We start from the raw sequence: 115,343 nt of genomic DNA on the forward strand, positions 1-115,343 counted from the left end.
CGTTCAACCGACGAATGGAACGACTTCCTCGACAGCTTTGTCGACGACGAGGAGCTGATCGCCCGCCTCAAAGCGAAATCTCCGCGGTAACAATCGGTCGGTTACCGCCGCTCCTTCAAAACAATCAGATTACGTGTTCAGGTAGATCACGCCCCTTCAGTAAAATGTCAACATTTCTCAATAGCTTAGTGCACAAAAGGCTCTTGTCCTTTGAGACACTTTCGGTCACGCTTTTGTTCTAGAGTTATTTTGAGGGACATACCCGTGACACCCAAGCTTATTAGAGAGCAGAACGCCGGCTCCTACATGCATTTTGCAAGAACCTCTGCGAGTCCGGCTGGGATCTTTCAATCTGGGGCCTGAACAACCGCGGCCATCTCAGGATGTCAGTGTGGGAAATCGACCAACCAGACGGGTCAGACAAGGGCCATCAACATCACATTAGAGAAAACAGGCGCAGACGCCGCCACTAGCAATTTTGGGAAGACAATATGAATTTTGTAGAAGCGACAACAACTGGGATCAACACAGGGAGCAACCCCGCCTGGGTCGACTTTGGCGATTTCGCAACCATGGTTATTTTTCCCGTGATGGGGAGAACCGAGGCTAATCAGCTGGCTTACTTCAATCGAACTGAGATAGGCTGTATCTATGAATCAGAAGTGAGCGACCAATACCCCATTGTCATCCCACTGCCCCCGAATCGCCGGTGGAACGAAATCAGGCTATCAATGTTTGGTAGGGATTCTGACAAAATCCCCGCCTTCACTGCAGCCCTCATATACGGGCGTGATCAGATTGAGGGAACCGAGGGCATGCAATCTCTAACGGCTTCTTTCGAAGAAATTCAAGCGGCATTGTTAGCTGCACCGAACGGCAGCATCGACCCCGAAAGCGACGGCGGTCTCAACAAGCCAGCAGCCCCGACGCTTCTAGGGGAAATGGGGTTGTTCGGGGAGCGTCGACCCTTTTTGGACAACTATAATGATTTTGTTGATGCAACGACAAGCGGGATCCACAGTTGCGGCCCCTCGTGGATCGATTTTGGCGACTTCAGAACTACGATCATCCTCCCATCGCTGGGAAGAACCGAGGCCAAGCAGTTGGCCTATTTTAGTCGGACAGAGATCGGTTGTATCCATGAATCAGAACTCAGCGACAAGTACCCCATTGTCGTCCCATTGCCTCCCGACTGTTTGTGGGAGGAAATCAGGGTGTCGATGTTCGGCTGGTATTCTCGGAGAATTCCCGCGTTCACAGCAGCCCTCATACACGGCGATGAGCAAGTTGATGGATCGCTCCCGCCCCTCGAAACCGCCTTTGAAGAAATCCAGACGTCTCTCCTCGAGGCAGCGCACCTTAGCATCCATGATGAGGAAGCATATCGAGCGGACAGACTGCTGGAAGTCACAATCGAGATCGAGGACTGTCTCAAATGGCTCGAAGAAAACAAGCACATCGATTTAGAGGGATGGACACTGCGTCTTTCAAGAGACGGAATAGAAATTTCGCCGCGTTGGACCGCTCCACATTGGGGATGCAGCGAGGTGGAGTTCGGCCCTGATTGTACGGTGGAGCACATCATCGCCGCAATCCACGATCACATTGCGTCTCTAGAGCAATACCTCTTCTATTTTTACGCTAATCGTGAAATGCCTACTGATAGCAGCTTCATGGACAAGATTGAGACGTATGCGGCATCGGATGACTCGGTATCACTCCAGTAGTTTGGTCCGCTTTGTTCGACGCCCCCGAAGGACGCAATTTCGGGGGCGTTTGCTTAGCTAGCCGTCTTCCGCCTCGATGTGCATCGGGTTTGCAGATCAACGAACCGTTCTGGGCTTACAAATCCCGTCGCTTCAAGTTCCTGGCTTAAGGCAACCAGCAAGGGCCGGTCCTCATCGAGAATTAACTTGGCACGGTCGAATTCCACGTGCAGCAATGCCTCGATCCTCTCGGGGAGCCTCGGGTCCGACAGACGCACCGTGTCGGAGTCTGTCGCGTGCCAGGTCTTTAAATAGGCTAGCCCTTTCCCCATTCCGACCTGGGTTTCCATGAACATGGCGGCGTCCGTTGCACGTTGTAGATCATTGTCCTGACCAACACCCGCTCCGTCGCCATAGCTCCCAAGCTCGAGTTCTTCGGCAGCAATTCCGGCCAAGAAAACACAAATCTGGTCGCAGTAGGTCTGTCGATCTCTGAAGCGAATTGGTTCCAGCATGAAACCAGCCCTGCCCGCGTTTTGAACCTGAATGCGGGGATTGATCGCAGCGGCAATCTCGATGCCTACGAGTTTGCCATAGCTGAGTCTCGAGCCGACAATCGCATGACCAGCCTCATGAATGGCGATAGATCGCCTAAATAGCCCGGCGATGGGCAACAATTCTGGCAAGTGTGCGTGAACATCGCTCAGCTGGACGCGGCGCTTAGCTCTGCGGGCGGATCGTCTGGCATCGCGGGCGAGTTGGGCAAGATCAGCGCCCGTCATGCCTTCAGTCAGCGCTCCCAGCTCCTGCATAGCCTCCGCCTGGATTTCCTCACCCAGGTGCTGACATAGGATCGCCACTCGATCCTCAGGGCTCGGCAGCGGGATGCTGACGTGTTTATCCAGGCGTCCAGCACGTCTCACGGCCGGATCAATCCGCGTTGGGTTATTAGTTGCACCAATGACAATAACGCCTTCGCGAACTGATACGCCGTCGATACATTCAAGCAACGCGTTCACGACTTGGGTGGAGTAGTTGGTGTTGGTGTGACTGAACCGATCCCTGTCACCCACCGAGTCCAACTCGTCGATGAAGAGGATGCACGGTGCCTTGTCCCGCGCCGTAGCAAAGTCCCGCCGCATCGCCGCCAGCAAATCGCCGAGATGCCCCCTCGCTTGCCATTGTCCCAAGGAAGCGGCGATCAGATGGGTCCCGCAGGTTTCCGCCAGCGCCCGCGCAAAGATGGTTTTCCCTGTTCCTGGTGGCCCGCTCAACAGAAGACCTGTGTCGACGTCGGACCAGACGATCTTGCCGTCACGCCAATCTCGAAGGTCTGTTGCAAGCTGAAGCCCCCATTCCTTGGCGGGACCATAACCATGCATATTCTCGAGGCTCGTGACTGTTTCGACTTTCGGAGGTTGCGGCTCCTTCACGTCTTCAATGACGATCGGCACGGCCTGCAGGCGACGCAGGGTTTCGTCGAAGGAGCGTCCGACCCGGAGGGCACTAAACACATTGTTGAGCGGGAATTCCAGCAATTCGCGCGCCTGTTGACGGGTCAAGCGCATTTTCAGGACGGCCCTACAGGCCACCCGGAGATCGCGTTCCTCAATCGGCTCGATATCAAAGATATGATCGGCCGCTAGGATCACAATCTGGGGAAGTGCGTCGCGCGACCAGGCGAGAACGATTGCCCGCTTCTTGTCGAGGCATTCGGACTCCAAATTGAAGTTTAGCTTTTTGACGTCGTCTCTCGGGGTAATACACCAGAATCCAACATCAGGCGTGGTCCCATGACGTGGGTCATCTTCTTCGTGGATAAGGTTGGTCACCGGTTGGACATACTGGTAAACCGACGTTTCTGGGGGAGCCACTAGAACGATGATGCCGCGTCCGCCAGCATTAAAGTCCGATGCCGGGCGCATCGCGTGGCGGACGGCACTATGCATCGCCCAGTCTCTTACGCTGGTGGGAGGCGTTCGATTTCTGGTGAGATGATTGCTGGACATGGGAATCCTATCGCTGCAACGGCGGCAGCTCAAAACGAGATAGCTTGGAATGCCTCAGTCGCGCTGGCGGCGAACCTGTGTTTCCGGTCCGATCAGCGCCTCGTCTAGCTCCATCGTGATGAAACGCTGGAGGCTAAGGCTGGCGAGCCCGGCTACGGGTTTTGTTTCCTGGAAGGCAGTGAGGCACTCAGCAACACTGAGGCTGCCGTTCTCATCGAGTGCAGCAAGGAGCCGAATTCGGTCAGAAAGAGCCGCCTCGAACCTTGCGTAACGAAGAAGGTCTCTGGCATTCTTGAGCCGGATCGTAGGTAAGGCTGTCCGTTCGACAAGCTCATAACGGTACCCAGCAGCCCGCGCACTTTCATAAAGTGCTTCGATATTCCCAAAGTTTTCACAGCATGCTTCGACGAGGAAGGTTTCGTCGGCGCGTGTTACCTCAAAATCCGGTCGGTGAAGTTCGTCCTGGTGTTCGAAGGGCACCGACATGCATGTCCATGATGTTACTTCGTCGTCTACGTCGAGCAGGCAGGCAATATCCCTTGCCAATTGGCTACGGAATACCGGCGGGCCATCGCATCTCACGGTGCCGAGCGGATAGTAGATTTTCGACGCAGGCGTTTGCGTCGCAAACAGAGATTTCACGGAGATGCTCATCATAGCCTCTCGATACGAGATATAGCAACGCGTTCACCGCAGGTGCGGCGCAATCAACGTAGTATTCGTATCGAGTATGCGCAGAGCTTTGACATGAGTGGAACATATAGAGAACAACTGCCCATATGTCAAGCAACGGAGACTATTTTTTGACGGGGTGGCGGATACACTGGAGGCCGTTTGGCCACGGAATCACACAAGCGAATCATGCCGAGTGTTGCATTCTTTCATCAAGGGAGCATGTCTTTCAAACGTAAGCCCGGCAAACATTGGGAGTAAGCGCTCATTTCCATGCACGTTAACGCGGGCCGTTTAAGCGGGGTCGCTGTCGGCCAGTCGCATCGGATCAAGCAGCGGCGATTTTGGCGAAGTTAAATGGCAAGAGCTCGGTAATGGCGGCATTGTCCGCGCGCTGCGGCAACTGCGTGAGGACGTGGCGCAACCAGGTCAAGGGCTCGATGCCGCAAGCTCGGCATGTCAGCATGAGGCTGTAGATGATCGCGCTGGCGGCGGTGGCGATGCTGCCCGGCATGGGTTGCGTCGGCATCGGTGCGATCACGACAGGCGTGTTGATCCCGGTACGCACGTTCTGCAGGACCTTTGCCTTGACCTCGATATGGAGCTGCTCGGTAACCGCCTCGCCCACGAGGTTCGCGTTGACCCCGTGTTCGCGCGCAAGTTTCGATACCGTTGCGCCAGGTTCAAGGCAGGCCGCAACAAGGCGATCTTTCGAACTTTGATCAAAACGGCGGCGTCCATTCCGACCAACCAACCGCACGGCAAGTTTTTGAACTTCATCCATCACTCGGCGTCCGCTTCTTTTAGGTGGACACCGAGTGCCGAAACTCACTCAATCACAGAAGGTGCGGGGAAATTCGCGCTTACCATTGGGAATACGGCCATTTGCGCTCCCTTACGGGTTCCTGCACGTCAATCACCATATGGTCCTGCCCTATAGTTTGAAGCCGACGGAATCTAACAATAGAATCAGAGTTGAATTCGGTAAAGGAGACCAAAATGACAGCATGTGGAGAAAGAACTTTGCGAAACATGAAAGAGATATTTGTTCCGCGTCTGAAGCTGTCGATGGAGATAGGGCTAGTTGAATATGTTGTCCGATTTGTTGATATATATCAAATAGTCGCAGAGCAGACCGCCTGCATTGAACTCATTCACGCTTTCGCCCAAGCCAGAGAATGGATCGAAGACGCCGAAAACCACGAAAGAAGACACGGACGTGGGAGCATGATCAAAAGAGATCATCCGAGATGCCCTAAGTTTACGAACGCAGCTTCGGCTTCAAACCGATAGAGATTACATGCACCATCCTGGCCCGACCTCATACAGCGCGTCGTCAGCGTTATCGTATGCTTTACTAAATTTTTCAGTCTCAGAATCATAAGCCACAAACAGTGTGATCCTGCTGATCTCGCCTGTCTCCGACGCCATAGTTACAGTGGCCATGAGTAGACCTGACTGTCAGCATAGGAAAGCTATGGCGGATTGCTCAGTTGTCCGGAGGCATCTCGGCGAAAATCGCCTTCGTCCCTTCGATAAAAAGGTTACTCGTTAGACGGTCACAATCGATTTCTTCAACATGTTTGGAGACTTTCCCGTAGTAGCTGAGGAGACTTAGCCTGAGCATGCAGTTGTCGCTAGAAATGGATTGGTAAATTGCGGTTACGAGCAAGGCGGGGGCATCACTTGGTGTGACTTTAATTAACTGGGACTTCCCAGGTTCGACAATTTGAGCGGTCAAGGGTAGCGCAAGACGAGTCGATTTACCCTCAGACTGAGGAAACACGACTTCCGCACTTATGACACTGCCAGGCATGTTTCCAGAATTGGTAACGACGAATATTGCGCCCGTTTGATCGATAGAAATTAACCGCCTCTCTAAATCTGAATTTCGGAAAACCATTTCCGACAACGGCGGCAACAATGCCCCCGTCACTGAGATCAACGCGATCATTAAGGCTAAGGAAGTCTGACCAAAACTCAGGTATCGGCGATAATCCTGGTAGGTGTTGCAATGCGTGCAAAGCTTGGCCGCTGTCGGGATATGTATAGCGCAGGTCAAACAGGGTTTTGTCACCACCTCGGCCAACGAATCGCTCGTAGGTCGGGTCGAGGTGATTGGTGCGTCGGTTGGGGAAGTCACTTCTCGTGACAAGTCAGTTCGAACCATGCGTAGCCGCACTTTCCGCCAGAATGCGTGCCCTGACGCGTAACCGAAAAATCCAAGAGAACCCGCTTGCCGTTCTCCACTCTCGAACAAATCTTTTGGAATGTTGCGTTGTTTTCATTGCCGCAGCTGAACATCACGTCTGTTGATACAGGACAACCATTGACCACGTCATCGCCGAAACAAACTCGCATCTTCACGTCGGCACCATGGACTTGAGGAGCGAAGATGAGTGTCGCGGCCAAGATCACAGAACATTCTTTTAACGCCATTATCTGCCCTCCCACGTGCCTGGATGGCCGTATTAAAGATGAAGACGAAGATTGGACCTCTCACTCCGCGATGCACCGACGCCTGGCGTTCGGCCCGTCTTTTAATCAGCAGCACGAGGAAATTTCTCAAGTGCCATCAGTCGCCCTTGGGCGAATTGGCGATGTTCGCAAGCCCCTGTGCTTTGGGTCATTTGCACACAGACTTGATCGGGTGTTTCTCTAAATCGTTCGGCATACCTGAGAGCATCAGTAGATGACCGCTCGGTTACGACCGCCGATCCAACAACGAAGTACCCTCCGGGCTGACTAGGATAAATACAGTCTGCAGTTTCGCCAGCGAAACATCCCGCACCAACACCATGTCGCGTGGCGACTTTCGTAATTCTTGGCGACTTAACGGGCTTTGTTTCCCACGTCACAGCAGGCGGGTCCTTAACGATGAGCATGGTTCCAATCTGGCCGCCGACCCTTATCTTAATCATCAAATCAGTATTTAAATCTCGCTGGACAACAACCTCTTGGGTCAACCCTTTGACCCAGTCATCCGGCTTGCTGATGATGGTTCCGCCAATCACGACAGGCTCCGCATCATAGTGCGCAATGCCTTGGCTCCTATCAGCACCCACCCAGAATGACCCAAGGATGAAGTAATCGCCCGCTCGGTTTTCTATCCAAAGCCTGAGACCAGGATTTTCTCTCTCGTGATTCAGGCACTCTCTATAGGCATTGACCGCCTTCGCAGACAGTTGTTGTGCGAGCAAACTAGAAGCGTAATTGGACTTGTAGTCGAAATTGATGGCTTCCGCGATTTTCCTCGCCTTATCCTGAGCTTCCTTAAGATTGGCGGAATCGGAGATCAGCCGCAAACCACTACGAGCCGAGACGCTATTCTTGAAGGAATAGTACTCTGTCTCCGATGCCGTTAGCACAAACGCCAGTTCGGCTTCATCGCTAAGCGCAATGGCAGCGACGTCTGCAACAACGAACGCACGCGGATCGCATTCGGCTCTGACTTGGGTGATCAAGCCTCCGAGCGAAACTGCAGCCAACCAGGAAATATTTGCGAACCACCAATTCATTGACCTCTTCCGTTGATGCGAGTTGGAAGTTGAACGCGACTCTGCACAGGTATCTACGCGGGTCGCTCCAACAGAGATACGACGAATGGTCCTCAGCTCTGCGACCCGCTCTAAGGATGAACTACAGCAAACCGTTATTGAGCAGAAAGCGGGAACTTCTCAAGCACTGTCAGCCGACCTTGCGCTGACTGGGTCACCTCGCAGGCTCCCGTACTTTGCGTCATTTTCACGCAGACTTGGTCGGGAGTGTCTAGATAGAATTTCTCGGAGTATCTGCTGGGATCAGAGGATGACCGCTCGGTCATCGCAGCCGATCCAACAACGAAATACCCCCCCGGTCGTGTCGGATGGATGCAGTCTGTAATTTCGCCCGCACTGCACCCCGGATTGGGGCCGTGCGACGCGGTTTTAATAAGCCTTAGGGATGCGGCGGGCTTCGTATCCCAAGTCACGGCAGGAGGGTCTTTGACGATCACCTGTGTCTTGACCAGGCCCCCGACGTTCATCCTCAGCAAGATATCGTTGTTTCCGTTTCGCTGAATTACAACTTCTTCTGTTGTGCCTTTGATCCAGGCGTCAGGCTTGCCGACTACGGTACCGCCGATCACGAAGGGTTCCGCATCATACTGTGCGATACCCTGTTTTGTGTCGGTTCCCACCCAAAACGAATTGAAGAAGAAAAAGTCTCCCTCCCGGCTATTGAGCCAAAGCCTAAGCCCGGGTTTTTCCTTATCCAGAACTAGACATTCTCTATAGGCGGCGAGCGCCTTTGCCGAAAGCGTTTGCGAGAAATAACTGGATGCATAGCTATTTTTATAGTCAAACTTCGTCGCCTGAGCGATTTTTCGGGCCTTTTCTTGAGCTTCCCCGTAATTGGCGGAACCGGAGATAATTCCGTAAGCGCCGCTAGCGGAGGCATTTTTCTTCGCTGAATTGAATTTCTCTTCGGATGAAGTCAATACAAAGGCGAGTTCTGTTTCCCCGCTCTGTTGAATGTCCTGCACTTCTTTGACCATGAAGGTGCGTGGATTACACTCAGCTCTTGCTTGAACAGCCAGGGTGCCCAGAGATACGGCGGCAACCAGGGAAAATTTGGTGACGAATGCTGCACACATTTATCCCTCCCTAAGAGATGGGTTTGGTTTTGGATTCGATAGTGGCGAAATTTCTATTTGTAGCAGGCGACAACAGAGAGCCGGTAGCCGCAGTTGCCGCCTGACCAACCCCACTGGGACTTTGAGTAGGCGAGGCATTTCGGCCCCATCTTGCTTCCACAGACCTCAGGACAGATAACCCTGGCGTCAAAGCCGCCAGGGTTCGAAGAATTGCAGGCGTGGTGATAACTGGTGCCTGGCCAGCCATCCCTATCCGTGGCGCACGTTCCTGCGTCTTCCCCCCAACAAACGTTCACGGTTTTTCGAACCAGCGTCCTGTCAATGTTGGATGGGTCACCTGGGTCTTGCGCCCAGGAAGCTGACAGGCCGGCAATCGAAAAACATGCAAGGATAAGCAATCTGCGCATTGTCTTCCCTCCCGAAGCCCATTGCACAAGAAAGCGACACTATATCAGGCCGTGTAATTTAGTCATCACTTAATTTAAGGGTGTCGAACATATGACACGTTAGGGATGCAATGCGGATGATCCTTAGGCGGACAAGCCACGATTAACTGGCGGACTGATCGCTATCAAGGTAGATCAAGGTCGTTGCTCACTCCGTTAGGGGGCTTCGTGGCCAGACCTCTTCGCATTCATCGTCTGCCAGCGCCGCTTCTGCGAACTGTTCCGCGTATCATCCTCGCCCACTGTAAATGGAAGATGTCGCTTCGCCGGCGTTACTCTGTTGAGAGCGGGCCGCCTTTGGTCAAAAAGCGGCGTCCCTCTTCAGAAACGGTTTCTCGCCGAATTTCGATCGCATAGGTACTCGCGCCAAGTTGGACAGAAAGGGAACCGGCGGCAATAGCTAGCTCAAGGAAACTGCGGATTTCCTTTTCATCATCCCCAATGATGATCAATTTCCTTGAATTCATGACTCTCGCAAGGGTGATTCCATTAAATTCCTTTTATCATCTTCGAGCTTAAGAGTTGAAGACAATATCGTTTGTTGAAGCACGCCGAGATCGTTTACGGTGTGCCGCTCTCCCGTCATTTACCCTTTATTAACCAAACCTTCGCACCCTATCCCCACACCGGAGTATGCTGCGATGGACATGGCATTTCTACTGGACACCGACGTTATTAGCGAAACGTCCCGGACTCGACCTGACCCAATGGTCGTTGAGTTCCTGCTCAAAGCAGACAACCTACTTCTGCCAGCGGCCGCGCTGATGGAACTTCAAAAAGGAATTACCGAGATCTGTGGGCGTGACCCCTTGAAAGCCGTAAAACTCAGCGCTTGGTATCAGGAACTGACATCGGGTGAAATTCCCATCGTCCACACAGACCAACACATCATCGATGTCTGGGGAACACTCAGCGCTGACCCAAGGCTTAAGAACCTAATTGTTCCCCGCCCGGACGCGAAGCATCCACGTAGTGGTCAGGATATACACATTGCGGCGGCCGCGTTGGTTCATCGGGCCGCAATCGCCACGTTCAATATCAAGGACTTCCTGCTCATCAATGACTGCTACCCGCTGCCCGGGATCTACAATCCCAAAGAGGATATGTGGTACGCGAGAATGAAGCCACTGACTACGCAGTATGAAGCATTCCAGAACACCTGACAGCCGAGCTCGCCGGACCAAGCGATTCATAGTGCCTGGCTGCGCTCTCATTTACCGCTGAGAGAAGAACGATCTCTGAAGTGCAATATTGGCTTTGCAGCCCTCAAAAATCTTCGAGAATTCGCATCCGCCGTATTTTGTCTGAAGGATTCCGAGCGCGAAGATGTAGCCCGCCAACATAATGAAGTAGAAGCTCTCGTAGCGCTGAACCGTGGCTTTGCTCGTTCTGAAGGGACTAATCGTAGCTCCATGAGCACGTTCGTTTCTCACAGTATAAAGGAGCAACGAGAGGATGACCTCCGTGCGTCGTCGCAGGTCGGGTACATTCTTCGGCTTTGTGAGGTCTAAACCAGCATTAGACGCCGATCTTGCGCGTGTTCCCACTTTTCCAGATAGATACAATTTGAGGAGTTTCGCGGCGTTCTTCACGTTTTCTGTTGGCACCGGGCTCAGTCGTGTACCAGTAGCATCGAAAGCATATTTGGCCATGAACGCATCGTAGAAGGTGTCGCCGAAAGAGTGTCTGGCCCTATTGGGTAGCCCGCTCGATGCGGCAGTAGGCTCCAAAATTCGCTTTGCCAAGTACTCTAGCAGACGAAGCGGCATCGCCGAAATAAGGGCATCGATTGTGTCTTCCCAATCCGGCCCTCCGATCTGCATCAACTTCGCCGGAAGCTTTTGAACAGCACCGGTAACCCCCTTTTTCGGTCCGATAATTTGCTGGCCGCCGAAATCAATGATGCGAAACAAATTATCAAACGCCACATCGGGTCGATTGGGCATCACATCCAGGGCATCAAGCAAGTGTCCGACACAACGTTGGTAGTGCGGATCCACATTCTCGGAGATCATTATGGGCTCGAAAGGTGCCAAGTAATTGCTTTTGGCCAAAAGCCCTTTGTACGCCACCTCTGCCTTGAACGTCTTTATTTCTGGCCAACCGTTGTGTGACCGGACTCGCTCTTGAGAGAAATTCATTGCATTCTCAGCCCCTGTTTCGCCCGGGCTTGATCTACAACCCAAAATATTAAAAATTTCTCGGCACATCGTATTTCAATGACAATGGGCCGCAGGGCGGACTGACATTGATGCGTCAATTGCTAAGGAATGATCCAAGTTAATCAGTTCGCCACGGCCGTCTTGTCCTGTGTCCAGAAATTTTCTTCAGTGTTTGAGCGAATGAAACAAGTCCCGCTCCGCTGCATTTGGTGGCAGCTTGAGGCTAGACTTTGATGTCGATGTAGGGGGCACCTGTCGTGAAGTTTTCGAAATCCGTACGTGGAGGCTGAGCCCTTGCGAACGATGCCTCCTCGTATTCCTTGAATTTGTTCAACGTCTTCGGATCAATCCCCACCTTCTTAAACACAGGCCCGTAGCTTTTGGCATTTGACGTTCGAGCACCCAATTCAGCCAGCAGAGGTGATCGAGGAATAGTCTTGTACTTCCGACGCTGGGTAGATACCGCGGCTTGCGCAGTTGCGGGGCTCACTTTTGGGAGAATAGCGTTTAGGATCGCTGCTGGCTCAAATGGTTTAGCAGCATCGCGTTCAATGCCCTCATCCCACGGCGTAGCATTTTCGCTGCCGTGATGGCCAACTTTCAAGAAGTCGACCGGCTTCTTGAGCAGACCCTGGCGCAGATTCCACATCGTGTTCCATGCGCTGTTGGCGGTTCCCTCCCTGAACCGAGGTTCCCACTCGGCGTCTCCCACAAACAGCAGCCGCTTCCCCTGCCAGGTGACGAGGAGCACAACGCTGGTGTTGTTCACGACAGCACCGTCGGCATCGGAAAGCGCTAAGCCTGTTGCGAGCATCCTGCGTTGTAGATTCCGAAAATCGATCGGGGCGATGTTTGTCGGTATACGACCATTGTTGACCGCCAATGGGAGCACACTCTTCAGCGTCCCTTCGTCGGCCATCTGCAAAAGATGGCTGATACGGGATTCCTTGGGAGTACCCAGATACCACTTATCGACTTCCTTCTCTGGACCGAGGACCTCGAGAACGGCATCTTTCAGAGGAAGGCTCAACCGATCTTTCGTCGATTGTCCTGCCGATACGTAAACGGGCTCGATCCCGTTCCTGGCAGGGAGCTCCTCCTTGAGGTTACGAACAGCGGTGTCGTTGTTTGCAGCATACGCGGCAAAAAGATCCCCAAATTCGACGCCGAGGTTAAGGGCGGCAGCCTGCTCCATCGCAGCGCCTGCCAGTTCATGGAGTTTCCTGGCTCCCTCCGCCTCATCGTTGTCCGGTTTCATTGCAGCGCTCATCCAGATCGCGCCGATGCTGATGTCGTTCCAGAGAGGCAAGCCGAAGCCCGACATATGGTCTTTGTGTTGATGAGTAACGATCAACAGGTCTAAGTGCTTCTTCCCAATTTCGACCGGCAGTAACTTCTTCATGCGCGGTACCGCATTTCGAAGGTAAGTGTCCCCACTGAGCGAGCCGCAATCGATCACCAAGTTAAAGTCACGGCCTGACGTGTGCGCGCCGGGAATCGCGCAAAAGATAAAATCCCCGAGGCCGACGTCAAACATTCGCACTAAGAGCTTATCTGCCACTGGCGACCTCCAACTTCGTCGTCTTCTTCGTTGTGGGTGAGTGTAAAGTGCGGCGTGATATTGAAAGACAGGAAGCCGTCCTTCACGATGACCTCGAACGGTGGAACTGCACGTGCAAGTACCCCTAGAGGTGAGACTTGTCTCTCGCCGATCATTCCTCGTTTTGCTCGCATTGCCAGCGCGTCCAGGAACTCGTCCCGCCGAATAGCACCGGCCTTGGCCTCCGCTATGTGTTCGGGTTTCCTTCCCAAACTTTGGGTACCTGGCTTTCGAGACCAATGGATGAGATTTCCATTCTGATCGAGAACGATCGTGCCACCACACCACATGGCGGTCCACTGCCCACTAAACTGTCCAAAACGACTTCCACTCAGCAGAATCTCCTCGCGCCAGAGGTACTGGAGCACGATCTGGTCGGATTGTTGCCGCCCCTCGGTCGTCAGCTTCTTGGCCCTCGCTACATCGGCGACGACAACATCCGCGGTAAGCGGAATAAACAGCGGCCCGCGGTTATCGTCGAGAAACCGATAGGCGCTACCCCGAGATGCTCCGATGTCGTCGATACTGTGAAAAACAGTCAATGGCACCCGTGTGAAAATGGGACCAGGTTCTAACAGCTTCCGATCTGCTTCCTGCAAGATCTCCCTTTTTACGAAGACATCGAACATTGTCTCGCGAAAGCGCTCTCGATCAATGGGATTGGTGATTTGCTCAGCCCTAAGGACTGCAAGTGCGTAATCTCTAAAATTGACATCGCACGGAGGCAAAAAGTCCAGTGGCTGGATCGCTGATCGTTGCATGTGCTCGATCGTGTACCAGAACAATCGTTCCAAAGACTCCGTCCGCGCCGACGGATCTTGCTGAACGCGTCGCGCTTGGCGTTCCTTCCGCTTCTCCAACAACTCAGCCATAATCTCGAACATGGCACCGGTAAGCACCTCCGAGGTCTCATGCGGTCCCTTTCCTTGGACCACGCCTACCGTCTTCTGGTTCAAAGCGGTGCGTAGATAAGGTTGACCGGTTACAGCTTCTCCAAACTGGCGTGCGAGAGAGGCGAGCAGCGAGGCATCGTCCAAATCCCCTTCGCTTTCCTTTACCACCACTTTGCGAAATCCGTTGTTTCTGAAGGCCATCAACACCGCAGTGAGATCGCCCATGAACTCGTGAAAGGCGGCTGTTTCGGTGAAAACCGTCTCGAAGTAGTAAGGGCGAAGGCCATCAAGAACGGCGTGGCCGAACTCGTGGTTCACGATGTCGCTGGACTCACAGGTATTCACCCGACCGTCGTCACTATTGAACCAATAGAACTGTAGCGACTTGCTCTGGCGATCATAGTAGGCGTTCTGGCCATAACCGGCGGTTGGAACGAGGATGAGCCTGTTTCCATCGAAACCCCATTCGATCCGGCGTCCGAGACCGGCTCCTCCCTCATAGAATTCCAATGTGTTTTGGACCGTTGCCCAGACACTGATTTGCCGAAATTGAGGAAGTTTGCGTCCCTTCGGGGTATTCAAATCTTCGCCCTTGGGCCCGCGAAAGGAATTGGACTCGGCGTTCCACCGCGCCGGTTCTTCCAATACCCCTGAACTCGCATCGAAATCGACGACCGCGAAACGTGCGCTCGTGGGGCCGTCCGAAATTCCGGGCTCCCATGGCACGTCGAAGTCTGTGTCTATCGCGGCCGCTGGGTTGTTTCTCGCGACCAGCGGATCCTTGAAATATACATCGACGTTGAAACGAAGGCCTGTCTCTTCCTGCACGGAAAGCGGCAATGTCCGTCTGGTCGCGTATAGCCGGGTGCGTGTACCGACACTCAGCAGGTCACCACGATTCTTGCGAGGCATTCAAACCTCCTAGGGGTACCAAGTTGATCAGGGACAAGAAACTTGGTCGTTCAGCAACTTTGCCAGGCGAAGTCCCGCGCGTCCCAGTTGCTGATCGACCACTGGGATCTGCTTGTCGAAGTAGGCATCGTCGAGAAAGTTATCGGATGGCGTTTCTGCGAACACTGTTTGAGCGATCTTGTGGGTCTCGACTGCCCACGATGCTGGGTCGCCCGCCTATAGCGCGGCGATCAGGATGAGACGGCGGCGACAATCTGGATGAGATTCTTATGTCGCGGTCGGGATGACCGTATCATGCTGATTGTCGCTGGCAAGAGTCTCGTCGTGTTCTGATTGCCGCTCCGCGACAAACTGGGAAGAGCTGTTGATTGTCGCGCAGGCGGCGGGTCTGCCGCGCTGGCGTTTGGCTTCCATGGCGGAACGTCGCCGGTAGCTTTCGACGTTCATTTCGAAGATCGTTGCGTGATGAACAAGTCGGTCCACCGCGGCAAGCGTCATGGCTGGGTCCGGAAAGACGCGGTTCCATTCTCCAAAGGGCTGATTGGCGGTGATCATGATGGAGCGCCGCTCATATCTTGCGGAGATGAGTTCGAAGAGCACGCTGGTTTCGGCCTGGTCCTTGGTGACGTAGGCCAGATCGTCGAGGATGAGCAGATCGAACTTGTCGAGCTTTGCGATGGCGGATTCGAGCTGGAGTTCACGCCGTGCGACCTGAAGCTTCTGGACGAGGTCGGTCGTGCGGGTGAACAGCACCCGCCAACCGTTCTCGATCAGCGCGAGGCCGATGGCCGCGGCGAGATGGCTCTTTCCGCCACCCGGCGGACCGAACAGGAGGATATTGGCACCTTTGGCGAGCCAACTATCGCCGGCGGCAATCGCCATGACCTGGGCCTTGGAGACCATGGGCACGGCGTCGAAGGCGAAGCTGTCGAGCGTCTTCCCGGGCGGCAGATGCGCCTCGGCGAGGTGGCGTTCGATCCTGCGATGCGCTCGCTCGGCCAGTTCATGTTCGGCGATGGCCGAGAGGAAGCGGGCGGCTGGCCATCCCTCCCGATCGGCCTGCTCGGCAAATTGCGACCACAGCGTCTTGATCGTCGGCAACCGGAGCTCATTCAGCATGATGCCAAGTCGTGCTTCGTCGATTGTGTGAATGCTCTTCATGCGAGCTCTCCGGCATAGGCAGCCCCCATCAGGGCTTCATAGCTATTGAGCGATGCGAGTTGCACATGAACGGTCGGCAACTGATCCGGGTCCGGGCCGAAGACCGCTCTCAAGGCCACCAGGTCAGGCAGTTTGTGGGCGTCGAGCGTTCTGGCAAGCTCCTCGGCCAGTTCACGCTCGCAGCCGCGATCATGAGCCAGCGCCAGCAGTTCGACGGTGATCTTGCAAGCCTGCCGGTCAGGTAGCTGCTCGATGAGAGCGTCGAAAGTCCTGCGATATTCCGGCCGCGGGAAGAGCTTGTCGCGATAGACCAGGTTGAGAAGCGCCATCGGCTTTTTGCGCAGAGAGTGGATGACGTGGTGATAGTTGACGACCTGATCGTGCTTGCCACTCGCATGGGCGCGACCTCGTGGCAGCGTCAGTAGATGCGTGCCGCCGATGAAGACGTCGAGGCGATCGTCAAACAAACGCACACGCAGCCGGTGGCCGATCAAACGGGAGGGGACGGTGTAGAAGACCTTGCGCAAGGCGAAGCCGCCGGTGCGGGACACGGTGACGACCACCTCTTCGAAGTCGGACGTGCGGCGATCGGGAAGCGCCTGCAGATGCGGGCGCTCGGCATCGATGCGCTTGCCATGGGCGGCATTACGGCGGCTGACGATCTCGTCGATGAAGGCGCGGTAGGAGCGGAGATCGTTGAAGTCTCTGGTGCCGCGCATCAGGAGTGCATCGCGGACCGCGTTCTTGAGATGGCCGTGAGAACTTTCGATTGAGCCGTTCTCGTGGGCGACGCCCTTGTTGTTACGCGTTGGCGTCATCCGGTAATGAGCGCACAGCTCCTCATAGCGGTTTGTCAGATCGACCTTGGCATCGGCATCGAGGTTGCGGAAGGCGGCCGATAGGCTGTCGCTGCGGTGATAGAGCGGCGAGCCGCCAATGGACCACAGGGCGTTCTGCAGGCCCTCCGCCAAGGCGACGAAGCTTTCGCCGCCGAGGATGACATGGGCGTGCTCGAAGCCCGACCAGACCAGCCGAAAGTGATAGAGCAGATGGTCGAGCGGCTGGCCGGCGATCGTCACGCTGAGGCTGCCCATGTCGGTAAAATCCGACAGCCCTAGCCGGCCGGGTTCATGCATCTGGCGGAAGATCACCTCCTGTTCCTGGCCGTGAACGGCCCGCCATGACCGGATCCGCCGCTCAAGTGTGCGACGAATACCTTCGGACAGTTCCGGATGACGCCGCAGCATCTCGTCGTAAACGGCGACCGCACGAATGCCGGGAGCGGCCTTGAGAAGCGGAACGACCTCCGCATCAAAGATATGCTCAAGCGGATCGGGGCGACGCCGACCACGCGGCGGCTTGTTTTGCGAGGGAAGGCGCTGCTCTTTCTCCATACGGAACGCCGTCGCCCGGCTGATCGACGCCTTCGCGGCGGCGACCTCAACAGAATGCGTTTGTCGGTACTTCATGAATAATCTCATCTGATGATCGGTTACATGGCGACCCGGCACAAAGGTGGTTCTCCATTCCAGAAAACCACCACCGTAGCGGGCCGACCGCGATCATGAGACGCCGAAAAATTGCGCCGCGGCGGGGGTGTAACTCCGGTCGGGCTACGCCCTCCCTTCGTCACACCCCCGCCGCCGAGTCTCATCCTGATTGACGCTGAATCTCACCGTGATTGCCGCCGCGCACCCGCCAATTCCGTCGCAACATCCGCCGTTTTCAACCACGTCGTTTCTAACCGGTCGACATAGCTGCCCCACCCGTAGACCTGTTTCTTGATCAGTGTGCTGTCCCAAACTGTGTGGAGATTTTCGTCCTCCGACTTGAGCCTGTGAAAGTCACATGCGGTACCGCAGGTCTCGCCACCGATACGCGTAGTGACCGCGTGGCGGTTCAGCCCAAATCCTTCGAGCACCGTGTGGAATGGTTGGTGCAGATCACCGACAAAGTGGACAAGGAATTTCAGCGCCTCGGCGCGAGCAAGAATGTCTGACGCGCAGTGCATTTCCTTTTGTGCACGCAAGATTTCGGCCACGGCGCAGTCCCCTTTTTCGGGATCGAGCGCGCAGTCTCTTTGGGGGATGTAGTCCGATTGTCCCATAGCCATCGGCACGAAATGCCAGTTGTACGTCTTTGGCCGTTCCTCGCGAACATCATCAGCCCAGGTGGAGACGGATCCTAAGGAGACCCCAGGGCCCAATAGAGAAGAAACCATGGCTGCTGCAGACGTGTTCAGCCGACGCTCCGCGATCTCCGCCGCGATCGAATGCCCCTCCTGCCCCCAAGCGAACGCGCTCACGGGCGTAAGGGCAAAGAGCACAAGCAACGAGATGGGAATGCGCATGGCTTTATCCCCTTCAACCAGCAAACGGAGTATCACATCGAATTTCAACAATCTCAAGACGTAGCCCGCTCGCGGAACAACTTCGCTAAAATTATCGGGACCTTGTTATCCGGGCAGGAGACCAGGTGCAGCTAGCAGCTGAAAGATACGACGCCTTGCCTTGGTTGTCGGATCATGTTGGTCATTCTTTGGATATCGTAGAGCCAGCCATTTAAGTCCTGTCGCATGGGCGAAAAACGCATGTCGTCCTCGCACTGAATGAAATCCGCCAAGGACATACCCGGCTTAGTTCGAAATCCGGTCAGGCGAATACGAACAGGCGACCAGCTTCCTTTCGAACACTAAGCACGATCTTCAAATTGGGAAAGAGATCGAAATCGGGGCCTGCTGTGCCTAATGCATCGGTAACGTGACCTGGGTCTGCTCGTGTGGGAATAGGCTTAGAATTGTCTCGTGCATATGGAAATGCCTCGCTGACCAAAGCTTTAAGGGATGCCCATGATACAGCGTCATTATTCCGCTCGTAGTCGACCCACTGCTGTTCCTCCAGCACCGTGACCAAGGGTTTGGCATATACTTGCTCAGTTCGCGCAAGGGTCACTTGGTAATTCCGGATTATATTTGACAGTCTCACTTGGGCGCACCGGTCCGCGTGCTGAATCGACGCCTTTAAGACGTCCATTGTTTCCGAATGGCAGGTTCGTACACCTTCCACCTGCGGCATGTTCGGTATCAAATCGCTGCCATGGAAATTACGACGAATATTATGATCGCAGACCTCAACGAGATCATGCAGTGCCATCGGCAGTAAAGAATTAGCTGCGAACAACACTGCCTCTCGATCACGAATATCTCGTTCCCTGATGTCGCGAATCTGATGTGAAACTCCGAAAAGTGCGACCAGAGCGGCCAGCGCGGTAGCGGCAATGGTGAGGATTGTATTGAAGTAACTCCGAAATGCTTCGTCATCCTTCGTAATGTCGATGGACCAGAAGACGACGAGAAAAAATACGGAGGCCAGAAAGACCCCGAGTACCACACCATTTAGTGAGCACAAGGACGCGTAACGTCTCCAAAAATACTGCACGACTCTATCTCTCGGTTTTCTCTTCGCTGGGTGTGCTGCCCCAGAACGCTTGGTAGCGCGGCCCGTGAGACCCTGGCTGCTGACCCTTCTCGGGGCGGTCAACAAGAACAGGCAACGGAGCGGGCAGCTCCGGACCGACAATGATCGCCTCGCCTTGAGCAAGCGATGGAATGAAAGCGGCTGCGTCGCGATCTAGGTCGCCGCACGCCCGCTCGATAGTTTCGCGGTCCCGGTCATTCGTGAGCCGATGGACGAAGAGTGTACCGAGCTGACTTAAAACGTCAGACGGCACGTCTCTGGGTCGTTGTGTGGCAATCGTTGTTGTCAGCCCGTACTTTCGACCCTCCTTTGCAATGAGGCCGAATGCGTCGAGCATGACATGGTTGGTGTCGTCGCCGATGGATCGGCCGATAAACTGGTGGGCTTCGTCCAAAAAACATACAAGCGGGCACTTCTGAAACACGTTCTGTCGGGCCAGGCCGAGCAGGTAGCGGCCAAGCGTGTTCAATAACAGTTCGCGGGTGTTGTACTTAAAGCTGACATGCTCGAACGAAAGAACGAGAGCGTGCTGATCGGGGTCCGCAATGAAATCCAGTATCTCGTTGCAGATGTCGGTACCGTCATCAGAGAAAAGGCATCTCATTTCTGGCGAAGAGAGATAATTCTCGATACGCACATTCAAGGAATTGCAGGCCCCTAAAGCAAAGTCGTCGTGGGTTCCGTAGGACCCCATGCTGTCATTCGTATGCTGCTTGACGCACTCTTCTTTGATCTGGTCAGAGAGAAGTTGAACGTCGAAGTCGCAGAAATGCGAATCTAGCTCCGTTGACAGCTCGATCAGCGCCAACGACAAAGCGTGGCGGCTGTTTCCGGCCTTCCGCACGACACCGCTATGCCGGACCTCGACAAAACCCCGCTTTCCAACCGCGTAGCGTTCACTGCCGTCGTCCATGGATTTCACCGCGTACCGTACCGGCTTCTTCCGCAACGCCGTTGCTAGCCTCAGGCTCTTGATCGCGCTTCGGAGGTTTGGTCCCTGCATCTGAACTGATGGCGTCAAGAGTGCATACAGATCGAACTCAGATAATTGGCGGTAAGGAAATCTGGCCAGTGGCTGTTCCTCGTTTGCTTTCGAGAATGAATATTCCTTTGCACCAGAAACCTTACCCGCAAACTCTCCGGTGGGATCAAAGAGGATGCATTTTCCGCCAAGCCGAACTATTTCATTCAGGAGCTTGGACAGCGTCCAGCTTTTACCTCCTCCGGTCGCGCCGAATATTCCACAGTGTCGCCCAAACAATTTTTCTGGCGGCATGGCAATCGTTGCATCCGCGATTCCGGATAGTCTGCCGAGGTTTACCAATAAGCGCTCGTCCTTTCCTGGCTCGATCTCGCCCTGAAGAGCTTCTCGAATGGCAGTTGCAAGCGCTCCACCATCTGCCAGATAAATTCCATCTCCTACACGCGGCTTTACGTTGATTCCGCGTGTTACCTTATGGGTCGCTTTGTTGACTGTCGCGAGAAGCTGCGCCCGACCCTGAGGTTCAGCACTCGCGTCAAGTTCCATCTGCCGCTCTAGCGCGGGGCGCTGCCGCTCAGGGATGAAGACGTCCGTTATCCGACCGAGGATGGTCTCTTGGTCGCAATCGATGAAAACAAAGTCGCCCGTCGCTCCTCGCGCCAAGCCACGTTGCCCGCTGGCCGCCAGCGCCTTTGGAACGGTTAACTCAATTGAAGAGGCGCTCACCCGCGTTACGGTCCCAACGCGTTTATCTGGGTCAATCAACGCAATTATTGGCTCGGTCATATCGTGACGTCCCTGACCTGATCGAGGCGCATCTGGAGACGTTGTCGATCTGACTCGCCCGAAATCGCCGGAATGGCATCAACCAAATCTTCGAACCTGCCATTCAACACGGTGACTCGCGGATCACCCTCCACGACCAGGCGCGCTATCTTGTGTTGATATTTCCTTGTTGGAAGTCCGACGTCGAGTAGATGTTCGGGCACTGGATACGCATCCAGCTTCACAGCTGGAATGAAAGATGGATCGACCAAGATCAGACGAAGACTGAGGTTTGATTCCAGCGCGGACCAAATCGGAGCGCTGATGTGATCGTCGGCGAACCCAAAACCAGCGACCAAAAGTGCGGTATCAGGTTCACGCAGAGCTGCTTGAAATGCCGCGAACATGTCGAGGTATGGAGTTTCAAAAGCCTCCTGATATTTGGTCGACCTTGGATAGATCAGTACCGGTTTCAGGGTCGGATCGCTGGCGCGGGAACGGATGACGTCCCCATCGGCACGTCGTCGCCAGTCAATCGACCCGTGAAACTTGTATAGATGAAAGACGCCATCGATGTAGTCGGCCTTCGTTCCAGACGTTTGCCGTCTGACAATATCATGCTGGAAATAGTCGCGGTTAAAACGCTGTTCGGCACTGTGTGAAAAGCCATCGACGAGCACAACGCCGAGGCGAGATGCGGCCTCTTCGATGCAAAGATCGTAGTTCGTTGTGAACATTTTAACGCGCGGCTTATCTACAGCACGTTTCGCGAATTTCTGAATTAACCCTCTGTGGGCGGGCAGATCAGTCGCTTGATTAACGAAATCGACTTTCTGAAGGATTGCACCTTCAGCTTGTTCGATAAAAACTTTTAGTTTTCTAATCGGACCGTCGGGGTCAGTTTTTTCAGTTTCCTTGGCTCTAACCTCCATCAACTCAAGCTTCATCTTACAGAGGCTAAGGAGATTTTCGATGTCACCCGCTTGCCGCTTGCCATTTTCTTCTGGCGGTAGGGTGCCGATGACGTCGAGGACGACGCTGTCGAATTTCGAATAACCGGCGAGGTCTTCCTTGCAGACGTTTTCTCTTGCAGCTTGCCAAAGATCGCTCATTCCAGGTGCCTGGAGAGGGCCAGCGTTTTTCGCACAAAAAGAAGCGCCTGATCCAAGGAGTGTCAGCACATTGGTGGCATGGACAGCCTGCGTCAGGACCTCGTTGACGCGCCCCTTCGCACCAGCAATCCTTTTGGTGCTGGCGTCGCTTGGGTCAGCCTCCTGATCTTCCCATGCCAGCCATTTTCCTTCACGGGTCAAAAGTCGAAGATTTCCTCCCGCGCCCGGCTTATTCGTCCAAAAGTCGCTCACACTTTCCTCCGACTCACAGATCAACATAGAGTTGCGGAGAAACTATTGGTGCTTTTGGATTCAAAGCAAGCGGTCCGGCTTGAGCATGCTCTGAACGGAAAATGGCGAAAGCGACGAACAGGTGTCTCATTCGCCCATCTTATTGATATCGAGACGAAACCCCCAACTTGTATTTGAGTCAGGCCCTGCACATAAGATGTAAAACCAGAGCGATGGGAGGGGCACATGAAAACACAGAATTCCCTTTGTGCGGCAATCTTCGGCTTCAGTTCTTTGACGGCATCTATTTTGGACGCAGCAGCGGCAGATTTTGAAATGACACTGTTCGGGCGCCACGTCACCGTCTTGGGCAGCTATCCAGAGCAGAGACTGGAGATCGATGGTCGCCAGATGTTAAAAGAAGCGATCATTGATCTCGAAGATATGTATCTGGTTTCTGGCGTTCCTGCTTTGATCGGCACGGCCTCCCCGGGCGGGAACGCTTGCGAGGGCGCTCCCTTTATCATCTCATTTCCGGAGAACGGCAATCCTCGGCTCGACGGCCCTCTGGAGACATGTTTTGTAGTGACCGTTGATACTAAGCCCGATCAACTGGCGTTTTCTACAGCAGCATTGCCCAACCATCCGAGTGAGCGATGGATTTGGACCCCGGGCGAAGGACTAAAAAAGGTCCAGGGGCAGCCTTTCACTACTGACCCTTCAAAAGGCTGGACGGAGTTACGTGAGAAGACCGTATCGCATCCAGGGGACCTCCTAAAATTCGGAGAGATCGCGGAGCAGATCGACACATTACTCGGAACCGACGCATCCTTCTTCAGCGATATCATAAAGGGAGTTGGTTCGGGACAATTCGACGGTGACTATTTCGTTGGAACCGCATGTACGCGCCATATGTGCTTGGATCAGGAAGCCATTGTAGTCCTATCAATTGCGGACCGGCAGGTTTTCTTGGCATGGAAACCGTCGGGCAAAAAAATCATCGTCCGGCCAATCGTGAAGGAATGGCCGGAGAAAGCGAAAAGTGCATTGCGAATGTGGGCGGCGAAGTGGAAGTAGCTCCATTCTCCGACAGCGTGTTCGTCGAGCAGCGCTACGGACCAATACGACGCGACAGTTAGGACAGTGAGCCACCTCTATAAGGGCCTCCGACTTCCTCAAAGTTCGACGAAAAAGGTTCAGAACGTTCAAGATTTAGCTGTTCTCTTTGCCTCCTGAGAAATCATTTGGTGGCAAGTGGTCAAGAAAGACCGCCAAGGAGATACGCCAATGTCGACCCCAAAACGCCCCGTAAAAGTACCCACATTCGACGAGGCTCTTTATCAGGCCGGCGATTCTATCCGGACACGTCGACACAACATCACCAAGGCGACACTGGCACTTATCGACACCATCGATGAATTGCGTACGTGGCAAAGCTCTGCAGAGATGATGACCTTCTTGCGTGAGTGCGGTCTAAGCCACGATGAAGTATCAACATACACGGCATTCACGCCGAAACTGGGTGACCTAAGGAAGGAACTACAGAAACATCCATTGAGCAATGGCGCCATCAAGGCACTTGTAGCCGCCAACGAGGAAGCCGTTGACCACGCCTTACTTTTGTTGGAGGCACATGGTCGTCTTGGCGATCTCGAACTCGCTCACTTGCGTGAAGTTCCAGACGACGCAAAGACCTCTGATTATGATCATGCGTTGAATCTCCGAGACCTAAGAATACTGGACGAGTGCCACAGGCTAGCTTCTACACGGGCGCAGAGCTTCACCGTCGCGACCAAACACTTGTGCGAAGCGATGAAGCAGCATGAGGACCAACGTCGTTCCTTAAATTCGGATTCCTATGAGCTTCACAACGACGAATTTCTCGACACGCTTGACGACGCGGCAATCGAACTACGTGAGCGGGCCTGGTCTGAAAGGAAATCGTCCGGGGAAGCGCTTGTCGAGGCAAAGGGCCGGGAAATTGTCACGCTCGCGAAGGAACTGCTTAACGAGTTTGACCACATTTTTCCTGACGCTTTTGTTGCTCACGAGGACTGGGTGGACGTCGGAAACGAAAGTCCATCGAGAAGGTATTTTGCCGAAGCCAGATATGCTCTTGAAGCGCTCACATCGGGGGGATTTTCGGGCGGTTTTCCTTCAGAAAACTCTACCTATGATCATTGGGATGCTCTCAGCTCAATCGCCTTCCTAGCAGGGGTTCGCCATGAGTTCAAAAGCTATAGAAGATATGCTCCGAGGCCGGCGCGGAAGCTAAACGCGATCATCATCGGTACGGCAAGCGGAATCGAAGCGCTCGGCTTGGATGCTGCTGGTTTTCGCATTCGCGCAGCTTACACATCGGTCGCACTTGCGGACGAAGTGATTAGGGCCAATCGGCGTGATTGGAACGTTCAAAGCTTGCAAATTGAAGATACCGCGATCGCTGCGGATATAACGACCCAAGTTGCCAAAGACCAAACGATCCATTTGCTGAGCGGAGTTCTTCGTGACGAGGCCTTTAAGGAAAGAGGAAGAGGTGAGCATGACGCACGTCAACAATTCACCAGAGCATTTCAATTGCTGGACGAGGTGAAGCCGGAAGCGTTCGTCTTCGAGTGCGGAACCGAATTCCTAAGGCCCGCCCATACCGCACTTCGAACCAAACTGATCTGGAAAGCCAACGAGATGGGCTTTGAGGTAGCGGACATCATCGGTCTAGATGCGAGATCGTATGGGGTTCCACAGAATAGGCAACGGTCGGTAATCATGGGAGTCAAAGCGGATCGAGCCCCGTATCTGCGCCAGCCATTTCTTACTCAGCCTATTAAACTCACCGTCGGCAAAGCAATTGCGCACTTAGCGTTCCCCTACCTTCGAGAAATCTTGGCGACCCCTAGAGAGATTCGCTCCGCATCTCAGAACAAATACCGGGAGTGGGCACTGCGCTGGTTAAGCACCTTTGGTAAGAAAGAATGGGTTCCTGATACCCTCGGAATCGTTCGCAACTTCACGGGTGTTCATGATAGATGGCGTGAGGAGTTTGGATTCTATCTTGGCACGGATGAGGTAGTTGAGCCCCACTTTGATTTAAGCAGTTACAAATCAGTTCCACTAACAATACCGGTGCTGAAGCGCCTGCAGGGCATTCCGGACGATTGGGAATTCGTTGGTGATTACAAGGAACAGGTTGCGCAGATCTGCCAAACGATTCCGCCCGTAATCTCGCGAGTGATTGGGCACACAATTCACGCCGCGCTCTCGGGTGAGGTTGTCGATATTGATAGAGCGGCCAGAACAAAAATCGACACTAAACGCTGGAAACGAGCGAAGGGAATTCGCGTCGGCATGGCCGAAAGCGACAATCCCTCACGCTTCAGAGAACAGGAATGGCGAAAGCAAATCCAAGAAGGTGAAGCATACTGGGCCGCATTTCCCCACATGGAATAGGCCCAGGAATAAGATGAATCAGAATCGTTAGAGGCCCTTGATGCAAGGAGTGGTCGGCTGTGGCCACTTAAACTTCATATACCAGTATCCAGATCCGGGATGTGAAGGTCTCTAATCTTGTCGTAGAGCATGTGCGCTACCTTTTTGGTATCATAGGACGCGGTTTCCGCAAGTTTTTCGCCATTGATAAAGAGCGCCGTTCGGTAGTTTTGAAACGCGATGCGCCACAGGTCTCCGCTGTATTCCTCAGCAAAATTTATGCTCATTACGCCATCAGTTCGGTCACAGGTGATGGGGCTGTTGGTGATGTCTCTAATTCTCCACTCGATCTCTCTATAGACTTCATCAAATTCCTCATCGACGACAAGATCAGGATGGGAATTGCCTTGGCGGATGACCGGATAATGTCTGAGACATTCTTCAATATACCCAAAGGTCTCCTCGGCATTCTCGTCAAAGGGTTTTGAATCGGCGAAGTCACCATATTCCAGATACTTCCACCCGTTATCGCCAATCGGAACCTCTTCAGCCCTCGTCCGTCGCATATACGAGCCCTTCCAAGGATCGGGCTGGCCCCTCGTGGCGGCTTCGCCTAGATGGATTTCAACCGAGTGGACCACGCTGCCGTCAACGTTGGTGAAAGTGATCCTATTATCCAGGAGAGGTGAGGTCAGCTTAGCTTTCAGACCGAGTTCGTTGAGCACTGGTTTCAGTTTTTTCTGAATTTCAGCAAGTCGCTTTAGAAGAGGAAATTCCATTGTAGGGGCTCCGGAACAGGACGCCCCAGTTGGCCAACCCCTTTTGCAAAGAACAACTGCATTTGGATGGCCAACGGCTTCGGCAATGTCACGACCGGAGGTTCTCTCTGAAGGAAAGGCATCATGGGAAATGACCAAGCCCGCACGTTGCGGGCTTGGTCATTTCTGGGGCCTCCGGATGCTCATCTTCAATTAGTTGCCGAACTGTCGCACAGTGCGAGCGTTTTGCCGATCACGTCGGTTGATCCGGTGACGGAGAATGTGTTTTCCCAGAAGTTTTGGCCTGCGAGCGATGCGGTAACAGATATTGACTTCTTCGCGTCCCGCATCTGTTCGGCAACGGACCTATCGATATCGAACACCATGATGTACTTGTCGTCATTGACGGACGAGTGGACCGGGTAGTCTTTGATCTCGCCTTTATCAATGCGCATTTTGAGTTTCATAGCACCGATTTTATTGGCGTTGTTGGCGTCGTTCGATGTCAGGCCACTGTCCATCACGATATACATGATCTCGGCCTTGCCATCCTTGCAACGTACACCAAGACCACCCGGGTTAGCCCCAACCGCGGCACTAAATGCGACGTGTAGTGCACCGTCGTCAAAAGCGCTTTCATGCTTCTGGTATAGCCAGAAAGCGCTTGCCGGCTGAGCAAGCACGATAGCCACAACTGCGGTTGCCACGATGGTTCGGATCTTCATTTCAGTCCCTCGATTTTCTCTGTCTAGACAGGTAACCGAAAAAAATTGATCTGAAGTTGATTTCTCCGATCCAACTCAACCCAATACTGTAAGCGTTAAGTTAGACATTGTAGCCGAGCCTGGCGGATCGCCGCCTCCATCACAAGCGGACGAGCGGGCTTTGTCGTATTCGGCACTAAATGAAAAAGATCCTGTACTGAGGGCGTGGCTTAAATCGCGCAGTCACGATCGGTTTCAGCCATTCGTAGATATCAGCAGCGATCTTCTGTGCGATTGGTAGGGATACGGCTGCTACTAGAGTCTCCACTATAAGTGTCTCCTTTTCTGTTTCAGATTTTGGCTTAACGGACAAAAGCGCGGCGGCTATTTGTCCGGGCAAGAAGGGGAACAGGCTGAGTGCTGCTCCCGAACCGGGTAGGCAAGTCTATATAGCCCAAATGCGTACACTGTGCTCGTCGACCAAGTACCATTTGTGCAGGTTTACGGAAATTGACTAGGCGACCGGCTTATCTCGGCAATTTCCCGATAAGCACATTGTTGCCGACCTTGTTTTCGCAGACGCATTTGAACCTGTTGTGTAGGATCATATCGCCCCACGCACGCAAAATAGCATCCTTTTCGACCCAGCATATGTCACCGCAAGCCCCGCATTTGCAGTCATGGACTTTGATCCGCAGGAACTGAAACGCTGACGCTGACGCAAACGTTGACGCGCTGAAAGCGGTAGCCCTTCACGGCACAGGCTGCGGATAAGGCCCAGCTTGTTGGCGTTGAGACTTCGATCGCAAGGCTGGAGGTGGCGGAGAAATTTGCCAACAAGCGGATTGCTAGCCTCACATCGACTCTAACAAGCCCACGTCGGGATGATCCCGTAGCACTTTCGCGGGCGTTAACCATAATTTCACTTTTAACAACTCGTTAACTATAAAGTCTCGACTTTACGACCGACTGGTGTCATGCGTTTTATCGTAACCGTCAGAGGGAACCACCATGTCGTTCTTTCGAATACCCAATCCAGCGCGACGCGCTCACCAGGGGTTCGCAGGCTAGTTGCCTCAACGACCGTCCACGTGCGCTGCACGTCGCGGCTCTGACCATCTATCCGATCTTCGTTCCCCACAGGGCTGATCCAGATTGTTGGCTAGCTCGAGATAGTGTTTTCTCGAACAAATCCTCAACCTTGAGATGCATTATTTGCGCTTGCTATCTAGATGAATCGCGGTTCGATTCATTTCGACAGCATACTTGGGGGCCATAACATCGGATTGTCCGCCCATCGCAATCAAAGCGGTAAGGCAGCTGCAGTCAGCCGACATGATGTTGGGAACTTCGGCAAATTAGGACGGAATAGGCATGATGTCAAATCCTGGAAGTAACGCCGTGGCGACACGGGATGGCTTCGTGCGCTTAAAGCGTGAGGAAGCTTGGATTAAATCCCACTGCTTGGCTAGCGAACAGTTTCTGACTGACATTATCCCCGAGCTTGAAGCTCTCATACTTACCGACGTGGAGGATTACTTCTTCCCGGCGGCAGGAGATCGCCTCAAAGCGTTCGGTTGCTACTGACGATTCTCCGCGCTTAGCGCCTCAAAACCCCTTTTCAAGCAACTGACGACTTCGGCAGGGCTTCTGCCCGAGGGCGAAGCTGTGTCGAAATTCGGAGCACGAAAATGCGTCACACCCACAAAATCACCAAGCACGTTTACCTGAAACGTGCGGGATTGCAGGATTTGTCTTTCCCGGCAAACCCGATCGCCTCTGACCGCTCGCTGCCACCGCCTGCACTATTCGCCAGCTACCGTGCGGCCAACACGGAGTGGGGTGAACGGCCGACAAGCGCTTGGCTGGAGCCCGACCATGGCCTAGCCGTTCGGGTGCCAGCGCTGAAGCAAGCGAAAACCGCTCGAGGTCACACTTTCTACCGTGACACCATCGTCTACCACGAAAGTGAACTTGAGCATCGCGTAAGCACAGCGCTGCAGACCTACCGGAACGTCACGAGGATCATCTCGCAATACCCAAAGGTCGAGTATGCGGATGTGCACGGCGTCTTCCGGCACCATACCTTCGATTACTTCATTGAATTGGCAGATGAAACCCAAATTGCCATTGCGGTGAAGTACGAGCGCAAGCGCCAGGAGATGATCGAGCTCCTTGAACTTGTCTGTGCGAACGGCATTACCGGCGTCAACAAGGACGGGAGCCGTACCCATGGCATTGCTGATGCAGTCGCGTTGGTAACCAACGCGGTGGCAACCCATGAGACGTTCGAGAACGCGTACTTCGTGCTGTCGTCCCGCAATCACCACGACGAAAACGAGTGCACCGCGCTCTACGAAATTGTGCGGGAGCTGCCCGGGACATTCCGGTTCGGCCAGTTGCTCGTGGGGTGCGGACCGCGAGCTAAACGGCGCACGGCTATCTGGCGCCTTATCGATCTCGGTCTGCTCACCCCTCTCTCGCACGGGCGAATCGACGAACTCACGTGGCTGCGTTGCGTCTGAATCTTCTTCCTATCGTATTTTGTAGAAAGGTTATTCCAATGGACTTTCGTCCCGTACCTTCCCGTCAATTCTTTCATTCTCTGGTCGCGATGAACCGCGACGACCGCTACGAATGCAAACGGCGTAATGAGTGCTTTATCCCAATCATGCGCGATGCAGTCGGTTACATGATGCAAGCCGAAAGCGATTCTGAGCGCAAGGTCTTCCTGTCCCACGCAGAGATTTACTCCGCCCTCGACAACAACAAGGCGGATGTCAGGTACGGCTACAACAGTGTCTCTCAGCAGGCGGTTCGCGCTGTCCACGGAGACAAGACACTGGATGACGTTTCTGAAAAAGACCGGTCGGTGAGTCTGTGGCGCGAGCAGATGGTGCTCCGTTATGGACCTCAATGCGAGCAGCTCGGAAAACGTCTTCCGTTCTCAGAACAGGTGCTTAAGCCGTATCTTGCGAAGTGGCGCAAAGAACTGATCAACGAAGCGATTGACCTCGACAGCGAAGCTGTCGGCGGACGGGCCGATCAAGTAACCAACCTGAAGACCTACAAACGCCCGTCAGCCAAGACATTCAAGCGTTGGTATGATGCCTACCACGGATGCGACATGGACGTGATGGCGCTCGTGCCCCGTCACCATGGGCCCGGTCGAAAGCTGTTTACCTATAAGCCTGCATCCATTGCATTCGCTCACGAGCAGGCTCGCGCTTATCTGGATCGTGCTCGCCCGACGAAAGCAAACACCTACCGCAAATACATTGCCGCTCTCCAGGAGCACAACAAAAGCCTTCCTGGTCACCGCCAACTTGACAAAGTCTCGCGTAAAAAGTTCGAGGCGATGATTGGCAAGTTCGATGCCTTCCACGTCGTAGCCAGCCGCTTTGGTGAAAAATACGCGATCCGCAAGTTCATGGCGATCCGCCGTAGCTTCCATGTGGTCGCCCCCGGGCAGCGCATCGAGATGGACTTCGTCAACGTCGACTTGATGTCACTGCTGGTCGAGACGGGTATCTGGAATGTCTTGCCGCCGGACATTCAGGATAAAATCCCGCGTGTCCGCATCTACTTTGGCGCGGCCATGGATGTCGCTGCGCGTTATATGCTTGCATTCAAGGCAAGTTTGAGCCCGAACGGTGCTTCAGCTGTCGCGACCATCCGCATGATCATGACAGACAAGCGGCATCTCTCGACCCATGTCGGCGCACAGACGCCTTGGATCGGGAAAATCCGGCCATGGTTCATTAGCCATGACAATGGCGCTGAGTTCATCGCCGCCAAGACCCAGAATGTTCTTCGTTTGGCAAGGATCGAAGCTACCCGCCCTCCTGCAGGGCAGCCTGCCTGCCGTCCTTTTATCGAGCGGGTCTTTCACACCATCGGCATGCTTGTTGCACCGTACTTCGACGGACGCACGTTCCATAACGTAGTGGCCAAAGGTGACTACGATCCGCAGAAGCATTCCTCGCTCCTGGTCGAAGAACTCATCAAAATCTTCATCTTTGCCATCTGCGACATCTATCACAACAAGCCTCATGACGGTCTGGGCGGCAACACGCCTCACAATGCATGGGTCGAGGCATGCAAGGAGTACGAAATCGACTATCCGCCTGGCCCGGCCGAGATGCTGCAAATTTTCGGTTACAAGACCGAGCGCCGCATTACCCCCTACGGAGTGACTTTCATGGGCATCACTTTCGATGATCCCGAACTTCAGCGCATGCGCACGAAATACGGTGAAACCAATGTCGTGATCAAGTTTGATCCGGAGCGCATCAGTCACGTTGCATTCAAAACGGAAAAGGGGTGGTTCGTCGCTCGCAATACTGTCGGGCTCGACGACAGTGTGACCCTCGCCGAGTGGATCGCCGCTCGAAACGAGTTGCGTGCCCATTACGCCACCGCGGCTGAACAGGGCCTGAAGGTGATGTATGAAGCGATCAACCGCCTTCGTGAGATTGGCGAGGCGGCAACGCTCCGCGCCGGGCTGTCCCCACGCATCCCTACAGCTGCCGACTTCCTGAAATGGGAGAGTGAGGTTTTTGGCTCCTGGAATGCAATGGCCTCCCAAGACACCCCTCCCTTGCTCCAGGAAGGCCCGCTTTCCGATGATCCACTTCACCTTGGGACTGTTGTGAACCGCCCGGAGTTGTTCAGCAAGGACAAGTTCGAGAAGGCCCACGAAGAAGTGCGCGACGAAGACGATGATGCTGCGGACCATCAGGAATTCGCATCCAGTTTTGCCGACTACGAAGAGGACTATTGATATGGACAGCAAAATCGCAGAACTGCGCAGCCTTCGTGTTCGCGAAGACCAGCGTTACGTTTCCATCCAGCGCAGCGAGAGCCTCCGCGCTCGGCTGGAGGAATTCTGGGAGCATGCCCAGGATTGCTTGGCAGGTGGCGGAAGTCGCCGCCGCTTGTTCGCTGTGATTGGTGAGTCTGGCACCGGAAAGTCGACCTCGCTCAACAATGTGCTCAACAGTTTCGAAGCCTTCAAGCCGTACAAAAACGAATTCAACGAGCCGGTGATCCCCATGATCAGCAGCGAGATTTCACGCACGTCTACAACGAAGGATCTGCCGATCCATCTTCTCCATGCACTCGGCTTGCCGGCAAGCAACAAAGCGAGTGAAGACGACCTTTACGAAATGCTCAAGAAACAACTTCGTACGCGTGGTACCATGCTGGTGCATCTCGACGAAGCACAGCATCTTAAGAAGAGCAATACGGAAGCTGCGGTAAGGGGGCTCCAGGATCGCTTCAAGAGCCTTCTTTCGATCCCGAACTGGCCTCTGCACTTGGTCCTGAGTGGCGTCCCAGAGCTTGCTGCGCTCTTCACCGGTGATCAACAATTGGCTAATCGATCGCAGGTGATGCGCTTTGGCAAGCTGCTGTTTCCAGGCGACAAACCTCTAATCGAGAAGATTCTTTCTGATATCGCAACGGACCATTGCGAGCTGAAGCTTGCTCCGTCGCTCCTGACGGATGACTTCTTGGGTCGATTGGTACTCGCAACCGATGGCGGCGTCGGCACCATGATCGAAATGATCCGCGGCGCGTCATACAAAGCACTTTCGAAGAACCACAAGCAGCTTCAACCAAAAGATTTTGCCTTTGTGTACGGACGCGTTACCGGCAGTTTGGCTGCCGACAACATCATCAGCGCAAAGTCTTGGAAGAATCTCGACCGAAGCAACGCGCTTATCGACCTCGTTCCCGGCAAGCCCAAGCGTGGTGGAAAGGTCGCACAATGACGCTTCCCGTTGTCGTAGAATTTCACTCGGACGAAACGCGTATGAGCTTGCTTTCGCGGTTGGCAATCACGAATGGATACTCGTCTGTGGGCGAGTTCTTAGCTCTCACTGACACGAACGCCAACGCCGTCCGCTCAGGCACCCCTGAGGCAATTGCGATGCTCGCTGACTGGTCGGGCGTCGAACCACGCCTCTTGCTGTCCTACAGCATCAAGAACTTAGGACATTACGCATGGAGGTTTGGGCTGGCTTCAATGAACCGGGAAACGCGGATCGGACGCAATCATCGTTATTGCCCAAAATGCGTGCTGATGGATTTGGATCAAGGCAAGGGCCGACCGTATGCCCGACCGTACGTCCGCGCTACCTGGATGACCCGCGCGATCCAAGGCTGCCTCGTTCATCGCTGCCAACTTGTCGAAGCCCCAGCGATTGGGCCTGCAGAGGGGGATTTCTCGCGCTTCGTTGCTGACAGCGTGCGTGCGATTAAACAGGAGGCAGCAACTGTATTGCAAGTCGGCGCAATGCGAGTTGATGAATACGTCGCCGCACGGATCGAAGGCAAACAAAGCAACCCCTTTCTTGACAGTCTCGAAACCTATGTCGCTGTCGATCTCTGTCGCAACTTGGGGTACTTTAAAATTCAGCATCGACCCGACGGCCAGAAAAACCTTACGCCATCCGACTTGACCGCCGTTGAGACGGGATTCCTGGACGCGTCTCAAGGACCCCAGCGGATTGAGGAAACTATTGCCTCGGCGATCGAGCGCGAAACGCCGCCCGCAGTGGAGATGAAAGCGTTCTTCGGGAAACTGCGCTCTTGGCTTCTCCGCAACCATACCAAGGAAGAATTCTCACCGGTGGTGGAGCTTTTCCAAGGCATTGCAGAACGCTACCTACCAATCGGCAAGGACGATCTTTTCGTCGTACCTACCCGTCGGCGGCATCTTCACTCGGTGCGCTCGGCCAGCATCGAGTACAATTTGATGGAGGATCGCGTCTATCAGCTCGTTGTAGAAGCTGGTCTTACCCAGCCATCCGAGTTGACGAGTGGGCGCGTTTATTTCAACGCCGAAAAGGGACACGAGGTTCTTTCTGCAGCTCTCGATACGATGACCGCTCGGGATCTTGCAAACACAATGGGCGTGACCTTGGAGCGGACGAGGGCGATCTTGGCGGCCGATCTTATTCCCCGTGTTGAGAAATTCAGCAACAACAACGCCCGGACATATTCGCGTATTTGCCCAGCCGACTTCGAAGCCTTCCGCGCGAAGCTCTATGCACCCGAAGCATCATCAGCTGATCTTGAACGGATCAAAAGCCTGACCAAAGTTGCAAAGCTGGCCCGCTGCACCATTGAAGAAATCATCGCTCTTGCAGTCGACGGTAAGCTGACATCACTCCGTCGGGTTCACTCCAATAGCCTTATCAACGGCCTCGGAGTCGACCCGGCCGAAGTTCTTTTGCATATCAACGCAAAGCGTCATGCTACCGCGCAGGAAGCTGGCAAAAGGACTAGCGAGACCCCTGGTCTGATCGGTGTCACACGGGCTACAGAGCTGTTGAAGACACGGAGCCAAACTGTCAGCAAACTTGTGCGCCTCGGATATCTCAACTTGGTTGAAGGCTTCAATCCCCTCACACGCAGCCGCCAAGCGTACGTTTGTGCTCAATCGTTGGAAACGTTCAATGTGAATTACGTGTCCTTGGCGGAGCTTTCGTCTCGTTCCAAGGTATTCCGTGGCAACCTGCGCAAAAGCCTGGAAACCCGTGGCATTAAACCAATCTTTGAAGTTACCGGGGGCGACTCCCGATACTATCGGATTGAGGATGTGCGTCACATCACCGGATAATATTCAGCCTATTCTGATGATCGAAAACAAAAATGGGTCCGCTTTGCGGGCCCATTTTTTTTGACCTGTGTGGAAGCCGGCGCCGATAGCGGACATATCTAACGGAGCGAATAGCCCACAGCATTTCACTAGTGTCTGTGAAACACTAGTGAAATCAATGACGCAGAATGCCTCTAGCGACGAATCAACGGAGCGCATTCACCAGATGGCCTCGATCACCGATGGAGGAAAATATGACGCTCAAGGGAAAAATTGCATTGGTCGCAGGCGCCACTCGCGGCGGCGGACGCGGCATCGCCGCCGAACTCGGTGCGGCGGGCGCAACCGTCTATGTCACCGGCCGCACCACGAGAAGCCAGCAGTCGGAATACAAGCGCCCCGAAACCATCGAGGAGACGGCGGAACTCGTCAGCGAACTCGGCGGCGAAGGCGTCGCGGTGCAGGTCGACCACCTGCAATCCACGCAGGTGAAGGCTCTCATCGAACGCATCCGGCGCGAGCACGGTCGGCTCGACATTCTCGTCAACGACGTCTGGGGTGGAGAAAACCTGTTCGAATGGAACAAGGCGGTATGGGAACATGATCTCGACAACGGCTTGAAGCTGTTGCGCCTGGCGATCGACACGCATCTGATCACCGCCCACCATGCCCTGCCGCTGATGATCGAAAATCGCGGCGGGCTGCTTGTCGAGGTGACGGACGGAACGGCCGAGTACAATGCCGAGCATTATCGGCTCTCGCCCTTCTACGACCTCGCCAAGGTCGCGGCCAACCGCATGGCCTGGGCACATGCCAAGGATCTGGAACCGTACGGCGCCACGGCCATCTCGATTACCCCGGGCTGGATGCGCTCTGAAATGATGCTGGAGCATTTCCAAGTGACGGAAGAAACCTGGCGAGAGGCAACGAAGATCCAGCCGCATTTCGTCATTTCCGAAAGTCCACGCTTCGTCGGCCGCGCCATCGCGGCGCTGGCCGCGGATCCGCAGAAGGCCCGGTGGAACGGGCAATCGCTGTCGAGCGGCAGCCTTGCCCAGGAATACGGCTTCACCGACCTCGACGGCTCGCGCCCCGATTGCTGGCGTTACATGCGCGAGGTGATGGAGCAGAACAAGCCCGCCGACGCGACGGGCTATCGCTGAAACATCTCACGCGAAGGCGTCCAGCGATCAGATCGTCAGTGTCTGGATCGCACCGTCACCGAACTCGCAATCGAGTTCCCAACCGGCGGCAGCGGCACGCACACGCAGAAATGTCGCCCCGTCTCCAGCCGCCGGGCGCGTTGCATTGACGACGCAGCGGTAGGTCTTCGCACCATTTCGGATCTCGATCGCCTCGCTGTCGACGATCTCCTCGTCGATGCCGTTGGCGAAGGGATAGGGCGCAAACATCGCCGCCGTGTGGATCGAGTGTAGACGAGTGATGAGAGAGCCATCCTCATCGCATAGATCGACGGTGGCGATGCAGCCTCGATGTTCATCGCCCGAGAGAAACACCACATGCTCGACCCGGTTCTCGGCGATATAGGCAAGCACCTCGCGAAGCGTGTTGGGATAACCGTCCCAGCCGTCGGAATGCAGCGCACTCAGGTTCGTCCACGACAGGCTGCGGTCGCGTTGGATGGCGCGCCGATGCCGCGGCAGGAACATCACCGGCGACACCACGAACTTCGGTGCGGGCGCCAGCAACAGCCATTGCTTCAAACTGTCCATCGTCGCCGGCGCAATCATCGCCGCCGTCCTAAGACCGTCGCCGACCTTGCGGTGTGTGCGCTGCGTCCGTGTGTCGAGCATGAAGAAATGAAAGCCGTCGAAATCGAACATCTCGAGCTTGGCATGCATGCCGCGCTGATACTTCCTGTAGGCTTCGATGCCCCGCGTCACCTTTTCGGCGTTGTCATCGTCGTCGGGATCGGAAATCGGCTCCCAATTGTCGTCGATCTCATGATCATCAAGCAGCATGAAGGACGGGATCTTCCGCAGCACGTTGCGCACGCTTTGCTGGTTGAGCCAGGCTTCATAGGGCAGACGATATCGATCGTCCCGCCGGGTCGGGTCATAAAGGCCCGCTGTCGGGTCGACATAGACCTGGTCGCCGACGAAAAGCGCGAAGCGCGGCTTGATGCCGACATTGGCCTCGAGCCGCTCGCCGATGCGGCGATAGGAATGGTAGGCGACGGCCTCGTCGAGAAATCCGGCCGGATACTGGCACGACGACAGCGTAAAACTGGTGCCGTTCGGCGTCGGTTCCAGGGGCGGCTGCACCGGCGGATCGTAGGGAATGACGCCGTCCCTCAAGTCGAAATCCTGTTCGACAACGGGAAGAGGCGCTGCCTGCATGAAACCCTGCCGCTTTGTATTCGGAGTGGGAAAGGCGAGCGCACGCTCCACAGCGACGGCCATTTCTTCAAATCGACTGAAGGCAAAGGCGATCGCCTGCTTGCTCGCGGCATTGCCCGCACCTGTCGGATCCAGCCGGCGCATCTGCTTCTTCGCGATATCGGCAACGAAATAGCCGTAGGCTGGCCCCTGCCCGGCACGGCCGGGCTGTGCCAGATGCCTGTCGAAATCGAAGGTCGGCAACGACAGCCCGCCGCCAAGACCAGCAATCGGATCACGCGGAGCGGCGGTCTCGCGCAGCACGATCACCGGCGGTGGTGCCGCAATGGGTTCAAGCGGCGGCGGTGGCTCCTCATGCTCGAAGTCCGGTGCCGCCAACGCCGCATCCTCGTCATAGACCAACAGGACCAGAAGCGCATTGCCGCGATCCGCACCAGCGTTGCCCGGCATGCGGGCCGGCAGCGGGGCTTCGAATGCGTCCCAGCCATCGTCTTCAAGCGCCTTGGAGGTATAGGCCACAAGGTGTTCGATGAGATATTGGATATCCCAGGGCTTCGCCGCATCATCCGGTCGACAGATACGTTCGTTGACCAGCCGGATGCGCAGCAACAATGCGGCTTCCGTCGCCCGGTGCGAGGGCGCCGAACCAAGGCGGATCACCAGCGCCGGGGTCTTCGGGCGCTCTTCGGTGAGGATCGGACCGATCCAGGGCGGATAGACCACTTTTTCGCTGTCGGCCTTGATTGCACCCGTCGGTATGTCGGCGTCGAGAAACTGCTGGATCTGCTGCAAGGTCGCATGACGCGTCGTTCCGACCAGAGCATCCTGATGCCCCGCGCCCGGGTTGACGAAGGGAGGCCTATAGACCCGACCGGCATCGCCAAAAATCTGCCGCATGCGATCAACGGTCGAGATGTGTGACAGGCCGTTTTCCGCCCCATGCACGCTGAAGGTCGGGAACGACCAGTGCTTTTCCAGATTCTGGCGCGATACCAGGCGATTGCGCCCATGAAAGTCCGTCATCGTCGAATAGCGCACGAAATGCAGTGTCGACGACACCGTCGACAGGCTCAGCGGACCGAAATGCTCGTCAATATAGCGCAGCATCTCGGGCTCCATGTTGCGCACGTTGAAATCGCGACCGTAAAGCGCGTCCATGCGGTGCCGCGTCCGCGTCCAGGGCGTTCGTTTCGTCGGCCATAGCGGATTTTCGACGTCGAATTCCTCGACGGGATAGGGCAGTGTCGACAGCAGCCGATCGAGAAGATCGTCGGCCAGTGTCGGCTCCTTCGGGTTGAAGCTGTAGCAGTCCGGCAGGAAATCGATGAGATAGCGCACGACATAGGCGCGAAAGATGTTGGCCGGTGCGAAGACCACGAGCGGGCCGACCTGCGTGAACGCCGCGCGATTGACGAGCCCGGTCGCATGGCCGTTCAAGACGGCAATGCTGAAAACGACGGTTCCCATGCAATGGGCGATCACGTCGACCGTTCCGTCCGGCGACGTCGCCGCCACCGTCTTCAGGGCTGCCGGCACGTCGACATTGCCGATCTGGTCAAAACTCCAGGCCTGCGTCGCGGTCGGCTGACCAGCGCTGGTTCTCAGATCGGCGATCCAGATGTCACGGCCGGTGCACCAGAAATGGCTGGCGAAGTTGGGGTTGACCGCATGATGCGCAAACGTCGTGCCGCTGGCGCTATAGCCGTGGAACATCACCAGCGGCCGCTTCTTGGTGTTGGGATGACGATAGCGCGTCAGCCGCACTTCGCCGGGGATGTCGTTGCCTCCGCCATCCGGCCGTTCGGGCGCAAGCGCGATGCGGTGCAGTTCGGCGGTGATCGATGCGCCGCCAGGCAGCTTCAGGGTGGTCGGCGGCAGGCGGTTGACGATCGCCTCGCTTGACCGCTTGTCCTGGTCGGGAGAACGAAAGCTCCAGATGTGCAGACCAAGCAGAAGCCGCGTGACGAAGCCGAAGAATGTCAGCAATTCGCCGATGGTGTTGGCGCCATCGCGTTGATTGACGATCCGGAATAACGGCAGGCCGATCCGCGCGAGATAGCCGACATCGAGTTTCAGCACGCGCTCGCCGCTGTCAGCGCTGAGGCCTGGAAACCTGTCGAGCCTCACCTCCATGAGTTGGCGCCAGGGGTTGCAGCGCCTCTCATAGGTGAAGGTCTTGGTGCCGACGATACGGTTGCCAGCAAGCGTGATCTTGCCGCCGACGTCCCGTGGCCCAATGGTCAGATCATAGCTGAGCGCCCTGATCTCGCCGGAGCGGCTGGCGATCGCAAAAGCCGATTTAAGCCGCGACCAGATACCGGGGCCGTCATCCCCATCGACAAGAGCCTGGTAGCCGTCGCGAAGGCCCCGGTTCAGCGTCCACGCCTTGCCGGCACGCCACACCCGCCCAAGCAACGTGCTTTCCTGCCGCTCGAATATCCTGAGGCTGCCGGAAATCGGCGCGCTGAACTCGACGGCGGCGTCGAGTCGCTGCTCCTTCACATGCAAAGGCAACCAGGTTGTCTCGAGCGTTTCCCAGACCTCCCGAGGGAAGATCCGGATCTGGCTTCTGATGGCGCGATCCGGCACTTCGGTCGCGACACGAAGGATCGGATGTCCGCCATTGTTCGGCGTCAATTGTCCAAGTCTCGTCGGTGTAAACCGCATGGTCAGCTCGACGATCCGGGTTTCCTCGACCCCATCAGTGGGCGTCAGGCGAATGGGGCCGACAAGCCGTTCGGTGATTTCCACTTCGCTCGACTGCGCCCGTGCGGCGACGTCGGTGCTGCGAAAGACCGGACGAACCAGTGGTGGACCCATGGGCCGGGCTTCGGCCGCCGCATAGCCCCACTCGTCCGCCAACGTTTCGGCCGCGCGTAGCGCGATCGCGGTAATCGTCAAGGCAGGGTTCGTTGCAAGGGCCGTTGGAATGATCGATCCGTCGAGCACGACGAGATCGTCATACACAGCATCGGAATCCGCCGATGTGAAGACGCGCCCCAGATGGTCGACCACACCGTCCGCGCCGGTATCGGCCATCACGCATCCGCCAAGCGGTTGGACGGTTGCCAACGGTCCGCGCTGGTCTTTGAGCAGCCAGGTCAGATCGGCCGGCAACAGTTTCCAGACCGGATTGGGGATGAGGCGGCCACCTGAGTTCTTGGTCAGCGCCGCGAGCGCCTCGATCTCCTTGTCGAAGATCGGCAGGCCTTGCAGCTTGTCCCAGCGGATCCGCGCGATGCCGTCGCGATCGGTCGCGATGAGATCGCCGTCGAGCTCGATCCGGCCCGCCGCGCCATCATCGGCCATGACGGCGTAGAGGGCCGAGTGGCCGATGCGTGCCGGCGGCACTGCGTAGATATCGTCATCCGGAAACCCCGGCCGGTGACGGCTGCCGTCATGCCTGGCGAGGCCGTGCAGCGTATTGAGCGTGGCAAAAACCTCGGCAAAGGCGATGCGCAGGGCGGCCGGCACCGACATTTCCTCGATCATGACACCGGCGGAGGCACGCAGGTCGATCACGCCGGTAATCATCGGCCCGATCGCCCGGGCCGAGGGTTTGACCGTTTCATCCGCGACAGTGTTGACAGTGGCTGTAGTGGCATAGTCGGCAACCAGCATGTCACCATTGGTCGAGCACCGTGTTCCGAGGTTCTTGTCGGGCAGTTGCAGGCCCAATCCGCGTGACCGCATCAGGATTTCGCTGGAGCCGAGAGTACCGGCGGCAAGCACGACCTTGCGCGCCCTGATCGGCACCGTCCCGCCGTCGCGCTTTCGCAATTTTGCGTCGGTGTAGACGCTGTTGACGATCCAGCCCGCCTCGCCATCCCTGGCGATGGTCAGCACGGTCGCACCGCTGAAAATTTCCGCACCGTACTCGTGTGCCCGCGCCAGCAAATTGACGTCGAGCGAGTTCTTCGCACCCCCATTGCAGCCGGTGGCGCAATCGCCGCAGCGCACGCATTTGTTAAGGCGTACATTGCCCGAACTGACGGTGTCGCTCATCGCGACCGTGATCGAGGCGGGGCGGAAATTGCCGTCCGGGGCGATGGAGCGAACGGAGCGAAACTTTTGCGGCACGCCATCAACATGGTTTGCAATGGTGTTTGGGGTGCCCATGATGGTGCTGCCGAGCAGATCACGGGCGCGATCGAAATAGGATTTCCAGACCGAGAGGTCCTTGAGGGCCGCTGGCCATCCCCTATGGAATATGCTTGGCAGCGGCGTTTCCATGACCCCGGCATTGATCAGCGAGCCGCCGCCCACGCCATTGGCGACGACGGTAACGACCTCCGCACCGATCCTTATGTCGATCAGGCCCTCCTTGTTGTTGTCGCTGCGAATATGGCGCGGCAATTCACCAAGCCCTGTCGGAAACGAGCCTGGCAGATATTCACGCCCGCGCTCGAGCACGCCAACGGAGATCGGCCTGCCCTCATGCATGCGACCGGCGAAGCTCGATGCGGCAACGGCACCGCCATACCCGCTGCCGATGATCAGGACATCGAAGTGCACATTGGCGGGCGCCTTGCGAACACGATCGACCAACCGTTCGAATCCCTGCGATATCCAGGCCGTTTTCGATTCCGTGTCGAGGTCGCTCATGCCGACCTCACCGGCAAGCTGCCGCAACGCCTCGTCGATGACGGCCTCCGATCCTTTGTCGGTCTGCGATCTGCCTTTGCCAATGTCGCTTCTCTGCACAGAGTTCTCCACCAGATGTGCCGCCACCCTCGGTCGCAGCCGCCTTTCTTCCGGTCTTTCCACGCCCGCAAAATATGCTCGCATCCATTTCATGCGTCGAAGCCAGAAGATATCGACTTAACCTTGGGTTGTACATGAGCACAAAGCGCCGCATTGGCCCTTCCGACCCATGTCCTGATTTCGACTGAGGTTGACGCCCCCCTCTTAGCGCCGGGTGAATTATATGCGAAAGTCTGCAGATACGTGAGAGGGGAACCACTAATCCAGAAGTAGTAGGCTCCTCACCCCATCGTGTGAGCGAATTGGGCGCCCCGGCGCTTTCCTCCGTCTTTCTGCAGCCGTGAGAAAGAAGTCATGGGAAAAAACGATCCGCTCCTGGAGGGCTTCCTGCCGCTGGAACTGCTCGGCAGGATCCACGGCGCCAATGGCGACCGCCCGGCAGCCGTCGCATTTCCGGCCGCGGTGCTGTTCGTGGATGTGTCGCGCGACACGGCCCTCGTCGAACAATTGGCCCGGCGCGGACAGGACGGCCTGGACCAGATCCCGAAACTGCTCACGCTCTCCTACGCCCGCTGCGCCGAACAGATCTGCAGCCGGGGCGGCGAGGTTCTCGGACGCTCGTTCTCAGCGCCGGAGACCAGCTGCGCTGGTGCAATGCGCAGGGCATCCGTTTCTGGTCGCTCTATTATCGCGGAGATTGGAGCGCGTTAGAGCCTGCGGCCAGAACGCCGGAACATCCAGCAGGAAATATGGGCCCTGCGCTGCAAGGCGCTCTGCGTGCTGCACATGGATCGACCGCGCGAGGCGGTGGAGGTGCTCAGGCTGATCACCTCGGCCATGCTCGGCTCCGTCGATCTTGCCGCACAGATATCGGCGCGCGGTGCGCTGGCGCTGGCGCTCGCCCGCATCGGCAGGCACGCAGAAAGCGTCGAGGCCGCCGTCGACACGCTTCGTCTGCTGCGCGCCATGCGCCGGCCCTCCTCCCACAGCGCGCTGATCGGCATCTCCGGCGTCGAAGTGCTGTTTCGCGGCCGGGAGGAGGGGCTATCGCGCGAGTACGAGCAATGGGGTCATTGGGAGCGCCAGGTTCTGCATGAGCTTTCGCGCTATTGCCGGGTCTTCCCGGTGGGTACGGCGCAATATGGGCTGTGGTGCGGGTTGGCGCATTGGCTGGACGACAGCAAGGAGCGCGCGCTGTCGACCTGGACTCAGGGTCTTGCCGCAGCCAGGCGCCTGTCGCTCCGGCAGGACGAGGCGACCATCGCAGCCGAGATACGGCGCCGACAGGATACTGTCTGATCGGCAACAGGCCGCCGTCAACCCGGCCTCAGCCTAGCGCGGTTTTCCGTCGACGGCCTTGAACGCGCCTCTCGCCTCCTATAGTCCGGGTGCCGAGTTGATTTTGGATTGGGACAATCGTGTCGAGAGATCGTTATTCGAGAAAACTGGAATGCTCGAAATGTGGGGCGTCCGGCTTTGCAGAAGCCTCGGAGAACGACGATCCGAAAAGCAGGACCCGTGGTTTTCTCATCGACCAGATGCCAACGGGCTTTTCGACGGAGCGCCCGTCGAGCGATCCTGCCAAACACATGATGCGGTGCCGCTGCGGCCATATCTTCGCCTTCAAGCAGAAGACGGTCTATGCGCCGAGCGGCGAGCCACGGACTTGAGGCATAAAGGGTTCGAACCACACTTCCTTAAGGTCCGGCGCACCGCCTCCCATGCCTAACCAGGGATCATGAAGCCCGAACCACCAGGCCCATGGCCTCGCAGATCATGACCGCCTGATCGATGGTGATGACGGCGCGCTTCAAGGCCACCGTGTCGGGCTCGATCGTGCTGATGTCGCTACCGCGCAGATCGCAGCCGATGAAATTGCCGCGATCGAGTGCCGCACCGGACAGATCAACGCCAGTCATCGATCCACCGTCGCAACGCACACCGGTCAGATCCGCCTCGCGCATCACGACGTCGGCGATATCAGCACTGCGAAGATCGGCCCCCTGCAGTCCGACAAAAGACCAGTTTCCGCCCTTGATGCTCGTCGCGTCGAACTTGCAGGCCTCGAACACGCTGCCGACAAACTTGCACGCGTTGAAAGCGACATCATAGAAATTGCACCCGACGAAGGTGCAGTTGATGAAGGCGCTTGCCTCGTGACGCGAGCAATTGAACTTGGCGCGGCGGAACGTGCATTCCTTGAAGACGGCGCCGGCGCTCGTGGCCTCGGTCATATCGAGATCGGCAAAAAGCGTCCGGCTGTGGTTGCGGTCAGAGATCGTCTGTCCATACCAGTCGGCGCTGGTCACCGTTGCATCGAACTTGGAGGCTGCGGTTTCGGCTTTACGGTCGGTCATGTCGGGCGATCCTCCTCTTGCTTCGTCGGGTCAGAACCGCCTGTCTGGCGTGGAAATGCACGGCGCGCAAGCCAACGGGCCGCGTCCGCCGCGTCGCTGGCACAGTCATGCACCGTTCGCCGGCCAAAAACCTGCCGATGCCAGGGTCATTTTTCACTGGTAAAGCCGGCGGCGGCGATAGAGTTGGGAGCGGCTCGCCGAGCCACTTCCAGCCTTCAACTGCAGTCGCAAACGGCACTGGCAAGAGATCAGCTCGGCCAGCGCCAGCCCTGGATTTCCGGCATGCACTCGCCGTATGCGCGGACATAGCGGTGGCGCTCGTCGGGCTTGCCTTGAAGCTCGACAGTGATGAGCAGTCCCGGTGCCGTCACGGTCGATCTCCGTCCAATCACAGATCGCACCATGCGCCACAGGCGGTCGCCGCCGCGGCGCACGGGTTATTTCAGGAACGCCCGAAAGCGTCGCATGGCGAAGGCAAAGAGAATGGCGCCGATCACCAGCAAGGCAAGGAGCTGCGGCCAGACCACGTCCAGCCCCGCATCGCGGAAAAGAACTGCCTGGGCCAGAATGACGAAATGGGTGTTCGGCGCCGCAAGCATGATGGTCTGGATGATTTCGGGCATGCTCTCGCGAGGCGTCATGCCGCCGGAGAGAGCCTGCAGCGGCAGAAGCACCAGCATCAGCAGCAAGCCGAACTGCGGCATGGAGCCGGCGATGGTCGCAAGCAGGATGCCCATCGACGTGGTCGCGAAGAGTTGTAGGGCGGTTGCCAGCAGGAACAGGATGAATGAGCCCTGCACAGGAACGGCGAGCACCCCTTTGACGATGAAGACCAGCGAAACCGCCGAGGCCAACAGCACCACAAGTCCCATCGACCACACCTTGCTGACCATGATTTCGAAAGGGGTCACGGGCATGACCAGCAGGTGCTCCACCGTCCCATGCTCGCGCTCGCGGATGAGGGCAGCACCTGTCAAGACGATCGACAGGATGGTGATGTTGGTGATGACGTTCATCACCGCGCCGAACCAGCCCTTGTTCAGCTCGGCATTGAACCTCGCACGAAGAACAAGATCGACCGGTAGTGACTGTTCGCTGCGATGGCGATCGAGGAAGCCTGAGACCTCGCCGGTGACGATCTGCTGGATGTAACCATTGCCGGAAAAGGCCTGGCTCATGCGCGTCGCATCAACATTGAGCTGGATCGTCGGCGAACGCCCGGCCAAGAGATCCGTCTGGAAATTCGGCGGAATGTCGAGGGCGAAGGTGTCGAGGCCCTGGTCCATACGCCGGTCCATTTCCGCCGGCGTGATCATCTGTGGGGGCACGAAATAGGGCGGATAGAAGGCTGTGGCGATCCGCGTCGAAACCGGCGAGCGATCTTCGTCGACGATGGCGACGGCCGCCCGATTGAGCGTTTCCGGCATCGCTGTCGAGCCGGTATAGACCGACAGCGTGAAGGAATAGACGATCAGGATCAACAGGATCGGATCGCGCCAGAGGCCCCAGAGTTCCTTGATGCCGAGTTGATAGATGTGGGACAGGCGCATCGTCACCTCGCCTGCTTCTTGAGGGACAGGGTGCCGATGGCGAGCAGCACCGGCACCGCGATCAGCATCGGCACGAAGGCGCCGGCAAGATCGCTGAAGCCGAGCGCCTTGGAGAAGGTGCCGCGGGCGATCGTCATGAAATGCGTGGTCGGGTAGATCTGGCCGATGAATGCGCCTGCCCCTTCAAGCGACGAGACCGGATCGATCATGCCGGAATACTGGATCGCCGGAATGAGCGTCAGGATCGCCGTGCCGAAGATCGCCGCGATCTGGCTCGCCATGAAGGTGGAGATGACAAGCCCCATCGCCGTCGCCGCCGAGACATAGATCAGTCCCGCGACCGTCCAGGTCAGGAGGCTGCCGGTAAACGGCACCCGGAAGACGAAGATCGCGAACGCCGTCAACAGAACGAAGTTGAGCATTGCGAGCGCGATATAGGGGATCTGTTTGCCGACCAGGAATTCCAGCCGCGTCACCGGCGAGACATAGAGATTGACGATCGACCCCAGTTCCTTCTCGCGCACGACACTGAGCGCCGACAGCATGGCCGGTATCAACATCAGCAAAAGCGGAATGACTGCGGGAACCATGGCGACGATGCTCTTGACGTCAGGATTGTAGCGGAAGCGCGTCTCGATCTTGAAGGTGCCGGTGGTTGCCGCATTGCCGTAGCGTTCGCGGATCTTGCCGGTCAGCCAATGGGCATGCAGCCCCTGGACATAGCCCTTGACCGTTTCGGCCCGGCTGGCCATGGCGCCATCGATCCAGGCGGCGATTTCGACCTTTTCGCCACGGGCCGCATCGCGGGCAAAACCCGGCGGGATCTCGATCGCCAGGCTGAGTTCGCCGTTGCGCATGCGCCGGTCGAGGTCGGCGTAGTCGGTGATCGGGTCCTTCTCGATGAAGTAACGCGAACCGGCGATCTCGAGAATGTATTCGCGGCTGGTGGTCGTCTGGTCATGATCAAGCACCGCGAAGGTCAGGTCCTCGACATCCATGTTGATGCCGTAGCCGATGACGAACATCAGGATCACGGTGCCGATGGTGGCAAGCGTCGCCCGGATCGGATCGCGAACCAGCTCCAGCGCCTCACGGCGGGTATAGCTGAACATGCGCCCGACATCGAAAAACCCCGATTTCGAGGCGGGCCGCTTTGGGGCCTCAGGCTTGACGACCGGCTCCGAGGGGGCCTTTGCCCGAACTACCGCGGGAGCCGCCTGCTTCGCCCCGGCGATCGCCTCTTCCAGATAGGTGATGAAGGCCTCCTCCAATGTCGCTGCCAAGCGGCTCTTCATGATGTCGGCGGGCGTATCGCTCACCAGCACTTTGCCCGCATGCATCAGCGACATGCGATCGCAGCGCATCGCCTCGTTCATGAAATGGGTGGAGATAAAGATCGTCACCTGCTCGTTGCGGGAGAGGTCGACGAGGATCTGCCAGAAACTGTCACGCGCCACGGGATCGACGCCCGATGTCGGTTCATCGAGGATGAGGATGTCGGGCGAATGGATCAGGGCGACCGCGAGCGAGAGCCGCTGGCGCACGCCGAGCGGCAACGCGTCCGGCAAAGCCTCCATCACGCCTGAGAGGTCGAAGCGTGCCGCAAGTTCCTCGATTCGGTCAGGAATGGTATCGGCCTCCATGCCGAAAAGCTTGGCGTGCAGTTCGAGGTTCTGCAGAACCGTAAGCTCGGTATAGAGCGAGAAGGCCTGCGACATGTAGCCGACACGGTGGCGGACCTCCATGTCGCGCGGGTCAACCTCGCGGCCGAACAGCTTTGCCGTGCCTTCGCTGGCGGCAAGCAAGCCCGTCAGCATCTTCATCGTCGTCGTCTTGCCGCAGCCGTTGGAGCCGAGAAAGCCGAAGATCTCACCGCGGCCGATGCGGAAGCTGACATTGTCGACCGCGACGAAATCGCCAAAGCGCATGGTGAGGTTGTTCGCCTCGATGGCGATATCCTCGCCAACACCTTCCGGGCGCGGCGGAATGACGACGTCATGATGCTCGCGCCGCAACTCCTCGGGAAGCAGGGCGATGAAGGCGGCGTCGAGCGTGTCGACGCCAGTCTTTTCAAGCAGTTCACCGGGCGTGCCCGTTGCCAGCACCCGGCCGGCATCCATTGCCACCAGCCAGTCGAAGCGCGCCGCCTCTTCCATATAGGCGGTTGCGACGATGACGCTCATACCCGGCCGCTCAGTGCGGATGTCGTCGATCAGTTCCCAGAACTGGCGGCGCGACAAGGGGTCGACGCCGGTGGTCGGCTCGTCGAGGATCAGGAGATCGGGATCGTGGATCAGCGCGCAGCAGAGCCCAAGCTTCTGCTTCATGCCGCCGGAAAGCTTGCCCGCAGGACGCTCCGCAAAGGGAGCCAGACCCGTGCTTTCGAGCAGGCTTGCGATCCGCTTTTTACGCTCCTCGCGATCGTGGCCGAACAGACGGCCGAAGAAATCGACGTTCTCGAAAACAGAAAGCGTCGGATAAAGGTTTTTTCCGAGGCCCTGCGGCATATAGGCGATGCGCGGGCAGGTGCGGCGCCGGTGGCCGGCATCGGCGATGTCGCCGCCGAGCACGTCGACGCGTCCGCCCTGCACGGCGCGTGCACCGGCGACGAGAGAGAGCAGGCTCGATTTTCCCACCCCGTCCGGCCCGATCAGGCCGGCCATGCAGCCCGAGGGTATATCGAGCGTCACGTCGTCCAGCGCCTTCGTCTTCCCATAGGAAAGCGTGACGGCGCTCAGGCGAACCACGGGCTCCGCCGGCGGCAGGCCGGCCCGGTCGGGATCCGCCATCACTGCACCAGCGTGCCGGTCTGGCTCGCCGGCCACTCAGCATTGGGGTCGACCTTCACATAGGCAACGCCCGGAAGACCGGTTTTCACCATGCGGATATACTTCTTCAGGAGTTCCTTGGGGATCTGCGCCTTGATGCGGAACGTCAGCTTCTGCCGCTCCTCGGCCGTCTCGACCGTCTTCGGCGTGAACTGCGCGACATCGGCGACATAGGAAACCTTGGCGGGAATGATGTACTGCGGCGCTGCATCCAGCACGAGACGGACCTCGCTGCCGATCGATAGACGCCCCGCCTGATCCGTCGGCAGGAAGAATGTCATGTAGACATCGCCGAGATCGACGAGATTGAGCACACGGCCGCCCGCCGCCAACACTTCGCCGGGCTGGACGACACGATATTGGATGCGGCCATCACGCGGCGAGACCAGAGTGCTGTCGTTGATGTCTGCGACGATGCTTTCGACCGATGCCTTGGCTGCCTCGACCGAGGCTTCGGCATCGACGACCTGGGATTTCGCCGAATTGATCGCCGCATTCGACGCGGCGAGCGAGGCTTCCGCGGCACTGGCGGCAGCTCTTGCCCCCTCTGCCGTCGCCCGGTCGTCGTCGAGCACCTGCTGTGAAACCGTGCTCGTCTTGACGAGCTGCTCGGAACGGACGAGCCGCCGCTCGGCAGCGTCCAGTTGTGCCCGGCGTTGTGCCAGAACGGCGTCGGCTGCCGCCTTTTCCGCCTCGCGCTGGGTCACAAGGTTCTTTGCCGCTTCGACGCCGATGACGGCGCGCCTCTCCTGTGCTTCCGCCTGCCGTTTATGGGCCTCCAGTTGGACCGTATCCATCTGGGCAAGCACCTGACCGGCAGTGACGAAGTCCCCCTCGTCCACCATGATCTCTTTGATTCTGCCCGGCGTTTTCGTCGAGATATCGATCTCGACCGCCTCGATGCGTCCGTTGCCGCTGGCGATCCCGGCGGGTAGCGCATTGCGATCCAGATTCTGCCAAGCGTAGTAGCCGCCCGCCAGCGCAAGAACGACCAGACCGATCACGAGCCAATTCTTCCGGGCTTTTTCCATATCAGCGTCCCACCTTCAAATGCATCCCACGACAATAGACCGCGGTCACCCAAACACAACCGGGAATAGGCCTGGCGCGGGGAACCGTCACCGCGGCGTAAACGGATCGCTAAAGCAGACGCGAAGGAGCAGGTCATCGCATTGACTCATGTCAATTGGGCTCAAGACAGGCATTGCCATTTGACAAAAGACGATTGAAAAAATCAAAAGTAAAAAGCTGATATTGACAGATGTCGATCATCGTGTGATTTTTGTCGAAATCGATGGTGGCAAAATCGCCATCGCAGCGTGGGAGGACACCATGCAACCGCTTTTGAAGGTTGAAGGACTGAAGAAATCATTCGGGGGCGTTGCTGCATTGCGCGACGGCCGCCTGGAGCTTCAAGCCGGCTCCGTTCATGCGCTTTGCGGCGGCAATGGCGCCGGAAAGTCGACGTTTCTGTCGATCCTGATGGGCATCCAGCAGCGCGACGGTGGCACAATCTGGCGCCGCGGCAAGGAAGTGCACTACGGCAACCCCGCCGAAGCGCTCGCCTCCGGCATCGCCATCATCGAGCAGGAACTGAGCCCCGTCCCGCATATGACGGTCGCCGAAAACATCTATCTCGGCCGCGAGCCCTCGGGGCGCTTCGGCGGCATCGACTTCAAGAAGATGAACCGGGATGCCCAGCAACTGCTGGATCGGCTCGAATTCGGCATCCGTGCAACCCAGACGATGATGACCCTTTCGGTTGCGCAGATGCAGCTGGTCGAGATCGCCAAGGCTTTCAGCCATGAAGCCGAAGTCATCTTCATGGACGAGCCGACATCGGCGATCGGCGAGAAGGAAGCTCAGCACCTCTTCGCTGCGGTTGCCCGCCTCAAGGCCGAAGGCAAGGGCGTCGTCTACGTCTCGCACCGGCTGTCGGAGATCTTCCAGATTGCCGACAGCTACACTGTCTTTCGCGATGGCGGCTATGTCGGCAGCGGCCTGCTCGCCGATATCGACCGCCCGGGCCTGATCAAGATGATTGTCGGGCGCGAACTTGGCGAAGAATATATCAAGACCAACGACCCGACCGACGAGATCGGCCTGGAGGTTTCGGGCCTGACGCTGCCGGGCAAAATCGAGGACATCTCGTTTTCGGTGCGCAGGGGCGAAATCTTCGGCATCTACGGGCTGATGGGCTCCGGCCGCACGGAAATCTTCAACTGCCTGTTCGGCCTCGATCGCCCGTCGCAAGGCGACGTCAGGCTCGAAGGTGAACCGGTCAACGTCACCAAGCCAGCCGACGCGATGGCCAGCGGCATCGCCTTCGTCACCGAAGACAGGAAAGTGAGCGGCCTCAACCTTGCAGACAGCGTTCGCGGCAACATCTGCCTTGCAAGCCTCCCGGAGATGAGCCCGAGCTTCGTCATGAAGCGCCGGGACGAGGCCGCGGCAAGCGCCCAGATGATCGCCCGGTTCGGCATCAAGGCCGCCCGCGACACGATGCCGGTCTCGGGCCTTTCGGGCGGAAACCAGCAGAAGGTGGTGCTCGGCAAATGGTTCCTGCGCCAGCCGAGATTGCTCTTGCTCGATGAGCCGACCCGCGGCGTCGACGTCGGTGCCAAGCGCGAAATCTACCGCATCATCTGCGACTTCACCGCGGCCGGTGGCACCGTTGTCATGATTTCCTCGGAGATCGACGAGGTGCTCGGCATGTCCGATCGCATCCTGGTCATGCGCCAGGGAAAATCCGCCGGCATCTATGACCGCCGGGCGACCGACGCCCGTTCGCTCGTCCACCTGTCGACCTGAACCACCCGCGAGATCGACGCCAGAAGCGCTTGTCCGACATCAAAGGGGCCTGAGAACCGTGTCCAATATCGAAAACAAATCGTCCAGCAGCTGGTTCAATGCCGAAAACCGCGGCACGATGATCCAGGAATACGGCATCTTTCTCGCCTTCCTGCTGTTGGCGTTCATCCTTTCGCTCTCCAACGAATATTTCCTGACGCCGGGCAACATTTCGAACGTGCTGCTGCAGACGTCGATCAACGGCGTGCTCGCCATCGGCATGACCTTCGTCATCCTGACGCGCGGCATCGATCTTTCCGTCGGCTCGGTCGTGGCCCTTGCCGGCATGGTGAGCGCCAGCTTCGCGACGACCTCGGCGACGGCAGGCATCGCCGGCGCGCCCTACCCTTTCTTCATCGCATTGGCGATCGGCATTCTCGTCGGCGTCGCCTGCGGTATCATCGTCGGCTTCATCGTCTCGCGCTTCTCTGTTCCGGCCTTCGTCGCCACGCTCGGCATGCTGTCTGCGGCGCGCGGCATGACGCTGATCTATGGCGGCGGCAAGCCGGTGCCGGCGCTGACGCCGGAATTCCGTTGGATCGGAACGGGCAACATCCTCGGCATCCCGATGCCGGTCATCCTGCTGGCGATCGTCTTCCTGGCCTCCTGGTGGATCCTGACCCGCACGCGCTTCGGCCGCTACATCTACGCCGTCGGCGGCAACCCGCATGCGGCCAAAACCTCGGGCATCAATGTCACTCGCATTCGCTTCCTCGTCTACGTCATTTCCGGCGGTCTTTCGGGCCTTGCAGGCATGATGCTCTCTGCCAGGACGGGCTCGGCCCTGCCGCAGGCCGGCATCGCCTATGAACTCGACGCAATCGCCGCGGTCGTGATCGGCGGCACCAGCCTTTCGGGCGGCGTCGGCCGGGTGACGGGAACGCTGATCGGCGCGCTGATCATCGGCGTAATGAACAACGGCCTCGATCTGATGGGCATCCAATCCTACTACCAGCAGGTCCTCAAGGGCGCGCTGATCGTCGGCGCCGTGATGCTCGACCAGAAACGCAATCAGGGTCTTTGACCCCTAAGAGATTGGCCGCCGAGCGGCTGCCATGAACCAATCCGTGCGCCATGAAGGTCGCGGAAACCACAATATGGAGGAGTAGCATGAAGAAACTCGTGATCGCCCTGGCTTCCGCCACGGCCCTCTTCGCGTCATCAGCCGTCGCGCAGGAAAAGCTCAAGATCGGTGCAGCGCCCTACGGACTCAATGCCGAATTCATGCAGATCTGGTCGGCGGCGCTTGAAGAGCACCCCGCCGTCAAGAGTGGCGAAGTCGAACTGACCGTGTTTGACGGTCGCTACGACGCGCTGGTCCAGCAGGAACAGTTCAACACGATGATCACGCAGAAGTTCAACGCGATCATCTTCGTGCCGATCGACATCGAGGCCGGCGCAACCGCCGTTCAGGCGGCGCATGATGCCGGGATCCCGGTCGTCGGATCCAACACCCGCGTCAACTCCGACCTCTTGACCGCCTATGTCGGCTCCGACGACACCGTCTCCGGCTACATGGAAGCCAAGACCGTGCTCGACAAGATCGGCTGCAAGGGCAACGTCGTCATTATCGAAGGCCCGATCGGCCAGTCGGCGCAGATCTCCCGCCTCGAGGGCAACAAGAAGGCGCTTGCCGAGTGCCCTGACGTCAAAGTTCTCGAGCAGCAGACGGCCAACTGGTCGCGCGCCGAAGCCCAGACCCTGATGGAAAACTGGCTGACGGCCCATTCAGGCCAGATCAACGGCGTCATCGGCCAGAACGACGAGATGGCGCTCGGCGCGATCGAAGCGATCAAGTCGGCCGGCCTCAAGGTCGACGACTTCGCCATTGCCGGCATCGACGGCGTGACCGATGCCCTGACGGCCGTCAAGGAAGGCACGATGACCTCGATCCTGCAGGATGCCCGCGCGCAGGCACAGGGCGCGCTCGACCTCGCGATCTTCCAGGCGAAAAAGGGTGACTACAAGCCACAGTCGGACATCTGGGCGCAGTATCCGGACATGCCGTTCAACGACGGCAAGGACAAGGAATACAACGTTCCGTGGACGCCGGTCACGACCGAAAACGTCGACAAGCTGCTCGAAGCCCGCAAGTAACGCCAACTCAAGCGGGGCGGCCTGCCCGCCCCGCTTTCCAACCGCCGAGGGAAAACGACATGACCGAGACCACACCGCAGATCGACCTCAATTTCCCGCTGACGGGCAAGGTTGCCCTCGTCACCGGCGGTGCCTCCGGCATCGGCGCGGCGATTGCCAGCGCCTTTGCCGCCAAGGGCGCGAAAGTGGCGGTGCTCGACATCAACGAGGATGTCGCGCGCACAAAAGCCGAGGCTCTCGGGGCTGATGCAAGACCCTTCGTCTGCGACGTCTCGGACCCAGCCTCGGTCAATGCGGCCGTGTCGGGCGTGGTCGCCGCTTTCGGCGGCATCGACATCGCCGTCAACAGCGCCGGCGTAGCGCTTCTGGCGCCTGCCGAAGAGCTGTCGCTCGACTACTGGGACAAGACCATCGCCATCAACCTCAAGGGCAGCTTCCTCGTCACCCAGGCCGTCGGCCGGGCGATGATCGCCGCCGGCAAGGGCGGCAAGATCATCAACCTCGCCTCGCAGGCCGGTACCGTCGCGATCGAAGACCATGTCGCCTATTGCGCCTCGAAGTTCGGTGTCATCGGCATGTCGAAGACCTTTGCGGCCGAATGGGGCAAACACGGCATCTCCGTCAACACCATCTCGCCGACCATCGTCCTGACCGAACTCGGCAAGAAGGCCTGGAGCGGCGAAAAGGGCGAAGCCGCCAAGAAGCGCATTCCGGCCGGCCGTTTCGCCTATCCCGAGGAAATCGCGGCCGCTGCCGTGTTCCTGTCGTCGGCGGGAGCCGACATGATCAACGGCGCCGATCTCTTGATCGACGGCGGCTACACCATTCTCTGACGACGCACGACCCCATCTACAGGAGACACCATGCAAAGGTTCATCAACAATCCCGACGAGGTGGTCGAGGACACCGTCAAGGGCTTCGTCAAGGCGCACTCCGACATCGTGCGCCTGGCTGACAACCCGCGCGTGGTCGTCGCCAAGGGCGCACCGGTTGCCGGCAAGGTCGGCGTCGTCACCGGCGGCGGTTCCGGCCACGAACCTGCCTTCATCGGCTACACCGGCCGCAACATGCTGGACGCGGTCGCCGTCGGCGAACTCTTTTCGTCGCCGACCGCCAAGAGCTTCCATGATGCCATCCGTGAAGCGAATGGCGGCAAGGGCGTCGTCTGCCTCTATGGCAACTACGCCGGCGACAACATGAACGTGAAGATGGCGATGAAGCTCGCCGCCAAGGACGGCATCGACGTCCTGACCGTCGTTGCCAATGACGACGTCTGCTCGGCACCGCCGGAGGAGCGCGAGAAGCGCCGCGGCGTGGCCGGCGAAATCTTCATGTGGAAGATCGGCGGTGCCAAGGCGGCTGAAGGCGCAAGCCTCGAGGAGGTGCGTGCAACCGCGCAGAAGGCCATCGACAATTGCCGTTCGATCGGCGTCGGTCTCGGGCCATGCACGCTTCCGGCGGTCGGCCATCCGAACTTTCAGATCGAGCCCGGCACGATGGAAGTCGGTATCGGTCATCACGGCGAACCGGGCGTACGCGTCGAAGCGCTGAAGACCGCCGACGACGTCGCCAAGGACATGTGCCAGATCGTGCTCGACGATCACAACCTGGCGTCAGGTACCGAGGTCGCGGTGCTGGTCTCTGGTCTCGGCGCAACGCCGCTCAACGAACTCTATATCCTGAATGACACGATCGAGAAGGAAATCACCGGTCGCGGTCTTCGCATCTACCGGACCTATATCGGCAACTACTTCACCTCGCTGGAAATGGTCGGCGCCACGCTGACCGTGCTGGCGCTCGACGACGAACTCAAGGCGCTCCTCGACGTCGAGGTTCGCTGCACCACCATCCTGTGACGAAAGAGGCGCATCATGCAGACGTTTAGCAACGCCAACTCAGGCGCGATCGTGCTGTCGCTCGCAGAGCGCATCATCGAGAACCGCGCCTATCTGAGCGAGATCGACGGCAAGATTGGCGACGGCGACCACGGCGTCAACATGGCCAAGGGCTTCGGCATGGCCGCCGATCGGCTGAAGGGCAAGGAGGCAACCTTGTCCGAGGCGCTGGATACGCTCGGAACCGTGCTGATGACCGAGATCGGCGGATCCATGGGCCCGCTCTACGGGGTGATGTTCACCGAGTTCGCCGAAAAGCTCGACGGTGTGCCTGCCATCGATGCGGCAACCTATAGCCTCATGCTGCGTGCCGGCCTCGAGGGCATCCAGTCGATCGGCTCGGCCAAGGTCGGAGACAAGACGCTGATCGACACGCTCGTTCCGGCCGTGGAAGCCTTTGACGGTGCGACCGCGAGCGGCAAACCGTTCGACGAGGCGCTCGATGCGCTTGTTTCCGCAGCCGAAGCTGGCCGCGATTCGACCCGCGACCTCGTCGCCAAGATCGGCCGCGCCAGCCGGCTCGGCGAGCGCTCGCTCGGCGTGCTCGACGCCGGTGCGACCTCCTGCGCGATCATCCTGAAGGAACTTTCGCTGGGCGCACGCGCACGCCTGACGTAACCCCTGCCGAAGGCGACGGCACGGTTCCGTGCCTTCGCCAGACACCTTCGCCTCCCAAGGCCGGTGCGATCCCGCTCAAAAACAGCGGGATCGCACACCGCGACGACAGTCATACCAGCTGCTGGTGCCGGCCGGCACAGATGGCTGAATGCGCGACATTCCAAATCTACTGTATAAACCTGCACTTCGATCAGACCCGACCTAAGGAACGGTGCAGTAAGGTTGCAAAAGCACGACGTTGCTTCCATGTTCACCAACCAAAACAGGGAACGAACGCAACCAGATGACATCGAAGACATCCTCACCACGCAAGGGCGGTGCGAGCAGGAGCGGCGCGACCGATACGTCGGACGCCATCCCCCTGCGCTATGGTGACGATCCCTATGTCTGGGCCTGCTGGCTCTACTACGAAGACGGAATGACCCAGGGAGAGATCGCCGATGCGATGGGCGTCTCGCGTGCGACCGTCAACAGCTACCTCGCCGAAGCCCGGGAAAAGGGCATCGTCAACATCTCGCTCGAGCCGGCGCGTCTTGCGTCGCTCACGATCGCCCAGGAACTCAAGCGCCATTTCGGCCTCGCCGACTGTCTCGTCGTTCCAAGCGACGACAACGCCCGGCCGCTGATCGACCGGCTCGGCGTGGCCGGCGCAATGGCGTTGCAGAAGCTGGTGAAATCCGGCGACACGCTGGCGGTCTCCTGGGGACGCACGGTGATGTCGGTGGGCGAGCATGCCGATGTGCATGCGCTCCAGGACGCGACCGTGGTGCAGGCGACCGGCGGCACGACGGCGGCGTTCTCCTATACGCCGGAGCTCTGCGCCGCTTCGATCGCCCGTGCGATCTCTGCGCGCTGCGTCGGCATAACCGCGCCGGCGATCGTCAAGTCGCCGGAATTGCGGCAGATGCTGCTCGACGAGCCGCTGCTGCAGGAACAATTCGCCACGCTGGCACAGGCGAACCGCATCCTCTTCGGCATCTCGTCGCTGCGCCCTAACTCGACCATCCATACCAGCGGTTTCTTCGAATCGGTCTCGCTGCAACACTATCTCGCAGCCGGCGCCGTCGGCGTCGTCGCCGGACGGTTCATCGACGAGCGCGGACGGCCCGTCGCGGGACCACTCGACGACAGGACAGTTGGGATTTCGCTCGACATGCTACGCCGGATCGGCACGCGCATTGCCGTTGCCGGCGGCTTCGACAAGGTTCCGGCGCTGCTTGCGGCGCTGCGCGGTGGTTACGCCAACGTGCTGATTACCGACGCGGCGACCGGTCACGGCATCCTCAGGGCAGACGGCGTCACCGGCCTCGACACGAGGATCTCGCAGCGGCCGAAGCTTGCCCAGACGCCCAGCTCCTACCGCACCCACGTCAAGAAGTTCCTCAACAACCCCAATGAGGTTGTCGAGGAGATGCTCGACGGCGTCGTCAGGGCACACCGGGACTATATCGAGCCGATCAACGGTTCGCATCGCGCGCTCGTTGCCAAGACCGGACCGCGGCCGGGCAAGGTCGGCCTCGTCATCGGCGGCGGCACCGGCCATGAACCCTGTTTCCTCGGTTATGTCGGCAAGGGCCTCGCCGACGCCGTGGCGGTCGGCAACATCTTCTCCTCGCCGCCGCCTGATCCGATCGTCCAATGTGCGGTTGCCGCATCGGGCGGCGAGGGCGTGCTTTTCGTCTATGGCAACTACGCCGGTGACGTGATGAACTTCGAGATGGCAGCCGAGATCGCCGAGGAAAAGGGCATCAAGGTCCGTACCGTCCTGACCACGGACGATATCGCCTCCTCGCCGATCGAGGATCGCGAGGGTCGGCGCGGCGTTGCCGGCAATTTCTTCATCTTCAAGATCGCCGGTGCGGCCTGCGATCGGGGACTTTCGCTCGACGCCTGCGAGGCCGTGACCAGGAAGGCCAACCTTCGCACCTATACGGTCGGCGTTGCGCTCGAGCCCTGCTCGATGCCGCAGACCCGACGCCACAATTTCGAGATCGGCCCCGACGACATGGAAATCGGCATGGGCATCCACGGCGAGCCCGGCGTGACCCGCGAGCACATCAAGCCGGCCGACGACATCACCGATGCGATCATGGACAACATCTTCAAGGAGATGAAAGCTTCGGCCGGAGATCGTGTCGCCGTGCTCATCAATTCGTTCGGCGCGACGCCGCAGATGGAACTCTACATCCTTTACCGGCGGGTTGCGCAGCGCCTTGCCGCCAAGAACATAGAGATTGAAGCCAACTGGATCGGCCATTATTGCACGTCTCTCGATATGGTCGGTGCATCGATCTCGATCCTCCATCTCGACCAGGAACTGACCGATCTGCTGCATCACCCTTGCGAAACGGCTTTCCTGCGTATCAATTAGCATTCCGTCAGGGACCCATGGTCAGGCATGGGTACCGGGCGTTCTGGGAGGACAGTGATGTCGGAAAATGCGGCGCGCCGCTTGGTCAGCATGTTTCAGGCGATCTCCGAGGCCGTGGAAGCCGAAAAGGATCATCTGTCGGAGCTTGACGGCGCCATTGGCGATGCCGATCACGGCACGACGATGTCGCTCGGCTTCCTGGCGGTGAAGGCCGGACTGGCCAAGCTCGACCTCGACCATGCCCAGATCTCCGACGTCATGGCGACGGCGGCGGGCGCTTTCCTCAATGCCGTCGGCGCCTCGACCGGACCGCTCTATGCCACGGCCTTTCGCCGCGCCGCACAAGCCGTCGCCGGCAAGACGGAGCTCGATCTCGCCACCTGCGCCGCCATCATCGATGCCATGGGTTCGGGGATGCGCGAGCGCGGCAAGGGACAACGCGGCGACAAGACGATGCTCGACGCCTGGCTGCCGGCAGCCGATGCCGCCGCAGCAGCCCTTGCAGACAACAAGGGAGCTGACGGTTTCTGGCGCGACGTTGTCGCTTCGGCCGAGGCCGGCGCCAACGCGACGCGCTCGATGATCGCTACAAAGGGACGCGCCGCAAGGGTGCGCGAGCGCTCGCTTGGTCATGTCGATCCCGGAGCCGCCTCGTCCGTCGTGATCCTGCGCGCCATGGCATCTTCGCTCAACAGGGCGGCCTAGCGCGCGGCGCCGACCAACAGCCGCAACCGAGGTTCGGGAGTAACGCGAACCTGTGTTCGCGAGTAACGCGCACGTGATGCCGCTGTTTGGACAAAATTTACCATCACATGCCAAGGCTGGTGAGCAGTGGGGATGTCCGGCGTTCAAGTTTTATTGAACTGCCGACAGACGAAAGCCAGCGGCAAGCGCTTGCAGCTAAAGCCGCTAGAGGTTTTATGGTCCGGTCGCCATTTCAAGGAGCCCGCATGCGGCGCATAACGAGACACCTTCTTTCCCTTTCGCCCGCAAACGCCGGCGAATTCCTGGGCAAGACGAAGCCCGCCCGGCGCGCCGCGATGGCCGCGACGATCGCCATCGCCCTTTCCGGCTGCATGTCAGCCTTTGACGAAGTTCGTGCACCGCCGCCGATCCCGGCGAAACTGATCGGCGCCATGGCCAAGAACGGCTCCAAGCCGGAAAGCCCGGTGCTCGTTCGCATCTTCAAGCAGGAAAGCGAACTCGAGATCTGGAAACAGAACAAATCCGGGCAGTATGCGCTCCTCAAAACCTATCCGATGTGCCGTTGGTCTGGAAAGCTTGGGCCGAAGACCAAGGCGGGCGACCGCCAGGCGCCGGAAGGGTTTTACCACGTGTCCGCCCGCATGCTGAATCCGAAGTCGCAATTCTATCTGTCGTTCAATCTCGGCTACCCCAACCGGCTCGAGCAGGCTCTCGGCTACACCGGTGAGGCGCTGATGGTGCATGGTGCCTGTTCGTCATCCGGTTGCTACGCGCTGACGGACCAGGGGGTCGGAGAAATCTATCCCGTCGTCCAGCGCGCGCTCGCGGGCGGTCAGGGGCAATTCCAGGTGCAGGCCTATCCGTTCCGCATGACGGCAACGAATATGGCGCGGAACAGCGGTGACCCGAACTTCAATTTCTGGAAGAACATCAAACAAGGCTACGACATCTTTGAAGCGACGAAGCGCCAGCCGAAGGTTTCGGTCTGTGGCGGTCGTTACGTCTTCAACACCGACTTTGCCAACGGCGAGCCGACCGACCCGCTTGGCGCCTGCCCTGCGACCACGGCAACATCGGACGCCGGGCTGATGGCAAGGCTGCAAACGGAAGACGCCAAGGTCGCGGGCATAGTCGCCAATCAGACGCCCGCTCCGGTGAATTCCTATGTCGATGGCGGCATGCATCCAAGCTTCCGGACGCTGCTTGAGAAAAACGGCGCTGAAAAGCTGGCCGCCAAGATCTCGGGAACTAAATACCCCATTAGCCGACCGGACGCGGCGCTGGCAGATCCCTATGCCGGCCTGTGATCGGTGGCGGCGGGAGATGAGCAGCGCTAGATGCGCCATTCCTCCGGTAGTCACCGAACACAGGTAATTGAGGTTCCCCATGCCGCAACGTGACGTCTGCCGCCGATCCTTCCTCAAGCTTTCCGCCGGCATGGCGGTGCTCGGTTTGGCGGGGTGCGGCTCGACGCGCGAGCGGGTTGCACAGCAATACGCCCCGGCGCCGGAACCGGTGCCCGCCGCCAACACCGTGCTCTCCGAGATGTATGGCGAACGGCCGGGAGAAACCTATCCTCTGCCGGCGATCCCTTACGAAAAGATCGACCCGCGATATTACAGGCAGATGGTGCCCGATCCGACGGGCGAGCGGCCCGGCACTTTGGTTGTCGATGTCGGCAACCATTTCCTCTATCGCGTCTATGAGAACGGCCAGGCGATGCGCTACGGCGTCGGCCTCGGCCGGGCCGGCTTCGCCTGGGCCGGTCGCGGCGTCATCCAGTACAAGCGGCCTTGGCCGCGCTGGAAACCGCCGAACGAAATGGTCGCACGCCAGCCGGAACTGCAGCAGTACAGCATCGAGGCCGGCGGCATGGAGCCGGGGTTGAAGAACCCGCTTGGCGCCCGCGCGATGTATATCTTCCAGAACGGGGAAGATACGCTTTACCGCATCCATGGCTCCCCGGAATGGTGGACCATCGGCCAGTCGGTGTCGTCGGGGTGCGTGCGCATGATCAACCAGGACGTCGTCGATCTCTATGACCGCGTGCCGAACGGCACGCCGGTCGTGGTGACGGACCTTTCGGGCGGCGGAATGGCGGCGCAAACACCGGCCCAGCCGCAGGACAATCTCCTGCCTGGCGAAGGCGGCATCCCCGGCGCACCCCCGCCGATTTATTAGGACCGGCGATGTCGACCGTGGGAGCATTCAACGCTCCACGGTCGACAGCTGGCCTCAGATGACGAGCAGCGGCGTCTTTCCCCGGACGCGATTATAGAGGTCGATTGCGTCCTGCTGCAGCATCCGCACGCAACCGGCCGAAGCGTTCTTGCCGATCGAGCGCCACTGCGGCGACCCATGGATGCGGTAGAGCGTATCCTGGCCATCCTGGAAGATATACATCGCCCGCGCGCCGAGCGGATTGCTGAGGCCCGGATCCATGCCGCCCGCCTCGATGCCATATTTCTTCAGGTGCGGCTGGCGCGCGACCATGTCGTCCGGCACCGTCCAACGCGGCCACTTGCGCTTCCAGTGCACGACCGCCCTGCCCTTCCAGGCGCGTCCCTGTGCGCCAAGACCGACGCCATAGCGGATCGCCTTGCCGCCGGGCAGCACCCAGTAGAGGAACATCTTCTGCGTATCGACGACGATCGAATAGGCCGGCTCGTTGGTCGCATAGGCGACCTCCTGCCGCAGGAATTCCGGCTTTATCGCATCGAACTGCACCCCCGGGACATCATAGCCCTCGTCCTTGACCGGACCGTAGATCTGGGCGTAATCGAGCTTTGGCGCCGGCTCATCCTTGCGCTCAAGCTCGATCGGGGCCTTCTCTGGCGGGGTGATGACGTCCTTGCTGGTCTTGTCGGCGGCATTTGGCTCGAGACCGGGCTTGGGGACCTGTGTGCAGGCGCTCAAAATAGAGCTTGCGACCACTGCAAGCAGTGATCGGCGGGACAATTGAAAAGACACTTTTTTATTCCGGGTTGGATGTATGCGAGGAGAGAGTTGTGGCTGTTGGTCCCATTCGTGACCGAAATGTGGTCAAAGCCGATCTCTTTGGTGGATGATCCTCGCCAGTCGCTCGCCGCCAACTGAGTGTTGCAAAATTCACCCGGTCGGGCGCGAGCGGGGAGTCAACTTGACGGCAGACGGAAGCGGCAAGTCGCGTTCAGCCTAGCAGTTGGTCTAAAGCATATCGCGCAAAAGTGCGCAGCGGTTTTGCGATGACGACATGCACAAAAACAAGAGCTTAAAGCGCGCAAGCGAATCCTGGAAATCGCGACGCGCTTTAGGTGAAAGCGTCCTTCCGCAGCACACTCTCGGCCTGCTCCGAGCTCATCTCGAACACTTTTCTGCCTATCTCGAACCCGAAACCGTTGCGAGCGAATGCGGACAGCTCCTTGGCCTTGCGCTTGTCGTCGAGCTCGCCGCGGCGGAAGGGGCCGAAAGCGCGCTTGCGAGCAAAGACCACGGCAGCAAACAGATCGTCGGTCTCCTCCAGCGCCACGGCGGCGGTTTCCCTGTCGATGCCCTTCGCCGAAAGCTTCTGCGCAATCGCCCGTTTCGACTTCCCGCTGCGCACCGCCGACTGCGTGCTGAGCTGCGCATAATCCGCGTCGTTCAGGGCATTCAGATCATAGGCGAACTTGACCGCGAACTCGGCAACGGCCTTGAGCTGCTGCTGGCTGATATCCTCGAACTTCTGTCGCGCCTTCCGGGTGATGGCGTCGAACAACTGTTTCTCCGTCATCATCTGTCGTTCGAGGCGATAGACCGCCGAATTGCGCGCCCAGGACAGCATGCGCGCGGTCGGCGCGTCGGAGGGCGGCGTGTCAGAAGGCGGATCGTCGGCTTGTAGATCGTTTGATGTCACGGGGTGGGCGGGCTCTTTTGGGATGCGCTTGATGGGCGATATTTCGCCCACAGAGATAGCCGCAAACGTGGCGCTTCGGTAGTCGCCACGGGCGGGATTGATTGCGGTAGCGCTAGCCCGGCATTTTGCGACCGGAAACCGATGGGCATTTCAGCCATTGCCAACCGGGCCTTTGCAATGTGATCTGCGGCTGATATGTTCCTAATTCGTTCCCCGTCGTGAATCTCTCATATCGAGCGCGGGGATGCCTCGGCGTCGCCCGCAGGGCCGAGCAATCGGTGCCAGCGTTCAGCGCGAGAGGTAGAATCGGCAGAGACTTACCGGGGACTTCGGCGTGGCGGCGGCCTATCTGGAAAAATTGAATGATCGACAGCGCGATGCCGTCGAATTTGGCGTAACCGCACCCGGCGAAACGATTGCAGGGCCACTCCTGATCATCGCCGGCGCCGGGTCGGGCAAAACGAATACGCTCGCCCATCGTGTTGCCCACCTCATCGTCAATGGCGCCGACCCCCGCCGCATCCTGCTGATGACGTTTTCACGCCGCGCCGCCAACGAAATGGCGCGACGGGTCGAGCGCATCTGCGCCCAGGTGCTTGGGGCAAACGCCACTGTTGCCACCGATGCGCTCACCTGGGCCGGAACATTCCACGGCATCGGCGCGCGCCTGCTGCGCATCTATGCCGAGCAAATCGGCTTGAATGTCGATTTCACGATCCATGACCGGGAAGACAGTGCCGACCTGATGAACCTTGTCCGGCATGAGCTCGGCCTCTCGAAGACCGAGAGCCGCTTCCCGACCAAGGGCACCTGCCTGTCGATCTACTCGCGGGCGGTCAACTCCGAGACGCCGCTGAGCGAGGTCTTGCGCGCGCACTATCCCTGGGTTTCCGGTTGGGAGGAGCAGTTGAAGCAGCTGTTTTCCTGTTATGTCGAGGCAAAGCAGACGCAGAACGTGCTCGATTACGACGACCTGCTGCTCTACTGGGCGCAGACCGTCAGCGTGCCGGAACTGGCCGAGGACATCGGCAACCGTTTCGACCATGTGCTGGTCGACGAATATCAGGATACCAACCGGCTTCAATCATCCGTGCTGATGGCGTTGAAGCCAGGCGGCAGGGGCCTGACGGTCGTGGGCGACGATGCCCAGTCGATCTATTCGTTCCGGGCAGCGACAGTGCGCAACATCCTGGATTTTCCGGGCGAGTTCACCCCTCCGGCCGACGTCATCACGCTTGATCGAAACTATCGTTCCACCCAGACGATCCTTGCCGCTGCCAACGGCGTCATCGATCTCGCCCGGGAACGCTTCACCAAGAACCTCTGGACCGAGCGGCAGTCGGCGGAAAGGCCCAAGCTGCTGGCGGTCGCGGATGAAGCCGACCAGGCGCGCTATATCGTCGAGAAGGTTCTGGAGAACCGAGAGATCGGCATGACGCTGAAGCAGCAGGCGGTGCTGTTTCGCTCGTCGAACCACAGCGGGCCGCTCGAGGTGGAGCTGACCCGGCGCAATATCCCCTTCGTGAAATTTGGCGGGCTGAAGTTTCTCGACAGCGCCCATGTCAAGGACATGCTGGCGGTGCTCAGGTTTGCGCAGAACCCGAGGGATCGGGTCGCCGGCTTTCGCCTGCTGCACATGATCCCCGGTGTCGGCCCGCAGACTGCCGGCAAGATCCTTGACGCGATCGCCGCAGATCCGGAACCGCTGGCAGCCCTCGGGGAGATCCCCGCCCCGCCGCGTTCCGGCGACAACTGGCGGGATTTCGTCACCCTGATCGAAGGGCTGCGCAAACAGGCAGGCGGCTGGCCGGGTGAAATTGCCCAGGCACGCGAATGGTACGAGCCGCATCTCGACCGCATCCACGAGGATGCCGACACCAGAAAGGCCGACCTCCTGCAACTGGAGCAGATCGCCGGCGGCTATCCGAGCCGGGAACGCTTCCTGACCGAACTGACGCTCGATCCGCCTGATGCGACCAGCGACCAGGCCGGCGTGCCGCTGCTTGACGAGGACTATCTGATCCTTTCGACGATCCATTCGGCCAAGGGGCAGGAATGGCGCTCGGTCTTCATGCTCAATGTCGTCGACGGCTGCATCCCCTCCGATCTTGGCGTCGGCACCACGCATGAGATCGAAGAGGAGCGCCGGCTGCTCTACGTCGGCATGACACGGGCAAAGGACAGCCTCACACTGATCACCCCGCAACGGTTCTTCACGAGCGGCCAGCATGCGCAGGGCGATCGCCACGTCTACGCCTCGCGCACGCGGTTCATTCCGGCAACGCTCCTGCAGTTCTTCGAGACGGCATCCTGGCCGGTGGTCAGCGCCTCAGCGTCCGAGCGCAGCGCCAGGCAGATCCGCATCGATGTCGGCGCGCGCATGCGGACCATGTGGAAGTAAGGAGCGGCACGTGGCCGAGCCTAGCGACACCGTGATCGGAAGACAGACTACAGCCGATGCGACGGGAACGGAGCGGCAGCGCAAGATCATCCATATCGATATGGACGCCTTCTATGCTTCGGTCGAACAGCGCGACAATCCGGAGCTGCGCGGCAAGCCGGTTGCTGTCGGCGGCGCGGCTGCGCGCGGCGTTGTCGCCGCGGCAAGTTACGAGGCACGCAAGTTCGGCGTCCATTCCGCCATGCCATCCGTCACGGCGAAGCGAAAATGCCCCGATCTCATCTTCGTCAAGCCGCGCTTCGACGTCTATCGGAGCGTGTCGCAGCAGATCCGCGAGATTTTTGCCGAATATACGCCTGTCATCGAACCCCTGTCGCTCGATGAGGCCTATCTCGACGTGACCGACAATCTGAAGGGCATGGAGATCGCGACCGAGATCGCCGAGGAGATCCGCGCGAAGATCAAGGCAACGACGAACCTGACGGCCTCGGCCGGCGTCAGCTACAACAAGTTCCTCGCCAAGATGGCGAGCGACCAGCGAAAGCCGGACGGGCTGTTCGTCATCACGCCCAAGAACGGACCGGCTTTCGTCGAGGCGCTTCCGGTGAAAAAGTTCCATGGCGTCGGGCCGGCAACGGCCGAGCGGATGAAGCGCCTGGGTATCGAAACCGGCTTCGACCTGCGGCAGCAGACCCTGGCGTTCCTGCAGGAGCATTTCGGCAAGTCCGGGCCGTATTTCTACGGCATCGCCCGCGGCATCGACGAACGGCGGGTGCAGCCGGACCGGGTGCGCAAATCGGTTGGTGCGGAAGACACATTCGTCGAGGATATTTTCGAGTTCGAACCGGCATGCGCCGAGTTGCAGCCAATGACCGACAAGGTCTGGCGCTATTGCGAGGCGCAGGGGATCAGCGGCAAGACGGTGACCGTCAAGGTGAAGTACTCGGACTTTACCCAGGCGACACGCAGCAAGACGCTCGGCGCACCAGTTGCAGGAGCGTCCGAGATGCTTGAGGTGGCCGTTTCGCTGCTGGCATCGGTCCACCCGTTCAAGCGCGGCGTGCGCCTGCTTGGGGTCACGCTGTCGTCGCTCAACGGCAATGAGGAAGAAGCCCGCGCGCAGCTGGAGCTTTCTTTCTGACGATCAGGCCATGCCAAAAGAAAAAGCCTGCCGCGGGAGGAGGTGCGGCAGGCTTTCAAAAGGATTGAATGGCAACCGAGAGGAGGAGTGTCGCCATTCCGGCAAGCGCTCGTTAGGAGGAGGAGAAAGCACTTGCACACTCGAAGTCCTGCGGGAGGAGATGCATCGCTTCGATGAGTTGACTATACAAGAAACCTACCGATTTCGTAGATCTGACTTCGCAGACCAGCCATGCGTGGAGCGCCGGTCAGGCGGCTCAGCGCACCTTGAAGCGGTCGAAGGCTGTCAGCCGCACCATCGGCGGATCGGCCTCGTTCCAGCGATAGATTTCGGTTCTGAGGTAGCGCAGCTCCTCGTCCAGCCCCTCTTCGCCGATCTCGATCCACCAGGATTTTGGGCGCCCATCGCTGCCGTCGGACCAGCGATAGCCGCGGCCCTTCAGGTGGTCCTTCATTTCGAAGGGGCTGTTTTCCGCATAGAGGCGAACGCGTGATCGCTGGCTTGCCGCGTAGAGCTCGGCAAAAGGTGTCTCTTGCGTATCATCGGCTGGGCCCGCAATCACCTCGAGCAGGGCAAAACAATCGTCGACGGCGCGGTGGCCGTCGTGGAAATATCCCGCCTGGCCGATGAGGTAGCCGAGCTTCGTGCCCTCGAAGCCGCGGTCGCTCCAGCCGATCTCGGAGACCGAGCAGGCCCAGGCCTTCTTCTCGAAGATCGGCGAAAAAGCTTCGCAAAACGGCCGGTCGAACCCGGCATTGTGGGCGATGATCAGATCGGCGCGCTCAATGATCGCCTGAAGCCGGGCAACATCGATGGTTTCGCCGGCGACCATTTCGTCGGTAATGCCGGTGATGCGCGTGATCTCGGCTGGAATGGAGCCGCTCGGCTGCCGCAGACCGCCATAGACGTCGATCACGTCGCCGATGGCCCCGTGAGCGTCAAAGGTGAACGCAATGACGCCGATCTCGATGATCTCGTCCTTGCGATGGTTGAGGCCGGTGGTCTCGGTGTCGAGGATGACGCCGACGAGCGGAAACTCGGCGCGCGGCGCGGCCACGACGGGGCGCGGCTCCAGCTTTTGCAGAACGCGGTAGCGACCCGTCGCCTCCAGATGATCGACCATGGCGCCGGCGCTCATGCCGGCAGCCGCGCGTGAGGACGCGCGCTTGGAGCGTGCGCCCTTCTCGTCCGGATCGGACGAAACAAACATGTCGTATTGCAATGCCATCAGCCCTTCTCCCGGAACTTTTGGCGAAAGGGAAGACCGAGCGCCTATCGCGCCATCACTTTCCCCCACTGTCAACAACCTGTGGCGAGCGGGCCGGATTTAACCCGGGAAAACCTGTGAGCGGACCGCCAATCGGCAAGATCTCGGCCCGGAAGGGTCGAACGGGCGCCACTCACGGCGCCCGCGATGGTTTCGGTTAGCCGAGCGCGGCAACAGCCTCGATCTCGAACAGCATCCCGTCAAGCGCCAACCGCGGCACCGGGATCAGTGTGCATGTGGGTTTTGCGCCCTCACCCAGCGCCGCTTCCATTTCAGCGCCGAAGATATGCAACCGTTCTTCGGAGTGGTCGACGATCAGCACCGTCAGCTTGACGATGTCGCTTGTATCAGCGCCCGCGGCACCAAGCGCGGTGCGCAGATTGGCGAGCGCCTGGCGGACCTGCAGTCGGAAATCCGGATCGAGAGCCCCTTGCACGTCCTCGCCTCCCTGGCCGGCGACAAAGACCAGCCGCACGCCCGCCGGGACCAGGCCGACATGGGAGTAACCATTGACCGATGCATCATAAAGCCCAGGTGGATTGAAAAGGCGAATAGGCGATTTTGTAGTTGTAGACGACATTTTTTGCTTTCCGTTGTTGCACGACGAAGCCGTGGAAACGCCGTATGGAGGATCGCCGACGTTGTGGGTCGGCGTGCCGGACAGCGCGTTCAGGCTCCATATCGTTTTGACGATCCAGCAATGCTTCCCGTGACGCGGGCGAGTGGATTTCTTTTTGGCTGCGAGCGTTCGCATTTAGACACAGGCGGTCACGGGTGCCGGATCCCGCGCGACGCGATGATTGAACTGCTTGCGTTCGAACAGGGCAGATCGGGTAGCTTCTTGCCCAACCCGACGACGGCCTTGATTGCTTTAACAGCAATGGCGTAGCTAGAGGCAGTCGGTTCGACAAATCGGTCCAACCGTCTCCGCATCACAGCGAAAGGTGCCCCATGAACGAAGAACCGAAAATCGTCCTGTCCCCGCTCTCGCAGGAGTTCTCCCGCGACGGCATCACTGTGACCGTCGAAATCTCCCGGATCGAGGACGGCAACGAGTGGGCGCTGGAAGTCATCGATACCCAGGGCATGTCGACACGCTGGGAGGATCTGTTCGCAACGGATGCCGCAGCGCTCGCCGAATTTCTCAGCGCCGTCGAGCAGGATGGCATGTCCGTGTTCGTGATGCCCTCGGCGCTGCATTGACGAGCTACCATATTTTCCGGCACCGGGCCGAACGGCGCCACGACCGATAAAGTGACCGGCGCCGGTGCCGGTGCCGGTGCCGCTCCCGGCTTGAGTCTCCTGCCATTGAAAGCGCCCGGGGCGACTTTCACGCCAGCCGCTCGCTGAGGGCAGACGTGCGAAGACGGGTGGTGTTCAACAGGCCGGCCGCCTGGATCAGCGGGTAAGCCGCGGCCGCTATGTGCGAATTGATCCGGTGCAGGTCACCAATAAGATCGATGAACAGAGCATTGCTTCTAAGACTGACGCCCTTTTCCATGCCTTCCCGGCCGAGATGCTCATTGATCGCGCGCTCCTCGAGCGCGCGGAAGCGATCTTTCTGGGATGCCAGGCGGGCGGCAGCGCCGACGTCGCGCGACGAAAGAGCCACCGGCACAAGGCGTAATGACACCGCGACCTCGTCGCAGAGCATATCGAGGGCCTCGCGCTGGCTCGGCGCCAACTGGATGTCCTGCTTGATCTTTGCCCGGATGCGGTCGGCGAGGTTGAGCTTGATCACATCACCCGCATGTTCGAGATTGCTGGCAAAAAGCATGATCTCAAAAGCGCGGCGCGTATCGCCACCCGACAGTTCGCCCTGGGCCAGCCGGCCGAGATAGGCATGGACCGACGCCATGTAGGTGCCGAGCTTGAAATCGATGGCGTTGACCTCCTTCAATGTCTCCAGCCGACTGGACGACAGTGCCGTGAGCGACATCTTGAACATGCGCTCCAGCAGTTCGCTCATCCGTATTGTCTCCATCGTCGCATTGGAAAGCGCGACGGCCGGCGTCGTCAACGAAGCGCTGTCGAGATAGCGCGGTGTGGCCAAGGGATCATCGGCGGCCGAAGCATTGGGGATCAACCGGTCGACGAAGTGCACGACGACGGGCGAGATCGGCAGGAACACGGCGGCGACCGTCAAGTTGAACGCCGCATGGAGTCCGACCGCGACATGCAAGGGGTCCAGCGGCACACCGGCGGCAACATCGACGATCTGTCGCGCCAACGGCAGCAGCGCGATTGCCAGAAGGCCGCGGCAAAGCAGATTGGCGACCGGGAGCCTTCGGGCGATGGATGGCTGGTCGAGGGTCGCGCTGACGGCCGGCAGGCCGCCGCCGAAATTGACGCCGAGGATCAGGGGCACGGCACCGACCACTTCCAGACTGCCATTGGTCAGCAGCGAAGCGATCAACAGAATGACCGCGAGCGTTGAATGGCAGAACCAGGCGAGACCGGCGCCGACGAGGAACCCGAGCACCGGCTCGTTGGCGATCGCAGCGAGAACATCGTGAAACAGCGTTGCCTCCCGCAGGGGAGCGGTCGCCGCAACGATGACCTTCAGCGCCAGGAGCATGAGGCCGAGGCCCATCATGATGCGGCCGGCGTTTCGCGGGCGAAACTCGCCCGACGCTCCGAAGGTGAGATAGCCGGCAAACAGAAAAAGCGGCGCCATCGTCGTTGCCAGCGACGAGCCCGATGCGAAAAGGCCGGATACGAACGCCGAGCCGATATCGGCACCGAGGAGAACCGCAAGGCCGGTCGTCGCCCCGATCGCACCGGCACCAGCCAGGCCAGCGATAATGAGGGCCATGGCCGTGGCGCTGCCGAGAACGGCGGTGGCGGCTATGCCGCCACCGAATGCGGTCAGCCGGTTGGACAGGCGCTGCTCGACGAACCGCTGCAGCCGATCGCCCCATCCGCGCATGACGCCGGTTCTAACCATCCGCACACCCCAGAGGAGGAGCGCGACGCCGCCGAGCAGCTCCACAATGACAAACGTTCCGGAATTCATGTCCAGCGAGGCCCTTCCGCTCGAAGCGATCAATCGGCGACGGAAATGTCGGGAGCGACAGATCCGATGTTGTAGCCTTCGAGCTGCGCAGCAGATCGGTCCGGCACGGGGAAGTTCAGGATGGTTGCCGTGCCGGGGGTAACGGGAACGACGCGCGAGGGCGGCAGGTCCAGAAACTCGTGGCAGGCTGCGCGAATGACCCCGCCATGGGCGACCACCAGCAGGTCGCCATCCGTGCGCGACATCCAGTCACGAACCCCGTCGGCGACGCGATTGCGAAAGGCGATCCAGGTTTCGGCGTTGGCGGGCGTGAAGGTGCCGGCGCGCCAGGCGGTGTAGTCCTCCGGGCGCTCGGCGATCAGCTCCGGCTTGCGACGCCCCGTCCACTCGCCCATGTCGAGCTCGCGAAACCGCTCGTCGGACGGCGCGTCCGGATGTCCGATCAGCGCGACGGTCTGCCGTGTCCGGCCGAGATCCGATGCGATGATACGGGCGGGCTGCAGCGCCTTGGCATAGGGGCGGAAACGCCGGACCTGGGCAACGCCGCGTTCAGACAGCAGCGAGTTGTCCTGGCCCTGCAGCCGTTGTTCGGCGTTCCACTCGGTTTCGCCATGGCGCATGAGGATCAGCCTCATTGATTTATCCTTTCTCCGCTGACGGCAAAGACAGCGTCAGGGGTCCTGATGAATGACAGTGTGACGGCGTCCCCGGGCATTGCGCTGAAGTAACCCTCCGCCATGCCGGTGATGCGCAGATCGCCGAGCATGGCGGTGACCATCGTGCGTCCGGCGATCGGTGCTGCCTCGGCAAACCGCGCGGTGACCGACGGTTTGTCCGGCACCGCGCCGACGCAGACGTCCTCGGCCCGATAGAGAAGCTGCACCTCTGGATGGCCAGCGGCGATCGAGCCCGACACCAGTGGCGTATCATTGAACACGAAAGTCTCTCCCACCCGGCGCGCCGGTAAGAGGTTGGCCGGCGGCGTGCCGAGAAAGGTGGCGACGAAGGTCGTTGCCGGGTTGCGCAGCAACTCGATCGGCTTGCCGAACTGCTCGACACGACCATTGTTGAGCACGGCCACATGCGTCGCCATGGTCATCGCCTCCACCTGATCGTGGGTGACATAAACAGACGTGGCGCCCGTTGCCCGGTGGATGCGCATCAATTCGCTGCGCATCTCGATGCGCAGCTTGGCATCGAGGTTCGACAGCGGCTCGTCGAACAGCAGGATGCTGGGTTCGGGCGCGATCGTGCGGGCGATTGCCACGCGCTGCTGCTGGCCGCCGGAGATTTCCGCAGGATAACGTTCGGCAAGGGCACCAATGCCAAGTAGGGCAAGCACCTCCTTGACGCGGCGGTCGCGTCTTTCGCGCGGCCATCGCGCGACCTTCAACGGCCAGGCAATGTTGCCGGCGACGGTCATATGCGGCCAAAGGGCGTAGCTCTGGAAGACGAGGCCGGCGTTGCGGCGGCCGGCGTCGGCGATGACGCCTCCCGCACCACTGGAGACCGTCTGGCCGACAAAGGCGATCTCGCCTTCGCTCGGCGCCTCCAAGCCCGCCAGCATTCTGAGCAATGTCGACTTGCCGCACCCGGACGGGCCAACGAGCACCAGGAACGAGCCAGCCGGAACCGAGATGTTGACATCCTTGACGGCGGTGAAGGCGCCAAATCGTTTGACGAGGTTGCGGATCTCAATGGCGTCCGCAGCGCCGGTTGCTAGGGCGTTCATGACTCTTTCCATTTCTGGACGCGGTTCTGGAGGCCGTGGGCCAGAAACGAGGCCGCAAGGCAGACAAAAAGGATGACGAGGGTGATGGCGTTGGCAAACTGCATGAAGCCCTCGGCAGCGTAACGATAAGCGACCATGCTGAGGACGGGCGACGTCGCGGTGAACAGCAGCACGACCAGCGAGAGATCGCGCACCATCTTGACGAAGACGAGGATCGCGCCGGCAAACAGGCCGCGGATCGCCAAGGGGAAGATGATCGCAAACAATCGGCGAAGCAGACCCGCCCCGGTCAGCCGCGCGCTTTCCTCGATATCCGCTGAGATTTGGCCAAGAACCGACCGACCAGACTGCACGGCAAAGGGCAGATTGTGGGCGGACGCCGCGATCACCAGCAGCGCGAAAGTGCCGTATAACGAAGGCAGCGGACCAATTGGCGCGCCGAAGAGGGCGATGTAGGCCGCCGCAAAGGCAATGCTCGGCACCAGAAGCGGAACGAAGGCAAGCTGGCTGAGGATCGTGGCGAGCAGACTGCCGCGTCGCTGGACGATCGTATAGGCGAGCGCCAGCCCGAGCAGCATTGTCGTCAGCGCGACGACAAGGCCGAGGCGGATGGTATTCCAGATCGCGTCGATCAGCACGGGATTGCGGAAGATGCCCGCCTGCCCCTGGGCAATTTCGCCGCCGCCTTCGCCGATCCAGAAATGCAGCGTCCAGTTCGAAAACAGGGCCCCGCTTTGAGGCGCAAGGCTTGAGGCTGCAAGCACCAGGACCGGCGTCACCGTGGTCAGCAGACCGATGAGCACGGCGACGGCAAAGAGCGGCCAGCGCCAGGCGCCAAGGGGAAACCGTTTTGTGCGTCCGCCCTTGCCGGTGACCGTGATGAAGGCCTTGCGGCCGGAGACGATGCGGTCCGATATCCACAGGAACAGTGCTGAAACGGCGATCAGCAACAGCGCAAGCACGAAGCCGCGCTCGTTCTGGCCGGTTTCGATCATGCCGAAGAGGCGGGTCGAAAGCGTCTGCATGCGCACCGGCAATCCCAGGAGCGCAGGTGCGGCGAAATTGGCAACGGCACCAGCAAAAGTGAGCGAGGCGGCGGCGATCAGCGCTGGCGTGACGACGGGCAGGATGATGCCGAAGAAGATGCGCGGGCGTTTCGCACCCGCCATTTGGCCCGCTTCAACGAGATCGGCGCCGACCGAACTCAGGGCCGCTGCGATAATCGTATAGGCCAGCGAATAATAGTGGGCGATCAGCACGATCGCGGTCGGCACCAGCCCCCAGGCGAGCCAGTCGGGAATGGCAAGGCCATTGGTTTCGAAGAAGCCGGCGGAGCCGCCGAGCCGTGAGTTTCGAAACAGCGTTCCCCAGGCAAGCGCCGCGGCGAAGCTCGGGATCATGTAGGGCAAGCTTGCCATCAGCCCGAGCAGGCGGCGTCCCGGCACGTCGGTCAAGACCACCAGCCAGGCGAGAAACCCGCCAAGAATGAGACAGCCGCTGGCAACGCCGAAGCCGAGAACCATGGTGTTGAACAGCGGCCGCCACCAAAGATTGAAGGACAGCGGGCTGAAGAGCACCGCCTGCCACGCTTCGATCCCTGCCGGTGTCAGCGTCGACACGAGGATGCGGAGGAGAGGCGCCACCACCAGAATGGCGACGATGGCAATGAGGATGGCCGGCATGATGAAACCTGATCGGAGCAGCCGGCTACCGCCCGATGGCACGAAGGTTGATGTCGATGTCATTTGCGAACCTCGGCGTTTGCCGGCGCGGCCCTACTGCCTGTTTCCTTAAATCCTATTCGATTTAAGGATGAAAACATGGAGCAATTCAAAGCGCTACAGCGACCTTTGCGCCTCTAATAAGACGCGCGGCACTGTAGTTGCACCGGCAAGCAGCCCATTATTGAAGCGTGATGATGAGATCGGAGACGCGCCCGCGGGCAGCGGCGGTCTTTGCCGGGTCGATGGTCCAGGCCTTCAGCTCGCCGAGTTTGACGGAGTCCGGATGGTGGGCGATGGTCGTGCGCGTGGCATAGTCGCCGGGAACGTTGAACGGCTCGAAGCCGGCACCTCCCGTCGGCGTGTCGTCGCCGAACATGAAGTCGATCAGCAACCGGGCGGCGGCCGGATGCGGCGCCTTTTCAGCAATCGTCAGAACGGCCGGAAACAGGATGCCGTTGGCGGGCTCGACATTGTTGGCGACTTGCAGTGCCCAGCCTTCCTTCTCATTGTCACGCCGGTCCGAATAGGTGCCGAAGCCGACGGGAGGGTTCTTGGCAGTGGCATCGCCGACGGACTTGTTGAGCACGTCGCTATTGGGGACGAGGATCAGGTCGTTGGCAAAGAGGTCCTTGATGAACTGCTCGCCGGCGCCCTGAAGATCGGCATCAACGGCAATGTCCTTGCCGAACTGCGCCTTGTAGGCCGCGGCCATCTCATCCGGATGGAGCGCAATCTCCGTCAGGAGGTCGAGCAGTTCGCCGCGCTGGCTCGGATCGACCATCAGCACCTTGCCCTGCCACTCCGGCTGGGTCAGCTGCCACAGGTTGGTAACCGGTGAACCTCCGGGAAAGGCTTTCTCGTTGTACATCAGCACCTTGGTCGACAGACGCTGGGTGAGCAGCGGCCCCTTGTAACGATCGTCGATCTGCCCAGCCACGCGCGGCGGCACATAGTTGACGATGCGCTTGGCTTCGAGAAGCTTGCTGAAGACGACGGGCGTGTCGGCGATATAGAGCACGTCGACGGCATGAACGCCTGCCTGCTGCTCTGCCTCCAGACGCGCGATCTGCTTTGTCGAGCTCATGTCGAGGCCGATCAGGTCGACGCCCGGATAGGCCTCCTCGAAGGCTTTCTCGATCTTGGCGATCCGGCTCGACAACGAAAAGACGGTGACGCTGCCTTCCTTCTGCGCAAGCGGCAGCAGTTGTTCGGGCGTCATGCTATCCAGATCTGTCGCCATTGCTGCCGTGGGCAGCACGACACAGGCCGCAAGTGCGGACTTCATCAGTCGCTTCAACATGGTTTCCTCCTCCATTTTCCCCAGTCAATCGAAGTCGTTGAACAGCTCCGACAGTTTCTCCAGCCTGCCGATCACCTCACGCTCATGCCTGCCGGCGATCGTCAGGACGATGCCGTTGACGATGGCAAACGGGATGGTCGGAGTCTGAAACTCGCTTCCCGAACGCCCCCGCGGCGCCGCCAGCATCAGATCCGCAACCGGCTCCATCAGCGGGCCGGCAAGGTCCGAAATCAAAATCGTTCGCGCGCCGACGCGCCGGGCATGCTGCACCAGCGGCGCATAGCTTTGCGGCTGCTTGCGAAAGGCGAGCGCAATGACGACGTCGCTCTTGTCCATGCTGACCATGCGCTCGGCGATGTCCCGGCCGCGGCCGGTGAGCGCGATCGTCGTCATGCCGAACCGGTCGAGGCGACGCTGCAGGAAGCCGGCGACGGACTGTGCGTGCCCCTGGCCAAACACGAACACCCGGCGCCCTTCGAAGATCATGTCGGCAGCCATGTCCACATCACTTTGCGGCACCGAGCGCGCGAGCGTTTCCAGGGCCGAAATCTCCGCGGCAATCAGGTCGGTCAGATAGTCGCCGTGCTCGACCTTGGCGACCGAGCGGCGCATGCGGGTCGCGGCATCCTGATCATCAAGCACCTCGCGCTGCAGCTGTGCGCGCAGATCCGGAAAGCCGCGGTAACCCAGCTTCTGCGCCAAACGGGTGACCGTCGCCTCATGAACGCTGGCCCGCTGCGACAGCTGCGGGCCGGACAGAAACGCAGCCTCCGCCCGGTTCTCGAGCATCGTGGCGATCAGCTTTTGATCGGCCTCGGTCAGCCTTTTCGATTGTGCCTTTATGCGATCGATGAGTGTCATGGCGCTCTACAAGTTTCTTTGCATGACACATCGTTCAAGCAAACGACCTTGCAGTCAAGGCGACACCCGCAAGAATCCTTGCAAGGCTCTGCAAGGCTTGGCCCAGCACTCGAAAATCAGTCTAATCTCTAGGGTTTCCCGCGGCTATCGGACGAAATCCACGCCAAAGTGGGCAGAAAACTGGCGCTTGCGACAGTGTGGAACGTCGCCGACAAAAATCTTTGCAAAGACCCGCAAAGGAATGGACGCCGTGCTGCCGCTCATTGCAGAACGGCGGTCGAAGGCGCGGGCGGCTGCAAGGTTGTCGGCAGCGACGCATCGGCCCGGGCAGCATGACATTCACTGGCGGCCTCGACGTTCAACGGCGACCGGTGGGGAAGCTTTCCGGGAAGCGAGGCAACAGAGCTCCCGCGACGACGAGGGAAGGAGCGCAAGCGAAGCGCCCTTCGCACCGTTCAGGCCTCGAAATCGCCGAACACATCCTGCAGCCGCGTCAGCATGCCGACCCGTTCGCTGACCTCGTCACCCAGGACGACGATGATGTTGCTGAGCATCAGGTCCATGACGGCAATAGTCGTGGCAGCACCATCCCACAGGGGGCCATGCGAGCCCGGGACCACAAGGCAGATATCCGACACCTCTGCTGCCCAGGGGCAATATTCGTCCGTGTAGAGGATGACCTTGACGCCGGCCCGGCGCGCCTCCATCGCGAGCGGCTTCGCCTTGGCGGCAAAGCGGCGCACGTCGTGCAGAAAGAGCACGCGGCCCTCCACCGAACCATCGAGCAGTTCCGAATAGGTTCCGTTCAGGCCATCGACGAATTGCACCCGCGAGCGGGTATAGGAGAGCTGGCTGGCAAAATACTGAGCGATACCGCGCACGTTCTGATAGGCGGCGACATAGACTTCGCTGGCACCGATCAGCGCGTCGATCGCCTGCTGCCATTCCGGCGAGGTCGTCAACTCGTAGACCATGCCGAGATTGTTGATCTGCTCCTGAATCAAGCCTGCAAGCAGCTTGCCCTCGCGAATGTCTTCGCGCAGCCTGTCGACCGGACCCTTCACCTGCCAGGCCGGGTTGGAGCTGCCGCGCCGCAGCTCGTGCTTCAGCTGGTCGAGGCCGTCGAAGCCCATGCGCCGGAGGTAGCGCCCGACGGTCATCGGCGACAGCTCGAGACGGCTTGCGATCGACTTTGCCGTTTCGAACGGGATCTCCGCCAGATTGCGCTCGATGTAATGGGCAATCAGCTTGTCGGATTTCGACCGCCTGAGTTCCTCGCTCTGCACGAGCTTCAGGATTCGTTGTGCCACGTCCCCTCCCCGGAGATACTTCCGCCCGCTGACAGCGCCGCGCGTCGGATATGACGCGCAAACGACGCTGCAACGCCTTTTAACTTGCGGCAGGCGGGCGGAATTGCCGATCTTTGTCGCCGCTACTGCGCCGTCTTCACCTTCGTCCAGACACGATCGAGCTGGCGCACGCCGGAGCCCAGGTCCTCGAAGATCTGGAGCCGTTGCATCGTTTCGGGCGTCGGATTGATTTCCTTGCTATTCTTGATCTGGTCGGGGGTCAATTGCCGTGCCGGTACGTTGGCGGTGCCGTTGGTCTGCTGGGAGACGTTGAGCGCGGCGACTTCCGGACGGGTGTAGAACTGCAGGAACTTAATGGCGCTATCCTTGTTCGGCGCGGTCTTCAGGACGCAGATATCCTCCTGGTACATGGTCGCGCCTTCCTCGGGGATCACGTAGCCAAGGTCCTTCTGGTTGGCAAAGACGTCGACCATCGCGCCGACGAAGAAATGACCGGCGGCGACGTCGCCGGACTGCACCATCGGCCGGGTATCGTAGGTGAAGGCAGCGACGTCAGGTTTCATCGCGATGATCGTATCGGCCGCCTGCTGCAGCTCGGCGGGGTCGGTCGAGTTGACCTTGTGGCCGTTGAGGATCAAGCCCACGGCCAGAACCTCGCGCATGTCGTCGAGCAGAGTGAACTTCAGCCCCTTTTCCTTGACGGTCGCAATCAGGTCCTTCCAGCCGACGACGTCCTTGCCCAGGACCTTGCGGTTGTAGACGATGCCGACGGTTCCGAAGGCGTAGGGCAGGCAAAACTCGCCCTTGGGGTCGCTCTTAGCCCTCAGGAACGCCGGGTCGATGTTCTTGAAACCTTCATAGGCATTGATGTCGGTTTTCTCCAGAAGGTCGAGCTTGGACATGATGTCCTGCATGTGCACCGACGGAAAGACGACGTCATAGCCGGTCGCGCCGCCCTGGATCTTCGCCAGCATCTCCTCGTTGGAGGAATAGGTGGAGAGGTTGACCTTGATCTGGGTCTCCTCCTCGAACTTCTTCAGGACCGCCGGATTGATGTATTCGCCCCAGTTGTAGATGTTGAGCTCGGCGGCATGGCCGAGGCCGGTCATGGCGATCAAGGCGGACAGCGAGAATGCGGCGGCCCGTGCGGGGCCGAAGAGTTTGGCCCTGGTCGCCCGGACGACGCGGCTTGCTTTCGTCATAGATAGTCTCCTCTGATGGTTCGTGGGGACTTGCGCCCCCAGGATCGGACCGTTCCCTGGTCCTTGCCGGCTCCGGCTTCTGCGGCCGTTGACACCGATGAGTAAATGGTATCCATATATCCAAAACGCACAAGCGTTATTTAAATAACATTTTGGGGAATGACAGATGCAGGATTCCATTGTCCGGCTGGAGGGGGCGAGCAAAGCCTTCGCCACTCCGGAAGGCGGGAGCGTGACAGCGCTTGATGCCATCGATCTTCAGGTGCGGCGCAACGAGTTCCTCACGCTTCTCGGACCATCCGGCTGCGGCAAGACCACGTTGCTGCAGGCGATCAGCGGCTTCGTCGAGCTCGACGGCGGACGCATCCTGATCGACGCGGAGGACATGACCGACAGGCCACCCTATCGCCGCCCCGTCAACACGGTCTTCCAGAACTACGCGCTCTTCCCGCACATGACGGTCGGTGAAAACACCGCCTATGCGCTTGAGGTCGCCGGCGTCGCCAAGGCCAGGCGGCGCGAGCAGGTGGCAGCCGCCCTGAAGATGGTGGGCCTTGAGGGCATGGAGGGCCGGCGCCCGCGCCAGCTTTCCGGCGGCCAGCAGCAACGGGTCGCGCTTGCGCGTTCCATCATCGCGCGTCCGAAACTGCTTTTGCTCGACGAGCCGCTTTCGGCCCTCGACAAGAACCTGCGCCAGGCCATGCAGATAGAGCTGAAGACACTGCAGCACGAGCTCGGCATCTCCTTCATCTTCGTGACGCACGACCAGCAGGAAGCGCTCACCATGTCGGATCGCGTCGCCGTTCTTTCGGGTGGGCGCATCCAGCAGCTCGATACGCCCCGCGCGATCTATGACCGCCCGGTCAACAGTTTCGTCGCGACGTTCATCGGTGCAAGCAATCTCTTCGAAGGCAGGATCGATGGCGACCGGTTGATGACCAGCGACGGTACGGAAATCCGCCATCGGCGAACGCCGTCAGCGGCATCGGGTGCAGCGACGGCGCTGATCCGGCCTGAGCAGTTCTTCCTCGCCGATGAAGCCGAGCCCTTTCCCTTTCCCTGTCTCCACATCGACCTGGAAGCCATCGTCTTCGTCGGCTCGACGTTCGAGCTGTTCGGCCGCACACAGGCGGGCAGAAAGATCGTCGCCGAGATCCCCGCCGGCCGTCGCAGCCTGATCGGCGACATCGAGCGGACGCGCCGCGCCCGGCTCGCCTATGACCCGGCAGCCGTACACCTCATTCACCCTTGCGCGGAGGCGTGACATGTCGATCGCCATTCGCCGCCGCGTCCAGCTCGCCGTCCTGCTCGGTCCCGTTTCCCTGTTCCTCGCCGTCTTCTTCCTCGGTCCGCTCGCCATCATGATGGTCACGAGCTTTCTGGCGCCAGGCCTCTACGGTGGCGTGGAATGGACCTTCTACCCGCACAATTTCGGCCGCATCCTCGGCTTTGCCGATCCGATGTTCGAGGATTTCGATCCCGTCTATATCGCCATCTTCATCCGCTCGGTGAAGATCGCCGCACTCACCGTTATTGCCGCTTTGCTGGTCTGCTATCCCGCGGCCTTCTGCATCGCCCGCCTGTCGGAGCGATGGAAGAATTTCTGCCTGTTCCTCATCACCCTGCCCTTCTTCACCAGCCTGATCGTGCGGCTGTTCGTCTGGGTGCTGATCCTGCGCCAGACCGGCCTCGTCAACGAGATGCTGCTGTCGACGGGACTGATCGCCCGGCCGCTGGACCTGATCTATACGGACGGCGCGATCATCCTCGGCATGGTCTATGTCTTCATCCCGTTCATGTTCATGCCTGTTTATGCCAGCGTCGAGAAGCTGGACTGGACGCTGGTGCGTGCCTCGCTCGATCTCGGCGCCGGGCCTATCCGCACATTCTGGCGCATTATCCTACCGCTGACGGCTCCCGGCATTGCCGGCGGCGCGATCATCGTCTTCATTCCGGCGCTCGGCAATTTCGTCGTCCCGGCCATTCTCGGCGGCGCCAAGGTGATGATGCTCGGCAATCTCATCGAGCAGCAGTTCCTGGCCGCCCGCAACTGGCCGTTCGGCTCGGCGCTGGCGATGATGGTCATGAGCGTGATGCTGGTGCTGCTGCTCGTCTATGTGCTCGCGTCTAGCCGCCGCGGCACCGACGCAGCACTTGCTCGCTGAGGTCCCCCATGAAGATCGCTCAATCCCTCTTCCGCGGAAGCCTGCTCGCCTACACCGCTCTCTTCTTCGCCTTCATCTACATCCCGCTGGTGGTGATCGCCGTTTATTCGTTCAACGCCAACCCGGTCAACATGATGACCTGGACCGGCTTCACCACCGAATGGTACGCCCAGGTGCTCGGCTTCAAGACGACGATCTCCGAGAATGCGCTCTATATCGAATCGACCGGCCAGCTTATTCAGGCGGTGTGGAACAGCCTCGTCATCGCCACCTCCACGACACTGATCGCCACCGTCTTCGGCACGGCCATCGCGATCGGCCTCTACCGTTTCGACTTTCTCGGTCAGCGTTTCTACCGGGTGATCATGTTCATGCCGATGCTGATGCCCGACATCGTGCTCGGCATCGCGCTTTTGATCTTCTTCGTCAATTCGGGGATCAGCCTCGGCCTGACGACGATCGTCATCGGCCAGTGCACCTTCCTGATTTCCTATGTCTTCATCGTTGTCTCAGCGCGGCTGGCCGGCATGGACAGAACACTCGAAAACGCCTCGGCCGACCTCGGCGCCGACGAATGGACGACCTTTCGACGGGTGGTGCTGCCACAGCTTCTGCCCGGCATCGTCGGCGGCGCGCTGCTCGCCTTCATCATCTCGATGGACGATCTGGTGATCACCTATTTCATCGCCGGCGTCGATGTGACGACGCTGCCGATGTTCATCTTCGCCATGCTTCGCCGCGGCATCAAGCCGGAGATCAATGCGATCGCGGTGATGATGCTGACCTTCTCCTTCGTCGTCGCCTCTCTCGGCCTCTACCTCCGCTCCCGGCAGAAATGATCATGGACAACAAACGCAAAACCGTCTCTCAAACACGCGCCCGGGACCTCGGCTTGCCATTCAAGGGCCGGACCGGCCCCCTGAACGCCATCACCGATGTCGCAGGGATCGCCGTCGGCTTCCACACAATCTCAGAAGACGTGCCGCGCCCGGGGCGCAAGCGCCCGGTCAGAACCGGGGTCACCGCCATCCTGCCACATGCTGGCTCGGCCGTGCCCATCCCGGTTTATGCGGGCGTGCATCGCTTCAACGGCAACGGCGAAATGACCGGCACTCACTGGATCGAGGATGGCGGCTTCTTCCTCGGCCCGGTGATGATCACCAACACCCATGCGGTCGGCATGACCCATCACGCCACGATCAAGTGGATGCTGGAGCGCTATGCCTCCACCTATGACAGCGACAATTTTCTCTGGATCATGCCGGTGGTCGCAGAGACCTATGACGGCGTGTTGAACGACATCAACGGCCAGCCCATCGGCGAAGCCGAGGTCCGGGCAGCACTCGACGCTGCCAGCGGCGGACCTGTTAAGGAGGGGAATTGCGGCGGCGGAACCGGCATGATCGCCTATGGGTTCAAGGGCGGCACCGGCACCGCCTCTCGGGTCGTCGAGTTTGGCGGGCGTGATTACACGATCGGCACGCTGGTGCAGGCAAACCATGGCCAGCGGGACTGGCTGACAATCTGCGGCGTACCGGTCGGCGAGCACATGCGCGATGGCACGCCGCAGAGCCAGATGCAGGAGCGCGGGTCGATCATTGTCGTGATCGCCACCGATCTGCCGATGGCCCCGCACCAGCTGCAACGCCTCGCCCGTCGCGCCTCGATCGGCATCGGCCGCAACGGCACGCCCGGCGGCAACAATTCCGGCGACATCTTCCTGGCGTTTTCGACCGCCAACCCGCAGCCGATGGCGCACCGCGCTCCGCCGCGCCTCGCGCTTGAGATCGTCAATGACGAAATGCTCGATCCCGTCTATCTGGCAACGGTCGACACCGTCGAAGAGGCGGTGGTCAACGCCATGATCGCAGCGGAAGATTCAGGCGGCACCGCGCATGACCGGTTCAAGATCGAAGCCATCAGACATGAACCACTTCTCGAGGTCATGCGGAAGTACGGGCGCTGATGCGGTTTCCCTGTGTTTCCCGCCCAGATTGCCGACCAAGGCAGCTTCGATGCCGTGCCTTTTTCGGCGCGCTTCTACCGGCTTAGGATTTGTCGGCGACGCCGCACTGACAGGCGAGGGTAACGGCTGGCTCTTGGTTCCGTTACAAGCCCTGAGCGAACCGTATGATGGCAGTGCTGACATCATCGGGCCGCTCCTGCGGCACCCAGTGCCCACAGTCGGGTAGGAAGATGGTATCCACCAGCTTTGGCACCAGTCGCGGCATCTCGGCGATGATCGCGCGCATGCCGGGAATGGCCAATCCGGTATCGCGCTCCCCCATCAGATATACTGCCGGAACGTCGACGAGCTTTCCCTTCAGGCAGGATTGCAGTGCCCAATTCCGATCAAGATTGCGGTAGTAGTTCAGCCCTCCGGAAAAGCCGCTTTGCCGGAAAGCGTGCACGAAATTCTCGAACTCTGCATCGCCGATCCAGTCCGGAAGCTTTGCGGGGACAGGAAGGCTGGCCAGCAGACCGTCGCGTTTCGACACCATGCCGAAGGGATTTGGCGTCCTGTCGTCGTCGCGCGGTCCGGCCTCGCCGGACGCGGCAAACATCAGTTTGCGCAGCGTCAACGCCACATCCCGCTCGAACTCGGCTTCGGCGACACCTGGCTCTTGAAAATAGAGCGCATAGAACAGTGCATCCGCGGTTTTCGGGAAAATCTGCGTCGGTGGAGCTGGCGGTTGCGACATCATCGGCACGCCGATGGCCACGACGCCGGTGAAGCGGTCAGGTCGCAGCAGCACCGCCTGCCAGGCGACGCTCGCGCCCCAGTCATTGCCGACAATGATCGCGTTCTCGACGCCGAGCGTATCGAGCAGCCCGACCATGTCGCCGGCGAGATGGAAGAGCGTGTATTGATCGACCTCGTCAGGGCGGCTGCTCTTGCCATAGCCGCGCATATCCGGCGCGATCGCACGAAACCCGGCGGCCGCCAGGGCCGCAACCTGATGTCGCCATGCATAAGCGGTTTCTGGAAAGCCATGGCACAACAAGACCGCCGGCCCTTCGCCCGCCTCCAGGAAGTTCAAACGAATTCCATTCGCGTCTACGAGGCGCTCCTGCATTCTCTTCTCCAAACAGTTCCGCTTTCGGGCTTCGAACGAAACGATATCGCTACAGAAATCAAAAACCGTGCCCTTGTCCGCTTCATTCCTATGCGCAACACAATATGTTACGAACATCGACAGGTCAATAATTCATAACAAATTAAGTTACACATAGGAGTGGTCGATGCCACAGGACAACCGCCTTTCAAGAATGCTGCATGTGCTCGTTCACATGCATCTGCTCGGCGGCACCGAAACGTCGCAGACGATCGGCTTGATGCTCTCCACCAACCCGGTGGTGGTCCGTCGCACGATGGCGGCACTCAAACGGCATGGTATCGTCGGCTCGGAAGGCGGGCCTGGTGGCGGCTGGCTGCTGACCCGCGGCGCGGAAGAAATATCCGTTCTCGATGTCCACAAGGCGCTCAACGACAAATCCGTCTTTTCGCTGGGGCTGGCCGCCGATCATGCAGGATGCCCCGTTGAGCGGGCCGTCAACGCGCATCTGTCAAAGGCGTTCTTGGCGGCGGAAACGGTGCTCAACGACGAGTTTGGCAAGCTGACTTTGGCGCAGATTGCCCGGGAATTTACAGCAGCGCGCTAAGCGCGCCCGAGGAACCTTGGGGCCCAGAGCGTTTCGGATTTAGACGGGACCGCACAAACGCTCTATCGCTTTGTCTTTACGCATTTCCTGACGGAAAACCGCCTCGCACTTTTCCTGGAAATGCTTTAGTCGAGCTCGGCGATGAAGCCCGGTGTCGGCAGCGCCCGATCGCGAGCGCCCCATGTTTCGATCGTGGCCGTCAGCGGCAGTTGGTTGGCGCGATAAGCCACATAGAGGATACCGGCCCCGCCAACCTTCGGAACCTGGCGAAACCATCTGGTGTAGTCGAGCGGAGCACCGCTTGCCCATCGCCATGGGCGAGAAGCATCGTCCTTGACAAGGCTCAGCCAGGGGCCGACGCGCCGGTGCTCGCCACCCTCGAAAGCACCGTCGAAGAAATGTCCGTCTCCATTGACGAGAGACGCGACGAAAGCGTTCTCCTCGGCAGAGCCGATTGTCGCGAGATAGCCGCCGCAGCGGACGGCCGTGTTGCTTGCATCCTCCCAGGCGACATGTTCGGCCCTGTAGGCGGCAGCATAGAGATGGCCGTCGAAACGGCCATAGGTCAGGGCGAGCGGGGAGAGACAGCGCACCATTTCCACCACCCGCGCATCCTCCAGGCCATCGAGGTCGGCCGCGTCATATCGGCGGGCTGTCGCAAGCGAGAGGATCTCCTGCTTTGGCGCCGTCGTCGCCAAACCAAGTGCTGCGGCCGTTTCCTGATTGACGAAACCGGTCTGCACGAGGCCGCGGGCGCGCTGGAACGATGTGATGGCGAGGCGGGTCTGGCTGCCGAAATTGCCAGCGACCGTTCCCGTGTCGAAACCGGCGCCGATCAACGACGTCTAGACCGCCGCCCTGGCCGGCCGGTCGGCGAATTCACGCTGCTCCTGCGCCATGGCTGCCAAGGGCGACCGCAGTTCTTCGCTTGCGGCATCATCGACGCCGACCTTGCGCGAGAAGCGCGCAAGCGCTTCGGCGAGGCCGCGGCCGTGGCAAAAAGGGGCATGTCGCACGTCCACTTAGCGCGTCACGAGCCTATCCCGCCTGCCTGAACTTGCGGCGATTGCGACCGAGAGCGATCGACTCCGCCGCCTCGATGATCGAGTCCGTATCGATGCCGAAATGCGCATAGAGGTCGGCGATCGTGCCCGTCTGCCCGAAATGCTCGACGCCGAGTGAGACGGTTCGGTGGCCATGCACCGATCCAAACCAGCCGAGCGTGGCGGGATGACCATCCGTCACGGTAATGATCTCGCAGCTATCGGATAGCGGCGCCAGCAGCGCCTCGATGTGACTTTCGGCGCTGTGGTGGCCATGACGACGGGCACGCTGTGCCGCAGTCCAGCCGGCGTTGAGCCGGTCGGCGGACGTCACCGCCAGCACAGCGACATCGCGGTGACGTTCCGCAAGTCGCCCCGCCGCCATCAGCACCTCGGGGGCGACGCAACCTTGATAGGCCAGCACCAGCTGGGTGTTCGGTCGCGGCTCGCGCAGCCAGTAGGCACCGTCGATCACGCCCTGGCGGAAGGCCGCATCCTCGCGGCGCTGCATCTGTTCGAGCGGACGGGTCGTCAGCCGGAGATAGACGGAACCGCCAGTCGTATCGCGCAGCCACGTCCGTTCGTCGTGCACGGCATCGCCATCGCGCTGCATATAGTCGAAGGACCAATCCATGATCACCGAGAGTTCGTCGAGATAGGCAGGCTCAAAACTGGCAAGCCCATCCTGGCTCATGCCGATCAGCTGCGAGCCGATCGATTGGTGAGCGCCGCCTTCCGGCGCCAGTGTGACGCCTGACGGCGTGCCGACGATCATGAACCGTGCATCCTGGTAGCAGGCGTAGTTCAACGCATCGAGCCCGCGCGCCACGAACGGATCGTAGACGGTGCCGATCGGAAGCAGGCGTTCACCGAACACCGAATGGGAAAGGCCGGCAGCCCCCAGAAGCAGGAAGAGGTTCATCTCGGCAATCCCGAGCTCGATATGCTGACCGCCAGGGCCGAAGGCCCATTTCTGCGCCGAGGGAACCTTCTCGTCGCGGAACGTGTCGGCCTGCATGTCGCGGGCGAAAAGGCCACGCCGGTTGACCCAGGGGCCGAGATTTGTCGAGACTGTCACGTCAGGCGCCATCGTCACGATGCGGGCGGCAAGCGCATCGTCGCGCTGCGCCAGGGCATCGAGGATCTTGCCGAACCCCGCCTGGGTGGAAAGTTCGCGGTCATCGAGCAAAACCGGCCCGGCCGATTGCACCGGTTCAGACTTGAACCGCCTTGTACCCTGGGCAAAGAACGACACGCTCTTCAAAAAGGTCTTCGCAGCTCCGGCATCGGCGACTGCCGCAAACTCCTCCCATTCCGCGCCGACCCTGACGCCGATCTTCTGCTGGAAGTCCTGCATCTGTGCCTTGGTCATCAGGCCGGCATGGTTGTCCTTGTGCCCCGCCAGCGGCGTTCCCCAGCCCTTGATCGTATAGGCAAGGAAGACCGTCGGACGGTCATGGTCGATACTGGCAAAGGTCTCAGCAAGCGTCTGGATGCAATGGCCGCCGAGATTGCTCATCAGCTCGGAAAGCTCGTCATCGCTGCGCGAAGCCAAAAGCTTGCTGACATTCCCCTGATCGCCGATCTCGTCCTGCAGCCGCTTGCGCCAGGCGCCGCCGCCCTGGAAGGTCAAGGCCGAATAGAGCTGGTTGGGGCAATGGTCGATCCAGGCGCGCAGCGTCTCGCCACCGGGTTCCTTGAACGCCGATTGCTGCAAGGCGCCATATTTGACGACCTTCACGTCCCAGCCGAAAGCGGTGAAGATGGCCTCGATCCGCTGCCACAGACCTTCGCGAACGACACCATCGAGGCTCTGACGGTTGTAATCGATCACCCACCAGGTGTTGCGCAGATCGTGCTTCCAGCCCTCCTGCAGGCACTCATAGATATTGCCTTCGTCAAGCTCGGCATCGCCGACGAGCGCGATCATGCGACCGTCGCTGCGCTTTTGCGCCCAGGGCTTCGAGGCGATGTAATCCTGGATGATCGAGGCGAAGGCGGTGATACCGACACCCAGACCGACAGAGCCGGTCGAAAAATCGACGTCGTCGATATCCTTGGTGCGGCTGGGGTAGGATTGCGCGCCGCCGAAGCCGCGGAAATTCTGCAGCTTCTCGCGCGTCTGGTTGCCCATCAGGTACTGAATGGCGTGGAAGACAGGCGCGGCATGCGGCTTGACGGCAACGCGATCCTCCGGCCGAAGGATGTGGAAGTACAGCGCCGTCATGATCGAGGTGATCGAGGCGGACGACGCCTGGTGCCCGCCGACTTTCACCTCGCCTTTTTCCCGGATGTGATTGGCGTTGTGGATCATCCAGCATGCGTGCCAGAGGACCTGTCGCTCAAGATCCTTCAGGCATTTCAGCGTGGCGGTCGAAAGAATCTGCTCTTCCATGTCGGCTCCTCCCAGAACCCGGAAACGCTACACCCAGCGACGCGAAATATCCGATCTATCTTTGTTGGAATTTTTGCCGATACCGGCAATACTGACCGACGAAACGCCATTTTAGGAAATTTCATGCCGAAGAAGACGCCAAGCTTTGACGCCGCGACCATCCGTATTCTCGATCTCTTGCAGCAGAACGCCGAGATCAGCACGGCCGAGCTCGCCGATGCAACCGGACTGTCCGCCTCTCCCTGTTGGCGGCGGGTCAACGAACTCAAGGAGAGTGGGGTCATCAAGGGCTCGGTCGCGCTCGTCGACGCCTTCGCCCTTGGCCTTGCGGTCAACGTGTTCGTGCACGTCTCGCTCAAGCAGCAGGACCGCGCCTCACTCGATGTCTTCAGCACTGCCATCAAGACCAAGCCGGAGATCGTCGAATGTTACCTGATGACGGGCGAGTCGGATTACATGCTGCGCGTCGTCGTCGAGGATCTGATGAAATATCAGGCGCTCGTCGTCGACTTTCTGACGACAATCCCTGGCGTCTCTAGCATCCGATCGAGCTTCGCGCTCAGCCAGATCAAATATACGACCGCGTTGCCGACAGAGCACCTGCGCAACGCCTGAACATGTTTTGTCGGGCTATTCCTGAGTTTTGAGGTAGCTTAACACGGCATCGGCGATCAGCCCCTTGTGCCGTTGCATCGTCTCCGGCTCGCAAAGGTCACGGCGGAAGATCGTGCCGAACGTGTAGCGGTTCGAGACACGGAAGAAGCAGAACGCGCTGATCAACATGTGCACGTCGATCGGATCTGCCTTGCGCTGGAACACACCTTCGGCAACACCGCGTTCCAGAATGCCGGCAATGGTTTCAATAACCGAGACGTTGAGATCGCGGATCGCTTCCGAGCGCATCATATGGGCGGCGTGATGGATGTTTTCGATGCTGACCAGCCGCACGAATTCCGGGTTGGCCTGATCGTGGTCGAAGGTGGTTGAAATCAGGGTGCGCAACGCAGCCTCGGGCGCGAGGCTCGACAGTTGCAGATCGGCCTCCAGCGTCCGGATCTTGCGGTAGGACCGCTCGAGTACGGAGAGATAGAGCCCCTCCTTGCTTTCGAAATAGTAGTAGATCATCCGCTTGGAGGTTCGGGTCTTTTCGGCGATCGCGTCGACTCGGGCGCCTGCGAGACCATGGGTCGCGAACTCGTCCGTCGCGACGATGAGGATGTCCTCCTTCGTGCGCTGTGGATCGTTCTTGCGTCCGTTCTCTGCTCGCGCCGCCATGCCCAATTACTTCCTCACCCTTGATTTTCAACGAGAAACGGCCGTGGCCGTCACGCATTGACCGCGGCTCCACTCCGCGTCCTGCCCAAAGTCTTATTGGGCTTGCCGGTTTCTTTCAAGACATGCCGCTTGACATTCGAACTAGTTAGTACATTTTGAAACGGCATCCTGGTCGCTTGGAGGAGAGATCGGCATGCCAGCCTTGCGCGCCTGGATGTCCTGATCGATGACGGATGTCACAGACCGCAAGTCGCGGTTGATCGCCTGGGAGGAGCGAAATGGTGAGGATAATCGAATTCTGCTTCCTGATGCTGAAGGTCGCCATCGCGCTTCTACTTGCGGGCATGGTGGTGCTGGTCTTCGGAAATGTCGTGCTGCGTTACGCCTTCAACACGGGCATCACCTATTCCGAAGAACTGTCGCGCATCTTCTTCATCTGGCTGACCTTTCTCGGCGCCGTCATTGCCATGCGGGAACATGCCCATCTCGGCGTCGACTCGCTGCTGCGCCGCTTGCCGCCGCTCGGCGCGAAGGTCGCCATTCTCTGCGGTCAGGCACTGATGCTGGGCGCAACATGGCTGATGATCAGCGGCAGCTGGACGCAGACGCTGATCAATCTGCATGTCGCAGCACCGGCGACCGGCATTTCCATGGGCTTCTTCTACGGCGCCGGCCTCGCCTTCGGCATTCCCGCCTTTCTGATCATCCTCTGGGACGCGTTCTGCGTGCTCACGGGTCGCATCGATGTGGCCACGGCCGAGTTCGTGCGTGACAGCGAGGATCAGGCCATCCTCGACGACCACCCGACTCCTTCGCTCGCCCAACCCATCGCAAAGCCCTGAGGAGACGACGATGACCGTTACCATTTTCCTCGGCGCTCTGCTTGGTCCGATGGCACTTGGCGTGCCGATTGCCTTCGCCCTGATCATCAGCGGCGTCGCGCTGATGATGTATCTCGGCCTCTACGACGCCCAGATCGTTGCCCAAAACGTGCTGAACGGCGCCGACAGCTTCCCGCTGATGGCCGTGCCCTTCTTCATGCTCGCCGGCGAGGTGATGAACACCGGCGGCCTGTCGCGGCGCATCGTCGATCTTGCCATGGCCTTGGTCGGCCATATCCGCGGCGGGCTCGGCTTCGTCGCCATCTTTGCCGCCTGCATCATGGCGAGCCTTTCTGGCTCGGCCGTTGCCGATGCGGCAGCGCTCGGCGCACTTCTGTTGCCGATGATGCTGAAATCCGGCCACGACCCGGCCCGCGCCGGGGGTCTGCTCGCCTCGGCCTCGATCATCGGCCCGATCATTCCGCCGTCGATCGGCTTCATCCTCTACGGCGTCGTCGGCGGTGTCTCGATCACCAAGCTTTTCCTGGCCGGCATTTTCCCCGGCCTGATGATTGCAGCTGCCCTCTGCGTGACCTGGCTGATCGTGTCGCGCAAGGAGCAGCATCAGCTGCCGCCACGCCAGAGCGGCGCCATCAGGATGAAGACCTTCATCGACAGTCTCTGGGCGCTCTTCCTACCGGTTATCATCATAGTCGGGTTGAAGTTCGGCGTGTTCACGCCGACGGAAGCCGGCGTCGTCGCCGCCGTCTACTCACTGTTCGTGTCGATGGTGATCTATCGCGAGCTGCCGCCGGCCAAGCTGTTCCACGTTTTCGTGGCAGCGGCGAAGATAACGTCCATCGTGATGTTCCTCGTTGCCTGCTCGGCCGTCTCTGCCTGGCTGATCACGGTTGCCGACGTCCCCGGCGACCTCGCCGCCCTGGTCGAGCCGCTGATGGACAACCAGACGCTCCTGCTTTTGGCGATCATGGTGCTCGTCGTCGTGGTCGGCACCGCCATGGACATGACCCCGACCATCCTGATCATGACGCCCGTGCTGATGCCGATCATCAGGCAGGCGGGCATCGATCCGGTCTATTTCGGCGTGCTGTTCATCATCAACAACTCGATCGGCCTGATCACGCCGCCGGTGGGCACGGTGCTCAACGTCATCTGCGGCGTTTCCAAGCTGAAGATGGAAGACCTCATGAGGGGGGTCATGCCGTTCCTGATCGCCGAGCTGATCGTCCTGCTTCTGCTCGTCTTGTTCCCGCAACTGGTGACCGCGCCGGTCTCCTGGTTTGCGCGTTAGGCCCAAAAAAACACATGCAAAGTTCAACCGGCCGGTGGGAGAACCCGGCCAAATCTGGGAGGAAAACATGTTCAACAGACTGATGAAAATGGCGCTCGGGCTTGCCGTGCCGGTAGCGCTGATCGCAGCGAGCCCGGCGCTGGCCGAGATCCGCGAGCACCAGCTCAAGTTCGCCGCCGCCAACAACAAGGGCCATCCCCAGGTGATGGGCATGGAGAAGTTCGCCGAACTGGTGAAGGACAAGAGCGGCGGCAAGATCGAGGTCAAGCTGTTTCCGGGCGGCGTGCTCGGCGGCGACGTGCAGACCGTATCGGCGCTGCAGGGCGGCGTGATCGAAATGACGGTTCTGAACGCCGGCATCCTGGCAAGCAACGTCAAGCAGTTCGGCGCCGTCGATCTGCCCTTCCTGTTCAACAATGGCGAAGAGGCCGACAAGGTGATGGACGGCCCCTTCGGCACCGGCCTTGCCGATCTTTTGCCGGACACCGGGCTCGTTGGGCTGGGCTATTGGGAGCTCGGTTTCCGCAATCTCACCAACAATCGCCATGCGGTCACCAAGCTCGAGGACATCAAGGGCCTGAAGATCCGCACGATCCAGTCGCCGATCCCGATCGAGCTCTTCAACAATCTCGGCGCCAATGCCGTGCCGCTGCCCTATACCGAGCTCTATACCGCGCTTGAGACCGGGACGGTCGACGGCCAGGAAAATCCGGCCGCAAACATTCTCAACGCCAAGTTCTATGAGGTGCAGAAGTACATGACGGTGACCCGTCACCAGTACAATCCGCAGATCGTGCTGATCAGCAAGAAATTCTGGGACGGTCTCAACGACGAGGAGAAGGTAGTGTTGCAGACCTCGGCCACCGAGGCCCGCGACTATCAGCGCCAGGTCTCGCGCGAGTTCGACGCCAAAGCGATCGCCGACATCAAGGCGACCGGCATGGAAGTCAGTGAGCTTTCGCCGGAGGAAACCCAGAAGCTGCGCGACGCCGTCAAGCCGATGATCGAGAAGTTCAGCGCCGAAATCGGTCCCGACACTGTCGCAGCCCTGTTCAAGGAGCTTCAGACGCTTCGCGGCCAGTAAGCCTGCCGCCGGCCCGCTTTTATGCGGGTCGGCAACCAACCGATTGATGAAAGCCGTCGAGATGACTGAGACCCTTCTGAAACCGTTGAAAGCCGGATTGATCGGCGCCGGCATTCAAGCCTCGCTCACACCGGCCATGCATATGCGCGAAGGTGCGGCACAGGGCCTTACCTATGAGTACGAGCTGATCGACCTGACGCAGCGCGGCGCGAGCCCGGACGACCTGCCGCAGTTGCTGCGGGAGGCCGAACAGCGGGGCCTTTGCGGATTGAACATCACGCACCCGTGCAAGCAACTGGTCATTCCCTTTCTCGACGAGCTGTCCGACGAGGCCCGAGATCTCGGTGCTGTGAACACCGTCGTGCTCAAGGCGGGTCGCCGCATCGGCCACAACACCGACTGGTGGGGATTTGCCGAAGGCTTTCGCCGCGGTCTGCCCGGAGTAGCGCTGTCGCACGCGGTGCAACTCGGCGCCGGCGGCGCCGGCGTTGCGACAGCCTACGCGATCCTATCGATGGGGCTAACTTCACTGACGGTGTTCGACCGGGAGATCGAGCGCGCAGAAGCACTGGTATCCAGCATGTCGCCGCTGTTTCCACAAGCACACATTGTTGCCGGCACCGACCTTCCATCCGCTATGAGAGCAGCGGACGGTTTGCTCCATGCTACGCCAACCGGGATGGCGAAATATCCCGGCCTGCCACTTCCAGCCGAACTGCTCGAACCACATCATTGGGTGGCGGAAGTCGTCTATTTCCCGCTGGAAACCGAACTGCTGACTGAGGCCAGGCGGCGCGGCTGCAAGACGCTCGACGGCGGCGGCATGGCGGTGTTTCAGGCGGTCGGCGCCTTTAGTCTGTTTACCGGGCGCGAGCCGGATGCGGCCCGCATGCTTGCCCATTTCAAGGCCCTGACCGCCTGACGACAGGGCATCGAAGGAGACACGCATGAAAACCTCGATCGCGACCGTCTCTCTGAGCGGCGACCTGCGCAGCAAGCTGGAGGCGATAGCAAAGGCCGGCTTCGACGGCGTCGAGATCTTCGAGAACGATTTTCTGGTTTTCGATGAAAGTCCGCGCCAGGTCGGCCAGATGGTGCGCGACCATGGCCTGGAGATTTCTCTGTTCCAGCCGTTCCGCGATTTCGAGGGCATGCCGGAGCCGCTCAGAAGCAGGACGTTCGACCGTGCGGAACGCAAATTCGACCTGATGCAGGAGATGGGAACCGACCTGGTGCTCGTCTGCTCCAATGTCTCTCCCGCCGCACTCGGCGGTCTTGACCGGGCTGCCGCCGATTTTCGTGAACTGGGGGAAAGGGCGGCCAGGCGGGACTTGCGGGTCGGATACGAAGCGCTCGCCTGGGGACGCCACATCAACGACCACCGCGATGCCTGGGAGGTGGTGCGCCGGGCCGATCATGCCAATGTCGGCCTCATCCTCGATAGTTTTCACACGCTGGCGCGCAAGATCGACGTCAACTCCATCCGCTCCATACCCAAGGAGAAGATCTTCATCATCCAGCTGGCGGACGCGCCGCTGATCGACATGGACCTGCTCTATTGGAGCCGGCACTTCCGCAACATGCCGGGCGAAGGCGATCTGCCCGTTCTCGAGTTCATGCGAGCTGTCGCGGCCACCGGCTATGACGGCTATCTGTCGCTCGAGATCTTCAACGATCAGTTTCGCGGCGGCTCGGCGACGGCGATCTCGGTCGATGGCCAGCGCTCGCTGCTCTATCTCGGCGACCAGGTCCGGCGGACTGAGCCCGACATTGCCCTCCCCGTTCCCGAAATGCCGGCTCGATCAGGCGTCGAAGGCATTGCCTTCATCGAATTCACCATCGACGAAAGCGAAGCACCGCAATTCGAGGCGCTGATCCGCACACTCGGCTTCCGCAAGGCCGCTCGTCACAAGACGAAAAGCGTCACCGTCTTCCAGCAGGGCGATATCAGGCTGGTGATCAACACGGAAAGCCGCGGCTTTGCCAACTCTTCTTACCTGGTTCACGGCACTTCGGCCTATGCGATGGGCCTGCTCGTCGACGATGCCCGGGCCACGCACCGGCGGGCGCTGGCGCTCGGCGCCGAGACCTTCGCCCAGCCGGTGGACGAGGGCGAGATCGAGATGCCAGCCGTTCACGGGGTCGGCGGCGGCATCGTCTACTTCCTCGATCGCCACAGTGACCTCGGCAGCATATGGGACGTCGAGTTCGATCCGGTCGAAGACCTCAGCGCGACCTCGGCCGGGTTGTCATCGATCGACCACATCGCCCAGACGATGCACTACGACGAACTGCTGACGTGGCTGCTCTTCTATACCTCGCTGCTGGAAGCCCATAAGACCCCGCTTGTCGACATCATCGACCCCTCGGGCATCGTGCGCAGCCAGGTGGTAGAGAACGCCGCCGGATCCCTGCGCATCACAATGAATGGCGCCGAGAACCGCAACACGCTTGCCGGTCGGTTCATCGCCGACACGTTCGGCTCGGGCATTCAGCATCTGGCCTTCAAGACGGACGATATCTTCAGGACTGCAGACGTGCTTGCAGAGCGCGGCTTTGTCTCGCTGACGATCTCGCCCAACTATTATGACGACCTGGAAGCCCGTTTCGGGCTCGATCCGCATTTCACCGAGCGGATGAAGGCGCACAACATCCTCTACGACAAGGACGAGCACGGCGAGTATTTCCAACTCTACAGCCCGACCTTCTCTGGTGGATTCTTCTTCGAGATCGTCGAGCGGCGCGGATACCGCGGCTATGGCGCGGCCAACGCGATCTTCAGGATCGCAGCACTTCGCAAGTTTCTGGAGCCGGCCGGCATGCCTCGCGCATAAGCGTCAGGTATGCGCCGGGCGTGCGCACCGAGAGATGCGTTCGCACTGCAGGGATGCGTCCGCGCCCAGGGGATTGACGTCCCCGTGGATCGCGGCGCCACCTCGTCGATCTTCGGCATCAAACGCCACATGCTGCCAGGCGGCGCTCACGGTTTGCGCATCGCGCTACCGTGCGTCGAAAGCCGACGTAACAGTTACAGAAAGGCGATTTACTCTTCAAAGGAAGAGCTTTCCTGACTAGTGTGCGGTTGAGCAGACCACGTGGGACTGAACCTGGCCTTGTTGCTGAAAGGACCTGGCATGACCGTGCCGAAAGTCGCCTTCTCTGTCTTTTCCTTCCTTCTGGCAATCACATTCAGTTTGTCGCCCGCTCACGCGCAGCAGGCGCCGGCCGTGGTCGTGGCGCCCGCCAGGATCGTCGACCTGCGTGAAAGCGTCGATCTGACGGGCCGCGTCGTTGCGACCCAGAAGGTCGACATCCGCGCACGCGTCGCCGGTTTCCTGGAGGCGGTCGATTTCAAGGAAGGGCAGACGGTAACGGCCGGGACCATGCTCTATCAGGTCGAGGACGGCGCCTATCGGGCGGCGGTACAGGAAATAGAGGGTTCGATCCAGGCGGCCGAGGCCCAGCGCGATCTTGCCGTGCTCGAACGAGACCGTGCCAAGCAGCTGATCACAAGCAATACGATCTCCCAGGCCAAGGTCGATACCGCTAACGCCGAAGTCAAGAAGGCGGAAGCGGAACTCGTACGGCTCAAGGGCAGCAAGCAGAGCGCCGACCTCAACCTCTCCTATACCAGGATTACCGCCCCCTTCGACGGCGTGCTGGGCCTGACGACCGCCGATGTCGGCGCACTGGTCGGCCCGGATACCGGGCCGCTTGTCACGTTGACGCGGCTCGATCCGATCTATGTCGTCTTTCCGGTGTCCACCTCGCTGCTCCTGACCTACCGGGAGCGGGTGCAGAAGGGCGAGATGCCCGGCGGCGCCAATGTCGCGCTGACCTTGCCCAACGGTACCGAATATCCGCTGAAAGGCACCATCGACTTCATCGCCAGCAACGTCGCGCAAGGAACCGACACCGTGACAGTGCGCGCGCAGTTCGACAACCCGAACTCCCTGCTGCTCGACGGCACCCTCGTGCGCGTTATCCTTGAGCAGTCCGACAAGCAGGACGTTCTGGCGGTACCTGAGCAGGCGGTCCAGCGCGACCAGCAGGGCGCCTTCGTCATGGTGGTCGATGCTGCCTCCAAGGTCGAGCTGCGCCGCATCGACGTTTCCCGCTCCGCTCGCGGCCTTTCCGTGGTGAGCAAGGGGCTCAAGGAAGGTGAAAACGTCATCACCGAAGGTGTCGGCAAGGTCAGACCGGGCATCGTCGTTGACGCAGCGGCGGCGACGGGTGGCTGAGCATGATCTCCGAAATCTTCATCGATCGCCCGCGTTTTGCTGCCGTCATCTCGATCGTCCTCACGCTGGCGGGCCTGATCGCGCTCACCCGGCTGCCGATCGCGCAGTTTCCCGACATCGTGCCGCCACAGGTGAGCGTCACCGCAAGCTACCCCGGCGCCGGCGCCGAGGTGGTCGAAACAACAGTCGCCCAGCCGATCGAGAGCAAGATCGTCGGCGTCGACGACATGCTCTACATGAAGTCGACGAGCGGCGCTGACGGTTCCTACACGCTCACCGTCACATTTGCCGTCGGCACGGACCCCGATATCGCCACCGTCAACGTGCAGAACCGCGTGTCGCTTGCCGAGGCCGGGCTACCGGCGGAGGTCAAGCAGACCGGCGTCAGCGTGCGCAAGAAATCATCGGCCCTGATGCAGGTGATCACCATCTACGGCAAGGACGACAGTTTCGATTCGCTGTTTCTGTCCAACTACGCCACGATCAACCTGATGGACACGGTCAAGCGGGTTCCGGGCGTCGGGGATGCCTCGCTGTTCGGCGCCAAAGACTATGCCATGCGCATCGTGCTGGACATCGACCGCCTGACCAATCTCAGTCTGACGCCGACCGATGTGATCAACGCGCTGAAGGCGCAGAACGTCCAGGCGGCAATCGGCCGGATCGGCGCGCAGCCGATGACCGACGATCCGCTGTTTCAGCTCAACCTGCAGACCCAGGGACGTCTGACCGACCCCGCCCAGTTCGAGAACGTGGTCCTGAGGGCCGAGCCGGACGGGTCCTTCGTGCGCATCCGCGATATTGCCAAAGTCGAACTGGGTGCGGCGAGCTCCGATTCGAGCGCCCGCTTCAACGGCAAGCCGGTTGCGATGATCGGCACCTACCAGGCACCGGGAGCCAATGCGCTTGCGGCCGCCGAAGGCGTCAAACAGGCGATGGAGCGCCTTTCCCAGTCGTTTCCTGAGGGACTGACCTATTCCGTCTCCTACGACACGACCCAGTTCGTCGAGGCGAGCGTCGAGAATGTTGTGCATACGCTGCTGGAAGCGTTCGTACTCGTCATCATCGTCGTCTTCCTGTTCCTCGGCAATGTCAGGGCGACATTGATCCCGCTCGTCGCCGTGCCCGTCGCGCTGATCGGCACCTTCGCGATCATCCTTGCCATGGGCTTTTCGCTCAACACGGTGTCGCTGTTGGCGATGGTTCTGGCGATCGGCATCGTCGTCGACGACGCGATCGTGGTGGTCGAGAACATCGAGCGCGTGATGGAGGAGAACCCAGGCATGCAGGCGCCCGAGGCGGCGCGTCTCGCCATGGGCGAGATCACCGGGGCGATCGTTGCCATTACGCTCGTCTTGCTGTCGGTGTTCGTTCCCGTCGCATTCATTCCGGGATTGAGCGGGCAACTGTTCCAGCAGTTTGCCGTGGCCGTATCCGTGTCGATGGTGATCTCCGCCATCAATGCGCTGACCTTGAGCCCTGCACTCTGCTCCATCCTGCTGAAGCCGCATCACGGGCCGAAGCGCGGCGTCCTCGGCTGGCTCTCGCGGCGGATCGATAACGGCCGCGATGGCTATGTCCATGTCGCCGGGCATATCGCCCGTCGGGCGATCCTCGGCATCCTGCTCCTGGCCGTCGCAATCGGCGCCAGCGGCTGGCTTTTCCGTGTCGTGCCGACCGGCTTTCTGCCAAGCGAAGACCAGGGCGCCTACTTCACCGAAATACGGCTGCCGGAGGGCGCGTCCTACAACCGCACGGATGCGGTTGTGCGCGACGTCGAAAAGATGCTCGGCGGCATCGATGGTGTCGCCGACGTCATTACGGTTACCGGCTACAGCTTCCTCGATGGCCTGGCCAAATCGAACAGCGCCTTTGCCATCGTCACGATGAAGCCGTTCGCCGAGCGGACCAGCGCGGCCAGCTCCGTCGATGCGGCGATCGCAACGACCATGGCCAAGGGCACGGCCGTCCGCGGCGCGCAGATCTTCGCGTTCAACCTGCCGCCGATCATGGGCCTCGGCACGGGGTCGGGCTTCGAATACCAGCTGCTCGACCTGCAGGGCCGCCCGCCCGCAGAGCTCGCTGCAACCGCCGGCGGCCTGATCGTCGCCGCCAATCAAAATCCGCTGCTTGGCCCCACCTTCACCACCTATTCCGCAAGCTCGCCGCAGCTCTACCTCGATCTCGATCGGGATCGCCTGCAGGCGCTCGGCGTATCCGTGAGCGACCTTTTCAACACCCTGCAGGGAACGCTCGGGTCCTATTACGTCAACGACTTCAACCTCTTCGGACGCAGCTGGAAGGTCAATCTGCAGGCGGCCGAAGCCGACCGCAGTTCGATCGACGACATCTCGCGTCTGCACGTCCGCAACGCGTCCGGTGGCATGGTCCCGGTCGCCTCGGTCGCGCGCGTCGAATACGTCATCGGCCCGCAGTCGATCGTGCGGTACAACAACTATCGCTCGATCACGCTCAATGGGCAGCCCGCCCCTGGCGTATCGTCTGGCGAGGCGCTCGCGGCGATGGAAGCCCTGTCGGCAACGACCCTGCCAGCGGGCTACAGCTACGAGTGGACCGGCACAGCCTTGCAGGAGCTTGAAGCGGCGGGACAGACGACGGCTATCCTCGCGCTTGCGGTGCTGTTTGCCTATCTGTTCCTCGTCGCGCTCTACGAAAGCTGGACGATCCCGGTCCCTGTGTTGCTGTCGGTGGCCGTCGGCGTCGCGGGCGCCCTGGTCTCGGTTCTCGTGGCGGGCCTGTCGTTCGACATCTACGCCCAGATCGGCCTCGTCGTGCTGATCGCACTCGCCTCCAAGAACGCGATCCTGATCGTCGAATTCGCCAAATTCCATCGCGAGAAGGGTGCTGGCATCGTCGAGGCCGCGGTCGAAGGCGCACGCGCCCGCTTCCGCGCGGTGATGATGACGAGCTTCGCCTTCATCGTCGGCCTCGTCCCTCTCGTCACGGCGCAAGGGGCAGGCATGCTGAGCCGGCGGGCCGTCGGCACGGGGGTCGCGGGTGGCATGCTTGCGGCCTCGCTGATCGGGATCTTCATCATCCCTGCCCTCTATGTCGTGTTTCAATCGTTGCGCGAGCGCGGCCATCGGCTTGCCGGTCTTTCGACCACGGGCGGGGTGCACGCACCGGCAACGACGAGCGATACCGAGGCCAAGCATGTTTCCGCGGAGGACGGCGAACAAGCGCGCCCGGCCACGATCGAGCAAGGCAGTCCCTAGAGGGAGGGCCGGTTCAGCAACAGGCTGAGATAAAGGCGCCTGCACGCGGCCGGATGACACGGCGGTCGTCAATCCCCCCCGGTGCACCGTACAACTGCTTGACAGCCTGCGCGAAACAGCGGAAAAATATCACCATGGGGTCGCGATCACCCCACGAGGCGACAGCCGAAGTATCGCGTCCATTCAACCGCTCAGACGGAGGACGCGTTATGCCGTCACCTCTTGAAATTTCCCCGGACAAACTTGCCCGCCTCATTGGTACTCCCAAATGTCCCGCGCTGATCGATGTCAGGATCGGCGAGGATTTCGATGCCGATCCGCGCTTGATCCCCGGATCGCTCCGGCGCGACTACCGGCTCGTTGAGAACTGGGGCAACGACTTCGCGGGACGATCCGCCGTCATCATCTGCCAGCGCGGCAAGAAGCTGAGCCACGGGGTCGCCGCCTGGCTGCGGCACGCGGGAATTCCGGCCGATGTCCTGGAAGGCGGCTTTGAGGCCTGGGTCGAAGCCGGCTATCCGGCCGTGCCCGTCTCGGCCCTGCCGAAACGTCAGACGAACGGACACACGCTCTGGGTCACGCGCGCGCGCCCGAAGATCGACCGCATCGCCTGCCCCTGGCTTGTTCGGCGCTTCGTCGATCCAAACGCCGTCTTCCTGTTCGTGGCACCCGCCGAAGTCGAAGCCGTCGCGGACCGCTTCGACGCCACGCCCTTTGACATCGACGCCCCGATCCGTTGGAGTCATCGGGGCGACCTCTGCACCTTCGACGTGATGGTCGAGGAATTCGGATTGGCAACGGAGCCGATGTTGCAGCTGGCAACCATCGTGCGGGGCGCAGACACCTCGCGCCTCGATCTCGCTCCAGAGGCCGCCGGCCTGCTTGCGGTTTCGCTCGGGCTCTCCCGCATGTATGCAGACGATCATGAGCAGTTGCAGGCAGGCATGCTGCTCTACGATGCCTTCTACCGCTGGTGCCGCGATGCGACCGGTGAAACGCACAACTGGCCCACGCCGAAAAAGGGTGCATGAAATGACCGATGTCGTTCACACCGCCGACGCCAGCAAGGCGTCGGCGCCCCATGGCCACGGCATCTCGCTTGCGGAAGCGTTCTGGGTCTGGGTTCGGATCGCAGGCTTAAGCTTCGGCGGCCCGGCGGGCCAGATCGCGGTGATGCATCGCATCCTCGTCGACGAGAAACGCTGGATCGGCGAGCACCGTTTCCTGCATGCGCTCAATTACTGCATGCTGTTGCCCGGTCCGGAGGCGCAGCAGCTGGCAATCTACATCGGCTGGCTGATGCATCGCACCGCCGGGGGCCTCATCGCCGGCATATTGTTCGTGGTTCCGGGCTTCCTTGCCATCCTGGCCTTGAGCTACGTCTATGCCGCCTTTGGCAATGTCAGCGTGATCGAAGGACTGTTCTTCGGGTTGAAGGCGGCCGTGCTTGCCGTCGTCGTCCAGGCGGTTTTCCGCATCGGCAGCCGAGCGCTGAAAAACAGGCTGATGATCGGCATCGCGGCGATAGCCTTTGTCGCGATTTTCTTCTTCCGCGTCCCATTCCCGCTGATCATCCTGACGGCCGGCATTGCCGGCTACATCGGCGGACGCCTGGGCTCGCCGCTCTTTCGCATCGGCGGCGGCCACGGCAAAACAACCGGGCCGATCCTCAAGGACGAGGATTCGGCCCTGGGTGAACAAACACCGATCCACGCCCGCCCCAACCTCACCTGGTCGATGAAGGTGTCCGCGGTGTTTCTCGCCCTATGGCTCGCGCCACTGTCGCTGCTGTTTGCGCTCGTCGGGCCGGACAGTGTCTTCACCGAAATCGGATGGTTCTTCAGCAAGATGGCGGTCGTCACCTTCGGGGGTGCCTATGCTGTGCTCGCCTATGTCGCGCAGGAGGCCGTGCAATATTACGGCTGGCTCAAACCAGGCGAGATGCTCGATGGCCTCGGCATGGCGGAAACAACGCCTGGCCCCCTGATCATGGTCGTCCAGTTCGTCGGCTTCATGGGCGCCTATCGCGACCCCGGCACGCTTTCTCCGATGACGGCAGCGACGCTGGGCGCGCTGCTGACGACGTGGGTGACCTTCGTGCCCTGCTTCCTCTGGATTTTCCTCGGGGCGCCCTTCATCGAGAAGCTGAGGGGCAATGTCGCCCTGACCGGCGCCATGTCGGCCATCACTGCTGCGGTCGTCGGCGTCATCCTCAACCTTGCGGTCTGGTTCGGCCTTCACACGTTGTTTTCGCAGGTCGTCCCGTGGAGCGTCGGCAGCCTTGCGCTCGATGTGCCTGTCCTGAGCTCGCTGGTGTTGCCGTCACTCTTGCTGACGCTTGCGGCGGCGCTGGCGATCTTCCGCTTCAACACCTCGGTGATCGCGACATTGCTGGCCTCGGCGCTCGCCGGCATGATGTGGGTGCTTGTCACTGCATAGGGTCGTGGCGTGGGACACCGTGGAAACCTGTGAGTATGGCCCTCCCGTTGCGGCAATCAGGCCGCAACACTCCCGGTCGACGGCATGTTGGCGTCCCCCCAGGTCTTGAGCGCAAGGATGACGGGCTCCAGCGTGCGGCCACGTTCCGAGAGATCATAGTCGACCCTGGGCGGAACCTGGGCGAACACCTTGCGCGTGATCAGGCCGTCGGCCTCCAGCTCGCGCAACTGGTTCGTCAGCATGCGCTGGGTAACGTTCGGCAGCTTCCGGCGGATTTCGTTGAAGCGCATGGTGCCCGACATCAGGTGGTAGAGAACGACCCCCTTCCACTTGCCGTCGATCAGGGTGAGCGTCGCTTCGACGGCACATCCCGGACTGCAGTCGAAACGATCGTGGCGTGTGCGTCCCATCCAATGGTATCCTTTTCGACACTATGGGCTTTTTATGTGCGTTCTTGCGATCTTGCAGCATAGTGCGCATCTTGGCCACGTTCAACCGATGGAGCATTCAATGCGAGCCGTAGCCTACCAAATCCCCCAACCGATCGAAGCCGAAACGTCGCTGGTCGATATCGACCTGCAGCGCCCGGAACCCGAGGGCCGGGACATCCTCGTCGAAGTCAAGGCGATCTCGGTCAATCCGGTCGACACGAAGATCCGCCGCGGAGTGAAGCCCGAACCCGGACAGTGGAAGGTGCTCGGCTGGGATGCCGCGGGTGTGGTCAGCGCCGTCGGGCCGAATGCGTCCTTCTTCAAGCCGGGCGACGAAGTCTTCTATGCAGGCGCCATCAACCGCTCCGGCACCAACGCCGAATTTCATCTGGTCGACGAGCGTATCGTCGGCAGAAAGCCGAGGTCGGTGGATTTTTCTGCCGCCGCCGCCCTGCCGCTGACTTCGATCACCGCATGGGAAATGCTGTTCGATCGTCTTGACGTCACCCGCCCGGTCGCAGGCGCTGCAAATGCGATCGTCATCATCGGCGGCGCCGGTGGCGTCGGCTCGATCGCGATACAGATCGCACGAGCGATGACGGACCTCACTGTCATCGCCACTGCGTCTCGCCCCGAAACGGTAGAATGGGTAAAATCGCTCGGCGCCCATCACGTTGTCGATCACCGGCAGCCGCTTGCTGCACAAATCGAAGCCCTCGGGCTTGGCCAGCCGGGCTTCGTGTTCTCGACGACCAATACCGGCGATCACCTTGATCAGATCGTCGAACTGATCGCGCCCCAGGGACGTTTCGGCCTGATCGACGACCCCAAGCAACTCGACGCGCTTCCACTCAAGCGCAAAAGCATCTCGCTGCATTGGGAGCTGATGTTCACACGCTCGCTGTTTGCGACCGCCGATATCGAGAAACAGAATGTCCTCTTGAACAGAGTGTCGGATCTGGTCGACGCAGGCAAGATCAAGTCCACGCTCAACGAGCATTTCGGGACGATCAATGCGGCCAACCTGAAGCGCGCGCACGCGGTAATCGAGTCCGGTAGGGCCAAGGGCAAGATCGTGCTCTCCGGTTTTTAGACGAGCGGGCGAAGCGCCGCCTTCCTCTTTCGCAAAAGCATGATGCCTGCTGCGAAGCCGCCCCATCGGGGCGGCCACGGCCGGCGTGTGTGCGCAAAAAGATCAAAAGAGGTCATGGGGAGGAGGCTCCCTCGACGACCGTACTTGCCGCCTGCTCCAGACCCGACGCCATCCCGCCAACCGAGCCTCTCGCGCCGCCAGGCGTCCCTATCCACAAGGATTGCAATGATGACACATTCCGCCGAGAAGGTGATTTCCTTGGCAATACTGCCGCAGAACCCGGCAAACGCGACGCATTGCGTGACGGGCTGCTCGCCCTGATCGAGCCGACCCGCAACGAGCCCGGCTGCCTCGACTACGTCCTGTTCGAAATGCAGGAAGAGCCGGGCACGTTCTACAGAAGCGTTCACCGACAGGGCCGCCCTCGACGCCCATTTTCAGACGCCACACTTCCAGGCTTTCGCAGCGACGGCGGACGACCTGCTCACCCGCCCTCTGCAACTGGTGTTTCTCAACCAGATTTCCGGCTGACGAAATCGAAGTCTCGCCCTGACGGATGCGCTTTTCCACGCCGGTGCAAGCGTTTCCGCATTCGGCAACAGCCCGCTTTTCCCCCAAGCGCAGTCGGCTATCACCGCTGGCGATTACCCACCGGCCGGAGATCGAATTGCACGCAAAGGCGTGTCACGCGTCGGTCACGCGCAAACAGATAAGAGGCGTGTTACTACAACCATACCCGAAGCGGCGCGAGTGTTTGTCGTCAATCGCCGTATGGTTTGAGCAAGATCATGCAACGCTATCTTTTTCACATCCACCTGGCAGGCGTTACCAGCCGCGACAAAGTCGGCACCCTGCTTGCCAACGATAGCCAGGCCGTCGAACACGGCCGCCTGGTGGCGGACGAAATCGCTGAGGAGGATGACTATCATGGCGTCATCGTCGCGGTAGAGAATGCCGAGGGTCGGCTTTTGGCGCGGCTGACGGCTTCCAGAGCGATGCCTCCCTGGCTGATCGCGAGATCGAAGTTCGAGCATGCCTGGGCGGAAATGAGCATCGATTTCAGTAAATTGTAATGTAACAGCAAGATTTCAGCACGAAAACTATAGGCATCTGGCTACAGCGCCGCGCGTCTTATTAGACGCGCAAAGGTCGCTGTAGCACTTTGAATTGCTGCATGTTTTTATCCCTAAATCAAAGACGATTTAAGGAAACATGCGGTGGGCAACTCGCCGGCAAGGTGGAAGAGGCATCGATGATGCCTCTTCCTTCGATGTCATCTCAGAATGTCGCCTTGGCACTCAGGATGAAGGAGCGGCCGGGTTCATAGAGTGGCGTGACGGTGCCGAATTCCTGACCGTAGGTGGCGCGCTCTGAGTAGGTCTCGTCGAAGATGTTGTTGATCTCGGCGCGCAGGGTCAGATTGCTGTGGCTCGGCGGCTGATACTCGACGAAGGTGTTGAAAACCTTGTAGCCCTCAAGAGGCGGGGTGCCGGCGGCAACATCGTCATTGTCGAGTGCGATCTCGACATCGCCGCCGATGGTGACACCCCAATCGATGAAGCTGTGCGCGGCCAGGAGCGTGATGAACTGACCGGCCGGGGCCGCCAGATAGATACCGGTGTCGGAGTCGGCCGGCTTGCCGTCGATCGAGACATCGATATTGGCGTATTTGACCTTGAAGTAACCGTCGCCCCAGTCGTATCCGGCACCGAGCTCGAAGCCCTTCGAGCGCACATCATGGTTCTCGATGGCCCTGGCGACCGCGTATTTGGCTGTGCGAGCGTCGTCGATATCTGTGTGGAAGAGGCTGCCTTCCACGGTGAAACCGTCATGCTTGGCGACAAGGCCGAAGGCATAATTGTCGGCCGTTATTGGCTCCGGGCCGGTTCCATAGTTCCAGTTCGGGTTCATGATGAAGTTTTCGGCAAGCGGGACGCCGGCCCAGACGTGGGAGTAGCCGGCTTTGGCCGTCAGCAGGTCCTCGATCAGATCATATTCGCCGGAGACGTTGCCGCTGAAACCGGCATTGTCCCACTTCTCATTTGTGGTGCCGGTGAACCATTGCTGGTCGCCACGCATGCCGAAGGAAAGCCGGGTGCGTTCCCAGGGTTCGAGCCGCGCCTGCGCATAGATGCCGACATTGCGCGCGCGCTCGGTCGAGGCATCGAAGCGATCTTCGAGTTCGGCCTTGTCGTTGTAGAAATCGACGCCTGCGGTGATGCTGCCGATATCGAAGCTGAACTTGTTTTCGAACTTGCCGTTGAAGCTGCCGGTTTCGCCGGCGCCGGGATAGGGGACCGATATCGTGCTTGGCGGCACCGGGCGAGGAAAGATCGGGATCTCTAGCCGCGTCGAGCTGTAGGCCAACACCACGGTTGGATCCCACCAATCCTCAGGCGTGCTGTCGGTATAGGAGAAGACCGTGTTCTGCCGGTCGAGCGTATAGTCGCGCACGCGCGGTTCCCACGGCGGGCGGCCCGAGATGAAGCCGGTATTGGCGCGGAACGGGCGCGGGGCGTCGTCGTAGACGCGTTCATGGCTGATCTCGAAACGATCACCACTCTCGAACTCGTATGCCACCTTGCCGAGCCCGCTCAGGAGATCGGTGCGCGTTCCCTCGACGATGCTGCCGTTGCCGGATTTGAACTCGTCCCCCTTGGCAAAATTGAAGTAGCCGAGAAATTCGAGCCCCTCCTGCATGCCGTAGGCGGAGATTCCGGTCTGGAAGGTTTTGCTGTTGAAGTTGTAGTTGGAGCTGACGAAGCCGCCATAGCCGTCGCCGTCGAGCAGGTCGCGGGCATCCTTCGTTTCATAGGCAATGGCGCCGCCGAGCGCGCCTGGTCCTACATCCGCAGGCGCGATGCCGGCATCGACGCGCACGGCCTTCAGCAGGCTCGGATCGATGAGGTTGGTTGCGTTGTGATGGAAGACCTTGTTGTTCTGGCGGCCGCCATCCATGGTAACGGCGAGATTGTTTTCCTCGATGCCGTGAACATAGACCTTCTGCGACATCGGCAGCGAGCTACCAACCTCGATCCCTGGCTCGCCGCGGAAGACGTCGGCGATATTCGCAGGGTTGAGAAGTTCGAGCTCCTTCTGGCTGATGACGATTTCACCGACGCCAGTGGCGTCCCCGAATACCGAAATCGGATCAAGCGCCGTAGAGCCGTCGGCCGGCGCCACTGCCGCGCCGCCACCGACCGCCCCTGTCCCGATCACGGCCGTTCGCCCGCCGGAGATGCGATACTCGATGCCCGTGCCGGAAAGCAGCCGTGCAAGCGCCTCCTCCGGCGCGTAGGAACCGACGACCGCCTTGGACATGACGCCACGGGACACCGAAGCGGCAAGCGTCACCTGCAGGCCCGATTGCCGGCCAAAGACGTTGAGCGCGTCGGCAAGCGGTTGTGCCGGCACGTTGAAGCTGCGAGCGGCACTCTCTTGTGCCGGTGCATCCTGCGCAAATGCCGAGCTCGGCCAGTTCAGCGACGAGGCCAGGCAAATCGCCATTGCCGTCGTTGCCATCAGCCGTCCCATCGGACGCCCGCCGTCGCCGCCCCAATTCAAACGACGGGATCCCTTGCGGCCTTGCGATATGCACATCGTAGTCTCATCTCCTTGAATTGCGCTCCGTTGCCGAGCGCTTTCCAACAATGACGAGGACCCCAGTTTTTTTTCTCAGAAAAATTGAATTTTATTGTCAGGATTTTCAGTATTGCGTCAGGACGCGACCATAGGTCGAAAAGGTGCGGACGCGGCCGCCATAGGGTTCGACCAGCGCCTTCAGCGCACCGTCCGGATCATGAAGATCATACAGACCGGTGACCTTGAGACCCGCGAGCTTTCGGTCCGGCACCGCTATCCACGCCGAGTGGTAACGTTGAAGCTGCTCGGCGACCGCACTGATGGACGCATCCTTGACGAAGATCCGGCCGCTGCGCCAGGCGGCGACCTGATCGGGCTGGATGATGTTGCGGGTAACCGCGCCGTCGCTCGCAGTCACGACAGCCATCTCGCCCGGAAGCAGCCTGAAGTCCGACGTTTCCCTGGCGTCCTCGACCGAGACCTGAACGACGCCTCTTTCCAGCTCGACGGTCGTTTCCCCTCCCGCAAGCCGAACGTCGAAGGCGGTACCGACGACCAGAACCGTGACGCCTCCGGCCTCCACCGTAAAGGGCCGCGCCGGATTATGCGCGACATCGAAAAACGCCTCACCGGAAAGCAACGTGACGTGGCGCCCGGCGGCGGTCATCTCCGTCTTGATGGCACTGTCGCCGCCAAGCTCGATGAGCGTTCCATCCTCCAGCGTCACTCTGGCATTCTGGCCGGTGGCGGTGATGTGATCCGCCTGAAGTCGGATCAGCAGCGACGGGCCGGCAAGGACGAGGAATAGGGTCGCGGCAATGGCAGCGACTGCGCTCATGACCGGGCGGCGCCAACGACGCCTGGTGCTCGAAATGACGTTGGCGCGCGCCGCGCCTGCCCACAGATGTTCATGGGCCGGAGCCGCTTCCCCCATCAACTGCCAGGTCCTCAACGCATATTGCCAGCCCCGCTGATGATCATCAGAGCGATGCAACCACCGCTGGAAGTCGGCGGTGAGCTCGGGACAATTCGGCTCACCCTTCAGCCGCAGAAACCAGTCCATGGCTTCTTCCAGTGTAGCGGCTGCGATTTCCTGATCCTGGGTCAATATATCCTACGCCGGTCTGGGCCTCTTCCGAGGCACTTCTACCCGAACATTCCCTCTTTTGACAAAGACGAATGACGCGCTTTTTTTTCTCAGGGAGCGACCACTTTAAGTCGCGTTGACCAGAAGTGCCGTGGCAATCTTCATCATCGCTGCCGTGACGTAACGATGGGCGCTGGCTGTCGATATGCCCAGATGCGATGCCACTTCTTCAAGCGTGTAGCCGCCGAAGCGGTGCATCTCGACGGCGACCCGCGCCTCGACAGGCAATTCCGAGAGGATCTGCGAAATCCGGCGAACGTCGTCGCACAGCAAGGTCGATTGTTCCGGCGTCGGCACGTCGGCAGGAACCGACCAGAACGGCACATCGTCCTGGTGGCCGATTGCGGCCACCTTCCGGCGCCTCAGCACATCGAGCGAGAGGTTCCTGACCGTGCGGTAGAGATAGGCGAGGAGCTGGCCTTTTGAAACCGTCCGGGTACTGGAAGGCAGAAACCGGACAAACGCATCCTGGACGATATCTTCGGCAGCATCGCGCGAGCCGAGCAGGCGGACCGCATAGGCGATGAGCGCCGGACGATGGGCAATAAAGATATCGACGCGCGTTTCGGATTGGGTCTCGGTCGTCATAGGATCCTGGCCGGGAGCGGGTTCGTCCGCGGCGACTGCTTTGCGCGAACGGGCGTAAAATTGAAAACATGTCTATAATAGTCAAGTTTAAAATTCGGCCAGCGGCGAACTTTTCCCACGGAAGAAGGAGGGTGTGTCTCAATCGCCGCGATCGCGGAAGCCACCACGGTGGGGCACGGCAAGTGCCACGGACGGCATGCAGACGGCCGGTTTTCGAGACGCGAGATGGCTATCGCAAGAGCCAAGGAACATCGTCAAAACCTTGCGTCTTTGGCGTTTGCGGCAATCCCGAAGCGTGAAAATCTGGCCGCCCCAGCAGCTTGGTCATGGATGGCCGCAGCGCCGCCACGTGAAGCGAAACACGCTTCCAGCCAGACGCGCGCCCGTCACGATCAGAGCACGACATGTGACGATTGATCTCGGCGGGCAATACACTGCGTTGGTCGGTATTGGCGGCAGCGTGTGAAATCCGATGGTTGTTCGCTGGCGCGGCGCCAGATCGAACAGGACCCCGCGGTTTCGCACGACGTATCAGGCAACGATCAGTGCCGAAGACCTCAACGATCATCGCCGCCAAGCGTGGGCTCATGCCGGGGTCTTTGGCAACGGACTTGTAGCCCCCATAACGTTCCGCATCGTATCGTCGCGGACTGTGGCATCGGAAGCGGCGCTGACGACGAGCCCCTTCTTCGCCGCGTCTTCCGCGAGCGTCTCCCAGCTGTTTCTGATCGTTGTCGCCATCTCGACCCAGGAACGGTCGACGCCGTTCGCCGCAAGCGTCTCGATCAGTACATCCATCCGCTCGACGCACTCGTCAATATTCAGGTGCAACCGGGATAGCTGGTCGAGCGTAATGCCGGGATGATCCAACAGCCTTGGTATGGTTGTCGCCGCCTTTTTGACGAGCTCGTCTTCTTCGATCAACGAACGCTGCCACGCCTCACACATCGCTGCCCCCAACTCTTACTCAGAACAACAGGATCGACGCAGGCACGACACGGGTCAACGCACCAAGGCGGGCATCAAGGCGGCCATACATCCGTCATACGGTGGAACCTTAGTCCCTCTAGACAGGTTGCGCGCGTAAAAAGAGCGGGAACGGACACGCGCGATACCGACGACACATTTTCCCGGCGAGTTTACCGACATCGCGCGACACCGATCGCAACGGCGTTAAACGACCGTGATCTGATTTCGACCGTTGCGCTTGCGGCTCGCCCTCGTCGAGCGTCGTCGCCGGGATCAGCACAACGAACTCGTCGCCGCCAAGACGTGCCAGCACGTCGTCAGACCGCAGCGCCCGCCGGCAGCCGGTGGCAATCGTCGCCAGCAGCTCGTCGCCGACGGAATGCCCCAGTTCGTCATTGACTGCCTTGAAATTGTCGACGTCGAACATCAGCAGGCATGTCGGACGGCGGGTGCGCGTGGCCAGATCGAACTCGATCGCAAGCACGTCAAGCAGTTTTCGGCGATTGTAGAGGCCGGTCAGCGGATCGGTTTCGCTTTGTTGGCGCAACTGATGCTCAATGGCATTCTTCTCGGTGATATTGCTGGCAACCCAGACCACGGCGTCCTCGCCGTCGACAGGAAAATCGAGCGCCTGGACCCGGCCTTCAAACCAGATCGGATGATCGGGCCCAGCATCTTCGAGGCCCTTAACGTCGCTTCCCGCGAGGCTGTATTCGACGATGTGCAATGCCCGGGAGCCGAGCGCCTTTTCGATTTCCAGCGCGAACCACAGCGCCTTGTCATGGGCAAGGACATCAAAAACACTCTGACCGACAAGACTGCTGCCATCGTGATAGTAGCGGTGATCCGCCCCACCGTACAGGGCAGCATAACGGCCGCTGCGCGTCAGAATGAACGCCGGGTCGGGCAAGGCGGCAAGAATGAGAGTGAGCTGATCGCGGGAAAACCGCACCTCGTTCTTCACAGGTGCATCCGCGGCGGCACGACTACGGCGCCGCGCGTCTTATAAACGCGCAAAGGTCGCTGTAGCACTTTGAATTGCTGCATGTTTTTATCCTCAAATCGAATAGGATTTAAGGAAACATGCAGTCGGCGATACGCTCATGACGATGACATCCAGGCATTGTCTTCTTCCCTTGTCTCCTCGTCCCATAGACGAAAGAGCAGGCGGTACAGACTTGGCTCAAAGGGATGCTGTCGCAAAAAACCTTCGAAATATTCAATTTTTCTAAGCTACATCCACCAGCGCCCCTAAGCGAGCATGGAGCGCATCCCTATGCGAGCTGGAACGCAAGCCATGCCCGGAAAATAGGCATATCAGTGTGACAACAACATAGGACAAGCACGCACGCCTTCTCGCTGCCGAGCGGATAGGCGCTCTTGTCCGCGCACCCGCTGAGCAGGACGGCTCGTTCATCCCAAACGCAATGTTCGACAGCCGGTCTCCGGATAGGCTATGCACGAGGTCGAGAAGGGCCGTTGGCCGAGGCGCATGATGCAGACAGACGAGCTGAACCTGAAATCCCAGCGTCCGTTGCCGCCGCTGAACGCCCTGCGCGCCTTCGATGCGCTGGCCCGGTGCGGCAGCCTGCGCGCAGCCGCAATCGAGCTCGGCGTCGTGCCCGGCGCCGTGCGCCAGCAGCTTGCAAGCCTCGAGGAGCATTTCGGCTTTGCCCTGCTCGATCGCGAAGCTGGCCGCGTGACCCTCAATCCGGCAGGACGGCGGCTCGCCGATGCCGTCGGTGTCGCCTTTGCCATCGTCTCGCGTGCGGCGGAAGAGATCTCGTCGAGCGGCAGCACCGTCCGGCTGCGGCTCGGCGTGCCGATGCCGATGGCCTCGGCATGGCTTATGCCGCACCTGGCAACGCTGCAAAGCGCCGTCTCGGGCCTTGAGGTCGATATCATCCCGGTTGCCGTCAACCAGTCGCTGACTGACATGCCTGAAATCGATGCCCTGATCGTTGGCGGTGAATACCGACCGCTGCCCGATATAGCCGCGACCGCCTTCATGGACGACCGGTTTGGCCCGGTGCTCACCGTCGGGCAACCGTCCCCCGGCCTTACGCCGCCCGATCTCGCGGACATGACCGCGCTGGTCGCCCGCACGGTGCCCTATCTCTGGGACGACTGGTTTCGCGAAAGCGGCAATGCTCCGGTCCGCTTCCGCAAGCGGATCGAGGTGGACGATCTGACGCTGGCCCTCAGTGCCGCCCGCAGCGGGCTTGGCGTCACCATCGCGCCGGCGGCCTCGATCGAAACGGACCTTGCCTCCGGCGCGCTCGAAGCGCCGTTTGGTTTTGTCAGCCGGCCGACCGGCTATCGGTTCTGCTGCCGCATTGCCGACAGGGACCGCAAGCCGATTGCTGCCCTGCGGAATTGGCTGCTCGCAGAGGGGCGGCGCCAGGAAGGAAAACTGCCCTCCGCCGCAGTTTAATGTCTCTGCCATAGGACAGGCTGCCCGGACTATCTTTGCCGGCACCATCGACAGACAGCCAGGACCCTCACCATGACCACCTCCAGCCATCCGTCCCGTATCGAGTGGGTCGGGCAAAGCTGCGCGCTTCTGCGCGCCATTGCTGCCGAGTTTGAAACAACCCTCCCGTTCAAGGGCCTGACGATCGGAACGGCAATCCATCTGGAGCCAAAGACCATAGCGCTGCTGATGACGCTCAGGGCCGGCGGCGCGCAGCTCGTGGCAACCGGCAACCTGAACAGCACCCAGCCGGCGACGGTCGATTATCTGAAACGTCAGGGCATCACCGTCATCGGTGGGCAGACGACCGATGCGACGACCCATTCCGGCTTCATCGATGCCCTGCTCGATCACCAGCCCGACCTACTGCTCGACAATGGCGGCGACCTTTTCGCTCGTGTTGCCGAACGGCCCTACGGGACATTGCTCGGTGGTACCGAGGAGACCACTTCCGGCCGGACCCGTCTGGAGCCGATGCGCGACGCCATCGGCCTGCCGGTGCTTGTCATCAACGACAGCCCCATCAAGCAGTTTGCCGAGAACCGCCATGCGGTCGGCCAGAGCCTGTTCGAAAGCTACATGCGCTTCACCAATCGCTCGACCAATGGCAAGCGTGTGACCGTTTTCGGCTATGGCGCCTGCGGCAAGGGCACCGCCGCCTGCTTTCGCAATGCCTACAGCGCTGTCAGCGTCGTCGACGTCGACCCGGTTGCAACGCTCGAGGCCCATCTCGACGGTTTCTCGACGCCGAGACCCGATGACGCCATACGCTCGGCCGACGTCATCGTCACGGTCACAGGCTCTGCGAGTATCCTGACGGCTTCGGATCTCGCGACCCTCAAGGACGGCGTGATCCTCCTCAACGGCGGGCACTTCCCGCACGAGACCGACGTTGCCGGCATGCGCGCCGATAACGCGGTGGTGGCGGCGGAAACCTACGCCGACGAGGGCATCGAGACGCTCGTCCTTGCCGATGGGCGGCGCATCCATATTCTCGGCGCAGGTCACATGGCCAATCTTGCCGGGTCAAGGGCGCTTGGCAATTCGGTCGAATCCATGGATCTCGGCTTTGCTCTCCAGGCCCGCTGCCTGGAGCGGGTGGCGAGCCGCACGCTCGACGCTTCGATGTGTGTCGTGCCGGTGCCCGGAGACATCGACGCCATGGTGGCATCCGCCTATCTCGAACTGCACCGCTGAGGGAACTGACAGATGCTGCGCTGGGGAATTCTTGGAACGAGCTTCATCTCCGACACGATGGCCGGGGCCATCTCTGCCAGCGACGGGTCCCGCATCGAAGCGGTGGCCGGGCGCGATCCGCAGCGGCTTTCGGATTTTGCCGGGCGACACGGTATCGCGAAGCACTATTCCGGCTACGACGCGCTGCTCGACGACCCTGATATCGATGTCGTCTATATCGGCCTGCCCAACAACATGCATCATGAGGCGGTGATCCGCGCCGCGGAAAAGGGCAAGGCCGTCCTGTCGGAGAAATCGCTCACCACGACGATGGCCGAAGCCGACGCCCTGGCGCAGGCCGTGCGTGACCGCGGTATCTTCTTTCTCGAAGGCTTGATGTATCTCTGCCATCCGTTGATGGCCAAGGCCGGCGAAATCCTGCAGTCCGGCCGGCTCGGTGTGATCCGCTCGGTTTCCGGTCTCTACGCCGCCGATATCTGGAAGTTCGTGAACCCGATGGGCAAGGGGACGATTTTCAATCTCGGCTGCTACCCGGCCTCGCTGCTGCACTACGTGATCCAGACGGCCTGCGGGCAGCATGCCTTTTCCAGCCGGTCGACCAGCGCCTTCGGAAACGCCTCGTCGCACGACGGCAATATCTGCGACGCAAGCCTGTCGGTTCGTTTCGACAATGGCGTTCTCGCCACGCTTCAGTCCACCGACAGCTTCGGCATGTCCTTCGCCTTTTCCATCCATGGAGAGCGCGGCGCCCTGCGGTTCCTCACCAATCCCT

The 115,343-nt window shown here is 59.8% G+C and carries 93 protein-coding genes and 2 pseudogenes (1 of these 95 running past the window's edge); 45 read left to right on the plus strand and 50 right to left on the minus strand.

Annotation, left to right across the window (positions count from 1 at the left end; genetic code table 11):
* Positions 1 to 491: 491 nt before the first annotated feature.
* On the plus strand, positions 492 to 1,727 hold the full coding sequence (locus ASD03_RS08430; protein WP_057212753.1) for a hypothetical protein: 1,236 nt from the start codon (positions 492 to 494) through the stop codon (positions 1,725 to 1,727).
* Between the two features lie 53 nt (positions 1,728 to 1,780).
* On the opposite strand, the gene ASD03_RS08435 is transcribed toward ASD03_RS08430, so the two are convergent.
* The 9 genes and pseudogenes from ASD03_RS08435 to ASD03_RS08470 form a co-directional block, all read right to left on the minus strand.
* Positions 1,781 to 3,655 (minus strand): AAA family ATPase, encoded by a 1,875-nt coding sequence (locus ASD03_RS08435; protein WP_057212755.1) that lies wholly within the window; start codon positions 3,653 to 3,655, stop codon positions 1,781 to 1,783.
* A 114-nt stretch (positions 3,656 to 3,769) separates the two neighbouring features.
* Positions 3,770 to 4,369, minus strand: a complete 600-nt coding sequence (locus ASD03_RS08440) for a hypothetical protein (RefSeq protein WP_244494611.1) — start codon at positions 4,367 to 4,369, stop codon at positions 3,770 to 3,772.
* Between the two features lie 346 nt (positions 4,370 to 4,715).
* Positions 4,716 to 4,877: pseudogene (locus ASD03_RS39900) on the minus strand (transposase domain-containing protein); the annotation flags it as partial.
* Positions 4,878 to 5,069: 192 nt separating this feature from the next.
* Positions 5,070 to 5,171: pseudogene (locus ASD03_RS40320) on the minus strand (IS66 family insertion sequence element accessory protein TnpB); the annotation flags it as partial.
* Between the two features lie 705 nt (positions 5,172 to 5,876).
* Entirely contained in the window at positions 5,877 to 6,476 is a 600-nt protein-coding gene (locus ASD03_RS08450; protein WP_156407909.1) for a hypothetical protein, read from the minus strand.
* Positions 6,477 to 6,526: 50 nt separating this feature from the next.
* On the minus strand, positions 6,527 to 6,826 hold the full coding sequence (locus ASD03_RS08455) for a hypothetical protein (RefSeq protein ID WP_057212762.1): 300 nt from the start codon (positions 6,824 to 6,826) through the stop codon (positions 6,527 to 6,529).
* A 101-nt stretch (positions 6,827 to 6,927) separates the two neighbouring features.
* Positions 6,928 to 7,905, minus strand: a complete 978-nt coding sequence (locus ASD03_RS08460; protein ID WP_057212764.1) for a hypothetical protein — start codon at positions 7,903 to 7,905, stop codon at positions 6,928 to 6,930.
* Positions 7,906 to 8,039: 134 nt separating this feature from the next.
* Complete coding sequence (locus ASD03_RS08465) at positions 8,040 to 9,020, minus strand: hypothetical protein (protein ID WP_057212766.1); 981 nt, start codon at positions 9,018 to 9,020, stop codon at positions 8,040 to 8,042.
* 718 nt (positions 9,021 to 9,738) lie between these two features.
* A complete protein-coding gene (locus ASD03_RS08470; protein ID WP_057212769.1) occupies positions 9,739 to 9,933 on the minus strand; it encodes a hypothetical protein in 195 nt (64 codons plus the stop codon).
* A 174-nt stretch (positions 9,934 to 10,107) separates the two neighbouring features.
* Between ASD03_RS08470 and ASD03_RS08475 the strand changes: the two genes are divergently transcribed.
* Complete coding sequence (locus ASD03_RS08475; protein WP_057212771.1) at positions 10,108 to 10,629, plus strand: PIN domain-containing protein; 522 nt, start codon at positions 10,108 to 10,110, stop codon at positions 10,627 to 10,629.
* 51 nt (positions 10,630 to 10,680) lie between these two features.
* Here ASD03_RS08475 and ASD03_RS08480 read toward each other — a convergent pair whose 3' ends face one another.
* The 9 genes from ASD03_RS08480 to ASD03_RS08520 form a co-directional block, all read right to left on the minus strand.
* Positions 10,681 to 11,607, minus strand: a complete 927-nt coding sequence (locus ASD03_RS08480) for a hypothetical protein (RefSeq protein ID WP_057212773.1) — start codon at positions 11,605 to 11,607, stop codon at positions 10,681 to 10,683.
* A 244-nt stretch (positions 11,608 to 11,851) separates the two neighbouring features.
* On the minus strand, positions 11,852 to 13,189 hold the full coding sequence (locus tag ASD03_RS08485) for a hypothetical protein (RefSeq protein ID WP_063997066.1): 1,338 nt from the start codon (positions 13,187 to 13,189) through the stop codon (positions 11,852 to 11,854).
* Positions 13,171 to 15,033 carry a hypothetical protein gene (locus ASD03_RS08490; protein ID WP_057212777.1) on the minus strand — a complete coding sequence of 621 codons (1,863 nt, stop codon included), beginning with the start codon at positions 15,031 to 15,033 and terminating at the stop codon, positions 13,171 to 13,173. Before ASD03_RS08490 ends, ASD03_RS08485 begins: the two co-directional genes overlap by 19 nt.
* A 267-nt stretch (positions 15,034 to 15,300) precedes the next feature.
* Complete coding sequence (gene istB, locus ASD03_RS08495; protein WP_057212779.1) at positions 15,301 to 16,194, minus strand: IS21-like element helper ATPase IstB; 894 nt, start codon at positions 16,192 to 16,194, stop codon at positions 15,301 to 15,303.
* Positions 16,191 to 17,675: an IS21 family transposase gene (gene istA / locus ASD03_RS08500; protein WP_082557285.1), complete on the minus strand. Its 1,485-nt coding sequence runs from the start codon at positions 17,673 to 17,675 to the stop codon at positions 16,191 to 16,193. Before istA ends, istB begins: the two co-directional genes overlap by 4 nt.
* A 191-nt stretch (positions 17,676 to 17,866) precedes the next feature.
* Complete coding sequence (locus ASD03_RS08505; RefSeq protein ID WP_057212783.1) at positions 17,867 to 18,544, minus strand: S1/P1 nuclease; 678 nt, start codon at positions 18,542 to 18,544, stop codon at positions 17,867 to 17,869.
* 301 nt (positions 18,545 to 18,845) lie between these two features.
* Positions 18,846 to 19,631: a hypothetical protein gene (locus ASD03_RS08510; protein ID WP_156407910.1), complete on the minus strand. Its 786-nt coding sequence runs from the start codon at positions 19,629 to 19,631 to the stop codon at positions 18,846 to 18,848.
* A gap of 4 nt (positions 19,632 to 19,635) precedes the next feature.
* The gene (locus tag ASD03_RS08515; RefSeq protein ID WP_057212787.1) at positions 19,636 to 21,438 is read right to left on the minus strand and encodes an ATP-binding protein; all 1,803 of its coding nucleotides are present in this window, start codon (positions 21,436 to 21,438) and stop codon (positions 19,636 to 19,638) included.
* Positions 21,435 to 22,781 (minus strand): SIR2 family protein, encoded by a 1,347-nt coding sequence (locus tag ASD03_RS08520; RefSeq protein ID WP_057212957.1) that lies wholly within the window; start codon positions 22,779 to 22,781, stop codon positions 21,435 to 21,437. Before ASD03_RS08520 ends, ASD03_RS08515 begins: the two co-directional genes overlap by 4 nt.
* 225 nt (positions 22,782 to 23,006) lie before the next feature.
* On the opposite strand from ASD03_RS08520, the gene ASD03_RS08525 reads away from it, so the two are divergent.
* On the plus strand, positions 23,007 to 23,837 hold the full coding sequence (locus ASD03_RS08525; RefSeq protein WP_057212789.1) for a hypothetical protein: 831 nt from the start codon (positions 23,007 to 23,009) through the stop codon (positions 23,835 to 23,837).
* Positions 23,838 to 24,047: 210 nt separating this feature from the next.
* A complete protein-coding gene (locus ASD03_RS08530) occupies positions 24,048 to 26,207 on the plus strand; it encodes a DNA cytosine methyltransferase (protein WP_057212790.1) in 2,160 nt (719 codons plus the stop codon).
* Positions 26,208 to 26,281: 74 nt separating this feature from the next.
* Here ASD03_RS08530 and ASD03_RS08535 read toward each other — a convergent pair whose 3' ends face one another.
* Together ASD03_RS08535 and ASD03_RS08540 are read right to left on the minus strand one after the other, a co-directional pair.
* Positions 26,282 to 26,965 (minus strand): hypothetical protein, encoded by a 684-nt coding sequence (locus tag ASD03_RS08535; RefSeq protein WP_057212792.1) that lies wholly within the window; start codon positions 26,963 to 26,965, stop codon positions 26,282 to 26,284.
* A 188-nt stretch (positions 26,966 to 27,153) separates the two neighbouring features.
* Positions 27,154 to 27,669 (minus strand): hypothetical protein, encoded by a 516-nt coding sequence (locus ASD03_RS08540; protein ID WP_057212793.1) that lies wholly within the window; start codon positions 27,667 to 27,669, stop codon positions 27,154 to 27,156.
* 1,670 nt (positions 27,670 to 29,339) lie between these two features.
* Here ASD03_RS08540 and ASD03_RS08550 point away from each other — a divergent pair.
* From ASD03_RS08550 to ASD03_RS08570, 5 genes are all read left to right on the plus strand, one after another.
* Positions 29,340 to 30,173, plus strand: coding sequence for a hypothetical protein (locus tag ASD03_RS08550; RefSeq protein WP_057212798.1), 834 nt, complete (start codon positions 29,340 to 29,342; stop codon positions 30,171 to 30,173).
* Positions 30,174 to 30,211: 38 nt separating this feature from the next.
* Complete coding sequence (locus ASD03_RS08555) at positions 30,212 to 32,431, plus strand: Mu transposase C-terminal domain-containing protein (RefSeq protein WP_057212799.1); 2,220 nt, start codon at positions 30,212 to 30,214, stop codon at positions 32,429 to 32,431.
* Between the two features lies 1 nt (position 32,432).
* Entirely contained in the window at positions 32,433 to 33,422 is a 990-nt protein-coding gene (locus ASD03_RS08560; protein WP_057212801.1) for an ATP-binding protein, read from the plus strand.
* Entirely contained in the window at positions 33,419 to 35,275 is a 1,857-nt protein-coding gene (locus ASD03_RS08565) for a TniQ family protein (protein ID WP_057212803.1), read from the plus strand. Before ASD03_RS08560 ends, ASD03_RS08565 begins: the two co-directional genes overlap by 4 nt.
* A 233-nt stretch (positions 35,276 to 35,508) precedes the next feature.
* Positions 35,509 to 36,417 (plus strand): SDR family oxidoreductase, encoded by a 909-nt coding sequence (locus ASD03_RS08570; RefSeq protein WP_057209914.1) that lies wholly within the window; start codon positions 35,509 to 35,511, stop codon positions 36,415 to 36,417.
* A 27-nt stretch (positions 36,418 to 36,444) separates the two neighbouring features.
* Here the strand turns inward: ASD03_RS08570 and ASD03_RS08575 are convergent, their stop codons facing one another.
* On the minus strand, positions 36,445 to 42,318 hold the full coding sequence (locus tag ASD03_RS08575; RefSeq protein WP_057212805.1) for an alkaline phosphatase D family protein: 5,874 nt from the start codon (positions 42,316 to 42,318) through the stop codon (positions 36,445 to 36,447).
* Positions 42,319 to 42,672: 354 nt separating this feature from the next.
* Here ASD03_RS08575 and ASD03_RS08580 point away from each other — a divergent pair, with 354 nt between their 5' ends.
* From ASD03_RS08580 to ASD03_RS40325, 3 genes are all read left to right on the plus strand, one after another.
* The gene (locus ASD03_RS08580; protein ID WP_057212807.1) at positions 42,673 to 43,029 is read left to right on the plus strand and encodes a hypothetical protein; all 357 of its coding nucleotides are present in this window, start codon (positions 42,673 to 42,675) and stop codon (positions 43,027 to 43,029) included.
* 66 nt (positions 43,030 to 43,095) lie between these two features.
* Positions 43,096 to 43,617 carry a hypothetical protein gene (locus ASD03_RS08585; protein WP_057212808.1) on the plus strand — a complete coding sequence of 174 codons (522 nt, stop codon included), beginning with the start codon at positions 43,096 to 43,098 and terminating at the stop codon, positions 43,615 to 43,617.
* Positions 43,618 to 43,733: 116 nt separating this feature from the next.
* Positions 43,734 to 43,988: a hypothetical protein gene (locus ASD03_RS40325; RefSeq protein WP_025429345.1), complete on the plus strand. Its 255-nt coding sequence runs from the start codon at positions 43,734 to 43,736 to the stop codon at positions 43,986 to 43,988.
* A gap of 66 nt (positions 43,989 to 44,054) precedes the next feature.
* Here the strand turns inward: ASD03_RS40325 and ASD03_RS08595 are convergent, their stop codons facing one another.
* From ASD03_RS08595 to ASD03_RS08615, 5 genes are all read right to left on the minus strand, one after another.
* Positions 44,055 to 44,675 carry a pentapeptide repeat-containing protein gene (locus ASD03_RS08595; RefSeq protein ID WP_057209919.1) on the minus strand — a complete coding sequence of 207 codons (621 nt, stop codon included), beginning with the start codon at positions 44,673 to 44,675 and terminating at the stop codon, positions 44,055 to 44,057.
* A gap of 248 nt (positions 44,676 to 44,923) precedes the next feature.
* Entirely contained in the window at positions 44,924 to 45,046 is a 123-nt protein-coding gene (locus ASD03_RS41070; RefSeq protein WP_255569825.1) for a hypothetical protein, read from the minus strand.
* Positions 45,047 to 45,112: 66 nt separating this feature from the next.
* Entirely contained in the window at positions 45,113 to 46,225 is a 1,113-nt protein-coding gene (locus ASD03_RS08605) for an ABC transporter permease (protein ID WP_057209922.1), read from the minus strand.
* Between the two features lie 2 nt (positions 46,226 to 46,227).
* Complete coding sequence (gene rbbA, locus ASD03_RS08610; RefSeq protein ID WP_057212810.1) at positions 46,228 to 49,014, minus strand: ribosome-associated ATPase/putative transporter RbbA; 2,787 nt, start codon at positions 49,012 to 49,014, stop codon at positions 46,228 to 46,230.
* Complete coding sequence (locus tag ASD03_RS08615; RefSeq protein ID WP_057212812.1) at positions 49,014 to 50,084, minus strand: HlyD family efflux transporter periplasmic adaptor subunit; 1,071 nt, start codon at positions 50,082 to 50,084, stop codon at positions 49,014 to 49,016. Before ASD03_RS08615 ends, rbbA begins: the two co-directional genes overlap by 1 nt.
* A gap of 301 nt (positions 50,085 to 50,385) precedes the next feature.
* Between ASD03_RS08615 and ASD03_RS08620 the strand changes: the two genes are divergently transcribed.
* The 10 genes from ASD03_RS08620 to ASD03_RS08670 all read left to right on the plus strand — a co-directional run bounded on the left by ASD03_RS08620 (position 50,386) and on the right by ASD03_RS08670 (position 61,770).
* Positions 50,386 to 51,864, plus strand: coding sequence for a sugar ABC transporter ATP-binding protein (locus ASD03_RS08620; protein WP_057210108.1), 1,479 nt, complete (start codon positions 50,386 to 50,388; stop codon positions 51,862 to 51,864).
* Between the two features lie 58 nt (positions 51,865 to 51,922).
* Entirely contained in the window at positions 51,923 to 52,927 is a 1,005-nt protein-coding gene (locus tag ASD03_RS08625) for a sugar ABC transporter permease (protein ID WP_025429351.1), read from the plus strand.
* Between the two features lie 86 nt (positions 52,928 to 53,013).
* On the plus strand, positions 53,014 to 54,000 hold the full coding sequence (locus ASD03_RS08630; RefSeq protein WP_025429352.1) for a substrate-binding domain-containing protein: 987 nt from the start codon (positions 53,014 to 53,016) through the stop codon (positions 53,998 to 54,000).
* A gap of 59 nt (positions 54,001 to 54,059) precedes the next feature.
* Entirely contained in the window at positions 54,060 to 54,833 is a 774-nt protein-coding gene (locus tag ASD03_RS08635; protein ID WP_025429353.1) for an SDR family oxidoreductase, read from the plus strand.
* Positions 54,834 to 54,863: 30 nt separating this feature from the next.
* Positions 54,864 to 55,856, plus strand: a complete 993-nt coding sequence (locus ASD03_RS08640; RefSeq protein WP_025429354.1) for a dihydroxyacetone kinase subunit DhaK — start codon at positions 54,864 to 54,866, stop codon at positions 55,854 to 55,856.
* Positions 55,857 to 55,871: 15 nt separating this feature from the next.
* Positions 55,872 to 56,513, plus strand: coding sequence for a dihydroxyacetone kinase subunit DhaL (gene dhaL / locus ASD03_RS08645; protein WP_057212814.1), 642 nt, complete (start codon positions 55,872 to 55,874; stop codon positions 56,511 to 56,513).
* A 283-nt stretch (positions 56,514 to 56,796) separates the two neighbouring features.
* Positions 56,797 to 58,884, plus strand: a complete 2,088-nt coding sequence (locus ASD03_RS37410) for a bifunctional sugar-binding transcriptional regulator/dihydroxyacetone kinase subunit DhaK (protein ID WP_082555447.1) — start codon at positions 56,797 to 56,799, stop codon at positions 58,882 to 58,884.
* 57 nt (positions 58,885 to 58,941) lie between these two features.
* Positions 58,942 to 59,589 carry a dihydroxyacetone kinase subunit DhaL gene (gene dhaL, locus ASD03_RS08660; protein WP_025429356.1) on the plus strand — a complete coding sequence of 216 codons (648 nt, stop codon included), beginning with the start codon at positions 58,942 to 58,944 and terminating at the stop codon, positions 59,587 to 59,589.
* Positions 59,590 to 59,924: 335 nt separating this feature from the next.
* On the plus strand, positions 59,925 to 60,896 hold the full coding sequence (locus ASD03_RS08665) for a murein L,D-transpeptidase family protein (protein WP_057210110.1): 972 nt from the start codon (positions 59,925 to 59,927) through the stop codon (positions 60,894 to 60,896).
* A 79-nt stretch (positions 60,897 to 60,975) separates the two neighbouring features.
* On the plus strand, positions 60,976 to 61,770 hold the full coding sequence (locus ASD03_RS08670) for a L,D-transpeptidase (protein ID WP_025429358.1): 795 nt from the start codon (positions 60,976 to 60,978) through the stop codon (positions 61,768 to 61,770).
* A gap of 54 nt (positions 61,771 to 61,824) precedes the next feature.
* Here ASD03_RS08670 and ASD03_RS08675 read toward each other — a convergent pair whose 3' ends face one another.
* Together ASD03_RS08675 and recX are read right to left on the minus strand one after the other, a co-directional pair.
* Positions 61,825 to 62,559, minus strand: a complete 735-nt coding sequence (locus ASD03_RS08675) for a L,D-transpeptidase (protein WP_051509252.1) — start codon at positions 62,557 to 62,559, stop codon at positions 61,825 to 61,827.
* 319 nt (positions 62,560 to 62,878) lie between these two features.
* Positions 62,879 to 63,391, minus strand: coding sequence for a recombination regulator RecX (gene recX, locus ASD03_RS08680; protein WP_057212962.1), 513 nt, complete (start codon positions 63,389 to 63,391; stop codon positions 62,879 to 62,881).
* A 406-nt stretch (positions 63,392 to 63,797) separates the two neighbouring features.
* On the opposite strand from recX, the gene ASD03_RS08685 reads away from it, so the two are divergent.
* A complete protein-coding gene (locus ASD03_RS08685; RefSeq protein WP_057212816.1) occupies positions 63,798 to 65,864 on the plus strand; it encodes an ATP-dependent helicase in 2,067 nt (688 codons plus the stop codon).
* A 100-nt stretch (positions 65,865 to 65,964) separates the two neighbouring features.
* Positions 65,965 to 67,005, plus strand: a complete 1,041-nt coding sequence (gene dinB / locus ASD03_RS08690; protein WP_244494613.1) for a DNA polymerase IV — start codon at positions 65,965 to 65,967, stop codon at positions 67,003 to 67,005.
* Between the two features lie 256 nt (positions 67,006 to 67,261).
* On the opposite strand, the gene ASD03_RS08695 is transcribed toward dinB, so the two are convergent.
* Positions 67,262 to 68,233, minus strand: a complete 972-nt coding sequence (locus ASD03_RS08695; RefSeq protein WP_057209932.1) for a 3'-5' exonuclease — start codon at positions 68,231 to 68,233, stop codon at positions 67,262 to 67,264.
* Between the two features lie 196 nt (positions 68,234 to 68,429).
* Positions 68,430 to 68,852 carry a RidA family protein gene (locus ASD03_RS08700; protein WP_025429364.1) on the minus strand — a complete coding sequence of 141 codons (423 nt, stop codon included), beginning with the start codon at positions 68,850 to 68,852 and terminating at the stop codon, positions 68,430 to 68,432.
* A gap of 371 nt (positions 68,853 to 69,223) precedes the next feature.
* Between ASD03_RS08700 and ASD03_RS08705 the strand changes: the two genes are divergently transcribed.
* Positions 69,224 to 69,475, plus strand: coding sequence for a hypothetical protein (locus tag ASD03_RS08705; RefSeq protein ID WP_025429365.1), 252 nt, complete (start codon positions 69,224 to 69,226; stop codon positions 69,473 to 69,475).
* Positions 69,476 to 69,602: 127 nt separating this feature from the next.
* Here the strand turns inward: ASD03_RS08705 and ASD03_RS08710 are convergent, their stop codons facing one another.
* The 8 genes from ASD03_RS08710 to ASD03_RS08745 form a co-directional block, all read right to left on the minus strand.
* Positions 69,603 to 71,288, minus strand: coding sequence for a Na/Pi cotransporter family protein (locus ASD03_RS08710; protein WP_057212818.1), 1,686 nt, complete (start codon positions 71,286 to 71,288; stop codon positions 69,603 to 69,605).
* Between the two features lie 29 nt (positions 71,289 to 71,317).
* The gene (locus ASD03_RS08715) at positions 71,318 to 71,923 is read right to left on the minus strand and encodes a histidine phosphatase family protein (protein ID WP_025429367.1); all 606 of its coding nucleotides are present in this window, start codon (positions 71,921 to 71,923) and stop codon (positions 71,318 to 71,320) included.
* Positions 71,920 to 73,020 carry an ABC transporter ATP-binding protein gene (locus tag ASD03_RS08720; RefSeq protein ID WP_057212820.1) on the minus strand — a complete coding sequence of 367 codons (1,101 nt, stop codon included), beginning with the start codon at positions 73,018 to 73,020 and terminating at the stop codon, positions 71,920 to 71,922. Before ASD03_RS08720 ends, ASD03_RS08715 begins: the two co-directional genes overlap by 4 nt.
* Positions 73,017 to 74,702, minus strand: a complete 1,686-nt coding sequence (locus ASD03_RS08725) for an iron ABC transporter permease (protein WP_057212965.1) — start codon at positions 74,700 to 74,702, stop codon at positions 73,017 to 73,019. Before ASD03_RS08725 ends, ASD03_RS08720 begins: the two co-directional genes overlap by 4 nt.
* Before the next feature lie 220 nt (positions 74,703 to 74,922).
* Entirely contained in the window at positions 74,923 to 76,044 is a 1,122-nt protein-coding gene (locus ASD03_RS08730; RefSeq protein WP_200957317.1) for an ABC transporter substrate-binding protein, read from the minus strand.
* 24 nt (positions 76,045 to 76,068) lie between these two features.
* Positions 76,069 to 76,905, minus strand: coding sequence for a MurR/RpiR family transcriptional regulator (locus tag ASD03_RS08735; protein ID WP_082557281.1), 837 nt, complete (start codon positions 76,903 to 76,905; stop codon positions 76,069 to 76,071).
* A gap of 455 nt (positions 76,906 to 77,360) precedes the next feature.
* Entirely contained in the window at positions 77,361 to 78,215 is an 855-nt protein-coding gene (locus ASD03_RS08740) for a MurR/RpiR family transcriptional regulator (RefSeq protein WP_057209938.1), read from the minus strand.
* A gap of 122 nt (positions 78,216 to 78,337) precedes the next feature.
* Entirely contained in the window at positions 78,338 to 79,417 is a 1,080-nt protein-coding gene (locus tag ASD03_RS08745) for a spermidine/putrescine ABC transporter substrate-binding protein (RefSeq protein ID WP_082523732.1), read from the minus strand.
* Between the two features lie 166 nt (positions 79,418 to 79,583).
* On the opposite strand from ASD03_RS08745, the gene ASD03_RS08750 reads away from it, so the two are divergent.
* The 4 genes from ASD03_RS08750 to ASD03_RS08765 are packed head-to-tail and all read left to right on the plus strand — an operon-like array spanning position 79,584 to position 83,548.
* Positions 79,584 to 80,681 (plus strand): ABC transporter ATP-binding protein, encoded by a 1,098-nt coding sequence (locus ASD03_RS08750; protein ID WP_057212822.1) that lies wholly within the window; start codon positions 79,584 to 79,586, stop codon positions 80,679 to 80,681.
* A 1-nt stretch (position 80,682) separates the two neighbouring features.
* Positions 80,683 to 81,582 carry an ABC transporter permease gene (locus tag ASD03_RS08755; RefSeq protein ID WP_057209942.1) on the plus strand — a complete coding sequence of 300 codons (900 nt, stop codon included), beginning with the start codon at positions 80,683 to 80,685 and terminating at the stop codon, positions 81,580 to 81,582.
* An 8-nt stretch (positions 81,583 to 81,590) separates the two neighbouring features.
* Positions 81,591 to 82,421 carry an ABC transporter permease gene (locus ASD03_RS08760; RefSeq protein ID WP_057209943.1) on the plus strand — a complete coding sequence of 277 codons (831 nt, stop codon included), beginning with the start codon at positions 81,591 to 81,593 and terminating at the stop codon, positions 82,419 to 82,421.
* 2 nt (positions 82,422 to 82,423) lie between these two features.
* A complete protein-coding gene (locus ASD03_RS08765; protein ID WP_057212824.1) occupies positions 82,424 to 83,548 on the plus strand; it encodes a P1 family peptidase in 1,125 nt (374 codons plus the stop codon).
* A 142-nt stretch (positions 83,549 to 83,690) separates the two neighbouring features.
* Here the strand turns inward: ASD03_RS08765 and ASD03_RS08770 are convergent, their stop codons facing one another.
* Positions 83,691 to 84,659: an alpha/beta hydrolase gene (locus tag ASD03_RS08770; protein WP_057212826.1), complete on the minus strand. Its 969-nt coding sequence runs from the start codon at positions 84,657 to 84,659 to the stop codon at positions 83,691 to 83,693.
* 166 nt (positions 84,660 to 84,825) lie between these two features.
* Here ASD03_RS08770 and ASD03_RS08775 point away from each other — a divergent pair, with 166 nt between their 5' ends.
* Positions 84,826 to 85,245, plus strand: a complete 420-nt coding sequence (locus ASD03_RS08775) for an Rrf2 family transcriptional regulator (RefSeq protein ID WP_057209948.1) — start codon at positions 84,826 to 84,828, stop codon at positions 85,243 to 85,245.
* A gap of 125 nt (positions 85,246 to 85,370) precedes the next feature.
* Here the strand turns inward: ASD03_RS08775 and ASD03_RS08780 are convergent, their stop codons facing one another.
* The 3 genes from ASD03_RS08780 to ASD03_RS08785 are packed head-to-tail and all read right to left on the minus strand — an operon-like array spanning position 85,371 to position 88,683.
* Positions 85,371 to 86,084, minus strand: a complete 714-nt coding sequence (locus tag ASD03_RS08780) for a peptidoglycan-binding protein (protein ID WP_057212828.1) — start codon at positions 86,082 to 86,084, stop codon at positions 85,371 to 85,373.
* A 6-nt stretch (positions 86,085 to 86,090) separates the two neighbouring features.
* Complete coding sequence (locus tag ASD03_RS38745; protein ID WP_156407911.1) at positions 86,091 to 86,267, minus strand: hypothetical protein; 177 nt, start codon at positions 86,265 to 86,267, stop codon at positions 86,091 to 86,093.
* A gap of 16 nt (positions 86,268 to 86,283) precedes the next feature.
* Entirely contained in the window at positions 86,284 to 88,683 is a 2,400-nt protein-coding gene (locus ASD03_RS08785; RefSeq protein WP_057212830.1) for a transketolase, read from the minus strand.
* Between the two features lie 123 nt (positions 88,684 to 88,806).
* Here ASD03_RS08785 and ASD03_RS08790 point away from each other — a divergent pair, with 123 nt between their 5' ends.
* Positions 88,807 to 89,298: an Lrp/AsnC family transcriptional regulator gene (locus tag ASD03_RS08790; protein ID WP_025429380.1), complete on the plus strand. Its 492-nt coding sequence runs from the start codon at positions 88,807 to 88,809 to the stop codon at positions 89,296 to 89,298.
* 15 nt (positions 89,299 to 89,313) lie between these two features.
* Here ASD03_RS08790 and ASD03_RS08795 read toward each other — a convergent pair whose 3' ends face one another.
* Entirely contained in the window at positions 89,314 to 89,958 is a 645-nt protein-coding gene (locus ASD03_RS08795; protein ID WP_025429381.1) for a TetR/AcrR family transcriptional regulator, read from the minus strand.
* Positions 89,959 to 90,236: 278 nt separating this feature from the next.
* On the opposite strand from ASD03_RS08795, the gene ASD03_RS08800 reads away from it, so the two are divergent.
* The 9 genes from ASD03_RS08800 (at position 90,237) to chrA (ending at position 103,091) form a co-directional block, all read left to right on the plus strand.
* The gene (locus tag ASD03_RS08800; RefSeq protein WP_057212832.1) at positions 90,237 to 90,800 is read left to right on the plus strand and encodes a TRAP transporter small permease; all 564 of its coding nucleotides are present in this window, start codon (positions 90,237 to 90,239) and stop codon (positions 90,798 to 90,800) included.
* A gap of 10 nt (positions 90,801 to 90,810) precedes the next feature.
* Positions 90,811 to 92,091, plus strand: a complete 1,281-nt coding sequence (locus ASD03_RS08805; protein WP_057212834.1) for a TRAP transporter large permease subunit — start codon at positions 90,811 to 90,813, stop codon at positions 92,089 to 92,091.
* A gap of 67 nt (positions 92,092 to 92,158) precedes the next feature.
* A complete protein-coding gene (locus ASD03_RS08810; protein ID WP_057212836.1) occupies positions 92,159 to 93,175 on the plus strand; it encodes a TRAP transporter substrate-binding protein in 1,017 nt (338 codons plus the stop codon).
* 61 nt (positions 93,176 to 93,236) lie between these two features.
* Positions 93,237 to 94,097, plus strand: coding sequence for a shikimate dehydrogenase (locus ASD03_RS08815; protein WP_057212971.1), 861 nt, complete (start codon positions 93,237 to 93,239; stop codon positions 94,095 to 94,097).
* Positions 94,098 to 94,122: 25 nt separating this feature from the next.
* On the plus strand, positions 94,123 to 96,009 hold the full coding sequence (locus ASD03_RS08820; protein WP_057212838.1) for a sugar phosphate isomerase/epimerase and 4-hydroxyphenylpyruvate domain-containing protein: 1,887 nt from the start codon (positions 94,123 to 94,125) through the stop codon (positions 96,007 to 96,009).
* 300 nt (positions 96,010 to 96,309) lie between these two features.
* Positions 96,310 to 97,416 (plus strand): efflux RND transporter periplasmic adaptor subunit, encoded by a 1,107-nt coding sequence (locus tag ASD03_RS08825; protein WP_025429388.1) that lies wholly within the window; start codon positions 96,310 to 96,312, stop codon positions 97,414 to 97,416.
* Between the two features lie 2 nt (positions 97,417 to 97,418).
* Positions 97,419 to 100,652 (plus strand): multidrug efflux RND transporter permease subunit, encoded by a 3,234-nt coding sequence (locus tag ASD03_RS08830; protein WP_057212840.1) that lies wholly within the window; start codon positions 97,419 to 97,421, stop codon positions 100,650 to 100,652.
* A 209-nt stretch (positions 100,653 to 100,861) separates the two neighbouring features.
* Positions 100,862 to 101,683, plus strand: coding sequence for a sulfurtransferase/chromate resistance protein (locus ASD03_RS08835; protein ID WP_057212842.1), 822 nt, complete (start codon positions 100,862 to 100,864; stop codon positions 101,681 to 101,683).
* Position 101,684: 1 nt separating this feature from the next.
* Positions 101,685 to 103,091, plus strand: coding sequence for a chromate efflux transporter (gene chrA, locus ASD03_RS08840; protein ID WP_057212844.1), 1,407 nt, complete (start codon positions 101,685 to 101,687; stop codon positions 103,089 to 103,091).
* A 56-nt stretch (positions 103,092 to 103,147) separates the two neighbouring features.
* Here chrA and ASD03_RS08845 read toward each other — a convergent pair whose 3' ends face one another.
* Positions 103,148 to 103,501: a winged helix-turn-helix transcriptional regulator gene (locus ASD03_RS08845; protein ID WP_057212846.1), complete on the minus strand. Its 354-nt coding sequence runs from the start codon at positions 103,499 to 103,501 to the stop codon at positions 103,148 to 103,150.
* 100 nt (positions 103,502 to 103,601) lie between these two features.
* Here ASD03_RS08845 and ASD03_RS08850 point away from each other — a divergent pair, with 100 nt between their 5' ends.
* On the plus strand, positions 103,602 to 104,615 hold the full coding sequence (locus tag ASD03_RS08850) for a zinc-binding alcohol dehydrogenase family protein (RefSeq protein ID WP_057212848.1): 1,014 nt from the start codon (positions 103,602 to 103,604) through the stop codon (positions 104,613 to 104,615).
* Here the strand turns inward: ASD03_RS08850 and ASD03_RS39910 are convergent.
* Positions 104,612 to 105,025 (minus strand): hypothetical protein, encoded by a 414-nt coding sequence (locus ASD03_RS39910; protein ID WP_057212850.1) that lies wholly within the window; start codon positions 105,023 to 105,025, stop codon positions 104,612 to 104,614. The genes ASD03_RS08850 and ASD03_RS39910 overlap by 4 nt on opposite strands.
* Before the next feature lie 378 nt (positions 105,026 to 105,403).
* Here ASD03_RS39910 and ASD03_RS08860 point away from each other — a divergent pair, with 378 nt between their 5' ends.
* A complete protein-coding gene (locus ASD03_RS08860; RefSeq protein ID WP_025429395.1) occupies positions 105,404 to 105,688 on the plus strand; it encodes a hypothetical protein in 285 nt (94 codons plus the stop codon).
* 205 nt (positions 105,689 to 105,893) lie between these two features.
* Here ASD03_RS08860 and ASD03_RS08865 read toward each other — a convergent pair whose 3' ends face one another.
* The 5 genes from ASD03_RS08865 to ASD03_RS08885 form a co-directional block, all read right to left on the minus strand.
* Positions 105,894 to 108,215, minus strand: coding sequence for a TonB-dependent receptor (locus ASD03_RS08865; RefSeq protein ID WP_057212852.1), 2,322 nt, complete (start codon positions 108,213 to 108,215; stop codon positions 105,894 to 105,896).
* A 106-nt stretch (positions 108,216 to 108,321) separates the two neighbouring features.
* Positions 108,322 to 109,260: a FecR family protein gene (locus tag ASD03_RS08870; protein ID WP_057212854.1), complete on the minus strand. Its 939-nt coding sequence runs from the start codon at positions 109,258 to 109,260 to the stop codon at positions 108,322 to 108,324.
* Positions 109,261 to 109,410: 150 nt separating this feature from the next.
* The gene (locus ASD03_RS08875; RefSeq protein WP_057209973.1) at positions 109,411 to 109,932 is read right to left on the minus strand and encodes a sigma-70 family RNA polymerase sigma factor; all 522 of its coding nucleotides are present in this window, start codon (positions 109,930 to 109,932) and stop codon (positions 109,411 to 109,413) included.
* A 585-nt stretch (positions 109,933 to 110,517) separates the two neighbouring features.
* Entirely contained in the window at positions 110,518 to 110,880 is a 363-nt protein-coding gene (locus ASD03_RS08880; protein ID WP_057212856.1) for a hypothetical protein, read from the minus strand.
* A gap of 118 nt (positions 110,881 to 110,998) precedes the next feature.
* A complete protein-coding gene (locus ASD03_RS08885; RefSeq protein ID WP_082557282.1) occupies positions 110,999 to 111,865 on the minus strand; it encodes a GGDEF domain-containing protein in 867 nt (288 codons plus the stop codon).
* Between the two features lie 492 nt (positions 111,866 to 112,357).
* Between ASD03_RS08885 and ASD03_RS08890 the strand changes: the two genes are divergently transcribed.
* From ASD03_RS08890 to ASD03_RS08900, 3 genes are all read left to right on the plus strand, one after another.
* Positions 112,358 to 113,335 (plus strand): LysR substrate-binding domain-containing protein, encoded by a 978-nt coding sequence (locus ASD03_RS08890; protein ID WP_244494170.1) that lies wholly within the window; start codon positions 112,358 to 112,360, stop codon positions 113,333 to 113,335.
* A 72-nt stretch (positions 113,336 to 113,407) separates the two neighbouring features.
* Positions 113,408 to 114,571, plus strand: a complete 1,164-nt coding sequence (locus ASD03_RS08895) for an adenosylhomocysteinase (RefSeq protein WP_057212858.1) — start codon at positions 113,408 to 113,410, stop codon at positions 114,569 to 114,571.
* A gap of 12 nt (positions 114,572 to 114,583) precedes the next feature.
* Positions 114,584 to 115,343: the 5' portion of a Gfo/Idh/MocA family oxidoreductase gene (locus tag ASD03_RS08900; RefSeq protein ID WP_057212860.1), read on the plus strand. Its footprint extends 245 nt past the window's final position; only the first 760 of its 1,005 coding nucleotides appear in the window; it begins with the start codon at positions 114,584 to 114,586; its stop codon lies beyond the right edge, outside the window.

It is taken from the genome of Ensifer sp. Root127 (assembly GCF_001425225.1).
GTDB lineage: Bacteria > Pseudomonadota > Alphaproteobacteria > Rhizobiales > Rhizobiaceae > Ensifer > Ensifer canadensis.

Excerpts from the sequence above, each read along its gene's own strand:
- ASD03_RS08535 (WP_057212792.1), bottom strand. The coding sequence starts at position 26,965 with ATGGAATTTCCTCTTCTAAAGCGACTTGCTGAAATTCAGAAAAAACTG.
- ASD03_RS08820 (WP_057212838.1), top strand. The coding sequence starts at position 94,123 with ATGAAAACCTCGATCGCGACCGTCTCTCTGAGCGGCGACCTGCGCAGC.
- ASD03_RS08705 (WP_025429365.1), top strand. The coding sequence starts at position 69,224 with ATGAACGAAGAACCGAAAATCGTCCTGTCCCCGCTCTCGCAGGAGTTC.
- dhaL (WP_057212814.1), top strand. The coding sequence starts at position 55,872 with ATGCAGACGTTTAGCAACGCCAACTCAGGCGCGATCGTGCTGTCGCTC.
- istB (WP_057212779.1), bottom strand. The coding sequence starts at position 16,194 with ATGAAGAGCATTCACACAATCGACGAAGCACGACTTGGCATCATGCTG.
- dhaL (WP_025429356.1), top strand. The coding sequence starts at position 58,942 with ATGTCGGAAAATGCGGCGCGCCGCTTGGTCAGCATGTTTCAGGCGATC.
- ASD03_RS08815 (WP_057212971.1), top strand. The coding sequence starts at position 93,237 with ATGACTGAGACCCTTCTGAAACCGTTGAAAGCCGGATTGATCGGCGCC.
- ASD03_RS08605 (WP_057209922.1), bottom strand. The coding sequence starts at position 46,225 with ATGCGCCTGTCCCACATCTATCAACTCGGCATCAAGGAACTCTGGGGC.
- ASD03_RS08515 (WP_057212787.1), bottom strand. The coding sequence starts at position 21,438 with ATGACCGAGCCAATAATTGCGTTGATTGACCCAGATAAACGCGTTGGG.
- ASD03_RS08865 (WP_057212852.1), bottom strand. The coding sequence starts at position 108,215 with ATGTGCATATCGCAAGGCCGCAAGGGATCCCGTCGTTTGAATTGGGGC.
- ASD03_RS08715 (WP_025429367.1), bottom strand. The coding sequence starts at position 71,923 with ATGAGGCTGATCCTCATGCGCCATGGCGAAACCGAGTGGAACGCCGAA.
- ASD03_RS08580 (WP_057212807.1), top strand. The coding sequence starts at position 42,673 with ATGGGAAAAAACGATCCGCTCCTGGAGGGCTTCCTGCCGCTGGAACTG.
- ASD03_RS08850 (WP_057212848.1), top strand. The coding sequence starts at position 103,602 with ATGCGAGCCGTAGCCTACCAAATCCCCCAACCGATCGAAGCCGAAACG.
- ASD03_RS08860 (WP_025429395.1), top strand. The coding sequence starts at position 105,404 with ATGCAACGCTATCTTTTTCACATCCACCTGGCAGGCGTTACCAGCCGC.
- chrA (WP_057212844.1), top strand. The coding sequence starts at position 101,685 with ATGACCGATGTCGTTCACACCGCCGACGCCAGCAAGGCGTCGGCGCCC.
- ASD03_RS08480 (WP_057212773.1), bottom strand. The coding sequence starts at position 11,607 with ATGAATTTCTCTCAAGAGCGAGTCCGGTCACACAACGGTTGGCCAGAA.
- rbbA (WP_057212810.1), bottom strand. The coding sequence starts at position 49,014 with ATGGCGGATCCCGACCGGGCCGGCCTGCCGCCGGCGGAGCCCGTGGTT.
- ASD03_RS08555 (WP_057212799.1), top strand. The coding sequence starts at position 30,212 with ATGGACTTTCGTCCCGTACCTTCCCGTCAATTCTTTCATTCTCTGGTC.
- ASD03_RS08800 (WP_057212832.1), top strand. The coding sequence starts at position 90,237 with ATGGTGAGGATAATCGAATTCTGCTTCCTGATGCTGAAGGTCGCCATC.
- ASD03_RS08770 (WP_057212826.1), bottom strand. The coding sequence starts at position 84,659 with ATGCAGGAGCGCCTCGTAGACGCGAATGGAATTCGTTTGAACTTCCTG.
- ASD03_RS08745 (WP_082523732.1), bottom strand. The coding sequence starts at position 79,417 with ATGACGAAAGCAAGCCGCGTCGTCCGGGCGACCAGGGCCAAACTCTTC.
- ASD03_RS08540 (WP_057212793.1), bottom strand. The coding sequence starts at position 27,669 with ATGAAGATCCGAACCATCGTGGCAACCGCAGTTGTGGCTATCGTGCTT.
- ASD03_RS08710 (WP_057212818.1), bottom strand. The coding sequence starts at position 71,288 with ATGAATTCCGGAACGTTTGTCATTGTGGAGCTGCTCGGCGGCGTCGCG.
- ASD03_RS08845 (WP_057212846.1), bottom strand. The coding sequence starts at position 103,501 with ATGGGACGCACACGCCACGATCGTTTCGACTGCAGTCCGGGATGTGCC.
- ASD03_RS08720 (WP_057212820.1), bottom strand. The coding sequence starts at position 73,020 with ATGAACGCCCTAGCAACCGGCGCTGCGGACGCCATTGAGATCCGCAAC.
- ASD03_RS08735 (WP_082557281.1), bottom strand. The coding sequence starts at position 76,905 with ATGACACTCATCGATCGCATAAAGGCACAATCGAAAAGGCTGACCGAG.
- ASD03_RS08430 (WP_057212753.1), top strand. The coding sequence starts at position 492 with ATGAATTTTGTAGAAGCGACAACAACTGGGATCAACACAGGGAGCAAC.
- ASD03_RS08615 (WP_057212812.1), bottom strand. The coding sequence starts at position 50,084 with ATGGAAAAAGCCCGGAAGAATTGGCTCGTGATCGGTCTGGTCGTTCTT.
- ASD03_RS08835 (WP_057212842.1), top strand. The coding sequence starts at position 100,862 with ATGCCGTCACCTCTTGAAATTTCCCCGGACAAACTTGCCCGCCTCATT.
- ASD03_RS08620 (WP_057210108.1), top strand. The coding sequence starts at position 50,386 with ATGCAACCGCTTTTGAAGGTTGAAGGACTGAAGAAATCATTCGGGGGC.
- ASD03_RS08755 (WP_057209942.1), top strand. The coding sequence starts at position 80,683 with ATGTCGATCGCCATTCGCCGCCGCGTCCAGCTCGCCGTCCTGCTCGGT.
- ASD03_RS08810 (WP_057212836.1), top strand. The coding sequence starts at position 92,159 with ATGTTCAACAGACTGATGAAAATGGCGCTCGGGCTTGCCGTGCCGGTA.
- ASD03_RS08525 (WP_057212789.1), top strand. The coding sequence starts at position 23,007 with ATGAAAACACAGAATTCCCTTTGTGCGGCAATCTTCGGCTTCAGTTCT.
- ASD03_RS08890 (WP_244494170.1), top strand. The coding sequence starts at position 112,358 with ATGCACGAGGTCGAGAAGGGCCGTTGGCCGAGGCGCATGATGCAGACA.
- ASD03_RS08795 (WP_025429381.1), bottom strand. The coding sequence starts at position 89,958 with ATGGCGGCGCGAGCAGAGAACGGACGCAAGAACGATCCACAGCGCACG.
- ASD03_RS08750 (WP_057212822.1), top strand. The coding sequence starts at position 79,584 with ATGCAGGATTCCATTGTCCGGCTGGAGGGGGCGAGCAAAGCCTTCGCC.
- ASD03_RS08595 (WP_057209919.1), bottom strand. The coding sequence starts at position 44,675 with ATGACCGACCGTAAAGCCGAAACCGCAGCCTCCAAGTTCGATGCAACG.
- ASD03_RS08460 (WP_057212764.1), bottom strand. The coding sequence starts at position 7,905 with ATGAATTGGTGGTTCGCAAATATTTCCTGGTTGGCTGCAGTTTCGCTC.
- ASD03_RS08700 (WP_025429364.1), bottom strand. The coding sequence starts at position 68,852 with ATGTCGTCTACAACTACAAAATCGCCTATTCGCCTTTTCAATCCACCT.
- ASD03_RS08880 (WP_057212856.1), bottom strand. The coding sequence starts at position 110,880 with ATGTGTGAGGCGTGGCAGCGTTCGTTGATCGAAGAAGACGAGCTCGTC.
- ASD03_RS08560 (WP_057212801.1), top strand. The coding sequence starts at position 32,433 with ATGGACAGCAAAATCGCAGAACTGCGCAGCCTTCGTGTTCGCGAAGAC.
- ASD03_RS08790 (WP_025429380.1), top strand. The coding sequence starts at position 88,807 with ATGCCGAAGAAGACGCCAAGCTTTGACGCCGCGACCATCCGTATTCTC.
- ASD03_RS08895 (WP_057212858.1), top strand. The coding sequence starts at position 113,408 with ATGACCACCTCCAGCCATCCGTCCCGTATCGAGTGGGTCGGGCAAAGC.
- ASD03_RS08805 (WP_057212834.1), top strand. The coding sequence starts at position 90,811 with ATGACCGTTACCATTTTCCTCGGCGCTCTGCTTGGTCCGATGGCACTT.
- ASD03_RS08875 (WP_057209973.1), bottom strand. The coding sequence starts at position 109,932 with ATGACGACCGAGACCCAATCCGAAACGCGCGTCGATATCTTTATTGCC.
- ASD03_RS08435 (WP_057212755.1), bottom strand. The coding sequence starts at position 3,655 with ATGCATAGTGCCGTCCGCCACGCGATGCGCCCGGCATCGGACTTTAAT.
- ASD03_RS08765 (WP_057212824.1), top strand. The coding sequence starts at position 82,424 with ATGGACAACAAACGCAAAACCGTCTCTCAAACACGCGCCCGGGACCTC.
- ASD03_RS08725 (WP_057212965.1), bottom strand. The coding sequence starts at position 74,702 with ATGCCGGCCATCCTCATTGCCATCGTCGCCATTCTGGTGGTGGCGCCT.
- ASD03_RS08440 (WP_244494611.1), bottom strand. The coding sequence starts at position 4,369 with ATGAGCATCTCCGTGAAATCTCTGTTTGCGACGCAAACGCCTGCGTCG.
- ASD03_RS08775 (WP_057209948.1), top strand. The coding sequence starts at position 84,826 with ATGCCACAGGACAACCGCCTTTCAAGAATGCTGCATGTGCTCGTTCAC.
- istA (WP_082557285.1), bottom strand. The coding sequence starts at position 17,675 with ATGAGATTATTCATGAAGTACCGACAAACGCATTCTGTTGAGGTCGCC.
- ASD03_RS08730 (WP_200957317.1), bottom strand. The coding sequence starts at position 76,044 with ATGTTGAAGCGACTGATGAAGTCCGCACTTGCGGCCTGTGTCGTGCTG.
- ASD03_RS08760 (WP_057209943.1), top strand. The coding sequence starts at position 81,591 with ATGAAGATCGCTCAATCCCTCTTCCGCGGAAGCCTGCTCGCCTACACC.
- ASD03_RS08785 (WP_057212830.1), bottom strand. The coding sequence starts at position 88,683 with ATGGAAGAGCAGATTCTTTCGACCGCCACGCTGAAATGCCTGAAGGAT.
- recX (WP_057212962.1), bottom strand. The coding sequence starts at position 63,391 with ATGCTGTCCTGGGCGCGCAATTCGGCGGTCTATCGCCTCGAACGACAG.
- ASD03_RS08570 (WP_057209914.1), top strand. The coding sequence starts at position 35,509 with ATGACGCTCAAGGGAAAAATTGCATTGGTCGCAGGCGCCACTCGCGGC.
- ASD03_RS08640 (WP_025429354.1), top strand. The coding sequence starts at position 54,864 with ATGCAAAGGTTCATCAACAATCCCGACGAGGTGGTCGAGGACACCGTC.
- ASD03_RS08455 (WP_057212762.1), bottom strand. The coding sequence starts at position 6,826 with ATGGCGTTAAAAGAATGTTCTGTGATCTTGGCCGCGACACTCATCTTC.
- ASD03_RS08530 (WP_057212790.1), top strand. The coding sequence starts at position 24,048 with ATGTCGACCCCAAAACGCCCCGTAAAAGTACCCACATTCGACGAGGCT.
- ASD03_RS08825 (WP_025429388.1), top strand. The coding sequence starts at position 96,310 with ATGACCGTGCCGAAAGTCGCCTTCTCTGTCTTTTCCTTCCTTCTGGCA.
- ASD03_RS08635 (WP_025429353.1), top strand. The coding sequence starts at position 54,060 with ATGACCGAGACCACACCGCAGATCGACCTCAATTTCCCGCTGACGGGC.
- ASD03_RS08695 (WP_057209932.1), bottom strand. The coding sequence starts at position 68,233 with ATGGCATTGCAATACGACATGTTTGTTTCGTCCGATCCGGACGAGAAG.
- ASD03_RS08550 (WP_057212798.1), top strand. The coding sequence starts at position 29,340 with ATGCGTCACACCCACAAAATCACCAAGCACGTTTACCTGAAACGTGCG.
- ASD03_RS08630 (WP_025429352.1), top strand. The coding sequence starts at position 53,014 with ATGAAGAAACTCGTGATCGCCCTGGCTTCCGCCACGGCCCTCTTCGCG.
- dinB (WP_244494613.1), top strand. The coding sequence starts at position 65,965 with ATGGACGCCTTCTATGCTTCGGTCGAACAGCGCGACAATCCGGAGCTG.
- ASD03_RS08665 (WP_057210110.1), top strand. The coding sequence starts at position 59,925 with ATGGCCGCGACGATCGCCATCGCCCTTTCCGGCTGCATGTCAGCCTTT.
- ASD03_RS08470 (WP_057212769.1), bottom strand. The coding sequence starts at position 9,933 with ATGAATTCAAGGAAATTGATCATCATTGGGGATGATGAAAAGGAAATC.
- ASD03_RS08505 (WP_057212783.1), bottom strand. The coding sequence starts at position 18,544 with ATGCGCATTCCCATCTCGTTGCTTGTGCTCTTTGCCCTTACGCCCGTG.
- ASD03_RS08670 (WP_025429358.1), top strand. The coding sequence starts at position 60,976 with ATGCCGCAACGTGACGTCTGCCGCCGATCCTTCCTCAAGCTTTCCGCC.
- ASD03_RS08565 (WP_057212803.1), top strand. The coding sequence starts at position 33,419 with ATGACGCTTCCCGTTGTCGTAGAATTTCACTCGGACGAAACGCGTATG.
- ASD03_RS08475 (WP_057212771.1), top strand. The coding sequence starts at position 10,108 with ATGGACATGGCATTTCTACTGGACACCGACGTTATTAGCGAAACGTCC.
- ASD03_RS08830 (WP_057212840.1), top strand. The coding sequence starts at position 97,419 with ATGATCTCCGAAATCTTCATCGATCGCCCGCGTTTTGCTGCCGTCATC.
- ASD03_RS08490 (WP_057212777.1), bottom strand. The coding sequence starts at position 15,033 with ATGCCTCGCAAGAATCGTGGTGACCTGCTGAGTGTCGGTACACGCACC.
- ASD03_RS37410 (WP_082555447.1), top strand. The coding sequence starts at position 56,797 with ATGACATCGAAGACATCCTCACCACGCAAGGGCGGTGCGAGCAGGAGC.
- ASD03_RS08870 (WP_057212854.1), bottom strand. The coding sequence starts at position 109,260 with ATGGACTGGTTTCTGCGGCTGAAGGGTGAGCCGAATTGTCCCGAGCTC.
- ASD03_RS08465 (WP_057212766.1), bottom strand. The coding sequence starts at position 9,020 with ATGTGTGCAGCATTCGTCACCAAATTTTCCCTGGTTGCCGCCGTATCT.